A 111,856-nucleotide genomic window follows, 5' to 3' on the forward strand; every position below is an offset into this window, starting at 1 on the left:
GAGGGCGCGTTACCGCTCGACGGTCACGTCGGCGATCGATTCGAGGTACTTGAGGACGGCCGTCATGTCCTCGTTTCCGTGTCCCATCGCGCTGGCGGCGCTGAACGATTCGCGCGCCGCGGCGGTCTGTGGGAGCTGGACGCCGACGTCGTTTGCGACCTCGTTGGCGTACCGCAGGTCCTTGAACTGCAGGTCGACCGGGAACCGCGGCTGGAAGTCACGCTCGGCGATCAGATCGCCCTTGATACGGAACAGCGGCGAGTCGACCGCGCCGGCCTCGACGACCTGTTGCATGGCTTCGAGATCCAGCCCCTGTGCGGCGCCGAACGTCAGTGCCTCCGCGTAGGCACTCATCATATCCCCGAGCAGGAGATTGACGAACAGCTTCATCCTGGCGCCGTCACCCACGTCGCCACACCGGACGATCGGTTCGCCCATCGCGGCCAGAATCGCCTCGACGTCGTCGATAACGTCGTCGTCACCGCCGGCAAGCACCGTCAGTGTGCCCTCCTCGGCTGGACCGACCGTGCCCGAGACCGGCGCGTCGACGAACCGCGCGTTCTGTGCCTGGACAGTCTGGGCGGCCGCCTCGGTCGCTTCGGGCGTGACGGTGCTCATCTGGATGACGGTCGTCTCGGAGTCGAGGCCGATGAGCAGTCCATCCTCCCCGTCCAAGACGGCCGCCAGCGCCTCGTCGTCGGTGACCATTATCACGACGACGTCGGCTTGCTGGCCGACCGCCCGGGGCGAGTCCGCGACGTCGATCCCGGCGTCGGCGAACGGCTCTGTCGGCCCGTCGCTGCGGTTGTACACGAGCAAGTCGTGGCCGGCTTCTTCGAGGTTCCACGCCATCGGCGTCCCCATCGCGCCCAGTCCGATGAATCCGATCGTTTGCATATGCGCTCGTGTACTCGGCCGACACACTTGAGTGCGGTCGTTTGCTCGTGGCCCGACGCGGGAAACGTTCATCGGGGTCGGGGACGAACGGCGAGGTATGAGCGACAACAGCTGGCGGGACGCACTCGCCGCCGAGCGGATGCGAGTCGATCGGGAGTTCGAAGAGCAGGTGCAGTCGTCGTCGTTCACGCGCCAGCAGTGGGGGCTGGTGATGACGGCTGTCGAATTCGACATCGACGGGCCGAGCGAGCCTGAGACGGCCCAGTTGGTCGCCGATACGAGCAAGCTCCCGAGCGTCATGCCCCAGATCGAACAGATGGAACAGAGTGGGGGCGGTATGGGTGCACCCGCCGGTGGCGCGGGCGGTGGTGGCGGCAGCGGCGGTGGACTGCTGGGCAAGCTCGCGAGCATCCTGCCGGGCGGGGACAGTTCCGGCGGGGGGAAACGTCAGGACGAGGCGGCATCGCTCGCCCAAGAGTACGCCGAAGCGCTCCAGCAGCGTCTGGAAAAGCGCGATCGCTGGCAGGCGATCTGCGAGCAGGCTAGCGCGGAGTGAGCGGTCTCCGGCGAAGCGGTGTGCTTTTGCCCCGGCCGGGCGCTCACTCGGACATGAGCGACGACGACAGCGAGCAACTCACGTACGCGGCGGCCGGGGTGGACATCGACGCCAGCGAGGCCGCAACCAAGGCACTCATCGGTGCGGCCGGGGAGTTCGAGGGGGATTACGCCGGGCTGGTAGACATCGGCGAACAATACCTGGCGCTGGCGACCGACGGCGTCGGGACGAAGCTGCTGGTCGCGGAGGCCGTCGACGATTACTCGACGGTCAGCATCGATTGCATCGCGATGAACGCCAACGACCTGATCGCGACGGGGGTCGAGCCGGTCGCGTTCGTCGATTACCTGGCCGTCGAGACGCCCGACGAGGGGACAAGCGAGGAGATCGGTGCCGGGTTGCGTGAGGGGGCCGAACGTGCGGGGGTCGCGCTCGTCGGCGGCGAGACGGCCGTGATGCCGGACGTGATCAGGGGTCTGGACATCGCCGGGACCTGTGCCGGGCTCGCGCCGAAAGACGCCGTCTTCCCCGGCGAAGCCCAGCCGGGCGACGCGATCGTCGGGTGGCCGTCCTCGGGGATCCACTCCAACGGGCTGACGCTGGCCCGGGAGGCAGTCACGCGCGAGCACGAATACACGGATCCGTTCCCGCCGGCCCCCGAGCGGACAATCGCCGAGGAGCTGTTGACGCCGACGCGCATCTACAGCGACGTGCTCGCTCCCCTGCGCCAGCACGACGCCCACGCCGCGGCGCACGTGACCGGCGGCGGTTGGACAAACCTCACTCGAATGGGCCCCTTCCACTACGAGATCACGGATCCGTTCCAGCCCCAGCCGATCTTCGAGTTCGTCCAGCAGGAGGGCAACGTCGACAGCGAGGAGATGCACCGGACGTTCAATATGGGCACTGGATTTGTCGCTGCGCTGGCCGAAGCCGACGCCGAGACAGTCGTCGCCGACAGCGAGGACGCCCGGATCATCGGGCACGTCGAAGACGGTCCCGAGCGCGTTTCGATCCGGGGCCTGGATCTCGACTGATAGTGACCGTTGTACGTCTGTGCCGCATCGGCTGTACCGCGGCGGTCGGACCTTACAGCGATCCGTACGAAATCAACGGAGCGAAGATATAAACGACGCTAGAGGTTTATGCGGCTGGCTCCCGTAGTGATCGAATGGAGCCAACCGGCTCCGTAGTGTCACACGCGCGGGATCCCATCTCCCGCCGTTTTCCTTTGCCTGAAAATTATATAGCCGCGCCACCTACTTGGGGGCGAGTGACGGACAACACCCATCGAGAGTCAGCAGTCGTCGCCAAGCGAGTCGATTCCGGCAGTGCCGACACCGCCGAGATCACCGACCTCGCCCGTTCGGCAGGCTACGACGTCGCCGGCGAACTCACCCAGACCCGGACAGAGGACCCGGCGTTTCACATCGGGGAGGGGAAAGCCGAACAGCTGGCCGAAGTCGTCGCCCGGACGGACGCTTCCGTGGTCGTCTTCGACAACCAGCTTGGCCCGTATCAGACCTACAACCTCGGCAACAAGCTTCCCGAAGGCGTCCGGATCCTCGATCGGTTCCGGCTCATCCTGGAGATCTTCGGCCAGCGTGCCCAGACCCGCAAGGCCCAGCTGCAGGTCGAACTCGCCGAACTCCGGTACGAACTCCCGCGGGCGGAAGCCAAGGCCAGTCTCGCAAAGCGCGACGAGCGCCCCGGGTTCATGGGGCTTGGCGAATACGACGAGAGTCGCGAGCAGGACATCAAAAACCAGATCGCCAACATCCGTGAAGAGCTCCAGTCGATCGAAGAGACCGAACAACATCGCCGCGAGCAGCGCCGCGAATCCGGATTCGACCTGGTGGCGCTTGCGGGCTACACCAACGCCGGCAAGTCCACACTGCTGCGCCGACTGGCAGCGGACATGGCGGTCGACGACAACGAGGACCTCCACCCCGACCTGGACCCGACCGCCGAAAGCGAGGACCGGCTGTTCACCACGCTCGGGACGACGACCCGGCAGGCCGACCTGGATCGCCGTGACGTGCTGGTGACCGACACTGTCGGGTTCATCTCGGATCTCCCGCACTGGCTGGTCGAATCGTTCAAGTCGACGCTCGATTCGGTCTACCGCGCGGATCTCGTGCTGCTGGTCATCGATGTCAGCGAGCCCGTCGAGGAGATCCGCGAGAAACTCGTCACCAGCCACGACACGCTCTACGAGCGCAACGAAGCTCCCATTCTCACCGTTCTGAACAAGATCGACGCCGTCGAGGACGGCGAACTCCGCGAGAAGCGCGAGGCGCTGTCGGCGCTGGCTCCGAATCCGGTGGCCGTCAGCGCCAGGGAGGGACAGAACATCGACCGGCTCCGCGAGCGGATCGACGAGGCGCTGCCGGACCTCCAGCGCGAACGGCTCGTGCTCCCGATGACCGACGACGCGATGAGTCTGGTCTCCTGGATCCACGACCACGCGAACGTCGAGGACGTCGAGTACGGCGAGCGGATCGTCGTCGACTTCGAGGCGCGACTGTCGGTCGTCGAGCGAGCGCGTGCGAAGGCGAGCGACCTCGTCGAACCGTCGGCCGAACCGACGTGACGCTAGCCCAGGACGTACCGCAGCCACGGGTTGTTCTCGACGACGGCCGTCCGTTCGAGATACTCGTCGACGCCGAGGATCCGGCCGGCCCCGAAGGCCCCGATGCCGAACAGCAGCGCGATGTACACGACGTGGCTGTCGATGAGCAGGCTGTTCTCGAGAGGGTACCCGGAGAGATAATAGAACAGCATGATGACCGAACCCCAGAAGGCGCTCCAGCGGACCGCGGCCCCGACTATTAGCGCCAGGCCGACCAGCGTCAGCCCCCACATGTTCAGCGGATCGATGAGGCCGACGTAGTTCTGCGCCATCGTTTCCCACAGACCGGGGAAGAGACTCCCTTCTCGGCTGGCTGCGCCCATCAAATAACCCTGTGCGGACCAGTCGCCGGCCAGTAACTTGTCGATCCCGGCATAAAAGAAGACCCATCCCATCACCAGCCGCAGCGTCACTAGGGAGTAACCGACCCACCGCTCCGAGTACTCGAACGTCGTTTCGCGCCCGAAGATGTCCGTCTCAATCGTTCGCCTTGACATTGTGTGTCACTATCTATCTAGTCAGAGTCTATGCACTTAAACATACCCACATATAAGGGGTCTATAAATAGTCTACAAGATCTATCCGTAGTTCATTTCCGCAATCGTTACCGGGTCGATTTCTCCTTTTCGAGCACCCGCACGTCCGAGATCCTCGTCTCCGGGTACTGGCCGTCCGCGTCCTTTTCGGCGGCCTTGACCATGTCCCAGACGACGTTCAGTCCCGTCGTGACGCCCTCCAGGGCTTCCATTTCACAGCCCGTCTTGCCGGTGGTCTCGACGGCCACGGTCAGCGTCACCTCTGTATCGCCGACCTCGAAGTCGGTCTCGACGTTGGTGATCGGGATCTGATGGCACATCGGAATCGTCTCCCATGTGTGTTTGACCGCCTGGATCGCCCCGATCCGCGCCGTCGCGAGGACGTCCCCCTTCTCGAGTTCACTCGCACGGATCGCCTCGACCGTCGAAGCCTCCAGGTGGATCGTTCCGCGAGCGACCGCCCGACGCTGGCTATCGGGCTTGTCGCCGACGTCGACCATCTGCGCGTCGCCGGACGCGTCGGTGTGGGTCAGTTCGTCGCCGCCACGCCCGTCCGCGTCGTCACGCATCGTCGACCCCCCACATCACTGGCGGGATGGCGTCGAGCAGGTCCGTCGCCACGAGACCGTATCCCCGCCGGTCGACGATTCGATCGCCCGCCGCGCCGGTGACGTACGCGCCGATCGCCGCCGCAGCCATCGGGTCCCGAGTCGCTGCTAGCGCGCCGACTGTTCCCGCAAGCACGTCGCCAGTCCCCCCGACAGTCATCCCCGGGTTGCCGGTCCGGTTGACGCGCGTTCGCTCGCCGTCGGAAAGTACGTCGTACCGCCCCTTGACCAGCAGCGTGACGCCGAGGTCGGACGCGAACGATTCGACCAGATCGGCGCGCTCGCGCCAGCCATCAGCCGTCTCGCCGCCCATCGCCCGCAGTTCTCCCTGGTGGGGCGTCGCGATCAGCGACGCGTCGGTCTCGACGCCCGGGACCACTTCCAGCGCGTCGGCGTCGACCACTATGACGCCGTCGTAGCTACCGAGGAATTCCTGGACGGCCACGAGCGTGTTCTCCGCGGCTCCGAGACCGGGCCCCAGGACGACGCTGTCGTGATCGACTGCCAGTTCCCGCACCGTTGCGACCGAGTTCGGGGTGAACCGATCGCCGTCGAACGGCCTCACGATCAGGTTCTCGCTGTAGCCCTGGACCTCGCTGGCCACCGACTGTGGGCAGGCGACCCGGACGAGGTCGGCACCTGCTCGCAGTGCCGCCTGTGCCGCCAGCGCCGGCGCGCCGGTGTAGGGACCGCCGCCGATCACCAGCACCTCCCCGAACGCGCCCTTGTGGCTGTCGGCCGGCCGGGAGAGCCTGGATAGGTCGCCGCGCTCGACGAACCGCTCGGCGCCCTCGGGAATCCCGATGTCGGCCACCGTAACCGGCGCGGCAAGGGCGTCCAGTCCCGGTTTCGGCTTGTGGAAGGTGACGACGTGGTCGGCCTCGACGGCGTTGTCGGCCAGCGCGCCAGTCGTCCCGTCCATCCCCGAGGGGACGTCCACCGAGAGCACGGGCGTGTCGCTGTCGTTCAGCCGCGCGGCCGCCGTGGCCATCGGCTCCCGGAGCGCGCCGCTGACACCGGTTCCGAGCATCGCGTCGACGAACAGGTCGGGCTCCCCGAACTCGATCGCCGCCGAGTCCCGGACCTCGCGAGCGTCGAGTTCGCTCGCCTGCAGCGCTTCCCAGTTCTCGCGAGCGATCTCCGTCGTGATCGTCTCCGCGCGCCCGAGCAGTCGAACCCGGACGTCGTACTCTTCGAGGAACCGCGCCGCTGCGAAGGCGTCACCGCCGTTGTTCCCCCGTCCGGCGACGACGACTACTTCTCCCCCCGGGTCGACGGCCGACCGGACTGCGCGGGCGACGGCGTTGCCCGCCGATTCCATCAACTGCTTGGGTGGGACGCCGAGCGCGGCGCTGTTCCTGTCGATGACTGCCATCTGTTCGCTCGTGATGACGTCGCCGAGGCTCATACGATAGCCTTCGGCGGGACGGCGCAAAAACGGCGGGGGAAGACTGCCGGCTGTCAATACCGAATCTCGAAGCCGTCCAGCCCCGTCGGCTCCTCGTACTCGACGACGACGTCCTCGACCCGAGCCTGCGGACTCCCCTCGTGACAGAACTCGACCATCGCTTCGACAGTGTCTTTCGGCCCTTCGAAGACGGCCTCGACGCGGCCGTCGTCCAGATTCTTCACCCAGCCGTCGACGCCCTGCTCGCGGGCGGTGTCACGGGTCGTCGCCCGGAAGAACACGCCCTGGACGCGCCCGGAGATGAACACGTGTGCGCGAGTTCGCTCGCTCATATCTCAGGGTCGAACGGCCAGACACAAAACGTTCACCGAGCGAATCGCGCTCTACTGTCCGTCGGAGCCCGCCTCACAGCCCCATCGCTTCGATCTGTTCCTGATAGCGATTGCGGATCGTGACTTCGGTGACCTGTGCGACGTCGGCGACTTCCCGCTGGGTCTTCTTCTCGTTGCACAAAAGCGAGGCGGCGTAGATCGCTGCGGCGGCGTATCCTGTGGGGGATTTCCCCGAGAGCAGACCCTGCTCTGCGGTCACGTCGATGATTTCGTTGGCCTTGCTCTGGACTTCTTCGGTCAACTCCAGCGACGAGCAAAAGCGAGGGACGTATTTCTTGGGATCGACCGGTTCCATCTTCAGACCGAGTTCCTGGGAGATATACCGGTAGGTGCGGCCGATCTCTTTTTGCTCCACGCGGGACACGTCCGAGACTTCTTCCAGACTTCGCGGGATGTCCTCCTGTCGGCAGGCGGCGTACAGCGCTGAAGTGGCAACCCCTTCGATCGAGCGCCCGCGGATGAGGTCGTCGTCGAGTGCGCGCCGATAGATGACCGAGGCGACCTCCCGGACCGAGCGCGGGACGCCGAGCGCCGAGGCCATTCGATCGATCTCGCTCAGGGCGAACTGGAGGTTGCGCTCGCCGGCGTCTTTCGTCCGAATCCGCTCCTGCCAGCGGCGTAGCCGGTGCATCTGACTGCGCTTCTTCGAGGAGATAGAGCGACCGTAAGCGTCCTTGTCCTTCCAGTCGATGGTCGTCGTCAGGCCTTTGTCGTGCATCGTCTGGGTGGTCGGCGCGCCCACGCGGGATTTCTGCTGGCGCTCGCTGTGATCGAACGCCCGCCACTCGGGCCCCCGGTCGATCGTCCCCTCCTCGACGACGAGCCCGCAGTCGTCACATACCAGCTCACCCCCGTCCGCGCTCGCGACGAGCGACGTCGATCCACACTCCGGACATGTCTCACGCTCGTCTTCTTCCGCCTCCGTCGTGTCCTCGTCGGTGGCCACTCGCTCTCGCTGCCGACTGGAACGTTCCATGTCTTCCACTAGGGATGTACAGCAGTAATAAAGTTTGCCTCGCGCCGGTCGATGAAAATTCCCGATCGAGGGAACGCTTAACGGGTCTCGCGCCGTCGCCCTCGGCAATGAGCGCGACGCTGTACGCTTCGGGCCGACCGCCCACGACCGCACAGGCGGGTGTCGCCAATGCGTAGGGGCAGGGACGACCCGGATGTGGGAACGCGCGGCGACGGGGACGAACCGGACGTGAGCGACATCTTCGATAGACTCGAAGAACTGGCCGAGACGGTCGACTCGGCCGAAGAACGCCGGGAGGTCGAGGCGGTGATGGACCTCGCTTCGGAAGCGACACGTTCGGACGCCGCGTTCGGGCGCGTCATCTGGGGGTTCGATCGTGCGGACGCGTCGGAAGCGCTACTTGGGGCCCTGCTCTTCGGAATCCCGATGGCTGTGGAGGGTGGAACCCAGGAGATCGGCGCATTTCTGGCCGGTCATCCGCTGTTGCTCGCGGGGACGGGGCTGGCCGCCGTTTCGATCACCATCGGGGTGCTGTACGTCGCCGAGATCCAGGACGTCCGCGTCAAGAACCGCCTGTTCGGAATCGTTCCGTACCGACTCGTGGGTGTCCTCACCATTTCCTTCCTGCTGGCAGTCACTATGCTGACGGGATGGGGGCGGGTCGACTGGAACGAGCCGGTCGTCGCGCTCGCGAACGTCGTCGTCGCGTTTGTTCCGATGTCCCTCGGCGCGGCCCTCGGGGACATCCTCCCGGGGAGTTAATCACGACCCTTCGGATCGTTCGAAGGAGGTGGCCAGCAACGCTCGGAACGCGTCGAGTTCACGGTCTTCGAGGCGGCCGTTCGTCGCTTCGTCGAGACGCTGGCGGAGACAGATGTCGTAGTTCCCTCGTCCGACGTGCTCGATCAGTCCCGCGGTTCGAAGCGTTCGATTGTAGGCGTAGGCGTCGGTCCGATCGCCGGTGCCGCCGGCGACGAAGTGTGCGTCAAGCGGTGTCGCCGGCCCCTGGTCGTCGTAGTACGCGAGCATCCGGCGCGCCTTGGCGTCGAGGTTCCGGATCTCCGACCGGAGCGACGATACCGCCGGCGGGGTCGGGCTATCCACAGTCGGCGCTTCGGCCTCGTCGACGGCCCCGACCGCCTCGGCGATCGCATCGTCGTCGCTGCCCTGTGGCTGGTTTGCTCGGCCGTCCTCACTCCCGTCCGTGGCGGTCGCGACACCGTCGGCTGCCGTCCCGTCAGTCTCGGCCGCCGCTCCGTCTCCGTTTGTGTCCGCCAACTCCGGCGTCTCGAACCCGAACGCCGGCATATCAGCGTCTGAAAAGTCAAATGCCGATAGATCCCCGTCGCCGTTCGATCCCGGCTGTTCGACCCCGTCGGTGGCGTCTGTGTCGGCCGTCTCCGCGCCAGCAGTTTCCACGTCACCGGGGTCGGTGTCCGCAGCGTCTCCGTCTTCACCCATTACGGCCGCGAACGCCTCCGCGGCCTCTTCGGCCTCCGCCGACGAGGTCTCCTCCCCGACACCCGTCTCTGAGTCGTCGGTCGTCGGCTCGGCGTCTGCCGGGTCTGTCTCGTCGCCAGGATCTGACGCCACTCTCTCGCCGTCTTGCTCGGACGCCGGCGGAGCCTGCCCTTCGCGTCGTTGCCGTCGGGCGCGCATCCGTTCGGCCTCCGTTCGACCGGGGCTGGCACCCTCCACCTGGTCCAGCAGCGCGTCGACGAACTGGTCGGCCATCCGGCTCAGGTCGCGGGCGTCCTGCAGCTCCGTTTCGAGTTCGGCGATCCGGGAGTTCTTCTTCTCGATCTCCTCGCGCAGTTCGGCGATCGCGTTCTCGCGCTGTCGTTCCTGCTCGCTGATCGCCTGCAACTCGGAGACGAGGTCGTCGCTGACGGATTTCAGCTCCGGGCGCTCGAAGTCGTCCAGTCCGGGCGTCGCCCCGGCGTCGAAGGTCTGCTTGCGGTGGAACTGGACCCGCCGGATCGATTCCGACCAGTCGGTCATCAGGAAGGCCTCACCGTCGCCCAGGTCCTCGACGGCGTCGGCGTACTCGCCGTCCAGGACTCGCCGGACTACCTTCGTATCGTTGTTCCAGGTCAGGCGGTGCCAGACGAGCCAGTCACACTGGGTGATGTAGTCCTTCTTGACGTCGGCGGGCCGCTGGCTGATCCCGACCATCCCGAGGCCGTGCTTGCGGCCGCGCTTGCCGATCTTGATCAGCATCTTTCCCACTTCGCCGACGCTGCCGTTCTCGGGGATCCACTCGTGGACTTCCTCGACGAGCAGCAGGAAGGGCTGTTTGAGCTTCTTGGCCTTCGCGAAGAGATGCTTCGAAACCTCCGTCAGCAGCGCCTCGGCTTCCTCGTCGTCCAGAAATGAGGAGATATCGAGGATGATCGGGACGTTCTGCTCGAGAGCGAGGTTGGCGATCTTCTCGGCGTGCTCGGTGGTGACCTGGATGTCACACTCCTCGTCGGCGCCGACGTGGAGGATCTCGTATTCCTCCTTGAGGCCGTAATACTCCCCGTCGATATCGACGATGAGGAGCCCGAAACCCGCGTCTAATAGGTTCTCAGCGACGACAGAGGCGGTGTTACTCTTACCGCTACCGCTCTTCCCAGTGACGAATCCGCGACCAGTCAGCAGTTCCACAACGGGCAACGAAACGTCGGTTCCGGGGTCGCCGGTCCCGCCGGGGCCGTCGCTCACTTCCGCGACCGTGATCGTCCGCTCGTCACTCATAGTGGTCGTATGACGGTCCTCCCCGGTGATAACTCTCAGTCAGACACCTCTCGGACATTCGACAGCCGACTGTCGGTCTCAGGGGTCGACGCTGAACGGACTCTCCGTCGCTTGCCACTCCCAGCCGGGGAGACGAGTCTGGACCCCCGCGGCGAGCGCGGCGTCAAGGTCGTCGAGACCTGCAGGATCGTCAACGCTGCCGTGGGTGTGGACGTCCGCGTAGTGAAAGGTCGCTTCCGCGAGCAGGCGACGGGGCTGTTCCCCCGCGATGGCCGCCGCCAGCTCGCGCGCGAGCAGTTCATCGACAATGAAACCCGGATAATCGCCGGTCACGTCGAGATCGCGCAGCAGACCCACGAGCGCGGCGACGTTGACTGCCCGATCGCCGTCTGCGAAGACCGCATCGATGGCGTCGTGATACGCCTCGATAGTTATCGACTCGACCGTCGTGTCGAAGGCGTCACCGAGGTCGGCACGCACCGCATTGACGATCGGAACGATCTCGGACCCGCGATCACGGGTCCACTCGTATTCGATCCGGACTGTCTCGCTGGTTAGCTCCATCGATGGGGAGGTCTTTGCGAAGGCTTTTATAATCCGAGGGGAATACGAACAGGTATAGATCGGTTTTCCGAACACTCACAGTGAGTCGTTCGGAGTGGTACACCGACAGGCAGTCCAACCGTCAGATATGACAGTCTTATCCAGCAGTGGTCACGACACGAACACTGCGGCGACCAGCCGCGGCGTGTGCGTGATCGGCCGTCTCATTCAGCCATGAGCAGAGTAGATCAGAAACTCGAAGAGATAGAGGAAACGATTCACAACGAGGTTCCGGCCGGGATTTCGATTTCGGATGTCACATTCGAGGGTCCGGAACTGGTAATCTATACCCGTGATCCAAAGCAGTTCGCCCAGGATGGGGACCTGGTGCGGCGTCTCGCATCCAAGCTCCGCAAGCGGATCACGGTCCGCCCCGACCCGGACGTACTTACGCGGCCGGAGGACGCCCGCGACCGGATCCGATCGGTCATCCCCGACGAGGCAGGCGTCACCGACCTGGACTTTCACGCCGACACTGGCGAGGTCGTCATTGAGGCCGAGAAGCCCGGCCTCGTCATCGGTCGCCACGGCACGACGATGCGCGAGATTACCCAGGAGGTCGGCTGGACGCCCGAGGTCGTTCGGACGCCGCCAATCGAGTCCTCGACAGTCGAGAACGTGCGGAACTTCCTCAAACAGGAGCGCGACGAGCGCCGGGACATCCTCGAACGGATCGGCCGCCAGATCCACCGCGAGGAGATGTCCGACGACCAGTGGGTCCGGATCACGACGCTGGGTTGTTGCCGGGAAGTCGGTCGGGCCGCGTTCATCGTCTCGACGCCCGAGACGCGGGTGCTCGTCGACTGCGGCGACAAACCGGGGGCCGAGGGGGAAGTGCCGTACCTCCAGGTGCCGGAAGCGCTGGGTGCCGGCGCGAGTTCGCTGGACGCGGTCGTGTTGACTCACGCCCACCTGGACCACTCGGCACTCATTCCACTACTGTTCAAGTACGGCTACGACGGTCCGATCTACACGACCGAGCCGACCCGCGATCTGATGGGACTGCTCACGCTGGACTACCTCGACGTTGCGGCCAAGGAGGGCCGGACACCGCCGTATGACTCGGAGATGGTTCGGGAAGCGATCAAACACACCGTCCCGATCGAGTACGGCGACGTGACCGACATCTCCCCGGACATCAAGCTCACGCTCCACAACGCCGGACACATTCTCGGCTCCTCGATCGCACACTTCCACATCGGCGACGGGCTGTACAACATCGCTTTCTCGGGAGACATCCACTACGAGGACACGCGCCTGTTCAACGGCGCGGTCAACGAGTTCCCCCGCGTCGAGACGCTCGTGCTCGAATCGACCTACGGTGGTCGAAACGACTACCAGACCGACCAGGAGGACTCCGAAGAGAAGTTGAAAGAGGTCATCAACGACACCTACGAGAAGGGCGGCAAGGTCCTGATTCCCGCCTTCGCGGTCGGTCGCTCCCAGGAGTTGATGCTCGTGCTCGAGGAAGCGATGCGGAGCGGTGATATTCCGGAGATGCCGGTCCACCTCGACGGGATGATCTGGGAGGCGACGGCGATTCACACGACCTATCCCGAGTACCTGCGGGACGACCTTCGCGACCGCATCTTTCACGACGACGAGAACCCCTTCCTGGCCGAGCAGTTCAACCACATCGACGGCGGCGAGGAAGAGCGCCAGGAGGTCACAGACGACGATCCGTCGATCATCCTCTCGACGTCCGGGATGGTCACCGGCGGTCCGATCATGTCCTGGCTCGAACACCTCGGTAGCGATCCGGATTCGAAACTCGTGTTCGTCGGCTACCAGGCACAGGGGACGCTCGGCCGGCGGATCCAGAACGGCTGGGACGAGATCCCCGTCGGCAACGACGCAGGTCGGTCGGACACGATGAAGATGCGGATGGACGTCGAGACCGTCGACGGGTTCTCCGGCCACGCCGACCGCCAGGGCCTGGAGAATTTCGTGAAGACGATGAGTCCCCGACCCGAGAAGGTCCTCTGTGTTCACGGTGACGAATCGTCGGTACAGGACCTCTCCTCGGCGCTGTACCACGAGTACAACATGCGGACGTTCGCGCCGAAGAACCTCGAAACGTTCCGATTCTTGTAACTACGCCGGTTTCGTCACGCTTCGGAGTCCGCCATCCGTCACCAACAGTTAGCGGAACCGACTTTCTTCGATCTCCAGACGAAACGATATACACCGTCCGGATTCGTTTCAGACCGCTGTACAGCGACGAACACAATATTTAATCACGTGCGACGTCAAGCCCACAGTGAGCTATGCAGGATCGGCTCCGGACCGGGATCGATGTCCTCGACCGGAAGTTGGACGGTGGCATCCCGGCCGGAAGTATCGTCGTGTTGAATGCCAATCCGGCGAGTCAGGCGGAGCTGTTTCTCTACGAGTTGACCGCGACCCGCGGGACGCTGTATCTGTCGCTGGATCGCTCGAAGCAGGCGATCCGGGACAGCCTCGAACACTCGCCGACCAACACCGGTGAGCCAACTGTCCGGCACGTCTCCGGCGAAGCACCGCTCGACAACGCCAGCAAACTCGTCAGTGCGCTCCCGGAGACCTCGAACCTCATCATCGACCCGCTGGACGTTCTGGAGGAACAGGAGCCCCCCTCGCGGTTCCGGAGTTTCATGAACGACCTCCAGAATCACATCTTCAACACCGGCAGTCTCGCTGTGTTGCACTGTCTGGACGGGCGGTCGGTCCCGCCGCTTCGGGACACGACCGAGCACTTCGCGGACGTCATCTTCCAGATGGACACGACGATCGAGGGCGACGAGGTCGAAAACCAGCTGTCGATCCCCAAGTTCCGCGGCGGGCGCGCGCCGACGAACGTCATCAAACTCAACCTCGTCGAAGAGGTCAGCATCGACACCAGCCGGGACATCGCCTAGCCACTTTTTACTTCGTCGGGTCTCGCACTCGCGCCATTCGGCGCGAGGCGGACCACTCCTCGTAAAAACTTGGGGAAAAAGGCCGCTCGCGCTCGGTCGAGCGCTCGCGGTGAAACGCGCCGAAGACGCGTATGCTACTTCCCAACCGCCCCAACCGCACAGCAGTCCTGATCCATCTGAGTGAGTATCTCTCAGGGCTTTCGACCGCTGAGATGCGCGACGCCGCTGAGAAGTTGCGATTCGAACTGTAGCTGTCGACCGTAGCATACGCCGAACGAAATGAGGCGTTTCACCGGACGCGACCAACGGGAGCGTCCGGCCTTTTTGGATCGCTAAAGTTTTTGCACGAGCGGTTCGAGCGCGCCGGAGGCGCGACTCGAACCCGAGTGGAAAAAGTTTAGTCTTCGAGCTCGTCGACGATCTCGTCGGCGTCGACGTCGGCGTCTTCGAGATCCATGTCTTCGACGGCTTCTTCGAGGTCAACATCGACGTCACCGCCGGCGCCGCCCATCATGCCGCCCATGCCGCCCATCATGCCGCCACCGCCGATCTCCTCCTGGACGATGATCCGATCGACGCCGAGCTGCTGGGTGAGTTCCTGGGCGATCTGCTGTTTGCCCATCATCCACTGCTGGTTCATCGTCAGCTGGGGCGTCGCTTCGATGTACAGCGTCTCCTCCTCGACTTCGACGGTCTCGGTCTCGGGCTCGGCCTCTTCGTCCGCTTCCTCGTCGGGCTCGACGAGCTGCTCTTCCTCGACGGTCTCGGTCTCGAACCAGACCTCCAGTTCCATATCGAGGAACATCTGGATGAGACCCTGGGCCTTCTCCTCGCGGTCGTCGATCTCTCGGAGGACCTCGTAGTTGTACTCGATATCCTCACCCGCAAGGGGGTGGTTGAAATCGACGCGCGCGCGACCGCCGATGATCGTCTCGACGTGACCGTGCTCGCCGTCGATATCGATGTGTGCGCCGGGGTAGCGGTCGTCTTCGGGGATCTTGTTGGCGCTGACGGTTCGAACCTCGTCTTCGTCGTACTCGCCGAAGGCCTCGGACGCGGGGACTGTGACAGAGCCGCTATCGCCGACCTCCTTGCCGAGGATGTCGTCTTCGACAGTCTCGAAGATGTGGCCCTGGCCGAGGACGATCGTCCGCGGACCGAACTCCTGCTCTTCGCCGACGCCCTCTTCTTCGGCGACTTCCGGGTCGGTCGTGTCGACGAGCTGGTCGCCCTCGACCGTCCAGGCAGTGTAGTCCAGCTCGATGAAGTCGCCGTTCTGGAGTCCCTCAGTTTCTTCGTCGGCCGTCTCTTCTTCGGTGTCGGCCTCCTCGGCCTCGGAATCGTTACTCATAGTATCTCTGTCCGTCGTTGCACTCTTAAGGACAACGTTTCCGTTCGGAGCGGACGACTTTAGTCCGATGGCAGCGATTTCGCGGATATGTACGAGGTTGAGTTGAAGCTCCGCGCCGATCACGATCGGGTGCGCGAACGTCTCGAAGCGCTAGCTGCCGAGCGCGTCCAGAGTCTCACACAGGCGGATACCTACTACGACGCGCCGCATCGGGACTTCGCGGCGACCGACGAGGCCGTCCGGGTTCGCGAGGAGACCCGGGACGGCGACAGGGTGACCCGGATCACGTACAAAGGCCCCAAGATCGAGGCCGAGTCGAAGACCCGCGAGGAACTGGAGACGACGGTCGGCGACGGCGAGACGGTCAGGGAACTTTTCGAGTCACTCGGGTTCGAACCGGTCGCGACCGTCCGCAAGGACCGCGAGTACTTCACCGTCTCCGGGCTCACTGTCACGCTCGATACCGTCGAGGACGTCGGCGAGTTCGTCGAGGTCGAAACCGACGTCGAGACCGCGGACGGGGTCGAGCCCGCTCGCGAGGCGGCCGTCGAGCTGCTCGTCGATCTCGGGCTGGATCTCGACAACCAGCTGCGGACCTCGTATCTCGAACTCCTGCTCGCGGACGACACGCCGGAGGATACCCAGGAGTAATCACACTCTCTCGAAAAGTTTCCGTAAGTTATAGAGCCACGGGTGGCCAAACCCGGGTAATGAGTCAGCGGAACATCCGGGTCCAGCCGACCGAAGACAGAGCAGTCGAAGAGCAGGACGTAGAGATCGTCGAGCGAAAGGGGATCGGTCACCCCGACTCGATCTGTGACGGCGTCGCCGAGAGCGTCTCACGCGCGCTCGCCCAAGAGTATCTCGACCGCTACGGGACGGTGCTGCACTACAATACTGACGAGACGCAACTAGTCGCGGGGACGGCCGCGCCGGCTTTCGGCGGCGGCGAAGTGCTCGATCCCATCTATCTGCTCGTCGTCGGGCGCGCGACGAAGACCTACGACGGACAGCGCTTCCCCGCCGAGTCGATCGCGCTGGAAGCCGCTCGGGACTACCTCGATGAGACGTTCCCGGACCTGGACGTCGGAACGGACGTGATCGTCGACGTCAAACTCGGGGAAGGTAGCGGGGATCTCCAGGAAGTCTTCGGTGAGGACGGCACGGTTCCGATGGCCAACGACACCTCCTATGGCGTCGGTCACGCACCACTGACCGAGACCGAGCAAATCGTCCTGAATACTGAACGGCAGCTCAACGGCCCCTACAGCGACGACAACCCGGCGGTCGGACAGGATGTCAAGGTGATGGGCAAACGCGAGGGCGATCACATCGATGTCACTGTCGCTGTCGCGGTCATTGATGACTACGTCGAAAATATGAGCGAGTACCGCGAGACGATCGAGGGCGTTCGCGAGTACGTCTCCGATCTCGCGGGTGAGTACACTGACCGGTCGGTCGAGGTTCACGTCAACACCGCCGACAACTACGACGAGGGTGCGATCTACCTCACGACCACCGGGACGAGCGCCGAGCAGGGCGACGACGGGTCGGTCGGTCGTGGCAACCGTGCGAACGGCCTCATCACGCCGAACCGCCCGATGAGCATGGAGGCGACTTCCGGAAAGAACCCGGTCAACCACATCGGAAAGATCTACAACCTCCTCTCGACGAAGATTGCCCAGTCGGTCGCCGAACAGGTCGAAGGAATTCAAGAGGTCCAGATCCGCCTGCTCAGCCAGATCGGCCAGCCGATCGACAAACCCCACGTCGCCGACGCGCAACTGGTCACTGACGACGGCGTCTCCGTGGCTGACGTCGAGTCCGAGGTCCAGGCGACGATCGACGACGAACTCGCCAACATCACTGATGTCACCGAAGCCGTCATCGAGGGCGACATCTCGACGTTCTGATCGTCCGTATTCCTACCGCTCGACGTTCCGACGTCCGTACTCTTCCTAGTCGACGTTCTGACGTTCGCATCTGACCGTTCGTGTCGTCCCGAGGTCGAAGGCTGTTTATTCGCCAGTGGAGTACCCGCGGGTATGCACCCGCCGGCTGCCGGGACCGTCCTCGTCCGCCACGGCGAACTCGGCGTCAAGAGCGACCAGGTCCGCATCAAGATGGAGCGCCAGCTCCAGGGCCACATCGACGCCCTGCTTGCGGATCGCTCGATCTCCGGGACGGTCCGAACCGAGCGCAACCGGCTCTACGTCCGGACCGATCCCAAGCATATCGAGGACGCCACCGAGGCGGCGACCGATGCCTTCGGCGTCGTCTCGGCGAGCCCGGCGGTCCGCGTCGAACCTGAACTAGACGCGATCCTGGCGGCGATGAAACGGGCGACAGAACGGGAATACGACGGCGGCGCGTTCGCGGTTCGGGCTCGCCGAGCCGGTTCGTCGGACGCCCACCCCTTCTCCAGTACTGACCTCGAACAGGAGGGGGGTGCGGCCGTCGGCGAGACGATCGAGTCGCTGGGCGCGGAGCCGACCGTCGACCTCGACGATCCCGACTTCACTGTCTTCGTCGAGTGTCGCCCCGAGAAGGCGTTCGTCTTTCTGGAGAAGCGCGAGGGCCCGGGCGGGCTCCCGCTGGGAAGTCAGCGCCCGCTCGTCGCCCTGCTCAGTGGGGGTCACGATTCGCCTGTCGCGGCCTGGGAGGCGATGCGCCGCGGGAGTCCGATTGTCCCCCTGTACGTCGACCTCGGCGAGTTCGGCGGCACGGACCACCGGGCGCGTGCCGTCGCGACTGCCGATCGGCTCGCCGAGCTGGCTCCCCAGTACGACATGCGCCTTCGCGTGGCTCCCGCAGGCAATCTCGTCGCCGATCTGCTGGCGGCGGTCGATGCGACGCGGATGCTCTCGCTCCGCCGGGCGATGCTCGCGATGGCCGACGCAGTCGCCGACGACCACGACGCTGTCGGGGTCGTCACCGGCGAGTCGATCGGACAGAAATCCAGCCAGACGACTGCGAACCTCGCTGTCACTGACCGCGCGACGGACCTGCCGGTGCATCGACCGCTGGTGACGACCGACAAGACCGACATCTTGGAGCGGGCGCGAGACCTGGGCACCTACGAGGACACCTCGATCCCGGCCGGTTGCAACCGGGTCGCACCCGAGTACCCCGAGACGAACGCGACCCTCGAGGCTGTCGAGGCCGCCGAACCAGCGGATCTGTTCGAGCGGGTGAGGGCGATCGCCGACGATCGGACAATCGTGGAATGATCACAATCTGAAGTGACGCGTGCGGTTCGCGAGACGGCGAGCGAAATCGCTTTCCCGAAGGGCGGCCTGAATCGAGACGATGACGCGGGTCTGCCTGCTCGGCGAGGAGGACGTCAACCTCGAATACGAACTACTCAGCCGCGAGACCTCCCGCAACGCGCTGGCGACCTACGACCTCCGGGAACCGTACGACAACGCCGTCGCGGTCGAAACAGTGAGCCTCGGGGCGGCAGTCGCGCTGTTGAACGACCTCAACTGGTATCTCGTTCGGTTCGTCGAAGACGTACTCGTGCTGGAACCGAGCGTGTCCGAATCCGAGTGGCTCTCCCGCGAGGCGGCGACTGCCGTTCGCGACGACGAACTCGCACCCGGGGAGACCGATCGCTTCCTGAAGATCTACGGCGTCGTCGAACCCGGCAGCGGTCCGGCCGACGATCAGTCGGATCCGGCCGATATGGAGACCGAGCGGGATCGCCCGCCCCGGCTGGTCGAACCGATGTTCGTCACGCGAACCGGGCCCGATCTGCCCGAGTACGACCTGCGAGACGTCGAGGAGACGGTTGTCGTTCGCGTCACCGAGACCGAGTTCGGCGCGTGATCGCCGTCGAATCGAGCCCCCGGGTGCTTCGTTGCCGATCATCGGTGCCACTCGTCGATCCGTTCGACGCCTTCGATCGAGAGGATCAGCTCCGGTCCGAAGGCACTCGCCGGCGTCTGGTGTCCGGCCGGCGCGTCGCCCGCGAGCACGCGTTCGACTACCTCGAGGGCCGCGAGCTTCGTCGTCCGGTAGACGTTCGGCGTCCGCAACCGCGACACCCGCGTTGCGTCCCCATTGCTGACTTCCCCCCACAGCGTCGCCGTCGTCTCGGCCCGCGTCTCGGCGTCGGGTCCCTCGATCAGTCGATCGACAAGTTTCGCGAGCAACGTCTGCACCGGGCCGAGCGCGAGGATGGGATCGAGATAGCGCTGGTAGCGCAGCCAGCGCGTCGCGCCCGGCGGGACCGCGAGGTAGCACTCGATGTTCGGGACACCGGTCGTGTGATACGCTGTCGAGACGTCCCCGAGCGGGACCGTCATCGCCGGCACCGGCCCGTCGCCGAAGTCGATCTCGCGAGTCGTCTGGCCGACCGTGGCGGGTTCGAGGCCACCGTCCCGACGGACGAGGGCGTCCTCGCCGAGCCCCGCGATAGCGGTTTTCAGTGTTCCGGGCGAGAACCCACCCGCGGGCTGGTACCCGATCGCGAGCGATTCGGCCTCGGGTAGTCGTTCGACCAGGTGTGCAGCCAGACAGTCCGAGGGGACGACGTCGAACCCGACGCCGGGGAGCAGTGTCAGATCCGCCCGTCGGGCACGGTCGTCGTTTTCCCGGATCGACTCGAACACCTCGATCTCGCCGGTGACGTCGAGATAGTGGGTGTCGCTGTCGAGACAGGCCGCCACGAGTGGCTCGTGGGTGTCGACGAACGGCCCGGCGCAGTTGAGCACGAGATTGACATCGTCGAGGTGCCCCTCGAGTCCCGGATCAGCCAGCGAGAACACCCGCGACTCGCAATCGAGATCGGCGGCAAGCCTGTCGACCTTCTCCCGGTTCCGCCCGGCGAGGATCGGATCGAGGCCCCGGTCGACGGCTTCGCGAGCGATCAGTTCGCCGGTGTACCCGTACGCTCCATAGAGGAGCCAGCGATCGGATGTCACAGCTGTTTGCTGTCAGTGCTGGCAAATAAGTGTACGCACGGCAGACCGCCAGTATCGGTCACTCGATCGTGAACGCCGGTTCGCTGATCGACTCGCTCTTGCACTCGGGGCACCTGCTCGGCCGGTTGATCAGGTCGTCGAATTCCTCGAAGCCACAGTCCTGGCAGGTCGGTGGCGAAACCAGCAACTGCTCGTCGGCCGACTCCAGCGACTGGGCGACGTGATCGACGTGATCGAGCGCGACGCTCGTTCGAATATCGAACTCGTTTGCCAGCGCACCCGCCTCCATCGGCGTCTCGCGCAATCGATCGGCGATCCGCTCTCGTGTCGTCCGGCTCGCCTCGCGCATACCTTGTGTTCACAATGGACGAACATATGCGTTGTCCACCGGCCCTGCGAGACCAAAACGACTTACATCCGGCCGGAAGAGAGAACGGGTATGCACGCTGTCGTACTCGCTGGTGGCTATGCGACGCGACTGTGGCCGGTGACGAAGAACCGACCGAAAATGTTTCTCCCGGTCGGTGAGACGACGGTCATCGATCGCGTTCTCGCGGACCTCGAATCCGACGACCGGGTCGAGGACGTCTACGTCTCGACGAACGAACGGTTCGCCGACGATTTCGAGACACACTTGCGCGAGTCCGACTTCGAGAAGCCACAGCTCTCGGTCGAGGAGACGACCGCCGAAGACGAAAAGTTCGGCGTCGTCGGCGCGCTCGCGCAACTGGTCGAGCGGGAAGGTCTCGAAGACACGGACCTCCTGGTCGTCGCCGGAGACAACCTCATCAGCTTCGGGATCGACGAGTTCATCGACGCCTTCGAGGACCACGGCGCGACGACGATCGCCGCCTACGACGTCGGGAGCCTCGAAAAGGCAACTGAATACGGGGTCGTCGAACTCGACGACGACCGCGTCGTCGACTTCCAGGAGAAGCCCGACGACCCGACGAGTACGCTTGTTTCGATCGCCTGCTACGCGTTCCCCGCCGAAGACATCCGCTTCGAGGAGTACCTCGCAGCGGGTAACAACCCGGACGAACCCGGCTGGTTCGTCCAGTGGCTCGTCGACAACGACGAGGTCTGGGCCTATTCCTTCGAGGAGGCCTGGTTCGACATCGGGACGCCGGAGAGCTACCTCGAGGCCGTCGCCTGGGAACTCGACGGCGAGAGCCGGGTCGCCGACAGCGCGACGATCGAGAACGCCGAGATCGGCGCGAACGTCCACGTCGGCGAGGGTGCCCAGATCGCCGATTCGACGCTTGAGCGCTCGGTCGTGTTCCCCGAGACGACGATCCGAGACTGTGAACTCCGCGATTCGATCATCGATCGGGACACGCACCTCGAAAATCTCGACCTCAGCGGTGCGCTCATCGGTGCTCACACCACGATCGCCAACGGCGAGTGAACTCGGCTGTAGACCGCCGCCTGCCCGCACTTTCACTTTCACTCCGGGGATGGCTCGCTTTCAGTACCCCTCGGCACCTAGCTGTAGGTATGCTGAACGAACTCACCAGCACGTGCGAACACTGCGATCGGGTACTCGACGACGATCACTGTATGCTGGTCTTCGAGACCGACGAGGGTCAACGCCGGGCCTACGAGTGTGACTGTGGCGCGGTGACGATCACGGTCCACCGATAACGTCGGTGTCGATTGCGGTCTCGTCCTCTATTTTTGCGATTGCCCACGAGGAAACTGTCGCTCGACCGAGCAAGGTTTAGGCCGGGGACCACCTACACGGAGTATGTCCGACGGAGCGTGGGTGAGCCTCTTCTCGGGCGGCAAAGACTCCTCGTGGGCCCTCTACCGGGCCCTGGAAGCCGGCCATCCGATCGAGCGACTGGTGACGGTCCATCCGGACGGCGATTCGTACATGTATCACGTCCCGGCGACGGAACTGGCCGGACTGGCCGCCGAGAGCATCGGTGTCGAGTTGGTAACCATCGAACCGGCTGATTTCGAGACCGAGGACGTCGTCGACGCCGGCGACCAGGGCGACGCCGAACTCCGACCCCTGGAGGCGGAACTGAACGCACTGGACGAGCGCCTCGATGGTGGCATCACCGGCGTCACCGCAGGTGCCGTCCAGAGCGAGTATCAAACCAGCCGGATCCAGGCGATGTGCGACCGACTTGGGGCCGAACTGTTCGCCCCGCTCTGGCAGGAAGACCCGCAAGCGCTGGCCGAATCGATGCTGGATGCGGGGTTCGAGATCCGGATCATCAAGGTCGCCGCATACGGGCTGGACGAATCGTGGCTCGGCCGTCGGCTTGACAGCGACGCATTGGCCGACCTCCAGGCTCTCAACGAGGAGTACGGTGTACACATCCTCGGCGAAGGCGGGGAGTTCGAGACGATCGTGACCGACGGCCCGCACATGGATCGGCGGATCGAACTCGAATACGATACCGAGTGGGACGGGACGCGCGGGTCCGTCCGGATCACGGACGCCTGGCTGGAGTGACTCTGTCTCCGAAGACAGTGATGCGAGATGGCTATTGACAGCTAGGCAACTCGACCGAGCACCGCGAGGTCGAGGCTTTTTGGCCCAGCTTTTTCGAGGAGTGGTTCCCGGAGGGCCGCAGGCCCGAGGAAACCCGACGAGAAAAAGGTGGACGACGCCGAGTGGGACGGGACGCGCGGGACTGTCCGGATCACGGACGCCTGGCTGGAGTGATTCCGATCAACGGATTGATTCAAATAATAACTCTGAAGATAGGTCGCCAGTGGTCGTCGTCTTAGACTCCTTCAACGACGTTTAGAAACTTAATGGGTCGGGGCGGATTTGAACCGCCGACTTCCTCCGTGTGAAGGAGGTATCATAACCGAACTAGATCACCGACCCGCGCACTACGTGCTACCGGAGTGGCTGACTTAAGAATTGCTTTTCGTTATACGGCCGGATACCGAGCCCCACTTCCCCAGCTGATCCCGGTAGTAGCTGCCTGACGTCCGGAGGCTGCATCACAGTCCGAATTGGCTGCGACCATCTCAACAGGACCGGATCGATCAGTACGTGGGATGCTCCTCGCGGTTCCCCTCACGCTTGTTGATGACACGCGCGAGCGTAAACAGGAGGTCAGACAGCCGGTTGAGATAGACGACTGCGTCCTCGTTGACCTCGGACTGTGACCCAGCGAGGTCGACTGTCCGACGTTCCGCGCGTCGACAGACCGCTCGTGCGTGATGCAGCTTCGAACCGGGATCGGATCCGCTTGGCAGCACGAACTGCTCCAGTGGCTCCAGTTCCGCGTCGAACTCGTCGATCCACGCCTCGACCTGGTCGACGTGCGCCCCGGTGACGACGGGGTCGTCGTCGGACGGTTCCGGCGTCGCGAGGTCGGCCTGCAGCACGTGCAGCTGGTTCTGGATTTCGCGCAAACAGTTCTCGAGATCGTCGTAGTGGACCGGCCTGACCACACCGACCAGAGCATTCACCTCGTCGACAGTACCGTAGGCTTCGATCCGAGGGCTTGCCTTCGACACCTGGGACATGTCGCGCAGGTCCGTGAGTCCGTCGTCGCCGCGTCCGGTGTATATCTTCATGCACAGCCGTTCGAGCGGGACGGGTATAAAAGGCCAGCCTGTCGGCTGACGCTGGATGTCTCCGCCAGTTGCACTCCCGGGTTCGCTGTCGGTTGGCGCCAATCGGCAAGAACGCTCTTTTTCGCTGATCGAGCGAGCGTTTAAGCCGCTCAAGATAATATTTGGAAATGCATATATGGCACAGAACCGATCATGTCCGTCGTGTGGCGAAAACGAGTCGTTCACACAGGTCGCGACGACGACCCTCAACCTGGGCGAGAAGACGAAGTGGCGGTGTGACGCCTGTGGCTATCGGTCCATCCGGATCGGATCTGCCATCGACACGGCTGAGGCGTGACCGGCGATAGTCAAAGTACAAGTTCGTGACTCCCGTAGCTGTCAGTAATGGCCGGAACGATCACTGTCTTACTTGTCGACGAGGATTCGGATGTCCTCGAACTGACTAAGACCTTCCTTGAGCGCGAAGACGATGCGATCGAAGTTACGACTGAAACGAGCGCACCCGATGCACTCGATCGACTCGAATCCGATTCGTTCGACTGTGTCGTCAGCGACTACTCGATGCCATCGATGTCCGGCATCGAGTTTCTCCGAACGGTCCGTGAACGCGAGCCGGGGCTTCCCTTTTTCTTTTTCACTGGCAAGAACCGGGCGGAGATCCAAACCGAGGCCGGCGACGTCGAAGTCACTGGCTACGTCCAGAAGGGAACGGGGACGGATCGATACGCCGATCTCGCCGAAGGGATCCGCGTCGCAGTCGGGCCCGCATAGAACCGCTGTTGTTTCGACACACCCACTGGCGCGTCCAACAGAGACGACCGTGATGATTTCCAGGCCGTGATAATCGGGGCGAGTATAAAAGACCGGTCGGGACCTAGCTGCCTGTAGGGACTCTCACGATCCGCGATAGCGGGAGGACATCGCGATCGTGGGCCAGCCAACAGAGGCGATATCAATGTGTCTAGGTATACCGGGTCAGATCACGGAGATCGACGGCGCAGAAGCCACCGCGGAGTTCTGGGACGTCGAGAAGACAGTGCGGATAGACATCGTCGACGAGGACGTCGAGGTGGGGGATTACATCCTCAACCACGCGGGATTCGCGATCCGGAAGATCCCCGAAGACGAGGTGGAGGAGACCATGGAAATCTACGAGTCGTTCCTCGAGGGCGACGAGGACGAAGCGCTGGAGGAGATCGGCGGCGAGCCGGACGAGCAGTTGGGAATCGGTGGTGATTAGATGGCCGTCGATACGGGCGACCAGGACCTGCAGTTCCGGGATCCCGAGAAGGCCGAGCAGTTGACCGACAAACTGGAGTCGCTGATGGACGACATCGGCGAACCGGTGACGATCATGCACGTCTGCGGGAGCCACGAGCAGGCCATCGCCAAGTACGGCCTGCGAAGCCTCCTACCGGACGGGCTCACCATCCGGATGGGACCGGGCTGTCCGGTCTGCGTGACCGACATGCCCGAGGTCGACGAGGCCGTCACGCTCGCCGAGGACGGCAAGATCGTCGCGACCTACGGGGATATGCTCCGTGTGCCCGGCACCGAGCAGAGCCTCGACGACGCCAAGGCAGACGGGGCGGACGTTCGCGTCGTCTACTCGGCCAGCGAGGCCGCCGAGATCGCCGAAGAGGAGGACAGAGAGGTCGTCTTCTTCGCGACGGGCTTCGAGACGACCGCGGCCCCGACCGCGGCGGTACTGGTCGACGACCCGCCCGAGAACTTCTCGGTGCTGTCGGCCCACAAGTACGTCCCGCCGGCGATGGAGATCGTCGCGGAACTGCCGGACACGGACGTCGACGGGTTCCTGGCGGCGGGCCACGCCGCGACGATCACCGGCTACGGGCTGTTCGAGGAGTTCGTCGAGGAGTACGAGACGCCGGCCGTCGTCGGCGGGTTCGAGCCGATCGACATCCTGTTCGGGCTGGCGCGTCTGCTGGAGTTCATCCGCGACGACGAGCCGGGACTGGCGAACGCCTACCAGCGGTGTGTCACCGAGGAGGGCAACGTCCCGGCGAAGGAGTTGATGTGGGACGTCTTCGAGACGACCACCGGCGAGTGGCGCGGGATCGCCGAGGTCCCCGACGCGGATCTGATCCTCAGCGAGGAGTACAGCGAATACGACGCCCGCGAGCGCTTCGAGATCGAGCCGGACGTCGGTGGGGCGGATCCGCTGACCGAGGACTGCATCTGCGGGGACATCATGGCTGGCACAGCCGATCCCGACGAGTGTCCCCTGTTCGGCGAGGAGTGCACACCCCAGAACCCGGTCGGGGCGTGTATGGTCTCAAGCGAGGGGCCCTGCAAGATCTGGCTCGAATACGGCGGCCAACCGGACATCTAAATCATGAGCGACACAGACGAGGAAGTCATCACCGAAGCCCACGGCGCTGGTGGTGGGCAGATGCGCGAACTGATCGAGGAACTGGCTGTCTCACGGTTCGAGGACGGGGCCGCTGACGTCCCGCTGGCAGCGCTGGACGACGGGTCGGTCCAGCGGCTGGCGAACGGCGGCGGCTCGCTGGTCGTGACGACCGACAGCCACGTCGTCAAGCCGCAGTTCTTCCGCGGGGGCGACATCGGTCGGCTGGCCGTCTCCGGGACAGTCAACGATCTGGCGATGATGGGTGCGACGGAACCGATCGCGCTGACCTGCTCGCTGATCGTCGAGGCCGGGACGCCGGTCGAGACCGTCGAGCGAGTCATGGAGTCGATGGGCGAGACCAGCGAGGAGGCAGGCGCGCCGATCACGACTGGCGACACGAAGGTGATGGGCAGCGGCGACATCGACACGATCGCGATCAACACGACCGGCGTCGGAGTCGTCCCGCAGGGCAGTCACGTGCCGGACGCCGGCCTCTCGACGGGCGACAAACTGATCGTGACCGGCACGATCGGCGACCACGGCATCTCGCTGCTCTCCGAGCGCGAGGGCTTCGACTTCGAAGGCGATCTGGAGAGCGACGTCGCGCCCGTCAACGACCTCGTGGCGACCGCCATGGATGCAGGCGAGGTGACGGCGATGAAAGATCCCACGCGCGGAGGGCTGGCAACCTCGCTCAACGAGATGGCCAGCAAGGCCGAGGTCGGTATCGAGATCGACGAGACGGCGATCCCGATCTCGGGCGCGGTCGCCTCAGCGGGCGAGGTGCTGGGGATCGAGCCGCTGAACGTCGCCAACGAGGGGAAAGTCGTCATGGGTGTCGAGAGCGACGACGCCGACGCGGTGCTGGCGGCCATCCAGGCTCACCCGCAGGGCGAAGACGCCGCCATCGTCGGCGAAGTCGTCGCGGATCACGCCGGCCGAGTTATCCTCGACACCGGCTTCGGGAACCGGTATCTGAGCGAACCCGAGGGCGAACAACTCCCGCGGATCTGTTGACATGCACGAGTTCTCCATCGCCTCGCAAATACTCGATACCGCCCGCGAACACGCGGCGGAAAACGACGCCGTTCGCGTGACCCACCTCGAGATCGAAGTCGGGGAGGCCAGCCACGTCAATCCGGATCAACTGGAGACGTGTATGGACGCGGCCAAGACCGACACGATCGCTGCGGACGCGACGGTCGTTGTCGAGACGGCCACACCGCACGCCGAGTGTGCGTGCGGGTGGAGCGGCGAGCCCGACGTCGCGGAGAACGCGCTGGTGTACGCGCCGGATCTGACCTGTCCCGAGTGTGGCGAGCGGATCGAACTCGCCGGCGGCGACAGCTGCCGGCTGATGAGTCTGACCGTCTCCGACGAGGAACCGACTGCGGACAGTACACCCACTGAGACAGCATGACGTACTATATCCACGGCAATCCACTACAGGACGGAATCGAGCGTGTCGTCGACAGACTGGTCGGGTCCGGTCCGAGCGTGCCGATCGGGCCGCTGCGGGCCCATCGGTTCGGACACGACGACCACGACCACGACGGCGACGACGCCGAGGCGGACATCCTCGCACAGTTCGCCGAGCAGGCTGAGGACCTCCACGAGCGGGTCGTCCACGAGCACGGACTGTTCGTCGCGGAATTCCTCGGTGCGACTGGTGCGGGCAAGACTCGCCTGATCGAGCGTCTGATCGAACGGGCACCCGAAGACGAGACGATCGGCGTCATCGTCGGCGACGTGGCCGGCGAGGACGATGCGACTCGCTTCCGCGAGCGCGGGGCACAGGTCGCAAACGTCAACACTGGTAAGGAGTGCCATCTCGATCCGGAGTTCGTCGAACGCGGGCTCTCGGAACTGAACCTCGAGGCGCTCGATACGCTGTACATCGAGAACGTCGGCAATATGGTCTGTCCGGCGGACTTCCCGCTGGGCGCGCAGGCCCGCGTGCTGGTTGTCTCGACGACGGAAGGGGACGACGTCGTGCGCAAGCATCCACTGCTCTTCCAGGCCTGTGACGCGACAGTGATCAACAAGACCGACATCGCCGATGCGGTCGGCTCGGACCTGGATCTGATGGAATCGGATGTCGGCGATATCGCCCCCGAGATGCCGGTGTTCCGGACCGACGCCGAACACGGCGACGGCGTCAGTGACCTGCTCGCATTCCTAGACGAGCGTGGGCACGCACACGCTCACGATCACGACACCTACGTCTCGAAGACGGGCAGTCAGGAACACGCCAGTGACGGCGGTCACGCTCACGAGCACGGAGAGCACACCACTCACGATTGAAGGCCGTCATCTCCCGGGCTACGAGACTCAGCGCAGACGTACGATAACTCATATCATCGGCATATCGATGATTGCCTCGATTCGCGGAATATCCAGCCGGCTGCTCAATCCGCCAGTTGCTCGGTCCGGCGGGATCTGTCGACGTCAAGCGGGTTCGTCGTGGACGTTGCGGTAACGAGTCGCAGGAACTGTCCGGTGTTCGTGAGGATCTTGTTCTCCGCTTTCCGGAGGTGTTCCTCGTAAGTCGATCGGGCGACGGACGTCCGCTTGGCCAACTCGCGCAGGGACGTCTTCCGGGGTTGCTCGTAGTACCCGCTTTCCAGTGCGAGCCGAAGCGCTGCCATCTGTCGCTCGGTTACGTCCTCGAACAGCTGATCGACCGGGGCCAGCATACTGTGGGGGATCTGCTGTGTCGTCATCGCGGTCTTCGAGAGGACTTCGACGTCCCGATCGGCTTCCAGATCCTGCAGGAGCGCCTGGAGATCGCGCTCGTCGAACCCGATCGCCGTGTAGTGTTCCCAACCCTGGCGATGGACCGTCGGCGGCTGGTACAGACAGTTGTACTCCTCGAAGCGCTCGACGATGGAGTCTTCCAGCGAACAGAGACAGGCCTGGGTGACGACGTGCAGGCCGGACTCGTCGACCGATTCGTGGAGCACCGTCCCAAGGCTGTCGATCCGATCGAGCAACTCCTCGGCCGGCGCGTGCGGCGACGTGAGTTCGATCACCTGGCAGTCGTTCAGGTACCACTCACGGATCGTAAGGTCAGGGAATTCCTCCGAGAGTTCTCGATACGGACATTCGTGTCTGACCCGGAACGACGCCTCGTACAGGCTCATATAGCTATATTCGAGTGGGCAGAATTAATGGTGCCGGTCATAGCCGGCAGCATACATATCCATATTCTGCTCATACGGGTACACACCGATGTCGGAGATACGTCCCGAAGCACTCAGTGAACGCCTACAGACCGACGCGGACGACCTCCTCGTGGTCGATGTCCGCCACGAGGAAAACTACGACGACTGGCATATCCCCGGTAGCGTCAACGTGGACGTGTACGACGAACTGACCGAGGATCCCGACGGGGCCAGAGACGCGTTCGCCGACCTCCCCGACCACACAGAGATCGTAACAGTTTGCGCTGCGGGCGTCGTGGCAGAGACTGCGACCGATGTTTTCCTGGAGATGGGGCGCGACGCGAAGACGCTCGCGGACGGCATGAACGGCTGGAGCCGGGTTCACCGGCACGCCCCGGTTCCGGTCGACCTCGATGGCACGCTCGTGCAGGTGGCACGACCGGGGAAAGGATGCCTCTCGCACGTCCTCGTCTCGGACGGCGAAGCCGCCGTCTTCGATCCGTCGCACTATCTCGGAGAGTACGAGGCGATCCTCACCGACCACGACGCCGACCTCGTCGGCGTCTTCGACACGCACGCCCACGCCGATCACGTCTCGGGCGCCGCCGACCTCGCCGACCGTCACGGCGTCCCCTATTATCTCCACCCCGAGGACGCAATCGCGATCGACGCGACACCCATCCAAGACGAACAGACCGTGACGGTTGGGCAGGTGGGCGTCGAAGTCGTCCACACGCCGGGCCATAGCGAGGGCAGCGTCTCGTTCGATCTCGACGGGCAGGCGCTACTCACCGGTGACACGCTCTTCCACGACAGCGTCGGCCGCGTCGAACTGGGTGTCGAAGCCGGCATCGAGGAATCCGACGTCGAGGAAAACGCCGCGACGCTCTACGAGAGCCTCCGGCGGTTGCTGGATCGCTCGTCCGATGCGCTGGTGTTGCCGGCACACGATCCCGGATCGCCCGAGCCGCCGGTGACCGCGACCCTCACCGAGGTCAGAGAACGGAACGCGGATCTCGATCGCGACCGCGAAGCGTTCGTCCGCGATCTCGCTACGGACATTCCCGATCATCCCCCGAACTTCGAGCGCGTCAAACGGACGAACGTGGGCCGGGAGTCCGTGCCGGCCGAGGACCTGGCCGAACTGGAGCTGGGGCCGAACAACTGCGCAGCGGAGTGACCCTATGAGCATGACAACCGAACTCAAACAGGGAATCCGCGAGCACAAGGGGCAGTTTTCGCTGCACGTGCTGTTGGTGTTCGCCACCGGCCTGACTATCGGATCCGAGCGCGCCGTCGTACCGGTGCTGGGACGGGACGTTCTCGGCGTCGAGTCGCTGTTCGTCATCGGCTCGTTTGTCGTCTCGTTCGGCTTCGTGAAGGCGCTCCTGAACCTCTATGCCGGCAAGTGGGGCGGCGAGTACGGCCGGAAGCCGGTGCTCGTTCTCGGCTGGGCGACCGCGCTCCCGCTCCCGATCATCCTCATTTTCGCACCGAGTTGGGGATGGATCTCGATCGGAAACGTCCTGTTGGGCATCAACCAGGCGCTGACCTGGAGCATGGCGATCAACGCGAAGATCGACCTCGCGGGCCCCGACCAGCGCGGACTCGCAGTCGGCATCGACGAGGCCTTCGGATACGCCGGCGTCGCCGCCGGTGCCTGGATCACTGGTCTCATCGCCGGCCAGTTCAGCCTCCGGCCCGAACCCTTCTACTTCCTCGCCGTCGTGGTCCTGCTGGCGTTTCTCATCTCCATCTTCCTGATCGAGGAGACGGTCCAGTACGCGCGGGCGGAGATCGACGACGAGAGTCACCACGACGCGAACCTCCCGTTCGTCGAGGTGCTGCAGCGCGCGACGTACGGCGACCGGACGCTGTTCGCCGCGGCACAGGCAGGCCACATCGAGAAGTTCGTCGACACGCTGTTTTGGCTCGCCGTCCCGCTGTACCTCACGAGCGAAGGGGTCGCCATCGGGGCCGTCGGACTCGTCGTCGGTATCCACAGCGCGATGTATTTCCTCCAGATCGCGACCGGCGGGCTCGCCGATCGGATCGGGCGCCGACCGCCCGTCATCGCCGGGATGTTCCTCGCGGGCGGCGGCGTCCTCGGTATGGTGCTGGTTGAGGGCTACTTCATGTGGGCTATCCTCTCGGCGGCCTCGGGCCTCGGGATGGCGTTGCTCTACCCGAATCTGATGACGGTCCCGAGCGACGCTGCCCATCCGACGTGGCGTGCGACCGGGATGGGCGTCTACCGGATGTGGCGCGATTCGGGATACGGCGTCGGTGCGATCCTTATCGGTCTGTCGATGGAGTTCGTGACCGTCGAAGCAGCCTTCTACATGACTGCGATCCTGATGTTCCTCTCCGGGGCGGTCGTGTACGTCTGGATGGAGGAGACCCACCCGGACTTCGGGACGCACGAACCGCCGGCGCCCGCGACTGGCTCGGCGCCGGGCACTGCCTCTGGCGACTGATGGAGGCACTCTGTGTAGCGGATTTCGGGTCAGCAATTTCATAGGGCCAGCCCCCGGTAGTAGAAGTGATGCACGACGAGCAGGGCGCGGCAGTGACCGTCACCGGCGTCGTCCAGGGCGTCGGATTCCGGCCGTTCGTCTACCGGACGGCTGTCGACAACGACCTGGGCGGCTGGGTCAAAAACACCGGCGACGCCGGCGTCGAGATCCGCCTGGAAGGCCGGCGAGCAGCGATCGACTCGTTCCTGGAGACGCTTCGAACCGACCCGCCGCCGCTGTCCCGCGTCGAGAGCGTCGACGTGGCCTGGACCGACCCCGAAGGCGAGCAGTCCTTCGGGATCGTCCCTTCGAGCGATGCCGACGGCGGATCGGGGACGATCCCGCCGGACACCGCGATGTGTGACGCCTGCCTGGCGGATATGCGTGACCCCGACTCCCGATATCACGGCTACTGGGCGACCTCGTGTGTGGACTGCGGAGCTCGCTATACTGTCATTCGATCGCTCCCATACGACCGACCGACGACGTCGATGGACGAATTCCCCATGTGTGCGGACTGCCGGGCGGAATACGAGGATCCCGCCGACCGGCGCTATCACGCCCAGACGATCGCCTGCCCGGAGTGTGGCCCGTCGCTTCGACTCCTCGATAGCGAGGGGCAAACGCTGAGCGAGGGCGACGAGACGGCGATCGAGGCGGCCTGCGAGCGGATCGCCGACGGCGACCTCGTGGCGATCAAGGGGATCGGTGGCGCGCATTTGGCGTGTGACGCGACCGACCCGGAGGTCGTCGCGGACCTGCGCGAGCGCACCGGTCGGCCGGAGAAACCCTTCGCCGTCATGGCACCGGATGTCGAATCGGTCGAGTCGTTCGCCAGCGTTTCGACGACCGAACGCGAGACGCTCGAAGACACGCGTCGGCCGATCGCATTGCTTGAGGCGGACGGCGACCAGCCGTGGCTCGCGGTGGTCTCGCCCGGTCTGCACACTGTCGGCGTGATGTTACCGTACGCAGGACTTCATCACCTGTTGTTCGATCACCTGATGGGGCCGCTGGTGATGACCAGTGCGAACCTACCCGGCGTCCCGATGGCGACGACGACCGAGGACATCCTGTCCGATCTCGACGGCGTCGTCGACGCGGCGCTGGTCCACGATCGCGAGATCGTCCAGCGGTGCGACGACAGCGTCGTCCGGGTCGTCGACGGCCAGCGGCAGTTCATCAGGCGCTCTAGAGGGTGGGTGCCACAGTCGATCCCGCGGTGGCCCGCCCCCAGCGATACCGGCGGTGCAGACGCTCTACCGGACGTACTCGCGCTCGGAGCTGAGTTCGACGCAACGGTGGCGCTCACCCAGGGTGGGGATGTCTTTCCCTCGCAGTACATCGGGGACGTAGACAGTCCCGCGACCGTGGACTATCTCACTGACACGGTCGCTCACCTTCGGGATCTGCTGGGGATCGAACCGGGAGTCGTCGTCTGCGATCTCCATCCGAACTTCCTGACGACCGAGCAGGCCCACGAGTACGCGGACGGCGGGATGGACGGGCCGGTGGCGGTCCAGCACCACCACGCACACGCCGCCTCGCTGCTCGCCGAACACAGGCAGGAACGGGCGGTCGTGATCGCTGCTGATGGCACCGGCTACGGCCCCGACGGGACGATCTGGGGCGGGGAAGTGCTGGACGTGACGCCCGGCGACTACGAGCGCGTCGGCGGTCTGGCCCCGTTTCGATTGCCCGGTGGTGACGCGGCCATCGAGTCGCCGACCCGGATCCTGGCGAGCCTGCTCGCCGACGACGAGCGGATCGACGACCTCCTCCTCGATCGGGGCGTCGTCGAGCGACCCAGCGACGCCGTGACGATCCGCCAGCAAGCCGAGCGGGGCGTCAACAGTCCTGTCACGACCAGTACTGGGCGCGCACTCGACGCCGCGAGCGCTCTGCTGGGCGTCTGCTCGGAGCGCAACTACGAGGGTGAGCCGGCGATGAAGCTGGAAGCCGCGGCCGCCGACGGGGATCCGCTCGATATCGCAGTGCCGCGGACGACGACCGAGGGGCGTCCGACGGTCGACGTGGCAACGCTCGTTCGGCGTCTCGACGATCGCCAGTCAGACCACCCGACTGCGGACCTCGCAGCCACGGCACAGGACGGGCTGGCGCGTGGGCTGGCCGGGATCGCGGTCGAGACGGCAACCGACCGCGGTGTCGACGCGGTCGGATTCACTGGCGGCGTTGCGTACAACGATGCGATTACTCGGACGATACGCGAGCGAGTAACGGACGCGGGACTGGACCTTCTGCGCCACAATCGACTGCCGCCGGGCGACGGGGGGATTGCGGTCGGGCAGGTCAGCGTTGCGACGGCCCGCCGCCGGTAGTGTTTTCAGATTTGCTAATTGGATACCACCTTTTATATTCGGTGGTCGCTATAATCCGACAGAGCACGCGAAAGAAAGGCACGACGGCAACGGAATCGGCCCACCTGCTGGGTGTTCCGTGCCATCACGTCCCGCGTGAACTTGAAACCATGAAACTGAAACAACTCTTCACAGACGACGACGCAGTCAGTCCGGTCATCGGCGTGATCCTGATGGTCGCGATTACCGTGATCCTCGCGGCCGTCATCGCGACGTTCGTGCTCGGACTCGGTGAGTCGGTCAGTAGTACCGCCCCGCAGGCACAGTTCCAGGAGGATTACAGTCCGACGGACACAAACGAAACAGATGACTTCGGGGAAACCGCAACCAATGCTAGTGACACGGGCATCCTGACTGTCTCCCATTCCGGTGGGGATTCGATTTCGGCAAACAACCTCTATATGGTTGGTAGCAGTGAGGGCAACCACACAGACGAACGCAAAGCTTGGTCTGATGCTGGTGTCGGAGATAAAGTCAGCGCTGGCACGTCGATCGACTATGCCGTCAGTGACAGTGACACTGTCCGCGTCATCTGGAACAATGGCGAGGGCAACTCCGCCGAGCTGAGCAAGTGGCCCGGCGCAAATAACTAAACGACGCTTACCTTCTCGCTATTTTACATCCGAGTAAGTCGCTGGAACCAGTCCAGTCTTTTTGGAAATGACGGCCCCAGTCAGTCGTCCGCTGTGGACGACTCGATCACCGGTCGCTCGATGTCCCGGTCGGTTGCCTCGCCTTCGATGTCGTAGGGGTACTCGCCGGTGACACAGCCGAGACAGAGGTCGTCGCGCTGCTGTCCGAGCGTCTCAGCGACCGCATCGACCGAGAGATACGAGAGACTGTCCGCGGAGATCGTCTCGCGGATCTCCTCGATGGACATGTCCGAGGCGATGAGTTCCTCGCGCGTGGCCATGTCGATCCCCATGTAACACGGGGCGACGATCGGCGGCGCGCCGATCCGGACGTGCACTTCCTCGGCCCCGGCGTCGCGCATCAACTCGACCAACTGCGTGGAGGTCGTCCCGCGGACGATCGAATCGTCGATCAGCGTGACGCGCTTGCCCTCGACGGTGTTTTTGATCGGGTTGAGCTTCAGCCGGACGGCCCGCTCGCGCTCGTCCTGGGTCGGCATGATGAACGTCCGCCCGACGTAGCGGTTCTTCATCAGTCCCTCTGCGAAGTCGACGTCCCCGCCCGCGTCCTGTGCGGCCTCGGCATATCCCGAGGCGAACGCCCGACCGGAGTCGGGGACCGGCATGACGACGTCGGTTTCGATACCGCTCTCCTCGTAGAGTCTGCGTCCGAGTTCGCGCCGCGCGTCGTAGACGAGGGTGCCGTCGATGTTCGAGTCCGGGCGCGCGAAATACACGTGCTCGAAGAAACAGTGCGCCGTCGATTCGTTGTCGACTAGCTGGTAGGTGTCGTAGCCCGTCCCGTCGGGGTGGAGAACGACCAACTCGCCCGGCTCGACGTCGCGGATCAACTCGCCGTCGAGCGTGTCGATCGCGGCCGACTCCGAGGCCAGCACGTACCCGTCCTCGAGCTCGCCGATGACCAGCGGACGGTTGCCCTGGGGGTCCCGAACTCCCAACACGGTGTCGTCGTGCATGATCGTCAGCGAGTACGATCCGTGGATCCGGCCCATCGTCCGCTTGACCGCACGGACGAGGTCCTCCTCGAGGAGGTTGCGAGCCAGGTCGTGGGCGATGACTTCGGTGTCGCCCTGTGACGTGAACGCGTGTCCGAGCGAAGCCAACTCGTCACGTACCTCGTCGGCGTTGACGAGGTTGCCGTTGTGACTCAGGCCGAGCGAACCGGACTTGAACGAAACGGAGAACGGCTGGGCACAGCAGGCGCCGAGCCCGCCGGAGGTCGGATACCGGACGTGGCCGATCCCGTTCGCGCCGTTCAACTGATCGAGGTCCCCCTCGTCGAAGACGTCACCGACCAGCCCGGTCTCGACGTGGGAGTGTTGCTGGAAGCCGTCGTGGGTGACGATCCCGGCGGACTCCTGGCCGCGGTGCTGGAGCGCGTACAGCGAGTAATATAACGGACGGGCGGCGTCACGATCCTGCAAGGAGATGCCGACAACGCCGCACTTCTCGTGCATCGTCGATCCTATTCGCCGGTTTTACTCTGCCACTCGTAGCCCCGTCGCTTCGCCGACTTGCCGAAGCCACAGGACGCACAGACGCCTTTCTTGACGTGATAGGACTTGTTTCCACACCGTCGGCACTTGACGTGTGTGGTCTTGTTCTTTTTGCCCTGGCTTGGAGTTCCTTTGCCAGTCATGGACTAATTGTGACGACGTTGTCGCCGCGTATAATCGTTGTGTCTTCGCCCTCCTCGATGACGAGGTTCATGTGCTGGTCGTAGCCAGCTAGCTCGCCGGTGTACATCTCGCCGTCCTTCAACTGGACGGTAACTGTCTCTTCGAGCGCTGCTTCGAGTACGTCAAGCGGTCGTCCACTCATAGTCGTATGCCCAGACCTTGCAATCTTAAACGTGTCGGGTCGGAGCGACTCTCACGGGGCGAAACGCGCGATACGAGCGATTGCTGGGTAACGGTTTTATCGCTGGTCCGTGAAATGACTGGTATGGCCGAGTTTACGCTCCTCGAAATCCACCTCGACGACGCTTCGATCGACAGCTACGCGGACGGCGTCGCCGCGCTCCCGTTCAGTTCAATCTCGCTCGACGATGAGTACGACCGTGGCGACGACGAACTGGACGCGCTGGAGACCGACGGATCATCCGGATTTCCGTGGAAAGCGATCGCGCTGGTGGCTGTACTGACGCTCACGGCTGTGCTCGCGTACAAGCGTCTCGCTGGCGGGTAGTCCGACCCGGCTGGTACCCCCGCTCCGGTGGCCGAGCCGAAGTCCTTTACTCACCCATCACGTACGGCCTCCATGGGACTGTATCGCAGTGTTCGCGCCGTGTCCGAGGCGTCCGGCTCCGGTCCGATCGACTGGGAGGCCGTCGCCGAGGCCTCGAAGGCCGGGACCGACTCCGGTACCCTCGATATCTCGACTGCCGAACGCGAGGGGTACGCGACCGACGTTCGTGACGCACGTGACCGCGTTCGATCCGTCTCCGGTATCGATTTCGACCTGCCCGACCGGGTCCAGATCATCAACCGTCACCACTGGATCGACAACAACATCGAGACTTTTCGGCGCGTCATGACGCCGCTCGAAGATCAGGTCGGGATGTTCCCGTCGGCCGCACGCGTGATCAACAGCGGCTCGATGACGGTCGCGCTCTCGTTTCTCGCGCGCAACGTCCTCGGCCAGTATGACCCACTACTGCTCGCGGACGGCGACGGCGCGGACGACCACGCCCTGTACTTCGTCTACCCCAATATCGCGCACGTCGCCGATTCTCTCGCTGCCGACGACGACCGCTTCCGCCGCTGGATCGCGTTCCACGAGGTGACCCACGCCGCGGAGTTCGGAGCGGCACCGTGGCTGTCCGACCATCTCGAATCGCGGATGGAAGACGCCGTTGAGAAACTTGCAGCTGGCGATATCGACCGCGAGATGCTGGGCGAACTCGATACGACGATGACGGCCGTCGAGGGCTACGCCGAACTGTTGATGGATCGGGCCTTCGACGAGGAGTACCAGGACCTCCGCGAGGAGATCGAGCGCCGCCGCCAGGGCCGCGGCCCGGTGCAGACGCTGATCCGACGCGTCCTCGGACTGAACATGAAGCGGCGCCAGTACGAGCGCGGCAAGGACTTCTTCGACGCGGTCGCGGACGCTCGCGATATCGAATTCGCCGGCAAGGTGTGGGAGCGACCCGAGAATCTACCGACAGATGCGGAGATCGACGCGCCGGAGCAGTGGATCCGCCGGATGGCCGAGTGACTGTAGCTGCGGTCGAAATGTAGTAATCCGACTATTGTGTCCGGCAGAATGCAACTCTCTTCGAGAGAATTGGCTTTATCACCCCATATATTTTTGATTGGTATATAGGAATACCGCCACTCATGAACTATATAATATAGAAGAATTTAATACAAAAAAGAGCATCAAGCGAAACGGAGGGAGAAAAAATGGCAAAAATGAATCGAAGATCGATACTAAAAAGTATAGGTATATCAGCAACTAGCGTTCCAATAATATCGAGAGACGCAAATGCAAAGAGGAGAGGACCCCGACCAAAGATTCTAAAAGGCAATCCGTCGAATCCCGTTCGAAAAAATCAGGTATCGAGAGTTCGAGAAGCGGTGCTCGAAGAACTTGCCAAGAGCGAAGAGGCTCCTTCAGAGGTTGCAGTGACAGGCAATCCAGAACCAACAAACGGGCAACTCGTTGGATACGGAATCGCTATTCAAAATGGTGCACCGATCGAGAGAATAAAAACTATTGATCAGCCATCCGATGACGAAAATCCCCACGGGCAAGGAAATAGACGGTCTGCACGGAGGGCCAACTTGTCGAATCAGGCAGCAGCGACGAGTATTCAGGACCGAGTTGAAGCTGCTCACGGGGATCTCGATCGCTTCCGCCAGCGATTTAAGGGGGATGAGTGACAATGCCTGAACCGGAGTGGACCCGTATAGGAGCCACCAGTACTGACAAAGATGCATTCAGTACTGTCAACGGGCCAGATGGCACAACTACGCACTTGCTTGGGAAGACTGATCTATACGTAGAGGTATATAAAGTTACAAATGATAGTCTTGCTGCGCAAACGAACTACCTATGTGTCCCCCATGTGAAACAATGGCCTGGGCGTAAATTGGGTGGGGGAGCTCCCGCTTACAACGAATACACGATGCTCAAACAAGACTGGTCGAATAACACTTTTGAGGGTCTGGAGATTACGGATTGGGGGCCAACAAGACCCAAAACAGGAAGTATCGATTGGTCAGCTACCGTCTCGGCAGGCTCTGGTGCGGGCCTGAGTGTCTCCTATGATACTCCATATATATCGAGAAAAATAATCTCCAAGTATAATAAAACTGTTGGTCAAGAATATACATATCCGGGATCTTTACACAAGCCGTTTGATGTGGAAGCACGGAAGCAAATTGTAGACTTGAGGAATTTTGGAGAGGCCTTGGTCGGTGACCCTCAGTGCCCTGGCCGGTGGTATCATCCATGTCCCCAGGAGTTGCTTTCCGTCAATATATCGTCAAAATTCACAGCAAAAGTTGACAATCCATATTCTTCCCCATATAGACGCCCCTATCTAGAGATCACTAGTTCGATTGATATTGATAAATTTATAAGTCTCAGAACGATTGGATTCTGAGGTGTAATATATGTCCTGGACCCAACAATTCCACACGATCGCTATTGTCGTGAGTTTTTATCTCTTACATCTTTCAATAGCCACTATAACCTTTGGCTGGCCTGGTAATGTAGTCGCATTACTATTCTATCCTAGTATTCTTATTTTCATAATAGGTGTGGCGAGCTGGCTCAAGACGTGGCGCTCCGGCGAGTGATCTCGCCCGATTAGGAGTTAGTGAACTTCCTGGCTAGCGATCACTCGTAGATCAGGATCGTCGCCGTCTCGGATTCGATGACTTCGACTTCCTCGCCGGAGGCCGCGCGGTGTTCCTCGATGATTTCGACGGCGCTATCGGGGAGTGTCACGACGTCGCTGCCGATGTCGACCTCGACCTCGGCGTGGCGGTCGAGTTGGCTGGCGACCGTTTCGGGATCCATCGATTCGAGCGCGGAGACGACCTGCCCGGCCTCATCGCGGAACTCCGGGCCGATGACGGAGTGGTCGGGATCGACCTCGACGGGGACGAGCTCGACGTTGGGCACGCCCTCGCGCATCAACACGGGTCCGTTGACGGCTTCGCTGAGGTCGTAGGTGTCGATCGCTCGCTCCTCGGGCGCATCGTCGGGATAGACCTCGACTTTCTCCAGTTCGGTGTTCAGGGCCATTCCCTCGTCGGACTTCCAGCCGCGGATCGTCGAGGCCACGTCGACGATGATCTCGCCGGCCTGCTCGACGGCGGCCAGATTTTCGACTTCCTCGGGGTGGAGGTCGATATCGGGCCACTCGGTCGCGTGGACGCTGTCGTCGGTACTCGGAAGCGCATCGTAGGCTTCCTCGGCGATGAACGGGGCGAAAGGTGCGAGCATCTGCAGCGAGGCCGTCAGCGAGAGGAACAGTCCCTGACGGGCGGCGTCGCGCTCGCCGGGCCGGCCTTCGTACAGGCGGCCCTTGGTGAGTTCGAGGTAGTCGTCGGCCAGGTCGTGCCAGACGAACTCGCGGACCTCGCGCAGCGCCGCGTCGAAGCGGTACTCGTCCATGTACGCCGCGACGGTCTCGGCGGTCTCGGCGGCCCGCGAGAGGATCCACCGGTCGATGTCTCGATATGCGGGATTGGAGAGGGGCTCGCGGTCCTCTTCGAGGTGCTCGGCCGCGAACTTCGTGATGTTCCAGATCTTGGTGTTGAACCGCGAGGCTGAGGTGACTTCTTTCCACTGGAACTGCACGTCCTCGCCGCGCTTGCCCGCGAGCGCCATCGCCTGCCGGAAGGCGTCGGCGGAGTGTTCCTCGACGACCTCCTCGGGCTGGACGAAGTTGCCGCGGGACTTGGACATCTTGTTGCCGTCGTCGCCGAAGACCATCCCGTTGATGAGGATCTCCTCCCACGGGATCTCGTCTTCGAGCGCTCCCGTGCGCAGGAGCGTGTAGAACGCCCACGTCCGGATGATGTCGTGGCCCTGCGGCCGGAGCGTCGTCGGGTGGAACTGTTCGTCGGGCCAGCCACGGACGAAAAGCGGCGTTATCGAGGAATCCATCCAGGTGTCCATCACGTCGGTCTCACCCACCCATTCGGTACCGCCACATTCGGGACATTCATCGATTGTAGGGTCTTCCTCGGTGGGTTTGGCCGGGAGTTCCGCGGGGTCGGCGACGTGGATGTGATCACACTCGTCGTTGGCACAGAACCACGCCGGGATCGGCGTCGCGAACACGCGCTGGCGGGAGATGACCCAGTCCCACTCCATGCCTTCTGTCCACTCCTCCAGCCGATCGTACATGTGCTCGGGGATCCATTCGACCGCCTGGGCACGCTCGAGGATTTCGTCCTGATCGACCTCGACGAACCACTGCTCTTTGCTGAGAATTTCGATCGGCGTGTCACAGCGCCAGCACTGCCCGACGTTCTGGGTCGTCGGTTCGGTGTCGTTGAGATATCCATCTTCCGCAAGGTCCTCGGCGATGACGTCTTTGGCCTCGTCGATGGGTAGCCCTTCGTACTCGCCGGCCTTCTCGTTGAGGTGACCGTCCTCGGTAAAACTCATACGCAGGTCCAGATCGTGTTCGGCCCACCAGTCAACGTCCTGTTTGTCCCCGAACGTACAGATCATCACCGCGCCAGTCCCGAATTCGGGGTCGGCCTCTTCGTCGGCGATGATCTCGACTTCCTGGCCGAACAGCGGGACCTCGAAGGTGTCGCCGACGCGGTCTGCATAGCGGTCGTCGTCCGGATGGACCGCCATCGCGACACACGAGGACAGCAGTTCGGGGCGGGTCGTGGCGATCTCCACGTCCTCGCTCTCCTCGTCGGTGCTGGGGAAGGTAATGTAGTGCAGCGTCCCCTCGACGCCCTCTTCCGTCTCGACCTCGGCGTCGGCGATGGCGGTCTCACAGCGCGGACACCAGTTGACCGGGTGTTCGTCACGGTAGACGCGGTCGTCGTCGGACATCTCGACGAACGACTCCTGGGTCGTCCCCCAGTACTCGGGATCCATCGTCCGGAACTCCTGATCCCAGTCCTGGGAGAACCCCAGCATATCCATCGTCTCTTTCATCGCGTCGATCTGTTCGTTGGTGTGATCGATGCACATCTGGCGGAACTCCTCGCGCGGGACGTCGGTCCGGTGGATGTCGTTGTTCTCCTCGACTTTGACCTCGGTCGGGAGCCCGTGGCAGTCCCAGCCCTGCGGGAAGAGCACGTCCTCGCCCTGGAGTCGGTGATAGCGGGCGGCGAAGTCCATGTAACACCAGCCGAGGGCGTTGCCGATGTGGAGATTGCCGGTCGGGTACGGCGGCGGCGTGTCGATCACGTAGTCGGTGTCGGGGTCGGCCGCCTCGGCGTCGTAACTGTAGAGATCCATCTCCTGCCACTGCTGGCGCCAGTGCTGCTCGCGGTCGTCAGGGTCGTAGGTGTCTGGAAGGTCACTCATGGGTACGAGAGGTGTCGTGGCTGGTCGCCGGATCGGGGTGAAAACGTGCGTGCGTCGCTATCGTACTACCGACGACATCAGAGCCATGTGTGAACGATTACGATGTCGATTGTATAAACTTTCGCTTCCGGCCCGCGAGGAGCGTGTCGTTGTGTGGCCGTCGATGGTCGATGGCCGTCCCCGAGCGCGTTCGACGGCGCCGACGGTATTTTCTGCCGGCTCGACGGCTCGAACCGTCCGGCTTTTCACGTCGAACACGATAGTAGAGGTACATGGAGTGTCGGCAGTGTGCCTCGCCGCTCGAGCGTCCCGGCGATTACTGTCTGGTCTGTCGGACGCGTAATGCGGAGGCCGTGGTCCTCGATCTCGACCGGGAGCGAGCGCGGATCGTCTCGCTGTTCGATGGGTCGACCCTCGGCGAGCACACGATCACGACCACGCCCGAAGACGACGGAGACGCCCAAGTAGTCGAACTCCGGAACTTCGCCGGGCTCGTGGCCGACGAAGTCCGGCGCAAGCGCCCCGAAGAGGTCTACGTCACTGGCGATCGGGACGTGATCGAGCGCCTGCGCGGGCAGTTGCACTACCCGTTCTACCGGGTTCGAGCGGACGATCCTGTCGAGCACGTGCTCGAACGGCGCGGCGAGCCAGCACTGGAGGTCGTCGATGCCGCGCCCGCGGAGAAACTCGGCGGCAGCCACTCGACGCTGATCGGCGGTCGGGACGGCCAGCGGGCCATCCAGACGGTAGCGGGCCACCCCCACGTAAAGAAGGTCATTCCGGGCCCGATCGACGCCGGCGGCAGCGGCTCACGAACGGGGGTCCGCGCGAAGGCGACCCGCGCTAGCGAGGACGGAAACGTCCGGTTGCTCATCCGGGACGGCTCCAGCGTCCAGGAGAACCGCGTCGTGACGACTGCGGGCGATCGCCAGCTCGGCGAGCACGTCCGCGCCGACCTGAACGAAGCGCTCGCTGAGGCTGATTTGCAGGACTGAGGTTGTCTTCGGTCTCGAGCCACAGGGGCGTCGAAACGGGTCGTGTGCAGCGAGGTGGTATCGATCGACGGCCGCAGTCGTGATAAGATGTCTTATCCGAGCCTGTACGGCCCAAACGCACCAGGGATATCCAATCTCCGGAAGCGAAGACCGGCGACCTCGGAGTCGCGACTCGCAGGACTTAAGAATACGCTGGCGCGAGAGTACGGTACTATGGCCGAGAAACGTACCGGAAGCGCGGGTCGGTTTGGTGCCCGCTACGGGCGCGTCGCCCGGCGTCGCGTCGCGGAGATTGAGGCGGAAATGCACGACGACCACACCTGTCCCAGTTGCGGCGAGGACCGAGTTGACCGCCAGGGGACCGGCATCTGGGAGTGCCAGGCCTGCGGTCACACCTTCACCGGTGGGGCCTACCAGCCCGAGACACCTGCCGGCCAGACGGTCCAGCGCTCGATCCGCGCGGCACTGTCCGAGGACGAAAACTAACTGTCTCCAGCTATAGCATACAGATATGAGCTACAAGTGTTCTCGCTGCAAGCGCGACGTCGAACTGGATTCCTACGGCGGCGTCCGCTGTCCGTACTGCGGCCACCGCGTCCTGCTCAAGGAGCGCGCCCCGGACGTCAAGGAAGTCACCGTCGAGTAGATGGATCACGAGGCCGTTTTCACCGCCGTCTACGAATCTGCCCGGCACGCCCGCCGCGTCGGACGCAGCGTCGAACTGGAAGCCGGCGCCATCGAGGGCGATCGGACAGTCGCGACCGTCGATCGTGACAGCGACCGTCTGACTGTCGCGATCGAAGCGGCGGATCTGGTCGCGTTGCGCGCCGGGATCAACACCTGGCTGTCGCTGGTCGATGTCGCCGAGCGCTGCAGCGGCGTCGAAGCGGTCGCTGTCGAGTAGTCGCGCAGATCGACAGTCTCGCTTGCCGATCACTCCGGCACGTGGAACTCGATCGCGGCCCCTTGTCCAAAGCCGACACATTCAGTCGCCAGCCCCAGTTCCGCATCACGCCTGTGCATCTCGTGGATCAACGTGACGGGCAACCGAGCGCCTGACGCGCCGAGCGGATGGCCGATGGCGATCGCCCCACCGCTGACGTTGAATATCTCGTCGTCGAAACCCAGCTCCCGTTGGCAGTACAGCGTCTGAGCGGCGAACGCCTCGTTCAGCTCGACGAGATCGTAGTCGTCGGGATCGCGGCCGATTCGTTCGCCGAGCTGGCGGACTGCCGGCACGGGACCGATCCCCATCTCGGTCGGGTCGACGCCTGCGACCTCGTGAGCCCCCACCTCCGCCAGGACCGACAGATCGTGCTCGTCGGCGAACGACTTTGAGGTCAGTAGCACGCCGGCGGCACCGTCGCTGACCTGCGAGGCGTTGCCCGGCGTGACCGTCCCGTCGGATTTGAACACCGTCGGCAAGCCGGCGAGCGTCTCCAGGTCCGTGTCCCGCCGGATCCCCTCGTCCGCCTCGATGGTGCCGTCGTCGGTCTCGATCGGGACGATTTCCGCGTCGAAGCGGCCTGAGTCGGTCGCGTCGGCGGCGCGCTGGTGGCTCCGGAGGGCGTACTCGTCCTGGGCTTGCCTGCTCACGTCGTGCTTCTCGGCGACTTTCTCGGCTGTCATTCCCATCTGCAGCTCGCCGATGTTGTACAGTTGCGCGAGCCGCGGGTGGACGTTGTGCGTGTTCTCGCCCATCTTCACCCGGGACATCGACTCCATCCCGCCGGCGATCACACACTCACGCTGACCGGCAGCGATGGCGTCGGCCCCACGCATGACCGTTTCCGCCGAGGAGGCACACCACCGATTGATCGTCGTCGCCGGCACCGACTCGCCGAGCTCCGAGAGCAGGGCTATCACCCGCGCGACGTTGTTGCCCTGCTCGTCGCGCTGCTGAGCACAGCCCCACAGCAGGTCGTCCACGTCGTCTCCGTCAAGCCCCGTTGCCGCGAGCATCTCGTCGATCAACGGGACCGACAGGTCCTCGCTCCGCACGTCGGCGTAGACGCCGTCTTCTTTCCCCTGTGGGGTTCGCACTGCCTCCACGACCACTGGTGTACTATTTGCCATTATCTATTCGTCGGGTACGGTCTTGTTAACGATTGTCCAACCGGAAACGAATTGGTCGGCCTCGTAGACGTGACCCTCTTGACGGTACCGCCCTCACTGGTCGTATGGACGACCACCAGCGGGAATTCCTCGAATCGCTCCTCGAGACCGCGTCCCCGTCCGGCTTCGAGACGGCGGGCCAGCGCGTCTGGATCGACTACGTATCGGCGTTCGCAGACGACGTGCGCGTCGACGAGTACGGGAACGCTGTCGCCGTGCACGAGGGCGGTGACACAGAGATCGCCATCGCGGGCCACGGCGACGAGATCGGACTGATGGTCCGGGACATCACCGACGACGGCTATCTCGAACTGTCCCGTATCGGAGGTTCGGACCGAACAGTCACGCGCGGCCAGCACGTCACCGTTCACACCGACGACGGCCCCGTTCCCGGTGTGGTCGGCCAGACGGCGATCCACCTGCGCGACCGCAACGACGAAAGCCTCACCGACGTGGCCGAACAGCACGTCGATATCGGCGTCGCGGACGGCGACGCCGCCCGCGAGCGCGTCGAGATCGGCGACCCCATCACCGTCGCGTCTGGGCTCCAGTCGCTGGCGGGCACTCGCCTCGCCGCGCGAGGGATGGACAACCGCGTCGGGGTCTGGACGGCCGCGGAGACGCTCCGTCGAGCCAGCGAGCGCGACGCCGAGGCGACGGTGTACGCCGTCAGCACCGTTCAGGAAGAGGTCGGGCTCAAGGGCGCCCGGATGGTCGGATTCGACCTCGATCCCGATGCCGTCATCGCCGTCGACGTGACGCACGCGACCGACACACCGGGCGTGCCCGGCAAGCGATCGAACGGTATCGAGCTCGGTGACGGGCCGGTGGTCACTCGCGGGAGCGCGAGCCACCCGCGGCTCGTCGAGGCGCTTCGGGCGACGGCCGCAGACGATGACATCCCGCTGCAGCTTGAAGCGACGGGAATCCGAACGGGGACCGACGCCGACGCGTTCTACACTCAGCGCGGGGGCATCCCGTCGCTCAACCTGGGGCTGCCGAACCGATACATGCATACCCCTGTCGAAATCATCGACACGGACGACCTGGACGCGGCTGCCGATCTGCTCAGTTCGTTTGCCGTCTCCGCGAGCGGTCATGCGCCGTTCGCTGTCGATCTGCCGGGCCAGGACTGACGGACCGGTGTTCGGCCAGTTCCCGATGTTCCCGGCGATAATCCCTCTAGAACGTTTTGAAGCGGGCACGGTGGGATTTGAACCCACGGCCGTCGGATTAGAAGTCCGACGCTCTTTCCGGACTGAGCTACGTGCCCTCGCTCTTCGGTTACGGCCTGATTTTAAAAACAGTAGTGATTGCCGATTGGCCATGGTGGTGTGCCTATAACGTCCTCACGCAGGGTCGGTTCGCTCGCCGAACCGCGATTCAGCGACCGCGAACGCGAGCGTGCTCGTCAATCCGAGTAAGGTCCCGGCAGTGAGCATCAGCGCCAGATACGACAGATCGGCGTACTCGTACTCCAGGAAGTACACCGCGACGGCGTGCAGGATTACCGTGATGGAGACGATATAGAACGGCGCGTTGAGATGGCGCCACTCGAAGGTCCCGGAGAGGTACTCGTCGGTGACGCGGCCGAGACTGCTAGTGATGCCCGCCGCGGCGAACCACTGGATCGCACCTGCGATGACCGCGGCCATCACCTCGATGACGCCGAGCGGGTCGCCGTCGGCCTGGACAGTCTGAAGCGTCTGATACCCGCTGGCGCTACCGACTAACAGGAGCACACCCGCGACGAGATACGTCAACAGTGTCACACGGCCCGCGTACAGCCCAGAGAGAAATCGATCGACAGCATCATCGAGACGGTCGCCGAGTCCGAACCCGCGAGAGAGCAGATACAGGCCGAGCAAGCCGGAGACGAGTCCGAAGACGTCGCCCTGCATCCCGAGCAGATCAGCCACCACTGCGAGCGGATAGATCAACAGCACGATCCCCAGTGGTACCAGGATCGTCCCGCGAGTCTCGGGGTCGTCCAGCACCTGTTTTATAGTGTAGTACATCGACTCCAGATCCTGGGCCTGCCTGACGACGACCCGACGGACGCCGTCGATCTTGACCCGCGATCGGATCACCGGCACGACGCTTTCGTCCTGTGCGCCGTCGGTGACCAGCAGCGCGCGAACGTCCTCGCCCGGAGTAAGTCGCGCTAGCACTTCGTCGAGCTCCTCGCCGACCGCGCGGTTGGCCGCGACATCGCTGCCTTCGAGCCCGGTGACAGCCGCGATTTCGACGCTCTCCGCTTGTTCATCGACGAGATCATCGTAGATGTGCAACCCCTCGAAGAGGACGTTGAGATCGCTGTCTTCGGGATCGGCAGTGGCGAACTCGACGGCGGCGTCCTCGACGGCGTCGCGGCCGACGACCGGCGTCTCGATCCCGGTCTTGCGGCCCACGTCGTCGTCCAGGTCGATGCACAACACCAGCAGCATCACGCGTCTGTTGGCGAGCCCACCATATGGGTTTTCGGCATCGTTTCCTGGCCGCGCTGATCAGACAGGGTGCCGACCACAGAACCGATCGCACGATGCGAGATCGACAGGCGAGCGTCTTAGCCCTGGAACAGCCGATACGCACCCGTTCCGACCGCGACCGGTTCGACGGTGCCCGTCGGCGTCTCCGATTCGACGTAGATCTCGGAGACGCCGACGCTGTTGCCGGCGCGGACGACCTCGGCACGCGCGGTCAGGTCGCCCGAGGCCCGACGCAGGTAGTTGACGTTGAGGTTGATCGTCGCGACGCCGCCGCCCACCGGATCGGACAGCGACGGTCGCAGCGCGACGCCACCCGCCGTGTCCGACAGCGTCGCGGCGATCCCGCCGTGGATCGTCGGCGGGTCGGTCGTATTCGTGAGCTTCTCGTCGTAGGGGACCGTCATCGTGATCGTGTCGGCGGTGAATTCCTCGACCGAAACGTCCAGCCACGAGAGATATCCGTGCTCCTCTTCGATGTGATGGCAGATCAGTTCCTTCGTCTCCGTCGTGAAATCGCCCGTCATAGGTGCTGATGTGTTCCGGACGGATTTGTAGGCTCGGGTCTACGCCGGCTTCCGTCCGACCAGCAGTTGAAACCGGGTGTCGGGGACGTCACGGATCTCCGCGTCGGCGAACCCCGCCGATTCGAGTGCCGACAGATATTCCGATTCGGTGTAGGTGTTGCCGACCTCGGACATACTCAACATGTGCATACCGAACCGCTCGGCGACTTCGGCGCGACCCAGGACCCATTCGGCGGCGACGAACGTCCCTCCGGGTTCGAGCGCCTCGAAGACGTTGCCGAAGTACTCGTTGATCCCCGACAGCGACAGCGAGACCGTCATGCGGGCGCTGAAGACGAGATCAAATCCGTCGGGAAGCGACTCGCGGGCGTCGCCCTCGACGACATCGAGATCCAGTTCCTCGTGGTGGTCGGCCAGCAACTCCAGCACCGATCGCTGGTCGAGCAGCGTCACGTCCGCACCGCGGCGGGCGAACTCGGCACCGAACCGACCCGGACCGCCGCCCACGTCGAGCACCTGGCCGGGGCGCGGATGGACGTGCTCGGCCGCCGTGACGATGGCTCGGAGAGTGCCTTCCGGCACCGACGCCATCGCGCCCATGTAATTTTTAAACTCCTCTTCGCTCGGCTCCGGGGCCGAGCCGGTTCGCATCGTCTCCGGGAGGTGGATGTAGTTCTCCAGCGAATCGACCCGGTGTGGCAGGATGCCACGCGCTGTGGGCGGCGTCTCGGGATCGAACCCGCGCAGTTCCTCGGTCGGGATGTACCCCTCGTCGGATTCCTGGGTGTAGCCCGCATCGGCCAGCGCTTCGAGGACGATCTCGGCGGCCCGGTCGGTGATACCCGCGTGCTCGGCGACAGCGTCGGGTCGGCGCCGGCCCGCGAACAGTGCCTCGAACACGCCGGTCTCGCGGCAGGCCCACAGGAGAAACACCTCGTGGTGTCTGTCGTAGATCGCGTCTGAACCCATGGTGGGCGTTCAAACTGACTGTCAAAAAGTATTCGGGGGAATCCCACGTCGGCAGCGTATCGACGCCCGGTCACGGCGTTCGTTACGGCGGCTCACTCCTGGGTCACCTCGAAGGACATATGGCAGGCCGGGAGCCGACGCACGGGATGGTTGTCCAGGTACGACAGATGCGGTCGGATCTCGAACTCGGGTTCGTCGTCCTCCATCTCGAAGAGAGAGGGATACACGTCGATGAAGTGGTATCCTGGCTCGCCGGTGGCTTGTAGGACAGTTCGGACTGTCGGACTACGGAGGTCCTCGCTGGCGCCACAGGCGTACCCCAGCGGCGCGTTGTCGTAGACGAAAAACGGCGCGCTCTCGTAGGCGGTCCAGCCGATGCCCGAAAGCTCGATCTCGATCTCGGTTCCGACGGGGCCGCTCGTCGGCTCGAACGTCTCGATCGAGGGCTGCATCATGAACCCGGTCGCCGCGACTGACTGGCCGTCAACTTCTGCGAGGATTGGGCGCGTCGACCCCTCCGCGGGCGGGACCTCGAACTCGACCTGGAATCGGCCGTCGGCGTCTGTCGTCACCGCCGGCAGGATTCCGGGCCGGGCCGTCGGCGTCACTTCGAGCCCGCGGATACCCTCGCCGACGTGCTGGTACCACTTGAGATCGACCTCCGTCCGCGCCGGGAACTGCCGACCCGTGATGATCGCCTGCGTGCCGGCCTGGCCGTACTGCGGCGTCACGTCCAGTTCGGCGTCAGTGTCTGCGTCGAGTTCGGGGTAATGGGCCTCGATGGGACTCTCTTCGAAGAGCGTGTCGACCCACGCTGTCGGCGGCGTCTCGGCCGGCTCGGTCACTTCGACCGTCCAGGCGTTCGCGCGGTCGCCGCCGACCGATCCGAGCGGCGACTGGGTGTTGTTCGCGACGAACGGCACGCCGCGGTAGTTGCGCCAGACCTGAATGACGTGTTTGCCTGGTGGGCCGACCGCCCGAACCTGTGCGGTCGCCGTGCCCCGGTTGCGAACGCCCGTGACGAACCCGACGAACTGGTTGTCCCAGGCGATCTGGAAGTTGTTCGACTCGACGGACGGGCCGATCCCGTACCCTCGGACCACGAACGCATCGCCCATCGGCGCCTCCGTCCGATCGATCTCGAACCATGGCCGAACTTCGAACTCCGCCCGCGCGAGGACGCTATCGCCGTCCTGAAGCGTAATCTTGTGGGTGCCGCCGTAGTCTTCGGGGACCGTCCAGCTTGTTTCGAACGCGCCTCGTTCGTCGGTCCTGACGGTCGTGATCGTCTCAGTTCGGGGCTGGTACTGCGGCCCGACGACCCGATTGGCTCCGATGATGGCCCACTCCCCATCGCTCGTCTGCCAGACGAGGTCGTACGTTTCGTCCGTGGGGAACTCCCGCCCGCGGATCGTCAACTCGTCGCCGACGTATCCGTCCTCGTCACTCAGTTCGAGCGTCCCCCGCGCGTCACCCGTTCGCCGGTCCGCAAGCCGATCTTGCAGTTCCGAGGAGAGGTCGGAGTCGTCCATACTCGTCGTTCAGCACCTGGGAGGAAATAGCTTGGCTCGGCCGGGATCGACCCCGAACGGACAGTCACACGACTAGCAGAACGACGCCGCTCGCCACGACGATCCCGAGCACGATCGCGACGAGGTGGCCCAGTTTCCGCGTCCCAAGCGCCCATGCCAGCGCGGCCTTGACGAACGTGTTGGCGATTGCTGCGATGACGATCCCGGTGGTCGCGACCTCCGCGGAGACGGTCCCCTCAGCGGCGAGTCGGCTCAGCGTGAGCGTCATGGCGTCGACGTCCGCCAGCCCGGAAAAGAATGCCGTCGCGTAGATCCCCGACGCGCCGAGCCACTCGTTGGCGTACTCGGAGACGAGCAGGACAACAGCGAAGATCGCACCGAACAAAAGCGCCGGCCGGAGCCGGAACGGGTTCTCCAGTTCGTCCGGTTCGATAGATTCCTCGGCGGTCGTCCGCCAGTACAGCAGGACTGCGGCGACAGCGCCGACGAGCGTCATCGCACCCAGCGGCAGGGCGACGGAAGACAATAGCGCGGGATTGACGACAGCGACCTCGATGAGCGCCCGCGGAAACATGACGATCGAGGCAGTCACGACCGCGAAGGCACAGACGTGATACAGTGACCTGTTCTGGACGGTCTTTTCGGCCATCGAGACCGTCGTCGCCGTCGAGGAGACGAACCCGCCCACGACACCGGTTATCGCAATCCCACGTTCCGGCCCCAGGACGCGTCCGAGCACGTACGCGACGAACCCGAGCCCGGTGACGAACACGACCATCAGCCAGACGAAGCGCGGATTGAGGCCGTACAGCGCCTCGAGTTCGCGGTCGGGAAGCGCGGGCAGGACCACCAGTACCACGAGCACGAACTTCGCCGAGGCGAGCCGTTCGCTGCGCTCGATCCGGTCGGCGAACTCGTGGATCGGGTCCTTGACCGTGAGCAAGACGGTGACTGCGCCGCCGACGACGACCGCGAGCGTGGCCGCCTGCTGGGAGTGCATCGTCATCGCCCCGAGCAACACCGTCAGCAGCGCGGCCGCGACCGTCGTGAGGCCGATGTCCCGTTCGTAGACGACCCGGGCGACGTACGCAACCGTCAGCGGGATCGCGAACACGGCGAGCGCGGCCGGGAACGCATCGGGAAAAAAGCCCCAGACGAGCGCGCCGTACAGCGCGAACAGCGGGAAGGTCCGGCTGCCGGCGATCGCACCCGCGGACTCGCTTTGCTCGCGCTCGATCCCGATGAGCGCCCCAAGGCCGAACGCGACCAGCAGGTGGAGGACGACTTCCGCCAGCGGGTCCGCGACTGGATCGACCATTGTCTAGACGTTTCGGCCCGGGTATTGTCAAACGACCGGCCACCGGCGACGTCCGGCACGCGAGTGAAAAATCAGTCGCCGCGTACTTCCCCGGCGACGTCTTCGAGCAGTCGGTACTTCGCCGGCGAGTAGGCGATCACGCGCACGTCTTCCAGGGTGTCGGGCTCGTAGGCCGCGATCTCTTCGCACACCAGCCGCGCCCCGTCCTCGAACTCGAAGGCGGCTGCTCCCGTCCCGAGGATTGGCACGACCAGCGATTCACAGCCGAGTTCGTCGGCTGTCTCGAGGCTGTTTCGAGTCGCATCGCGGATGCTCTGGTCGGTCGCGCGGCCGTCGTCGTAGTGTGGCATCGCGGCCGCGTGGATGACGTACTCGGCGTCGAGTTCGTAGGCGTCGGTGACGGCCACCTCGCCGAGGTCGACCGGCCCCTTCGAGGTGGCTTCCTCGTTGATCGGGCCGTTCGCGCCGCGTCGAAGTGCCCCGGCGACGCCGCTGCCCATCTGCAGGCTCGTCCCGGCAGCGTTGACCAGTGCGTCGGCGCGCTGTTCGGCGATATCTCCCTGAACGACGCTGAGCTCCATGTCCGGTAGATACACGCCCCCGACAGTAAAATCTCACCTCGTTCCCGGAAGCCGCCTACTCGACGGCGTCAATCGCCGCTTCGAGCGTGAACGACCCCTCGTAGAGTGCACTCCCGACGACGACCGCGGCCGCACCGGCCTCTTGGAGTGCCTGTACGTCTTCGATCGTCGCGACGCCGCCGCTGGCGACCACCGGGATGTCGACGGCTTCGACGACCCGACGGACCGGCTCCGTCCGGACGCCGTCGAGTTGCCCTTCCACGTCGACGTCAGTGAAGAGGATCCCGCCGGCCCCCAGATCCGCGTATCGCTCGGCGGCTTCGGCCGGGTCGAGACCGGTGCCCTCCGTCCAGCCGGAGACGACGACCTCGCCGTCCTTGGCGTCGAGACTCACGAGCACGCTTTCGGGGTGTACGTCGCTGATCTCGGCGACGATCTCGGGGTTCTCGACGGCGGCCGTGCCGAGGATGACCCGGTTGACGCCCCCGTTGAGGAGTCCGACCGCGTCCTCGACGGTTCGGATCCCGCCGCCGAGCTGGACGTCCACGTCGACGGCCTCGCGGATCGCCTCGATCGCGGCGGCGTTCTCGCGCTCGCCCTCGAACGCGCCGTCGAGATCGACGAGGTGGAGCGTCCGTGCGCCCGCTTCGACCCACCGCTGGGCGGCCTCGACCGGATCGCCGTAGGTCTTCCCGGTCCCGCGCTCGCCGCCGACCAGCTGGACGACCTGGCCGCCCTGCATGTCCACGGCAGGGACGACCTCGAACTGTTCGAACATGCCTCTCTCTGGGAGCAGGCGGGGCAAAACGGGTTCGATTCCGTCTACGGTGTCGTCCGGACGTCCAGTTCGTCGTCACACCAGTTCCGTCGCTATCCAGAGTTCACCGCTGCTGTGTCAGGTTCGCCGCCGGAGGTATCGTGCGGCGACAAGCGGGGCGACGAGCAGTGTCACGGGCACGAGTATCCAGATCCGGCCGGCAAGCACGTCGTAGTCGGCCAGCAGGACGGCCCAGGATTTGCCCACGACGTAGTGGCCAAAGCCAAACTCGAACGCGAGCGTCAGGACCGTCCAGAGGCCGCCGACGGCCAGCAGCGTCCGCCGCTCGGCCTCCTGGGCGAACCGCTCGACGTACAGTACTGCGACGATTGCGACCGCAACGGTAAGCAGGAGCGTGCTGAGGACGTGTGCCCCCGCGTCACCGAGCGAGGGGGCTAGCACCGCCTCGCGGAAGATACCGTTGAGTACCGCCAGGACGGCCAGTCCGGCCCAGACGGCCAGCGCCGGCCCGAGCAGGCGACGCCACGAGGATCGGATCTGTGTGTTGACCTGTGATGTAGGCGCTTCCATGCGATGACAGACGCGTCCGGCCGATATGAAACCGTATTGACGCGTGTCAGCAGGTGCCTCTCGATGCCGAGACGCGACGTAGCGGCAGGGACCGAACGTGTCTTTTCGGTCCCCCGCGTACCCCCGACATGCGCGCGTTTCGGATCGCCTACGACGGCCGTCCGTTCCACGGGTTCCAGCGCCAGCCCGACGTGTCGACGGTGGCCGACACGCTGCTCTCGGCTCTCCGCGAACTGGACGTACCCTTCGATGGCGATACGCCGCCGGGGTACGCCGCGGCGGGCCGGACTGACGCCGGTGTCTCGGCGCTCGCCCAGACGGTCGCCTTCGAGGCCCCGGAGTGGCTCTCTCCGGCGGCGTTCAACAGCGCACTCCCTGCGGATGTCCGCGCGTGGGCACACGCCGACGCTCCGGACGGCTTTCACGCCACGCACGACGCGACAGAGCGGGGGTACACCTATCATCTCTATGCGCCCGGGGTCGATCGCTCGCGAGCGCGTGACGGAGCGCGACTGCTCGCCGGCGAACACGACTTTCACAACCTCACGCCGGACGAGACCGGAACCGTCCGGGAGCTCACAATCGAGGTCGAGCGCGACGGGCCGTTTCTCGTCTGTCGGTTCCGGGCTGGGGGGTTCGCACGGCAGCTCGTCCGGCGACTCGTGACGCTGCTGGCGTCGTTCGCCCGCGGCGAGGCCGACCGCGACCGGATCGAGCGCGTGCTCGGCCCCGAACCCCTCCCTGGACCCGACGGGGTCGGTCCCGCGCCGCCGGAGCCGCTGGTGTTGACCGACGTCGACTATCCCGAACTGAGCTTTCAGCCCGACGAGAACGGGACGGCGAGCGCTCGCGAGATCTTCGGACAGCGCCACCGGGAGCTGCGCTCGCGGGCCGAGGTCGCGAGGTCGATCCACCAACGACTCCCGACAGATCCCGACTGACCGACTACTGCAGCCGAGAGGTACAAACCGCTCCAGGCCCGAGAGAAAGCCGATGGATCGATCACAACTCGTGACGGGAGGCTTGCTCCTGGCCGCGGTCGTTCTCGTCCCCGGGATCTCCAACTACGCGCTGACCCAGCTCGGGTACGGGACGCTCGGCACGGCGATCTGGTACGGCGGGTACGGGATCGGCGTCGTCCTCGTCTGGGCGCTGTGGCTCCGCCCGCTGGACATCTCCGGCCCGAACGACCGCGACTATCCCGGGGAGTGATGGACGAGCGTGTCCTGTCTCCACTATGGGATCCGAGACAGTCCGCCTCTGGCTGGTCGAGCGTACCTATTCTGACGACGAGCAGAACCTGATCATCCTCGTCTACGCGACGACTGATGGCCGTCGGTACTTCCGCAAGGAGCGGGCACTGACCAGCTTCACCGGCGCCGAGCGCGAGACGACGGCAGCGATCGAGGAGCACCCGGACAGCCTCGGAACCGTCGAGCCGGGCGATCGGGAGCGCTACGCCGCCGAAGCCGGCCGGATGGCCTCGAAACACGACCCGGACGACAGCGTCTGACGCTCGGAGGACGGCCGCAGGGACAACCGCGCCTGGCGTACGCTCGCAGTTTGCAGGGACCGGAACGGACTTTTCTACGAAGGCCACAGTTCGAGTAATGGCAGAGCGCGGTATCTCGCGGCGTTCGTTCGCGAAGGCGGCTGTGGCGATCGGTGGTGCAAGCGCGCTGGCGGCGTGTCTGGATCGCGGTGACACCGAGCCGATCCCCTCGGGTCCGGACGACCTATCGACGCTCCCACGTCGCCAGCACGCCTGGAACGAGTCGCTACCGACCGACGAACACGGCAACGTCCGGACGCCCTATCACCACCTGCTGCTGTATTACGACTACGGCAGCGCTGAGACCGCTGCCGGCGGAGCGACGCCGACCGCCGACGAACGCGAAACCGTCGAGAATACCCTTCGGAGTCTGGAGCGAGCGTACGAGCACTCCAACGACGGGCTGTTGTTCACGGTCGGCTACTCCCGGCGGTACTTCGAGCGTTACGACGCGGCGCTGCCCGAGAGCGTCGATCTGCCGCGACCGGACGCGCTCGCGCCCTTCGAGGACCCCGAACGCGACGAGTTCGATGTCGTAGTCCACCTCGCGAGCGACCGTGCTGACGCCCTCCTGGAAGCCGAAGAGGCGCTTCGGGGCAACCGCGAGACGGCGAACGGCGAGGAGATGGCCGCCGCGCTTGAGGACGTGCTGCGGTTTCGCGAGCGCCGGACGGGCTTCATCGGCGAAGGAATGCCGGCCGAACGTGACGACGTCGACGGCGTGCCGGACGGGGCAGTGCCCGAGGACGCACCGATGTATATGGGCTTCAAGTCCGGGTTCCGTGCCAACCAGGCCACCGAAGAGCGGGTGACGATCGGGTCGGGTCCCTTCGAGGGCGGGACCACCCAGCACGTCTCGAAGATCCGGCTCCACCTCGAGCAGTGGTACGAGCAGGACAGCCGCTCTCAGCGCGTGAGCAAGATGTTCTGTCCGGCCCACGCCCAGGAAGACCGGGTCGAGGGCGCGGGACAGAACCTCGGCGACGCCAGCGGCGCCAGCGCCTGTCCGGCCCACACGACAGACGCCCGCGAGAACGGCGTCGTCGGACATGCCCAGAAGAACACCGCTGCCCGCGAGGACGGGGCCCCGATTATGTTACGCCGGGACTTCGATTCGACAGATGACGAGGCAGCCGGATTGCACTTTCTGGCACTACAGCGCGAGATCGGGGACTTCGTCGAGACCCGCGAGGCGATGAACGGCACCGACGCCAACGAGGCCAGCGGCGCGGTCGGAGTGCGCCATAACAACGGGATCCTCCAGTATATGACCGTCCTGCGTCGGGGAAACTACCTGTTGCCGCCCAGAGACAAGCGCGCGCTACCCCGGCCGAGTTGATCCGTTGCTCTCGTGGTCCGTGGCCGGGCTGTGTCCCACAGAGATGGCCGCGACCGTGTCGCTATTGTGCGTCCGGCCCGGATTTTGGGTGATGAATCGACGGACTTTCCTGCGGGTGAGCGCTGTCGGTGCCGCCGGCGGGCTGGCCGGCTGTGGCGAGTTGTTCGCCCGGCAGTCGACCGCTCGAATCCCACCGGTGCTCGATGATCGGCCTGACGGCGTCTATCGGCCGACACACATCGAGGGAATGAAAATGATCGGGACGCAGACGGTCGGTGACCGCACCGTCGGGCTGTTCTACTCGTTTCCCCATCGGTTCTGGACCGTCAGCGGGGAGACCAACTTGGCCGAAATACAGGACGCCCAGACCGTCCACCTGATGGCCTCGATATGGGACCGAGAGACGGAGACGGTCGTCCCCGTGTTGCGCCAGCCCCGGTTTGCAGTGTCCCAAGACGGCGATTCGATCGACGAGAAGCGCGCCTGGCCGATGCTCAGCCAGAATATGGGCTTTCACTTCGGCGAGAACATCGACCTCGACGGTGACGGCACCTACACCGTCGAGGTCGAGGTCCCGCCGATCGACATCGAGACGGTCGGCGCATTCGACGGACGCTTCGAGTCTGCACACACGGCGGAATTCACCTTCGAGTACGCCGAGAGCGAGCGTGAGGATATCCCATTCGAGGAGTTCCCCGACACGGCCGGCGAGCGCGCGGCCGTCGACCCAATGGAGACGGCTATGCCGCTCTCGTATGCACCTGCCATCGAGGAACTGCCCGGCTCGCCCGTGACGGTCGGTCGTGTCGGCGACGCCGAGTTCGTCGCGACCGTCGCGGACGGAGCACTGATCGTCTCACCGCGGACGCCGTACAACCGTTTCGCTATCCCCGGGTTCCCGCTGTCGGCGACCGTCGAGAGTGCCGGATTCGACGACGTCCTCGCGGGCGCGATCGGCCCGTCGCTCGGCGCTCACTACCGCGCTGGGCTCGACAACACGCCCGAAAGCGGCGACACCGTGACGGTCACCGTCGACGGCCCGAACTCGCTGTCCCGCCACGAGGGCTACGAAACGGCGTTTCTCGAAGGCGGGTCGATTTCGACGACGCTGTAACGTCGATTGAGACGGTCGGTTGTACCGATTTCCTGGCGGCCGTATGACCTGTGCAATCGAGTCATACTGGTGGCTAGACCATTTCGAACTGATCCGGTACGCCGTCGTGCCGGATCCCTTTACGAACGTATAGCCACCAGTGTCAGAATGAAAACTATTTTGTATCTGGGGGGTGATACCAAACACCACGAGCCGCTGCTCGCGCGTCGGGGTGGCGCGCAGTTGTGGCTGTGGGGGCCGCCTATGGCAACGCAAGAGTCGACAGCAACTAGCTGGGTGGATAGACAGGCAACCACTGGTGAGCACAGTCAAATTGTCCGCATGCTCGCGGATATCGAAAGCTACCTCTGGGGAGTCCTTGTCGTTGCTCTCCTGTCCGATGTCGTCCTTACAGGGTACGGGCTACAGCATGGATTGAGCGAGGGAAATCCAGCAATGCGTCTCGCGGTCGACGCGGCCGGTATCGTCGCGCTGCTTGGCGCGAAGCTCGCCGCCCTCGGATTCGGTGTTGCGGTCCGACGGGATCTTGACGATCGGGGCGCCGTTGTCCCGCTTGGACTAGCGATACCGTGGGTCGGTGCTGCTACGGTCAACGCTGTGTTGATACTCTGATATCGAAACACTCAGTTCGCGCCGATTTGCCGGACGGACTGTCGTACCGATTTGTCGCGCTAGTTGCAGTCGGCCAGTTAATTCCGAGCAGACTTACACGGCTGTATGACGTGCCACGATCAAGTCGAGAACCTGAAAAAGCGCGGCCCCGTGTCCCGACGTATGGAAGCGACCAAGCGCGGTGACGTCGCGATCGGGTACGATCGCGTCGGTCCCGAGGACGCCGAGACGATCGTGTTTCTGGAGCGGCTGGGGTACAGCCGCTGGATGTACAACTGGCAGCGACGGGACTTCGAGGAGCGGTACGAACTGCTCGTGCCCGACAACCGCGGCACCGGCGCGTCGAGCGAACCGGAGGGGCCGTACACGATCGCTGAGATGGCTGCCGACCTCGAGGCCGTGCTGGCCGATGCCGGAGCCGATACGGCCCACCTCGTCGGCGCGGAGATGGGTGGAATGATCGCCCTGCAGTACGCCCTGGAGTACGACCGGGCGGTCTCGCTGACGCTGATGGCGACCCATCCCGGCGGCCCGGACGCGAAGTCGACGCCCGAGTCCGTCCGCGAGCGGCTGTTCGATCCCCGTCCAGATATCGATGAGGAAGCCCGGATCCGAAAGCGACTTGAGCCGATGCTCAGCGACTCCTATCGCGACCGGTATGCCGAGATCGTCGATCAGATCGTCGAGTGGCGGGTGCAGAGTGACGCCTCCGAACGCGCTCGCGACTGGCAGGCCGCGGCCATCGAGGACTTCGACGTGAGCGACCGACTCGAAGATATCGCGCTCCCGACGCTCGTGATGTCCCCGACGGGCGACGAGGTCGTGCCACCCGAGAACGGCGAACTGCTGGCCGAGCGGCTCCCGAACGCGGAACTGCTGACCTTCCGGAACGCCCCGCATCTCTTTTTCATCGAGGAGGCGATCCAGGTGAACGAACACCTCGCGATGTTCCTTGCGGACGTCGAAACGTGAGTGCAGGAGGGGAACACCCGTCCCGCCGGACCCGGAACGCGTTGACGAGACACGAAGCTAAAAAGCGCTGGCGACCGGACCGTCACCAATGGCTGTCCAGGGAGCACTCCGCGAGTGGGTCCGCTCACACACGCTCGGCGTCGCGGTCGCGATCACGGCGATCGGCTACGCGCTCGTGTTGAACGCCTTCGAGGGGATCGTCCCGCTGTTCCCGTCAATCGGTGAATCGACTGTCCGACTGCTCAGCAGTGTCATCGTCGTGATCAACGCCGCGACGCTGACCGCGCTGCTTTCGGGCGTCTACTACATTCGGCAGCGAGGGATCGACCGCCACCGGGTCGCGATGGTGACGGCCGTCGCGCTGGAGCTGGGGTTTCTGGTGTTGTACCTCTGGAAAGTCGGCGGGGGCGGTGAACTGTACATCCAGGCGAGCGGACTGTTCCGGCTGGCATACCTCCTGGTCCTCGCGATCCATCTGGTCTGCTCGGCGCTGTCAGTCCCGCTGGTCATCTACGCTGTCCTGCTGGGGTTGACGCGTTCGCCGGCAGAACTGGAGCAGACGGCACACGCACGCGTCGGCCGGATCGCGGTCGCCGTCTGGTCGGTTAGCCTCGCGCTCGGGATCGTCACCAGCGCCATGCTCCGAATCGCCGGCTCGGAACTGGAGACCGTCGGCGCGATTGTGCTGGTGTGACCGGATCTATTCGAGATCGAGACTCAGGTGTTTGACCGGCGGGCCGTCGGCTTCTAGATCGTATCGCGGGGCCGCGAGTGCAACGAGCAGGTCCGTCAGGAACGACTCCTCGTCGAGGACGGCCGTCACGTCCGAGCGACCGGGAAGTTCCGTCGACTGGAACAGCTCCCGAATCTCCGGGATCGAGGCGACACCTTTCTCGTCGAGTTCGGCGACCGTGTCCTGGACCGCGAGCCAGGTTTGAATCGTCGTGACGAGGTACTCCCGGGCGCGCCCCTCCGGGTTCGGCACGTCTACGATCGTCGAGAGGTACTTCGTCGCGCTACTCTCGGCAATATCGACCTCGCCGTCGAGCCAGTCGAGCACCTCGTCGCGAGTCACGTCGGTGTCCAACTCCTCGACCGCGCGTTCGCAGATGTCGGCCTCCTCGGCGGCGACCTCGTGGAAGACGTTCCCGACGACGACGGCGTCCGCCCCGGCGTCGAGGACGGCATGCGCGTTCTCGCGGTTGTCCAGTCCGCCGCCGTACCACAGTCGCGACCAGCGCCGCCCCTCGTCGACGGCTTCCAGAATCGACTCGGCTTCCTCGCCGCCGAACGTTCCGGAGTATTCGAGATAGATGAGTTCACTACCGAGGTGGCGCTCGGCCGCCATCGCGCGCTGTTTGGCCGTCCCCGGATCGAGCAGATCATTTTCGGTGACGTTGCTCTCGCGGGCGGCCGCACTGTCGGGGTTCATGATGATGTACGCCTCGAAGACCGTCTCCTGCAAGAGCCACGACGTCGCAAACGCCGCGAGCCGATCCTCGATGGCCGCCCCCGGCGATATCGGGAGCTTCTTGGCAATCATCTCCGGGGCGAGTTCCGACTCGATGTATTCGACACCCGACCCGAGTGTACCGATCAACGCTTCGACGTCGCCGTTGAGGACCTCCGGGATGGCCAGAAACTCCGCCCGAGAGTGCGTGTCGGTCGTCACCTGCTTTGGGCCGCTTGGCTCCTGGAACGCCGGGACCGGCCGGTCGGCGACGAGTTCGAGCGTCTCCTCGGTGTTCTGATCGGTCACGTCTCGGGAGCCGCCGACCTCCAGGGCGCTCGTGTGCTGGAGATACAGTGGGTACAGCAGCGGCAGTTCCTTTTCGTCCTCGGGATCGATCTTGGTGATATGTGTCCAGTCGGCCGGGACCGGATTCGTGTCCAGATCCAGCAGCGATCGACCGGCGATGCCTCCGATCGTCGAGTACCGCTCGACCGTGCGTGCGATGTCTTCGATCCGTACCATTACCCGTTCCGTGGGCGCGTCAGTATAAAAGCCTGGCAGAAATCGTTCGAAACCGATCGGGCTGTCACAGCTGCCCAGTACCAGGCAGCACGTGTGGATTCCCGGAGTGGTAGATGTACTCCGTGGCGATACCCGTCAGCGGTGACTCGGTTTCGGCCGCGTGGGATCGGGCAATATCGAGATATCGCTCGGTGATCTCCTGAACGCGTCGGGCGGCCTCGCGGTCGCTGTCGGCCAGCAGGTATTCGGCCGTAACCGGTGTTAGCTGCCCGTCTTCCACGTCCGCGCCGTAGTCGTCGACGTCGTCGAGCCAGATCTGTGCGGCGATGATCGCCAGCACGATCGAGCGTTTGAACGCCGTCTCGACCGGCAGGCCCGCCGCGCGGTACATCTCGATCATCGCGTCGTAGATCACGCCGACCCTGGCGTACTGCGTCCAGAGATACGGCAAATCGTGCTGTTCGTCGCCGAACACGTCCGTCTCGGCGTCGAACGGCGCGTCCCGATACTCGGACTCGATCTCCGTGACGGCGCCAGCCGCACCGTCGCGGGCGCGTTCGTACAGGTCCCGGAAGTGCGGATCCCGATCCTGATGGGCTTCCGAGAGGTCGACGGCCCACTCGTAGACGTCCGTCAGTTCGTCCGGCAACTCTTCGAGGTGGTCTTCGAGGTCGGCCTGGAGCGTCTCCTGGGCGATCCGTGCGACGCGAGCGCGCTCGTCCTCGTCGACGCTGATCGACACCTCGAAATCCTCGTATTCGCCGTCGTTGACGGCGTCGCGCATGTCGCCGTCGAGCAGTGCCTCGATGACGATCCGCGTCAGGTACTCCGCCCGGTCGACCATCGCCTCTGGGCTGGCGGGAGCCTCGCCCACGTCGGATGGATCAGCGGGTGTGCGATAGCTGTCGTCGCCGACGGCGTTTGCGACCCGGCTGGCCCAGGTGCTCCCAGCGACCGGATCGGTCCCGTCGGCGCGACGCTGAGCACGCCGGTAGAGGTACCCGAGCGTCAACTCGGCTGGCAACAGTAATTTGGTGTCGTATTCGAACGTGACGGACTCGACGTCGAACTCCCTGGCGAGTTCGGACTCGACGAGCGTGAACACGTCCTCGACCATCGCCTCGGTCCGGTCGTCGACCGTCGATTTCAGCCGTAGACTGCCCAGATCGAACGCGCCGGTGTGCCCGTAGTAGCCGAAGACGGCCCGCACGGCCGTCGGCAGCGCCGATCGACCGGCGAGCCAGCCGGCGGTGGCACGGAGTGGTCCTGTCATAGATGGCCCTCAGCGAGCGTATGTGTTCCCGACACTCCTCCCGGACGGATAAAGACGCTTGTCCTTTCGTCCGGTATATTCTGTTATGGACCAGTTGAGCGCGCTGCTCGCAAGCAGGAAGCGCGACGTACTCACCGGCTGGACCGCCGTCGCTGTGCTCGCTCTGACGACTGTCGAGACTGTTCTTGACGGGGCGTTCGACTGGGCGTTCGTCGCGCTTGTCGTTGCGGTGGTGATTTTGACACCTGCCGTCGTTTTCCGCGATCGACGGGCGATGCCGCCCTGGGAGCTTGTCGTACTCGCGCTCGCGCCGCTTCTCTGGCAAGCGGTGCTTGGCCAGACGTTCCGGACGGAGATCCCGACGTACCTGGCTGTGGCTGCGCTCGCGCTGCTTGCCAGTACCGAATTGCATCAGTTTACGTCGGTCCGGATGAACCGGCCGTTCGCGATTGTGCTGGTCGTATTGATAACGCTCGCAGTCGCCGGCGTCTGGAACGTCCTCCAGTGGACTGCGGACGTGTTCTTCGGGACGACGTTCGTGCTCGACGGGCGTAGCCAGGACGCGATCAACGCCGATGTACTGGTGGAGTTCGTCTCGGCTAGCTGTGCCGGGATCGGCGCAGGCGTGCTCTTTGACCGGTTCGTTCGATCGCGAGACGCCGAGTCGAACAATCGGAGCTACGTGCCACCGGAACCGAACAGTGATCGGACGGATGGAGACGATCTCGAGTCCGGCACAGACGACGCCTCCGACGCGCGGCGGTTGCGCGATCGGCTGTCGATCAGCCCCCGCCGACAGCACCAGGCCAGCCGCGGTATGCAACTGGTACTCGCAGGGATCCTGCTGTGGGGTTTGTACGCACGAGATCTGGAGGTAGTCGCCAACGCAGCAGTGATGCTCGCGATCACGTCTGTCCCGGCGATCCTGCGACGCGAATACGGCCTCTCGATGGACGCCGGGCTGGTCCTCTGGCTCACCGCTGCAGTGTTTCTACACGCGCTGGGTTCGGCCGGACTCTACTCTCAGATTCCGCTGTTCGATCGGGTCACACACGCGCTTTCGGCGACAGTCGTCGCCGCAGGCGGCTACGCCGTCTTCCGGGCGGTCCACGTTCACGTCGAACGGATCTATATCCCGCCCAAACTGATGAGTGCGTTCATCCTCCTGTTCGTGTTCGCTGCCGGCGTCGCCTGGGAGATTCTCGAGTTCGCACTCGATCAAAGTGCCGCTGCACTGGGAATACAGGCCGTGCTCATCCAGTACGGCATCGACGACACGATCGGGGACCTTATTTTCAACGCGCTCGGTGCACTCGTCGTCACAATCTGGGGGGCGGTGTATCTGACCGACCTTTCGGAGTCGATCGCAGACCTGGTCGTGGCGCAGTTCGTAGAGAACGACCACTCGTGATGATGCGTTTCTTGACATAACTGGTATGGCTCCTCGGCACACGCCAGAAAGCATGAAGCGATGGCAGCGCCGGGCGGTACAGACGATCGGTGCCGTCGCCGTGCTGGCCGTGCTTTCCTCGATCGTGTATCATTACACGCTGGTCGTCATCGAGGGACGGTCGCCGTCGTACTTTCAGTCGACGCAGGTCGTCGTCGAGATATTCACCGGGACTGGCTTTGGCGCGCACTCGCCGTGGAACACTCCGTTCGCGAACGTGCTCGTCATCGCGCTGGACCTTTCGACGTTCCTGCTCCTGTTCATCGTCCTCCCGTACGTCTTCCAGCCGATCCTCGAAGATCGGCTGACGCCGACCCCGCCCGAGCGGACGAACCTCGTCGAACACGTCGCCATCGCGGGCGATCGGACCGGCCAGACCGACCGATTGCTCGAGGAGTTCGACGCCCGCGGCGTCCCGAACGTCCTCGTCACTGCGGATCCCGAGACGGCGCTCGGACGCTCTGATGACGGGACTGACGTCGTCTATGGTGATCCGACCGAATCGAGCGCGCTCGAGCGAGCGAACGTCGGCCGAGCCCGCACAGTAGTCGTCAATACGGACAGCGAGGACGTGGCTAACTGTGTCCTCGCTGTCCGGGAACTGACGGCCGACGCCCAGGTCGTCGCGCAGGTCCGGGACCCGTCGCTGCAAAATCCACTCGAGTACGCCGGTGCCGATACGGTCCTCATGCCGCGTCGGCTGCTCGCGAACCGGCTGGCCGGCCGGGTCCGGTCGCTGTTCGACCCGCGGATCAGCGACGTGCTGTCGATCTCCTCCGAGTTCGCTCTCGTCGAGACGACCGTCACGGAGGATAGCCCGTTGTGCGGCGAGACGCTCGAAACCGCTGGCTTCGACAACGGCTCCGACGTGACCGCTCTCGGACTGTGGGACGACGGCGATTTCGTCCCCTCGCCGCCGCCGGAGACGGCCCTCGAAGCGAACACCTCCGTGCTCGTCGCGGGTCCGGAAGAGCGGTTGCAAGAGCTTGAAACCCGTCTCCCGGACGCACCGTCGACCGACGGGCGGGTCGTCATCGCCGGGGCCGGCGAGGTCGGCTCGACCGTCCAGCGGCGACTGGAACGCGCCGGGATCGACTGTACGCTCGTCGACCGCGTCGATCGCGAGGGTGTGGATCTCCAGGGCGACGTGACCGACGAGGCGGTACTCCGGGACGCGAATCTCGGTGACGCCGCCGTCTACGTGGTCGCGATCGGGAACAACGCCGAGGCGATCCTGTCGATCCTCCTCGCGCGGAACCTCACGTCCGACACAGAGATCGTCGCACGCGTCAACGACTCGGACATCCAGTCGAAGGCTCGCCGTGCCGGAGCGAACTACGTGCTCAGTCTGCCGGACATCAGCGCCCGTCTGATCGCGATGAACGTTCTCAAGGAAGATCTCCTCTCGTACGACAGACAGGTGCAGATCCTCCGAATCGAGGGCGAACGGCTGGCGGGACAGACACTGGACGAGACGCCGATCGGGCCGACCGACGCGGTGCTGGTCGCCGTCGAACGCGACGGCGAACTCCTCACGGATCCCGACGCCGACTTCGAGATCGACGACGACGACCGGCTGCTGATCGCCGGGAGCGACGATTCGCTCGACGCCTTCGAGACCGCGATGCACCGCTAGACGTCGGGAAAAACTCCCAGCACCTGACCGTTCGTTCACGACAGCCTTTTGGCACGTCACGGAAAACGAGTCAGCGATGCGTACCGAACAGTTCGACGTGATCGTCGTCGGGGGTGGGACCGGCGGAACGTTCGCCGCCACGACCGCCGCTCGTGAGGGGCTTGACGTCGTGCTTCTCGAACGGAAATCCGAGTCCGAGGCCGGACACATCGCCTGTGGCGACGCGATCAAGGGTGCGAACACGTTCCCCGACGTGATCGACCGCGAACATCTCCGCGCGGAGTCGTTCACCAACGACGGCATCGAGCGTGCACTGTTCGAACTCCCCGACGGAGAACGGATCGAGTATTCCTTTGGCGGTCAGTCCGGCGCGATCGTCGACCGCAAGCGCTACGGCGAGGTCCTGCTCGAAGAGACCGACCGCGCCGGCGTAACGATCCAGTATGACACCGTCGTCCAGGACGTGATCCAGTCCGACGGCGTGGTCGAGGGCGTCGTCGCGACGCGAAACGGGATACAAACGCGGTACGAGGCTCCGGTGACCATCGACGCGGCCGGTGCGCTGTCGATCCTGCAGGACAGGGCCGACTTCGGGGCGGCAACCTTCGATACGAACGTCGATTACACGCATTTCTGTTCGGCCTACCGTGAGGTCCTTTCGGTGGACGAGCCGGTCGACTACGACGACGCGCTGGTGTTCAAGCCGACCGAGGAACTGGGCTATCTGTGGTATTTCCCCCGGACGGAGAGGGAGATCAACGTCGGTCTCGGCTTTCAGATGACCGAGGAGCCGATGCAGTTGGTCGAGACGCTCAGAGGGGATCTCGGTGCGAAACCCGAGTTCGCGAATGCGACCGTCGAGGACAAACTCGGGGCGGCACTTCCGACCCGGCGACCTTACGATTCGGCTGTCGCGCCGGGGTATCTGGCCGTCGGTGACGCTGCTGCGCACGTCAACCCGACGACGGGCGGTGGCATCCCGGGCGCGGCGAAGGCCGGCCACTGGGCCGGGGAGGTCGCCGCCGACGCCGTCGTCGAGGAGTCGGTCGACGAAGCGACCCTCTGGAGGTACAACCACCGGGTGCAGACGGATTTCGGCAAGCGCTTCGCCGCGATGGACCTGTACAACATCTTCGGGACGGCCCACTCGATCGACGAACTGACTGATGTCATCGCGTCGCTGCCGGCCCAGCAACTCATCGACGTACTCGGGAAAGAGGGGACGGCTTCGATGGGCCTGCTCGGAAAGGCCAGGCTGGCGCTCTCGACGCTCGGTCACTGGCGGACGCTGTACGACGCCTATCGGGTCAACGCGATGGCCGACGAACTCAAGTCCATCTACGAGCGGTATCCCGAGACGCCGGCGAACTTCCCGGACTGGCGTCGCGATCGCGACGCGTTCATGGATCGGTTCTACGAGCACGTCGGGGCCGAGCCGAAATACTAGCGGGCCGTCGCTCCCGGCTGTCGATCATCTGATGGATCCACGCGCCCTGTGGTATCGAAACCCACGCTTCAGAACCCCTTAAATGATAGAGCCCGTAGTGCAACTGATGTCATCAAGCGAACTCACACCGGAGAGCGTGCCGTCCACCAAGGGTATGCCGATGCTCGGACTCGGCACCTGGGAGAACGAGGACCCCGATCAGTGTGCCGAAAGCGTCCGCACTGCCCTGGAGATGGGGTATCGACATATCGACACGGCACAGGCATACGGTAACGAGGACGCCGTCGGCGAGGGGATCGCCGCTGCCGACGTCGATCGAGCGGATATCTTCCTCGCGACGAAAGTCTGGATCTCGAACCTCGACTACGAGGACGTCCTCGAAACCACACAGGAGAGCCTCGATAGACTCGGGACGGACTACCTCGACCTGCTGTACGTCCACTGGCCGTCACGGACCTACGAGCCCGAGGCGACGCTGGAGGCGTTCGACGAACTGTACGACGAGGGGACGATCCGAAACATCGGCGTCAGCAATTTCGAGCCGCGCCACATCGACGCGGCTCGCGAGCAGCTGGACGCGCCGATTTTCGCCAACCAGGTCGAGACTCATCCGATGCTCCAGCAGACTGAACTGCGGGACTACGCCGACGAACACGACATCGAGATCGTGGCGTACTCGCCGCTGGCTCGCGGTGATGTCTTCGAGATGGACGTCCTGAGTGAGATCGCGGAGAAACACGGCGTCAGCGAGGCCCAGGTGAGCCTGGCGTGGCTGCGTGCAAACGACGTGACTGCGATCCCGAAAGCGACCAGCGAAGCCCACATCAGGGACAACTGGGAGAGCCTGTCGCTGGAACTGGACGAGGCGGATCTCGAACGGATCTCGAACGTCGATCGGACGCGTCGGAAGGTCGATCCCGGATTCGCCCCCTGGTGAGGCCACGATCGCCCGTGCGTCCGTAACCTACAACTATTAACCAGCGGGCAACAGAACCAGTGAGTATGTCGGCCCCAAATCAGACGGGGATCGCGGGGGCGATCCGGATCGATCTCAAGCGCCTCCACGAGACCTGGATGGAACTGGTCTATCCGCGCCAGCTAGACGCGGAGCAGACGGTACTGGGCAAGTGGCGACCCCAGACGACAGGCAGCCGCATCGCGTATCGACTATGGGGGGCTATTGGGACACCGATTGTCGGCCTGCTGTATCCGCTGGTGCTTTTCGGCTACGTACTTCGCTATCAGGCAGGCAAGCTCGACTCGGCAGTCACGCGGATCGGAATTGCTGGCGTCGTCGTGCTTTCGGTGGTCGTCTGGGGCGCGCTCTCGGTGCTCGCACGGTATCAACTCGAGATGAGCCCAACCGGCGTCATCGCAGTCGTCGCGGCGGGCCTGGTCGCGACCGTCTCCGCCGCCCTCGCGGTCGTCACCAGCCGGATCGGCGGTCGCGCGTCGACGGTCCTGCTCTCCTATCCGCTGGCGATCACGGCCATCTTTCTGCCGCCGGTCGTCGCTGGCCTGTACTCCGAAGCCGTCGCGAGCTACATCTTCCCCCAGAGCGAGTCGCTCGCGGAGTGGCTGCTCGAGAACGTCCTGACGATCGGCGGTCTCAACGACTACCTCTGGAACAACTACGAACTGGAGGGAGTCGCCTACGTCGGCATGTGGTTCGGCATCGCCGTGCCGGTCGGCTGGCTCCTGGGAACGCTGGTCACGCTCGCGAATTACGTCCGCCCGCGGAACTAGATTTCCGAGGTTTGAACGTCTGACGGACGGATCGCGCCGTCCCGTTCGGCGACTGTCACTGTCGATTCGCCGTCGAGCGTTATCGTCGCACCTGCCAGCAGCGGGGTGAGTATTCCCGCGATGATCGCTCCGGAGTCGGACAGCGACGCCGACAGCGCTATTCGATCGTCAGACTCGATGCCGTACGCCTCGCGAACGCGCCGTCCTGCCGCCAGCAGTTCGGCGTGTGTCCGCTCGCTGTCCCCCGCTCGCAGCGCTGGATCTGTCGGTTCCACGTCGGCAGGGAACTGGACTGGGTTCTCGCTCCAGCGTTCGCCCTCGAAGTGTGCGACCGTCGGATCCTCGGGCCGGCTACCGTACCCGATCGCCTTGCAACCGGGCGGCAACTCGCGGCCTTCGAGCCGATTGGCTGGACCGACGAGCACGTCCAGCCCGTCCAGCGACGCGGGGTCGACCGCGACGGTCGCGCCGACCGTCCACGCGCCGAACAGCGCGATGATCGCCTGCGCGTTCGGGGCCTCGTCGGAGCTTTCGGGATCGGAACCGTCGAAGAGCCCGACAGTTGTCCCCTCTCTGATGCCGTAGTGGCGCAACAGGTTGCCCGCCTTCCAGGCCTCCACACAGAACTGCTCGCCGCTCCAGGAGCGACTCCGCGGTCCCGACCGGTGGATCCACAACTCGTCGGTGCCGCGTTCTGGGTGTACGAGATCGCCGAGTACGTCCATACGGCCTGCTCGGGCCGGGTCGGACAAAAGCACCCGTGTCACGTGGCTCGCCCGCGCCACTGGGGCGGTCAGTGGGTCGACCTACCGGCCGAATCGCCGCTGTCTGGTTTGATAGTCCCGCAGCGCCCGGAGATAGTCGCGCTTGCGGAAGTCACGCCAGTTGACGTCCGTGAAGTACAGTTCGGAATAGACGGACTGCCAGATCATAAAATCAGAGAGCCGCTCGGCACCGGTCTTGACCACCAGATCCGGGGCCGTCGGGAAGACCAGTCGCTTCTCGATCTCGGATTCGTCGACGTCGTCGGGGTCGAGCCGCCCGTCGGCGACCTCTTCGGCCAGTCCGCGAACCGCGGTCGCGAACTCGTGTTTACCGCCGAGGCCGATGCTCACCTGGATCGGCGCGTCGGCCTGGTCGTCGTCGTCGGGACCGCGGACGGCGATCGGCCGGGGCGTATCCACGTCGCCGATCTGTGTCCGGAGCGTCGGCACTGCCTCCGCGTCGAGCACGCTGACGTACACGAGCATGTGGTCGGCACCGTACTCGAACACCCAGTCGAAACTCCGTTCGAGCGTCTCGTAGGCGCCCTTTTCGAGGAGATCCCGCTCGGTGAGGACGACGGCGACCGATTCGGGGAGCGAGGCATCGCTCCAGCGGATTCGCGCGGCGAGGTACCGATCGTACAGGCCCACACGGATGGATCGTCGGCCGGTGAAATAAAGCCCTCCGGATCGTCGACCGGTTCGGAAAGGGTAAGTATCTCTCGGGGAAACGCACGGTAGCGTGACATCGACAGTCCGGCGCGCCGGCGCGTTCGCCCTCGTCGGAGCCCTGTCGCTTGCGGTCCCACTGATGGACCGCCTGTTTTCCCGGCCAGTGGCAACTGTCGCCGCTGGCGCGCCGTTTCTGGCGATCGCCGCCGTCGCACTTGCGCTCTCCGATGACAGCGCGATTTTCGAGCTGTTCGCCCGGCCCGGCGACCGACGGGACGGCCGTCTCTACGGACTGGCCGGATTCGCACTCGCGATCGCGGTGCTCTCGGCGTTCGGAACGTATGCCGGGCTCTCGATCCCGGCGTTCGTGGCGAGCGTCATTGTCCTCTCGGGTGGGAACCTCGCCGCCCACGCGGCTCGCGACCGAGGGGTCGAGCCGTTCGGCGCAATGACGGCGTTCGTCGCGGGGAGCCTGCTGGCCGGGACTGGCGGGTATCTCGCCGCGGCTGCGATTCTCAATCACCCGACTGCTCTCCCGCGGGTCGTGTTCCTGGCCGCGACCGGCGCGTTGATCGGTGCGCTCGTCCGCTCGATGCTGTTCGAGCGCGACGACCCGGTCGTGTTGCTCGCGATCAGTCTGCTGCTGTGGCTGTTCGCCGACCTGTCGATCGCCGTCTCCGCGACCGGGATCACCGCCGCGCTTGCTGTGACTATCGCGCTCGGATACGTCTCCTACGCGCTGGAGACGGCTTCGATTCCGGGGATGCTCACCGGCGTCCTGCTGAGCCTGTTGACGCTGGTCGTCGGCGACGTCGGCTGGTTCGCGATGTTGATCACCTTCTTCGGTCTTGGCGGGCTGTCCGCGAAACTCCGGTACGACCGGAAGGTCAAACGGGGCATCGCCGAACCGAACGAGGGTGCCCGGGGAAGCGGGAACGTCCTCGCGAACTCGGTCGTCGCACTGTTCGCGGTCATCGCACACGCTGCGTCCCCGCGGATGGGGGCCGTTCCCGAGGGCCTGTTCCTGTTCGTCTTCTCCGGGGCGGTCGCCGCCGCGATGAGCGATACCCTATCCAGCGAGATTGGCGGACTGTACGACGATCCCCGGCTCATCACGACGTTCGAGGTGGTCGAACCGGGCACCGACGGCGGCGTGACCTGGCAGGGCGAACTGGCCGGCCTGTCGGGTGCCGCGCTGATCGCTGGAATCGGGGCGGTGGCGTTCGATCTCGGGGCAGTCGGTATCGGCGTCGTCGTCGCCGCCGGCCTCGTCGGGATGACCGTCGATAGCGTCCTGGGTGCGACTGTGGAGGGTGGGTTCGTGGGTAATCAGGGCGTCAACTTCCTGGCGACGCTCGTGGCAGGTCTGGCTGCCGGGGTGCTGGCAATCACGACAGGCACTATCGCGGTGTAACCGATGACGACGATCCGCGAAATCCGATCTGACGACCAGAGTCGATTGAGGCGGATACAGGAGTCTGTTCTGTCCGATCCCAGTCCGGACGTGCTGACGGCCGCCCTCGATGGGCCGCTGTTCGGACTGGTGGCCGTCGAGTCGGGCACTGTCGTCGGCTACCTGCTGGCTATCGTCGGCGACCGTCGCGTCTACGTGCCGGAACTCGCGGTCGCGGAGTCGGCTCAGCGCGAGGGGTACGGCTCGACGCTCGTGCGCGCCGCAGCCGATCGGTTCCGCGAACGGGGCTTCGAAGCCGTGCGACTCACGGCGCGTGCCGACGACACGGCTGCACGGCAATTCTACGAGCGTCTGGGGTTCGAGGCGGTCGAGCGAGCGCCGGACAACTACGACGACGCGGACGGAATCGTCTACGAAAAACGACTGTGACGGACGGTGACTCCGGGGCCGACCGAGGTAGCCGCGGGATCGGTGGCCGGCGACTACGAGACGACGCGAAGGCGGACGGACGTCGGCTTTTTGACGAACTCCCCTTCCGCGGTTGCGACGATCTGACTGACGCCGCGCTGGGCGGCCACGTCGAGCACGCGCTGATCGACTGCCCCGTCGACCAGCACCGTCACGGGCGCCGTCTCGGCGTCGGCGATGGCGTCGAATGCCTGGCCGGCGTCGCGCTCGTCGATCGGGTTCAGGCCGTCGTCGAGCAGTCGCGTCCGGCCGGTGCCGTCTTCGATGACGTGCGCGATGTGATCCCCGAGCGTCCGCTCGCGCTCGTCGTCGGTCGGGCTGTCGTCGGCTTCGGTCTCTGCGTTGTCAGCTTCGGCCTCGGTGTTGTCGGCTTCGTCCTCGGTGTCGTCGCTCTCCGTGCCGTCAGGCCGGTCGTGAGCCGACTCGGCATCCGGTGCTACGTCGCGGGCGTCTTCGGACTCGTCGTTCGTCGCCGACTGGGTCGCCGCTGTGTCGCGTTGTGGACCGTCCGCGACCGCCGGTCGCTCGCCGTCGATTGTGATATCGTCGAGTTCGTCGTAAGCGACCTTTTCCCGGAGTGCCGTCATGACTTCCTCGCGGGAAAGGTCCTCGACCGATTTACCGCCGGGGGCGAACGCGACGTAATCGACATCCCCGACCTGCGCCAGTTCGCGCAGGATGAGCTCGCCGCCGCGATCGTCGTCGAGAAACGCCGTCACCGTTCGCTCGTCGGTGAGACGGGCCACCGCGTCTGGGACGTTCGTCCCCTCGACGGCGACGGCGTTCTTGATCCCGAACTGCAACAGTTGCATCACGTCCGCACGCCCCTCGACGACGATGATGGCGTCGCTGTCGGCGACGCGCGGTCCGGCGGGATAGCCCTCGAAGTCGGTGATTCGCTCGGCACGGGCCTGCCGGCGAACCTTTTCGACGAGTTCCTGACTCGAGAGCACCGACTCGTCGAACCGCTCTAGCAGCTCGGTGGCCCGCTCGACGATCTCGCGGCGCTTGGCCTGTCGGACGTCTTCGAGGCTGGTCACCTCGAAGGTCGCTCGACACGGCCCGACGCGGTCGATGGTCTCCAGGCTCGCCGCTAGGATCGAGGTCTCGACGCGGTCCAGGCCGCTTGCGATCGTCACCTCGCCGACCGACTGCCCCTTCTCCGAGTCGATCTCGACGTCGATCCGACCGAGTTTGGCTGACTCCTGAAGGTTGCGAATCTCGAGTTCGTCGCCGAGCAGCCCTTCTGTCTGTCCGAAGATCGCACCGACGACGTCACTCCGTTCTACCACCCCGTCGGCGGTGATCTGTGCATGTATGAGGTATTTGGATGAATCCTGCATTGATGATCTGGGTCCTCGGACCCGGTGATGATGCCATGACTGAGCGCATGGACGGTCTATCTGTACGAGATCCATTCGCAAATGCCTGTCGAGAGTCGAATACACGCGGCCGTGATGATTGATCAAAATAACTCTTCAAAATCGAAGACTGATGGCCAGTAGTAACGGTTAAGGGGATATAGTAGTAAATGCAGCCAATCGTGACCGAACGAGTACGGATCGCACTGTGGGGCACGGTGGCGTTCGTGTTGATCGCGCTGGCTGTGCCGTGGTTCATGTGGCGCTCTGACGCGGTCATCGCCGGGTTACCGGTCTGGATCTGGTGGCACGTCGGCTGGCTCGGTCTGGCAAGCGTCGTCTTTTACGTCTTCACGCAGCGAGCGTGGGGCCTCGGCGTCGAGCGAGGTGAGAACCGTGGCTAACGTACCGCTCCAGCTCGGGATCATCACCGCGTATCTCCTGATTGCGCTTGTAGTCGGACTGTTGGCGTATCGGGTAACCGACCGCACCGCCGAGGACTACTACCTGGCGAGTCGAACGTTCGGAACGGTCGTGTTGCTGTTCACGACCTTTGCGACCCTGTTGTCGGCGTTCACCTTCTTCGGGGGGCCGAACATATCGGCCGGGTCAGGGCCCGAGTGGATCCTCGTAATGGGTTTGATGGACGGCGTGCTCTTCGCCGTCCTCTGGTACGTGATCGGCTACAAACAGTGGTTGCTCGGCCAGCGGGAGGGGTATCTCACGCTCGGGCAGATGCTCGGCGATCGGTTCGGATCGACCGCACTTCGGGTGCTGGTTGCGGCCGTCAGCATCTTCTGGCTGTTTCCCTACGTCATGCTCCAGCAACAGGGGGCCGGTACGGCGCTGGTTGCCCTGACCGAGGGTGCAGTCCCCTACTGGGTCGGGGCCGGCGGGATCACTCTGTTTATGATCGTCTACGTGACCCTTGCAGGGATGCGTGGGGTTGCCTGGACGGACACCCTGCAGGGACTCTTTATGCTCGTGATGGTCTGGGGGGCGTTCGTCTGGGTTCTCGCAGCGGTCGGTGGACCGACCGCGGCGACCAGCAAACTCGCGAGCACCGATCCGGAGTTCCTCGCGCTCGGGGGCGGACTGTACTCGCCACAGTACGTCATCTCGACGGCCGTCTCGATCGCGTTCGGCGTGTCGATGTTCCCGCAGGTCAACCAGCGGTTTTTCGTCGCCGAGTCCAAGATGGTGCTCAAGCGGACCTTCGCGCTGTGGCCGGTGCTCGTCATCCTGCTGTTCGTCCCCGCGTTTATGCTCGGCGCCTGGGCCGCCGGCTATGGGATCTCGCCCGCGGACGGCAACGTCCTCCCGCTGTTGCTCAACGAGTTCACGCCCGGCTGGTTCGCAGCACTGGTCGTCGCCGGCGCGATGGCCGCGATGATGTCCTCCAGCGACTCGATGCTCCTGTCGGGATCGTCCTATCTCACGCGGGACATCTACCGGCAGGTCGTCTCGACAGCCACCCAGCGTCGGGAGGATCTGCTGGCCCGGGTCGGTGTCGCACTCTTTGCCGCTCTCACCTTCGTCGCGAGCCTGTTCCAGCCCGGGACGCTCGTGGAGATCGGTGACACCGCTTTCGGCGGGTTCGCACAGCTCGCGCTGCCAGTGATCGTGGCGCTGTACTGGACCGGAACGACCCGCAAGGGTATGCTTTCGGGCGTGCTCGGCAGTCAGACGTTTTACCTCGCCAGCGTCTTCGTGCCCGTCGTCCCGTCGTCGTATCTCGGCGGGTGGTCGGCCTCGATCGTCGGAATGGTCCTGGGCCTGATACTTACCGTGAGCGTCTCCCTGGCTACCGTCGCCGCACCCGAAGAAAACGCCAGCCGGTTCAGCAATCTACAGGCAGAGTAGGGCGAGTGCCTCGGGGTCATCCGGAAATCAAAGATTTCCGTGATCACGAGAATCGAAGATTCTCGGACGACTTGACCCCGAGGGTGAAGCCCGTCACCCGTGCAGTAATTCAAACAATTAATACAACAGAGATACTACGTGGTTGTAACGGTCAGAGAACACCCTCTAAAGGCGGAGTTGCAGACCTCAATTCCGCGCTGGCCGTGTCGCAGATTTGGAAACGTGGCCCCTCTCAACACGGTCCATTGGGCGTGAGACGGGGGTTTCAACGGGTCGAGTGGAGCGACCGACCTCCACGGACACACGCGGTGTGTTCGGGTGTGAATTCCAGCCGACCCCTTCACTGGGGAAGGTCGGAGGGAATTAAATTCCCTTGCCGGGCGCGGTGCCGACCCTAAACAGGGAAGCCTCGGGGCTTGTCCCCGAGGTACTTCACGGGCGACCGACGCGGAGTAATATACTTTTTACGACCGGCCACGCTACTCACTCGACATGCACACCCACATCGTCCCGGTCGGATTCGACTACGACCGGTTGATCGCGCCACTGGTGCGCGAGCAGCTCGACGTCGATCGGGCGATTCTGCTGGAGGGCGCGGTCGGCAGCGAGGCCAATGTCGAATACTCACAGCAGCTGGCTGCCCAACTGGAGACCGACTTCCAGAGCCTCCTGGGGGCGGAAACCGAACGCATCTCACTCGCAGACGTCTACGACTACGACGCGGCCTTCGAGGAGGCCTACGCCCTGATCAACGCCGAACTCGATCACAGTCCTGAGACGGAAGTGTGGGTCAACATCTCCGCGATGCCCCGGCCGGTCTCCTTTGCGTTCGCGACGGCCGCCAACTCCATTATGGTCGAACGCGAGGGCGACCGCGACCGGATCCACACTTACTACACGGCTCCCGAGAAGTACCTCGAAACTGAGCTGGCCGAGGAGTTGCGCGAGGGGATCGACCTGGTGACCGATCTCAGTCGGGAGCTTGACGACGACCGGGTGGAGGAGTGGCTCACGAGCGCCCGGGACCTGCTCGCGGAGTTCGACGAGCGCGGGACGACCATCGGTGCCAAGGAGATTGACGGCAGCTACGTCGTCGAACTTCCGGTGGCGTCGTTCTCGAACGTCAAACCCTTTGAGGAAGTCATCCTCTTCACCCTCGGCGAACACGACGAGTTCGAATCGGTCTCCGAACTGGCCCAGCAACTGGCGACGGAACTCGGTGAGGAGTACACCGACAGCTTCCGCTCGAAAGTGCTGTACAACGTCGATCGGCTCGGCCCCGGCGGCAAGGGCTACATCGAACAGGAGTCACACGGCAAGTCCTACCGGACTCGACTCTCCCGAATCGGACAGCTGTGGGTTCGAGCCCATTCCGACGACGAGCGCGAACGATTCAGCGAGTGGGGCCGAAGCTAGAATTTCAATCGGGAACAATACTAGCGCCGAAATCCATCCGATAACTGCAGTATGTTATCGATAAACATGACCAATACCGGCCGATATACCGGCCACGGGCGGGCCACACTCACATGGACCGAGTGATTTAACTTTGAATAGAATTGTGTTATACATACAATGATCGACGTAGCTATTATCGGCGGTGGGCCCGCGGGATCGAGTGCTGCAGTGTACACGGCGCGGGCGGATCAGGAGACGCTGATCTTCGACAAGGGAGACGGCACGACGGAGAATGTTGACTTCATGGAGAACGTCTACGGGTTCCCGGAGGGTGCGACCGGCCCGGAACTCGTCGACGTCGGACAGGAGCAGGCCACGAAATTCGGCGCGGAGATCGTCGAGGAGGAGGTCGTCCGAGTCGCCGAAGCGGACGACGGGTACCTCGTCGAGACTGAAGCAGACGAGTACACAGCCCGTGGGATCATCCTCGCGACGGGCGCGTCCTACGAGTCGCCGGCGATCCCCCACGTCGACGACTACGAGGGCAAGGGTGTCTCCTACTGTGTCGAGTGTGACGCCTTTTTCTATCAGGACTCGCCGGTCGGCATCGTCGGTGCGGGCAACTACGCCGCCAAGGAAGCGATGATGATGCTGGACTACACCGACGACGTCCGCGTGCTGACCAACGGCACCGACCTGGAGATGGACGACGTGCTGCAGGAACAGCTACAGGACGAACAGATCGAGATCATCACCGAACCCGTCGACCACATCGTCGGCGACGAGATGGTCGAAGGCGTCGAACTCGATGACGGTGACGTCATCGAACTCGAAGGGCTGTTCGTCGCGCTCGGCGCGGCCGGTGGCGCGGACATCGCCGACATGCTCGGCATCCCGCGGGACGGGTCGTACCTCGACGTCGACGAGGACCAGTTTACGGGCGTCGACCGGGTCTACGCTGCCGGTGACCTCACCGGTGGCCAGCGCCAGGTCAACGTCTCCGTCGGCGAGGGCACGACGGCTGCGATCAACCTGCTCGAGGACTTCCGCGGCGGCGAGTACATCGACTACAAGAAAATCGAAGCGTAGGGCGTTCTATCGCGTAAACGTCCCTGCGATCGCCTCGCGATACCGAGCCGCCAGTTCCGTAATGACGAGTCGATCTCGCGGGTCGACGCCGAGCACGACCAGTCCGAACATATAACTCGCGAGTCCGACGAGTGTGCCGGCTGCGATGGCAGTGAGGCCGGACAGCGACACTCGCACGGCGAGCATCGCCGCGATCATACCGCTGCCGGCGACCAGCGGCTTCAGGAAGGTCCGATCGAACGGGAACAGCCCCTCGAAGTGCCGGAGCAACAGCACCTGCAGCCCGTTCTGCGTGGCGATCGCCAGCGAGGTGCCCAGCGCCGCACCGACCAGTCCGAACCTGACGGTGAACGCGTACGTCAGGGCCACGTTCAGGACGGCGAGTATCCAGTCCAAGAGCATGCGGGCGTACTGGTGGTCGGTCATCATCAGCAACCACCCGGTTGCGCCGACGGCGCTGCCGACGAACACGCCGCCGAGATATACGACCAGCGGGACGTACCCGCGTGCGTACGTCGGCCCGAAGACCGCGAGCAACTGCTCTCCGTAGACGCCGAGCACGGCGAGGAAGGGGAGGACGGTCGTCACGATGAGCCGCGTCGCCGAGGAGTAGACGGCGTTGAGTGTCTCCATCTGATCGTCAGCATAGAGATCAGACGCGACCGGCGGCAACAACTGGTTGAACGACAACAGCGGGATCCAGGTGATCGAGATCAACACGAGCACGACGTTGTAGGTCCCGGCGTCGACAGCCGTCAATAGCGCACCGACCAGCAGGATGTCGACCCGGTTCTGGAACACCTTTCCGAGGCTGCTCATCGCGACCGGGCCAGCGTGGTTGTAGAACCGTCGTGCCTCGCTACGGATCCCGTGCACTCGTGGCACGATTCCGGTCGACCGGGTCGACGCGGGGACCCCGATGACGACTAACGCGAGCATACAGACGACCATCGCACCCGCGACGCCGACGACCGAATACCCCAGCGCCAGTGCGAGTGTCGCGCCGACGAGACGGGCTGACGGTCGCAAGAGCTTGTTGAACAGCACCTCTCCGCGCGCGGAGCCGATCGCCCGGAAGATCGCCGCGACGATCATCACGAGCCCGAGCAGTCCGACGAGCAGCCCGAACAGCCGCATCGCCGGCGTGAACGCCGGTTCGGTGACGGTGCGCTCGTTGATCAGCGGTGCGAGTAGCCAGACGCTGACCGCGATGACGCTCCCGAAGCCGATCGTCGTCACGTAGGCCAATCCGGTCACGCGAGAGCGCTGTGCGGCGTCATCGGCCGCGGGGAGAAACCGCTGGAGTGCGGGGACGCTTCCGAACGTGACCAGGCGCGACAGGACCTGGGCGATCCGCCAGGCCAGCGCGTACACCCCGTAGGTGACCGGGCCGAGCCCGCGCGTGAGGACGAACTCGGTTGCCGTCGACAGGGCTCGCTGTGCCGAAACGGCTCCCGAGGTGACGACGGCACCGTGGGCAATCGTCACGAGCGCGTCGCGTTCGTCCGGGTCGATATCGCGCGACACCGATTAGAGCAGTGCACCCGCAGCGGCGATCGCTTCCTCCGCGACGACGCCGAACCCGGGCAACAGCAGCACTGTCACGACGGCCGCGCCGACGACCGCAGCGTAGAGGCCGGCCGGGTAGGAGTCGATCTCGCGGGGCGTCTCGGGCGTCTCGATCCACAGCGCCTTGACGAGCCGCGAGTAGTAGTACAGGCTCAAGGCGCTGTTGATCAGCGCGATGACGACCAGCCACCACAGGCCGGCCCCGATCACGCCCATGAAGAGGACGTACTTCGAGAGGAAGCCCGCGCCGACGGGCAACCCGGCCAGGCTGAACAGGAAGACCGTCATCGCGACGGAGGCGATCGGCGCGTCCCGCCAGAGCCCGTTGTAGTCCTCGAACCGGCGGCCGACGCCCCAGTACTCGGCCAGCGCGACGAACAGGAACGCACCCGTGTTCATGAAGCCGTAGACCAGCAGGTGCATCATCCCGGCACCGAGCAGCAGGCTGTCGTTGCTCACGTCCGCGAGCAGACTCTCCGTGCCCGTCCCGGAGAACGCGGCAAGTGCCATCAGGACGTAGCCGGCGTGACCGATCGAGGAGTACGCCAGCATACGCTTGACCTTCTCCTGTGTCGCGGCCGCGAAGTTCCCGAGCGTCATCGTGACGACCGACAGGATCAGGAACGCCAGCGTCCAGTCGAAGGTCCCCGAGACCGCCTCGATCGGGAACGCGACGGTGAACACGCGGAACGCGAGCACGAATCCGGCGGCCTTCGAGGCCGAGGAGAGGAAGCCGGAGATCGGCGCGGGCGCACCCTCGTAGGCCTCCGGCGCCCAGAAGTGGAACGGCACGGCGGCGGTCTTGAACGCGACTCCGCCGATGACCATCAGGATGCCGAGCCCGAGGATACCCGGCCCACCGGCGAGTGAGTCTGTGGCGATCGCGTCAGCGACCATATCGAACTGCATCGCGCCGGTCGCGCCATAGACGAGGCTGATCCCGTAGACGAAGATCGCCGACGACAGCGCGCCGACGAGGAAGTACTTCAGGCCGGCCTCGACGGACCCGCGGTTGTGCTTGAGGTAGGCCACGAGTGCGTAGGACGGCAACGAGACGAGTTCGACGGCGACGAACGCCGACGCCAGGCTGTTCGCGGAGGCGACCATCGCCATCCCGGTCGCCGCCAGGAACACGAGCGAGTAGTACTCGGCCTGGTGGTCTTCCTCGGCGATGTAGTCGTGGCTACCGAGCACGACGAGGGCGGTGACGCTGCCGATCAGCGCCGTGAAGAACAGACTCATCTCGTCGACGATGTACGCGCCGTCGAACAACTCGACCGTCCCCGCTTCGAGGAGGAACCAGCCCGAGAGCACGACAGCGGCCAGCGAGCCGACCAGCCCGACGCCCGTCAGGACCGTCAGGCTCAGCGAGCCCGATTCCGGCTCGATGCTGTCTAACAGGAACAACACCAGCGCCGTCACGGCGAAAGCGAGCATCGGCGCCATCCCGGCCCAGTCAGGCAGGTTGACGAGCGGATCCATCAGGCACCACCTCCGAGACTATCGACGATGGGATTGATCGCGTCCTGGATCATCCCCATGAAGAGGTCGGGGTTGACCCCCAGGACGATCACGCAGGCCAAAAGCACCGCGAGCGGCGCGACGTCGTGCAGCGGCGCACGGCCGACCTCGTAGTCGGTACCGAGGTCGAACTCGCCGAACAGCGTCCGCTGCATGGCCCACAGCAGGTAGCCGGCGACGATGACGATGCCGAACATCGCTGCGGCCGTGAACAGCGGCGAAAGCGACAGGTGCGGCGTGCCGAACGATCCGAGGAAGACGAACACCTCGGCGGCGAAGCCGCTCATCAGCGGCAGCCCCATGTAGCCGAACGCAGCCGCGACGAAGATCCCGACTGTCCAGGGCATCCGGTCGGCCATCCCGGACATGTCTCCGACCAGCCGGGTGTGGGTCTCGTTGTAGATGACGCCGACGACCATGAACATCAACCCGGAGATGAACCCGTGCGAGATCATCTGGAAGGTCGCGCCGCCGATCCCGTAGGTCGTGTACGCGACTAGCCCGAGGATGACATAGCCCATCGAGGAGATCGAGGAGTAGGCCACGATTCGTTTGAGGTCCTGCTGGGCCAGCGCGAGCATCGCGCCGTAGATCACGCTGAGCACCGCAATCGCGGCGATGAGCTCGGCGTAGTCGGTGGCGACCTCGGGCAGCATCGTGAAGTTGAACCGCAGCAGGGCGTAGGTCCCCATCTTCAGCAAGACGCCGGCCAAGAGCACCGACACCGGCGTCGGGGCCTCGACGTGGGCGTCCGGTAGCCACGTGTGGACCGGCACGATCGGCACCTTCACTGCGAATCCGAAGAACATCAGCGCGAATGCGAACAGTTTGACCGTCTCCGGGGCAAAGCCGGCGATCGATCCGACGGCGCCACCGGCGTGCAACGCCTTGGCGATCTCCGGCAGGCTGAGGGCCGTCACGCTGTCACCCATCGCGAAGACGAGCGTCAGGAACCCGACGAACATGATCAGGCTCGCGACGTTCGTGTAGACGAAGAACTTGATCGCCGCGTACTTCCGTCGCGGGCCGCCCCAGATGGCGATCAGGAAGTACATTGGGACGAGGACGACCTCCCAGAAGATGAACCACAGGAAGAAGTCCAGCGCCGCGAACACGCCGAGTAGCCCGAACTCCAGCAGGAGCACGAGCCCGTAGAACTGCGACTGGCGCTCGTCGATCGGCGTCCAGGCGCTGACAATCGCTGCAGTCGTCAGGATCGTCGTCAACACGATCAGCGGCAGGCTCACGCCGTCGAGCCCGACGTACCACTGCAGCGTGTATCCGATGTCCATCCACTCGACCGTCGTCTCGTAGGCGATTTCGCTACCCTCAAGCAGGGCGTTCCCGCTACCCTCGAAGTCAAGCCACAGCCAGAGGCTGCCGGCGAGCGGCAGGAGGCTAAGCGCGGCAGCGAGTTTGCCCGCGTACCGATCGGGGGCGAAAAACACAACGCCGGCGGCAAGCAGCGTCGCGACCAGCAGTGCTTCGATCAACATCAGAACCACCCTCCTGTGACGCCGAAGAAGGCAACGAGCAAGACCAGCCCCAGCGTCAGCAGGGCGGCGTAGTTACGCACGACGCCGGTCTGGATCCGCCGCACGCCGCGTCCGGCGAAGCGGCTCACGGTGCTGATCCCGTCGACGACGCCGTCGATGATGCTTTGATCGAACGTGTCGGCGGCTTTCGCGACCGGGACCGTCAGTCCCGTCGCGAGCCACACCTGGAACTCGTCCTGGTAGTAGTTGTGCATGAGAAGCGTCTTGAGACGTCCGAGTCTGTCAGTGTGCTCGACCGGTTCGGGCACGTTGTACAGCCGGTAAGCGAGTCCGGCACCCGCAAGCGCCAGTCCCAGTGAGAGTGCCGCCGAGACCAGCAGGCCGGTCGTGCCAATGTCGGCCGCCCCGTAGCCCGCGAACTCGGGGTTCTCAAGCAGTTCTCCGTAGTGGTGGACGTTCGTGAGAAACGCCTCCGGGCCGTAATCGAGGAACTGATGGAGATAATCGATGTCCGCGCCGGTCAACTTCTTGATCGGGACCATGTTGATCGCGCCCAGCGTCGTCGCGAGCACGCCCAGCACGACCAGCGGACCCTTCACGTTCCAGCGGACCGGCTCGGGATCTTCGGCCACCTCCGTCCGGGGCTTTCCGTGGAAGGTGAGGAACACCATCCGGAAGGTGTAGAAGCCGGTGAACGCGACCGCGAGCAGCCCCATCGTGTACCCGCCCAGAAGTAGCGGGCTCTCACCCAGTCCGTGGATCAGCGTCTCGTAGAGCACCTCGTCTTTCGACCAGAAGCCCGCGAACGGGAAGATGCCCGCGAGCGCGAGCGAACCGGCGAGGAACGTCCAGTAGGTGACTGGCATCCGGTCTTTCAGCCCGCCCATGTCCCACATATTCTCGTTGTGGTGCATGGCGATGATGACCGACCCGGCACCGAGGAACAGAAGCGCCTTGAACACGGCGTGGGTCGTCAGGTGGAACACGGCGGCGACGTAGCCGCCACCGCCCAGCGCGAGCATCATGTACCCGTACTGGGAGATCGTCGAGTAAGCGAGCACCTGCTTAAGTTCCTGCTTGACGACGCCCATCGTCGCCGCGAACAGGGCGGTGAATCCGCCGACGAAGGCAATCACGCCCAGTGCGGTCGGTGAGAGCGCGTAGAAGCCGTACATCCGGGCGACGAGGAAGACGCCGGCCGCGACCATCGTCGCCGCGTGGATCAGCGCCGAGACGGGCGTCGGACCTTCCATCGCGTCCGGCAGCCACGTGTGCAGCGGGAACTGTGCGGACTTGCCCATCACGCCGCCGAGCACGAGCAGGCCGATGACGGTGAACCACGCCTGCTCGCCGAGACCGAGGAACGTGTTGACAGCATGTTCACCGTGCAGCGCCTGTTCGGCGAGATGCGGAAAACTCTCGCTGCCGGCGAACGCGCCGGTCCCGAACGTCGCGAAGATCGCGACGACGCCGACGAGGAAGAAGTAGTCCCCGAACCGGGTCACGAGGAACGCCTTCTTCGCGGCGCTGGGCGGGCCGGCCTCGCGGAACCAGAACCCGATCAGCAAGTACGAACAGAGCCCGACCAGTTCGAAGAACATGAACGCCATCAGGATGTTGCTGGCGAACACGAAGGCGAGCATCGAGAAACTAAACAGGCCGAGACCGGCGTAATACCGCGGCAGACCGGTCTCGCCCTCGTCGTTCATGTAGCCCAGCGAGAAGACGTGCACGAGGAACGAAATGAGCGAGACGATGACCAGCATGAGCGCCGAGAGCGGGTCGACCAGCACGCCGAGTTCCAGTGAGAACGGGGCCGAACTGCTCCCCTCGAGGAACGTGTACAGCGTCTCGTTGTAGCCCGCGTCGGCACCGTCGCTGGTCGCGACCGTCAGCGCCACGAGCAGCGACAGTACCAGCGAGCCGCCGGTCGCGGCGATGCCAGCCAGCGCGCCCTTCTTGGGCAGGTATTTGCCCGCGAACAGCGCGACGACGAACGATACCAGGGGCAGGAGCGCGATCGCCGGAACGAGGTCGTATATCCCTGTCATATTACCACCGCATCGTTGTCGGAACGGTCACGTCGATCGTCTCGAAGTTGCGATACAGTACGAGGATGATACCGAGGCCGATAGCGACCTCGGCCGCAGCTAGCGCCATTCCGAACAGCGCGAACACCTGCCCGGTGAGATTGCCGTGCTGGAGCGAGAACGCGACGAAGTTGATGTTCGCTGCGTTGAGCATCAACTCGACGGACATCAGATAGATCAGTGCGCTCTCCCGGACGAGAATTCCGAACAGACCGATCGAGAAGACCGCGGCCGACAGCAGCAGATACCACTGTGTTTCGATCACGACTCGTCACCTCCTTCGCGCCGGGCCAACAGCAGGGCACCGTCGAGGGCCGCGTCGAGCACGACTGCGATCGCGAGGAACGCGAACAGGAAGCCTTCGGTCACGAGCGGTGACTGATCGGCCAGATCGAACAGTGCGTAGCCGATCCCTTCCATGACGCTGGCACCGGCCTCGAACCCGGCTGGAGCGTCGAACCCGGCGGTCAGGATGACGGCCGCGAGCACGCCGAACAGCGCCAGCGCGGCGACGCCAGGTACCGGGTCGAGGTCGCTGGCGAGTCTCGGGCGCCTCATGAGGCCACCTCACTGTCCGAGGGGTCCGATCGGTTGCGTGTGAGCATCACGGCGAACGTGATCAGAATCAGGACCCCGCCGACGTACACGAGGACCTGCATCACTGCCAGGAACGGCGCCTGTGCGAGGACGAAGTGGACAGCGACGCTCAGAAGCGCCACACCCAGCAGCAGCGCCGAATGCCACACGTCACGCATCAGCACGACGCCCAGACTCGATCCGAGCGTGACGAGGGCAAACAGCGCAAAAGCGAGTGTCTCATACACCATACTATCGGTCACTCCGAACGGACGCCCTTTGAAGATTACTGTCTCAACGCGGTCGAGACAACGTTCCGGCAACAAATTCCAGTTTCTCGCCGGAACGATTCGCCACCCACCGACTACCTTTTTATGCGTCGGGTTTTCCTCGGGCCGACGGCCCTGCGGGCACCGCGTTGCGGCTTCGCCGCAACGGCATTCGGTCGCGAGCGTCGCCCGCGACCTGCTCGCGCACGAAGCTGGACCAAAAATCCCGACCTCACTTCGTTCGGTCGAGGTCAAACAACTGGCTTCCGCCGCTATTGATAGTCGACTTCGCCCTCGCCTTCACCGATCCAGGCACCCCGGTCCGGTTCGCGTGCCTCGAGCGGGTCAACATCAACCACCTTTTTCCGCATCGGGTTTTCTCGGGCCGAGGGCCCTGCGGGAACCACTCGCGCAAAAAGCTGGACCAAAAACCTCGACCTCACTTCGTTCGGCCGAGCCCAAACCAGCTACTGATAGTCGACTTCGCCCTCGCCTTCACCGATCCAGGCACCCCGGTCCGGTTCGCGTGCCTCGAGCGGGTCAATGTCCTTGTACCACGGGACGTTCTTGAGTTGCTCTTTGTTGTAGGCCAGTTCGTCTTTCGTGTCGGCGGTGAACTCGAAGTTCTGGGTCAGCAAGATCGCGTCGACGGGACAGACCTCCTCACAGAGCCGGCAGTAGATACACTGCCCGATGTGGAGGTTGTACTGCTCGCCGTTGCGCTGGTCGTCTTGGACGATCTGGATCGTGTCGTTCGGACAGACGCTCTCACACTGGCGACACCAGATACACCGCTCCTGACTGAACTTGTGGACCCCGCGGAACCGGGGGCTCACTTCGGGCGTGTCTTCGGGATACTCGACGGTAAAGGTCTGGCCGTCGAGCGCGTGTTTCATCGTCGTTGCCATCGATTTGAGCAGTCCGATCATTGGGAATCACCGTCAGTTAGTCGGGCCGTCATACGCCGACCACCCCGACGATGACGGCGGTCAGGATCAGGTTGGCGAAGCTCAACACGAGCAGTCCCTTCCAGCCGATCTCGATGAGCTGGTCGATGCGCACCCGCGGGAGCGCCGAACGCGCCCACTGGGTGAACAGGAAGACGGCCCAGATCTTGGCCGTGAACCAGACGATCCCGGGCAGCACCGGGCCGGCCGGGCCGCCGAGGAACAGCGTGGCGACGAGCGCGCCACCGAGGAAGATGTGGATGAACTCACCCAGGTAAAAGAGGACGAAGTAGACACTCGAATACTCGGTCTGGTAGCCAGCGACGATCTCCGTGGGCGCTTCCGGGATGTCGAAGGGGTTGCGTCCGACTTCCGCCAGGTTCGCGATCATGAACAGCGCGAACGCGAACGGGTTGAGGATGCCGAACCACGCGGGGATCGCGACCGGACCGAGTTCGATCAACGTCTGCTGCTGGACGGCGACGATCTCGCTCATCTGGAGCGTCCCGGCGAAGATGACGACCGACGCGCCGGTCAACACCAGCGGGATCTCGTAGGCGAGATTTTGCGCGACGGCTCGCAGTCCGCCCAAAAACGAGTACTTGTTGCTCGAGGAATACCCGGCCATCACCAGCCCGAGCGAGGCGATCGAAGCGACGGCGAAGACGTAGGCCAACCCGACCTCGGGGTCGGCGACCTGGATGCCGTTACCCATCGGGATGACCGCAAAGCCGAGCAGCGCCGAGCCGGCGAGCACCAGCGGCGCCAGATCGTAGGCCGGCCGGTCGGCGTCCTCGGGGATGATCAACTCCTTGCTGAGCAGACGGACCGAGTCGACGATGATCGTTCCCAGGCCCCACGGGCCGACCCGATTGACCGAGATCCGGTCGGTGAACGACGCCGTGATCTTCCGTTTGGCCCACGGGCCGGCGACGGCCGTGTTCAACAACACGAACGTCCCGACCAGCGCCGCGGCGAGCAGACTGGCGAGAAACTCACCGGCGATGCCGAACTGCTCTAGTCCAAGCAGATCGGAGAACGTCTCGGGCAGGGGTGCCGACCCAGCCATCAGCGATCGACCTCCCCGAGCACGATGTCGAGGCTCCCCAGCGATGCGACCATGTCCGGAATATATTCGCCCTCACTCATCTCCGGCAGCGTCTGGAGGTTCGAGAAGCACGGCGACCGGATCTTGAACCGCGCCGGCTTGTCCGTGCCGTCGCTGCGCATGTAGATCCCGAGCTCGCCTTTCGCACCTTCGACAGCCTCGTAGACCTCTTTGCCGGCGTCCGGCTGGAGCGTCCGCGGGACGTTGGACTGAATCTCGCGGTCGTCCTCCGGCCAGTCTTCCAGCAGGTCGGCACACTGGCGGATGATCTTCGCCGACTCCTCGACCTCTCGCATCCGGACGAGTACACGCGAGTAGTTGTCGCAGCCGTCCTCGGTGACGACGTCCCAGTCGAGTTCGTCGTAATATCCGTAGGGGTCGTCCCGGCGCAGGTCGTAATCGACGCCCGATCCGCGGAGGACGGGACCGGTCGCGCCGTAGTTCTTCGCGACCTCCGGCGGGAGGACGCCGGTGTCGATACACCGCAACTGGAAGATCTCGTTTTCCGTGATGAGGTTGTGATACTCCTCGATGTACTCCGGGAGACCGTCGAGGAACTCCCGCACGTCATCGAGGAACTCCTCGCGGGGTTCAGGCAGGTCCCAGGCGACCCCGCCAAGCCGGAGGTAGTTGAACATCAACCGCTGGCCAGTCAGGTCCTCAAGCAGATTCTGGACGGCCTCGCGGTCCCGAACTGCGTACATAAAGATCGCGTTGAAGTCACCGTAGACGTCCAGCCCAAAGGTCCCGAGTGCGAGCATGTGCGCGGCGATGCGGGTCAGCTCCGCACTCATCGTCCGCAGAACCTGCGCGTACTCGGGCACCTCGATGTCGGCCATCGACTCGGCCGCACGGGCGTAGGCCCACTCGTTGAGGATCCCGCCCGGCGTGTAGTCCCACCGGTCGGGGTAGGGCATGATCTGGTGGCGGTAGGTCGACTGCTCGCACATCTGCTCCTCGTTTCGGTGGAGGTAGCCGATGTCCGGATCGATGTCGGCGATCTGCTCGCCGTCGAGCACCGTCTTCACGTGGAGGACGCCGTGCGTCGCGGGGTGGTGGGGGCCGATGTTGACGAACATCGTGTCCGAGTCCTCGCCCGCGCTGTGGTCCTCCGCGAGGGGGTTGACGTGCTCGCGCAGCGGCACGACCTGTGGCTGGTTCTGGTTGTAGTCTTTCCCCATCGGATGGCCCTGCCAGGTCTCCGGCAGCAGGATCCGGCGCAGGTCCGGATGGTCGTTGTAGTCGATGCCCACGAGGTCGTAGGCCTCCCGTTCGTGCCAGTCGGCTGTCCGGAAGACCGGTTCGGCGCTCTCGCTGACCGGTTGGTCCTTGTTCGTCGGGACGACCACACTCAACTGCTGGGTCGGGTCGTCGAACTTCTTGAGATGGTAGATCGACTCGTAACGGTCCTCGTACTCCTGGGCCGTGACCGCCGAACAGTGATCGAATCCGGCCTCCGTTTTCAGTGCCGAGAGGGTGTCCTGAACCGCGTCGGGCCGGATCACCAGCGCCTCTGCGTTGACGTGGCTCTCCCGATCGATGACGTGCTCGGAGACGAGTTCTTCCAGCGCGTCGTAGTCGAGGCCGTCTTCGGTGGCGCCGACCTCACTCGTCGTCGGTGGTTCTGGCTCTTCTAGACTCATGGTTGCTCAGTCCAGTCGTATCGCATTACGAGGTCGTCCTCGTCGATCTCATCGGCCAACTGCTGTACGAGTTCGTCCCGGTCGAGGTCGCCGAACTCCTCGAGTTCGTACGGCTTGACCGTCACCGGCGCGGTCTCGCCGTGTGCGATCCGCTCCTGGAGCTTGGCGACGCCGTAGATCAGTGCCTCGGGACGGGGCGGGCACCCGGGGACGTGGATGTCGACCGGAATGACTTCCTCGGCCCCTTTGATGACGTTGTATCCCTCCTGGAAGGGGCCGCCCGAAATCGTACACGAGCCCATGCCGATGACGAACTTCGGCTCGGGCATCTGGTCGTAGATGCGCTTCATCCGCGGGGCGAACTTCGAGACGATCGTCCCGGGGATGATGATCACGTCGGCCTGTCGCGGCGACGCTCGGGGGACGCCCGCGTGGAACCGGTCGAGGTCGTGTTTGACCGAGTAGGTGTGCATCATCTCGATGCTGCAGCAGGCGATCCCGAACTGCAGCATGAACATCGACGACCCGCGAACCCAGTTCATGAACTTGTCGAACTTCGTGAGGATGAACGGCGACGTGCCGAAAGCGTCGCGTAGCTTCGAGTTGAACCGATCGTCGACGCCCTCTCCCATCCGCGCTTCCTGGGTTGATTTCCCGCCTGTACCGTCTCCCTGTGGTGTCTGTTCACTACTCATGGTTACCGTTCGACCTTCTGACGCTGTGCCCGCGGGCTCCGTACCCACCGGACTGCGCCGTTGCGCCACGCCCAGCCGAGGCCCACGACGAGGGTCCCGACGAACACGAGCATCGGGACGAGCGCTCGTGTCATCCCAACAGCCTCGACGGCGTCGGTGTAGATGACCGTCCAGGGGAATATCAGGACCGTCTCGATATCGAAGACGAGGAACAGCAGCGCAACCATGTAATACTGGATGTTGAACCGGATGCGCGTGCCCCCTGTCGGGATCTCCCCGCTCTCGTACGTGGCGCGTTTGCTCAGTTCTGGGACGCGCGGGCGAAGTAGTGCCGACACGATTATCATCGCCACCGGGATGAGAATCGCCACAATCGCCAGCGCGCCGATCGCGATCCACGGATTACTCATAAGACTCCTGAGCGTCGCTTGGGAGCGGTCGCATATAAGGATTCAGTGTTGCCGTTTTCGGCAACGCTAGCCGTTTTTGCCTCGCGAATCGGTTCGATCCCGCTCGTAGGTCGCTTCGCTCGCGGTCACTCCTCCCAGTGCTCGGCTTTGAACCCCGGCGTCCCCAGTTCGTGAAGGTCTCGGGAGACCTCGCCGACCCCCTGCTGGAGATCTCGATGATAGTCGACGAGTCGCTCGCGGAGTTCGGGGTACTGGCGAGAGAGGATCTGGACAGCACTCAGCGCGGCGTTGAACGACTTGCCCGCGTCGACAGCGGTGATCGGCGCGCCCTGTGGCATCCCGATGACGCTGTCGACGGACTTCTCCTGGACCGGCACGCCGATCACGGGCAACGGATAGGCGATCGATGCGGTCATGTTCGGCAGGTCGGCCGACTTGCCGCCCGCGCCCGCGATGATCACGTCCAGTCCGCGGTCCTCGGCGGTCTCGGCGTAGGCGTACATCAGTTCGGGGGTGCGATGGGCCGAGACAACGAACGTCTCGAAGGTAAAGCGCGCCTCAGGGGCGTCCGTGTAGTCGGTTTGCTCCGCGAAGCCGAGTTCCTCAGCGAGGGCGGCGTACGCACCGGGTCGCTTGCCCTTGCCGCCGGCCATCGTCGACAGGTCCGAATCGCTGCCCATCACGATGCCCACGTCGGGGGTCTCCTCGTTCGGCCGGTCCGTCTCGGCTTGCTCGCGTAGCTGGTCGATCAGCGACTGGACGCTCTCGGGAGTCGTCATGTGCGTGGCTGTGCGCGGCCGCTCCCTAATACTGACGGGATCCGATGTCGAGACGGACCGGGCACGCGGCGAGTCCGAAATCCCCTCCCCATCAAACCTCGGTGAAACGCCCGTTGAGCAGCCGCTCGCGCACGACCAGCAAGCCCGGCAACATCGTGACGACAGCGACGAACGCGAAGACGATCGCCAGTCCCGTCACGATCCCGAACCGCTGTAGCGGCGGCGAGAGGGCAAAGGCGAGCACGCCGAAGGCCGCCGCAGTCGTCGCGGCACTCGCCAGGAGTGCTCCACCGGTACCGGTGATCGTCCGGTTCAGTGCGGACGCGAGGCTTTCGGCGCGTTCGCGTTCGTCCATGAATCGCTCGCTCGCGTGGATGCTGTAGTCGACGCCGAGCCCGATCGCGAGACTCGTGATCACTGCCGTCTCGCTGTTGAACGACACGCCGAGTACCGACATCGCTCCCAGGAGCCACGCCAGTGCCACCACGACCGGCACGAGCGCCACGGGCCCCAGCGACCACGAGCCATACCGGACGCGGAACAGCGCCGTCAGGAACCCCAGGATGACCACGAGCGTCACCGCGAAGGCCTCGATCAGCGTCTCCAGCAGCGCGTCCTGGATGACAGCAGTCGTGACGGTTCCGCCGGTCGCGACCGCCGTGATTTCGGTCGTACCGTCGCCGTTGTCGGCTGCGTCCCGCTCAACTTGTGTCGCGAACGCGCGCGTGTCCCCGGCGATCGTCTGAGCGGACTCACTGGAGCGAACCGAGAGCAGCAGACGCGCGGAGGTGATCGTCCCGTCTTCATTGCGGCTCAGGACGTTGCTCGCGGCCTCGCTGTCGATCTCGAACAACTCCGCGTAGATCGCCGTGACGTTCTCCTCGGGTAGCCCGTCGCCGTCGGTGTCGTTCGCGGCGACGCGTGCGGCGAATCCGGGATTGTCCCCGGAATCGACCGCGTCACGCAACACGGTGTGTGGCCCGTCGATGGCCGCCTGCCCGCCCGGCGCGAGCTGGATCGAGCTGTCGGACTCCACAGCGTGGCTGGCGTTGTCGATCGCCGAGAGGACCGAACCGTCGGTCACGTCTCCGCGTATCAGCACCTGTGACTGACCGTCGTCCCCACGGAGCTGGAAGTTATCGCTCAGGTATTCGAAGTCATCGGCGATCGTGTAGGTCCCCGGCTCCAGCGGTCCCGGGAGATACTCGGCCCAGTCGGGCGCGTCCTGCGGGAGGAAATCGGCCTCGTTGAACTCCGTGTCGATCGTCGTCGCACTGTAGCCGCCGGCGACCGCGAGCACGAGCGCGACGGCCACAATGGCAACCGGCGCGCGCGTCGCCAGGCTCGCGAGCCGTTCGAGCACGGCGTTCGCGAGACCGCTCTCGACGCCGAACGCCGGCTTGGCCCGCGAGCGACCGAGGCGGTTCTCGACGACCGAGTCGACTTCGATCTTCAGTGCCGGCAGGAACACGCCAAAGGCGACGAACGTGGCGAAGATGCCGCCGGCGCTGAGGACCGCGAAGTCCTGGATGGCCGGGAGCGGACTGACGACGTTCGACAGAAATCCCACGCCGGTCGAGACAGTCGCCGCCGCCAGTGCGAGGACGACACCTCCGAATCCGAGCGCCATCGCGGCCCGAATTGACAGGTGCTCGCCGCCGTCGCCCCGTTCGAGCGTACCCTGGCGCGCCTCCCGATAGCGCATAACGACGTGCAGGGCGTAGTCGATGCTCAACCCGATCAACAGGAAGGGCACGGCGATGAGGATGACGTTCATCGGGATCGCGAGCCACCCCATAATCCCCGCGAGCCAGGCCATCACGATGCCAATCCCGACGAACGCCAGCAGGATGTCCAGCACGTCACGGTAGGTGATCCCGAGGACGAAGACGATCAGCGCGAGCGCGAACGGCGTGATGATCGCGAAGCTGTCACCGGTCGCCCGCGAGGAGGCATCGTCCTGGATCCCCTGTCCGAACACGAACGCGTCGTCGAAGCGCTGTTCGACCAGCTTGTCGATCTCGACCTGGGCATCGTAGGCCGGAGGATCCGCGTTCGAACCGCTGTCGTCGGCCTGAAAGAGCAGCGTCAGCCGCGCCTCGGCGCTCGTCTCTCCGGGGTCGTAGCTCCGCGGGAGGAACGCGTACGGGTCCTGTTCGCCCGGGAGCTCGGCGTCCGGATCGAGCACTCGTTCGAGCAGTTGTTCGAACCCCCTCCGATCGAGGTTCTCGAGCGCCTCGATCTGTCGATCCAGCGATGGCACGCCGTCCGGCTGCCGGGTCTCGCCGGAGCTGGCATGTACTGCGGCCGTCGCGACGACGTTCTCGATGCCGACCGTCCCCGGCTCGGCGAGCGTCGCGTTCAGCGTCTCGTCGTCTCTGACCGACCGCTGGAGGTACAGCCCTTCGAGCAGCGACTCCTGGGTCAGTACGTCACCGCTCTCGTTTCGGACGACAATCTGTGCGACGATCCCGTCGTCGCCGCCGTAGTTGTCTCGGACAAACTCACCGGCTCGTGTCTCCTCGGAATCGATCTCGAACTGGCCCACGTCGGAGCTACCGGCGTCTCCGAGTGTAGCACCAGCCGCGACAACGGACGTGACGAGGAGGACAGCAAGGACGACGAGTTTGCTGTGCGTCGCGATCCAGTCCGCGTACCGCTGTGCGACGGGGCCGCCCATCTCAGGCCCACGCCCCTGGCTCCGCGTTCCCGTGCATACCTAGCCAGTAGCCACGATCAAGTTAAGTGTTTGTAGATTCCTACTATATTTGCAGCCATTGGCGCCACGCAGTCACAGCGGCCCGAACGGACGCGACACGGGAAGCACGGTGAGGCGACTGGACACAACGGAGGGAAACAGACATGAGCGGACAATCCGAAGCGGAGTCGATGAGCGAACGGGAGGCCATCGAGGCGCTGGAGACGCTGGGACTGTCGAACTACGAGGCGCAGGTGTTCGTCGCGCTCCAGCGCCTCGGGAGCGCGAGCGCGCAGGCGGTGAGCCGCCGCTCCGAGGTGCCGCGGTCGCAGGTGTACGGCGCTGCCGACGACCTCGCCGAGCGCGGGCTACTGGAGGTCGTCGAGTCCTCGCCGAAAACCTACCGGCCGGTCGGCCTCTCGACGGCACGACAGCTGCTCACCGAACGGCTCGAACGCGAGACGGATCGGGCGTTCGAGACGCTGGAAAACCTGCGTGCCAGCGATCCGTCACCGACCGGCGGCGACGTCTCGACGTTGCGGGGCCGACAGCCGATCGACGACCGAATCGCGTCGCTCGTCGGCGATGCCGAATCGACCGTCGTGTTCGTCTCGCCGACTGCCGGATCGCTGACCGACGACATCACGGCTGCGCTCCGGGACGCCGCCAGTGGTGGTGTTGCAGCGACGCTTGTCACGGCCGAGCCGTCGCTTCGCGACCAGTTTCGCGGGACGCCGATCGAGGTGTTCGTGATGTCGGAGGACAACCCGGCGGATTTCGCCGGCCGTGCGCTCATGGTCGACGACCGGACCGTGTTGCTGGCCGCCGAAACGGACGCCGAACCGGTCGAAGAAGAGGCGCTGTGGACCGGCGATTCCAGCATCGGGCGCATCCTCGCGGCGTTCATGCGATCGGGGATGGAATCCGGGCGCGATCGCCACCGGGACACGTCCTAACGAGCGGGACGAATCCGTCCCACTCGCTCGTCGTCGGTTACTCCTCGCTGGCTTCGTCCGCTGGATCGTCGTCGCTGTCGCTCGCGTCCTCGACGGAGATCGTCACGGGTTCGTCGGCTTCGCTCTCGTCGGCGTCGAGATACGAATCGAGGTTGAAGACGGTGTTGAGCTGGTCCTGGACCTCGTCGACGACGTCCGAGACGAGGTCGCTCGGAGCCATCGCGCTGTACTCGTAGGGGTTGTTCCCCGCGCCGTCGCTCTCGCGTTTTTGGCGGGTCACCTTCTCCTCGTCGTGGAGTTCCGCCAGCGCTTCCCGGACCGTACTCGGGTACAGACCGGTCGCCTCGGCGATTTCCTCGCTCGTGCTGTGTGGCTGCTGGCGGAGCGAGACGTAGATCCGCGCCCGTGTCTCCGTCTCGAGCACCCACGCGAGCAGGTCCACGAACCGATCGTCGAACCCCTCGACAGCGCGGTCGGCCTCCTCTTCGAGTCGCTCGCGGACGCTTTCGTCGTCTTCGACTGTCACCTCGACCGCATCGTCGGATTCGTTCTCGACGTCGATTTCTTCGGGGCTGTCCTCGCTCGCGTCGTCTGTGGTATCGTCTGCAGACATGCGTCGTTTCTACGAGGACAAAAGTGATTCCCGAATAAAAACCTTGGCTCGCCGAGTCGGCGGCCCACTGCCACAGCAAGCGGATGCTTCTCAGGGCTGGCGGTCCCGTGCCCACTGGTTGCGCTTCCGTCCCGCGTATCGATAGAGGAATACCCCGAGCACGAGCACGACGCTCCCGACGGCGAGAAACGCCGTCTGGGCCGCCCAGGCGTCCGATCCGAAGGCGCCGATCGACTGGGCGTCCACTCCCAGGATCGCTCGCCCGGCGACGATCAACACTGGTGTCGACGCGAGTGTCGCGCCGAGGACGACCAGTCCAGCGGCCACGATCGAGCTCGGAACCGCGAGCCGCGCGAGCGCCATCGCCGGCAGAAACCAGCCGGAAAGAAAGACGAGACCGGACAGCCACAGGGGAAGCGAGACGACCGACCCGACGACGAACAGCACGACCGGCGCCATCGGGGCAGTGATCGCCAGCGCGACCAGCAACCGAACCCACTGGGGAACGTACGTCCCCTCGGCGATGTCGAGATCCCTGTCTTCGAACAGCGCGTCGGCGGCTTCCTCGGTCAGGCCGCCGTCCTCGTCGAGAAAGACGAGCCCGCAATCGGGGCATGTCCCGCCGTGTTCCGTGATCGACGACCCACACCGCGGGCACGTCGCTTCGGGACTGGCGTCCCCGTGCTCGTTGCTATCTCCCCCGCGCTGGTCGGTCATCGACGACACTTCGGCGCGGGCGTATTTTAGGGTGGGGATCGCCGCCCTACTGGCTCGTCAGGCCGCCGTCGGCTACGAGCGCCTCGCCGGTGACGAACGACGCGTCGTCCGAGCAGAGCCAGACGGCGGCGTCGCCGATCTCCTCGGGCTCGCCAAGCCGTCCGATCGGCGTCGCAGCTATCGCGCCGTCGACGGCCTCGTTGTCGCCGGACGAGCGGTCGACCATCGGCGTGTCGATGACACCCGGACAGATGGCGTTTACCCGGACACCCGCTTCGCTGTATTCCAGCGCCGCGGTTTTGGTCAGCCCGATAACGCCGTGTTTGCTGGCGACGTAGGGGCTGATCTCGGGGAAGCCGACCTTCCCGGCGATCGAGGACGTGTTGACGATCGAGCCGCCGCCGTCCTCGAGCATGACCGGGATCTCGGCTTTCATCGCCTGGAAGACGCCCTTCAGGTTGACGTCGATTACCTGCTCCCAGTTGTCCATCGGCTGGTCGGTCGTCGGTTCGTTCGCCCCTTCGATGCCGGCGTTGTTGAACGCGAAGTCCAGCCCGCCGTACGTGTCGACCGCGGCGTCGACCATCGCCTGGACGTCCTCGAAGTCGCTGACGTCCGTCTCGACGAAGATCGCCTCGCCGCCCATCTCTTCGATCTCTTCGACGGTCCCGTTGCCGTCCGCGACGTTCACGTCGGCGGCGACGACGCTGGCCCCCTCCTCGGCGAACCGCAGTGCTGCTGCACGACCGATACCCGTACTCGCTCCCGTGACTATCGCGACGCTGTCGCTGATGCCATCCATAGTTATCACGTCCGGCGTCCGGACGAGTGGAACTACAGCGGGCCCGCACATATACGTGTGGGATAGATATCATGTAGGTAAAATTCGGGTGGAAAGCTATACCCGGGCCGGGGACGACGCTCCGATATGCGACTGGAGGACTACTGGGGCGTCGGGCCGAAGACGAGCGAGTTGCTCGCGTCCGAGCTCGGCGTCGAAGCCGCCGTCGAGGCGATTGAGAGCGGCGACGTCCGGACGTTGACCGATGCCGGGCTCAGCCGGGGTCGCGCGACGCGGATCCTCCGCCGTGTCGAGGGCGGCCCCGCGATGGACGTTCTCGCCACGCGGGACACCCGAGAGGTCTACAAGGACTTGCTGGCAGTGATCGGCCGCTACGCCGTCACGGATCACGCCGCCGACCGGATCCGCCTGCTGACCCCGCTCGCCGAGCGAGCCGACATCGAAGACCGACTGACGGACGTGATCGAAGCCAGGGACACCTGGGCGCGGTTGGACGATTCCGACCGCGAGACCGTCATGGACGCCTTCGAGGCCTACGAACGACTAGACGGCGAGCAGTCCGCCGTCCGGGCCGCGCTCGCACTGCTGGATGCGGGCCTCGATTCGGGTGTGTTCGCGCCGCTGGGTGACCTCGAGACTGACGCGCTCGCGGACGGCGCCGACGCGTTAGCTGCCCTGGACGGGGACGGGACCGTCGCTGACGGCGCCGACGAGCGACTGGACCGACTCGAATCACGGCTCGGGACGGTCGACGACATGGCAGCGGACAGCGACGCGGTCGTCGAGGCCGTCCGGGGCGAGATCCAGACGCCCGAGGAGTTCGAGGAGGGCGTCCTCGATCACGTCGTCCGGGAGACTGACGTCGACATCGAGCGCGTCCGTGCCGCGATGCCGTCCGACGCGGCCGACGCGCGGGACTTCGTCGCGGAGACGCTCCGATCGCTCGCCGACGATCTCCGTTCGGCCGTCGACGAGCGCGCCGAAACTGTCGCCGAAACCGCTCGCGAGACGATCGCGGACACGCGGCCGGAGATCGACGCCGCCGTCGCGGCAGTCGACGACATCGCGCTGTCGCTGTCGCTGGCTCGCTTCGCGATCGACTTCGATCTGACCGAGCCTGCGTTCGTCGAGGACAGCGACGTGCTGGCGGTCGAGGGCGCCCGAAACCTCTTCCTCGAAGCCGCCGACGAGTCCGTTCAGCCGGTCGACTACGCCGTCGGCGAGCACCAGCTGCAGTATCCGACGGCGAACGCCCCGCCGAGCGGCGACCGCGTCACCGTTTTGACGGGCGCCAACAGCGGCGGGAAGACCACGCTACTGGAGACGCTCGCGCAGGTGCAGTTGCTCGCGCAGATGGGACTGCCTGTACCGGCAGAGACGGCGGCAGTCGGGCTCGTGGACGCGATTGTCTTTCATCGACGCCACGCTAGCTTCAACGCCGGCGTGCTCGAATCGACGCTGAAGAACGTCGTCCCGCCGCTTTCGGCCGAGGGACACACGCTGATGCTCGTCGACGAGTTCGAGGCGATCACCGAGCCGGGCAGCGCCGCCGACCTGCTACACGGGCTGGTGACGTTGACAGTCGAACGCGAGGCGCTCGGCGTGTTCGTCACGCACCTCGCGGACGACCTCGAACCGCTGCCGGAGTCGGCGCGTGTCGATGGCATCTTCGCCGAAGGGTTGACCCCTGAACTGGAACTGGAAGTCGACTATCAGCCCCGTTTCGAGACTGTCGGCCGTTCGACACCGGAATTCATCGTCTCGCGGCTCGTGGCCGACGCCGACGATCGCGAGGAGCGAGCCGGGTTCGACACCCTCGCCCGGGCGATCGGCCAGGAGGCCGTCCAGCGGACGCTTTCGGACGCCCGATGGTCGCGATAAAGCGTGCATTGACAGTGTTGGAGTCCCTATCGATGGTGATGCTCAACAAATGTCCCTCGATGGGTGGGAAGTGCCGCTCGGCCGGCTACGCGTGGCTGGCGCTCAATGGTGTCCTGTACGCGCTCGCGCCGCGACTGGCGCTCAAGATGTCCTCGAAGATGCTGACGATGGGGTTCGAAAACGCCGACGAACTCGAACCCCGCGAGTGGTATCAGGACGCCACGCGCGCGACCGGCGTCGGGATGATCGCGACCGGTCTCGCAGGGCTCGCGTTCGAACGCGGCGGCGAGGATAGCCAGGGCGATGCAGAAGCGGACGAAGCCGAAACTGCGGCGTAGCAGTCCAATGGCATCGGATTGAACCGCCGGCGTCAGCGACGGCGCCGACGGCAGTTGCGATCGATACGACGACGGTGGTATCGCTGTTCGATGAGCGCGGCTCGGAGGGCCAGTGCCTGGTACATGCTATCAACGGGGGTGTACCCCCAGACCCCGAGCGGGAGTCGAACCCGCGTGCCGGGTCGCCGGCACGTCCATCCGGGGCAGTCGACGGTCCGATCACGCCGCCGTCTCGACGCGGTCGACGCCCATGACGCCGAAGCCGTCGGCGAGCGTCTTTCGAACGACCTGCTCGTCGTCAGCGGGAGCGGCGACCGCAACGTCGACGACGGCCGTGACCTGGATGTCAGTCGCACGCGGCTGCACGTCAGTTACGTCCCGGATCGTCACCGCGTCGACGCCCGCAACGTCGCGGAGGACCGTCTCGACGCTCTGCTGGAGATCACCGCCCGCTTCGCGGGTGACCCAGAGCGTGACTGTCGCCGTCACGTCGGTGTGTCTGGCTTGCACTGCCATAGGCCGGCGGCCGGGATCGAACCGACGAATCGCGCCTTCGCGCGCCGGGTGCTGCGGCTGGTCGACAGTGATACCTCTCGTACCGCGTCAGTGAGGCCGACTCCCGACCGGATACGGCTGTGGTCAGGGCCAGATACGCCGATCGCGAGTCGACCGACTCCGAGGCGATATCGACGGCGGAAAACGGGACGTGTCCACGCCGGTCGTGGCCAGTCGCCCGCCGTCGGGCACCCGACGGGTGCCGATCCCCTCGAAGTGGGTTACGCGGCGAGGCTGGCTGCGAACCGGGTGGACCAGCGATCCAGAACCGGACCGACATCCCCCTCGCCGCGGATCGACGGGGCCGGAATCAACCCCTCGATCGCGGCCGTGCCGTCGCTACACACAACGGCCGGCGACGGAGAGCGGATGTCGGTCATCTGGATCACCTGATCGCTGTACTCCATCCTGTGACGGGAAATATATTAGTTCTTTTGCACTATTGAAAACCACTCACATGGGGGTTCATACCACGGGGCAGTCGACTCACGGGATCGTCAGGACGAGTCGGGATCGTCTGATTCCGGAGCGTCGGACTCGACGGCCTGTGCTGACTGCTCGGTTACTGTGACACCCTTCTCGGCGAGATGGCGGATCCGCTGGCGGGCGAAATCCTCCTCGCGCGAGCCTCGCGTCGCGAGGACGTACATCCTGGCCCGCCCGTCCGGGCGCATCGTCCGGCCGGCGCGCTGGGAACTCTGTCGGCGCGACCCGCCGAGTCCCGAGGCGACGATCGCGATTTCGGCGTTCGGTAGGTCAATCCCCTCGTCGCCGACCCTGGAGACGATCAGCGTATCCCGCTGTCCGGACCGGAACGCCTCGAACAGTTCCGATCGGCGTGCGTGGCGGGTCTCGCCGCTGACGAACGGGGCCTCAAGCGCCGCCGAAAGCGCCCGGCCCTGATCGAGGTAGTCGACGAAGACCAGCGCCTGCTGGCCCTCGTGCTGGCGGAGCAGCTGACGCGCCTCCTCGATTTTGGCCGGGTTCGTCGCGGCCAGCTGGCGGCGTTCGTGGCCCTGCGCGCTGACGTACTCGTTGCGCGCGGTCTCGTCGGCCCAGGGGAGATACCGGATCTCGACGGTCGGCTCGGCGACGAACCCGGCATCGAACAGCGCGTCCCAGTCGGTACCGATCGGGGGGCCGATCAGCGTGAATATCTCCTCCTCGCGGTCGTCCTCCCGGACGGGCGAGGCTGATAGTCCCAGCCGGTGGCGGCTCTGGAGATCGGTGCTGCGGCGGAACACGTCGCTGGGTACGTGATGGACCTCGTCGTAGACGATCAGTCCCCATTCGCGATCATCGAAAATGTGGCGGTGGCGGTCCATCCCGGCGGTCTGGTAGGTCGCGATCGTCACCGGTCGGACCTGCTTCTGTCCGCCGTGATATTCGCCGATCTGGTCGTCGGTGAGCGTCGTCTGACTCAACAGTTCCTCGCGCCACTGGGTCGCCAGTTCCCGGCCGGGCACGAGGATCAGCGTCTCGCCTTCGATGCGCGAGAGGATGCCCATCGCAGCGACGGTCTTGCCGCTGCCCGGCGGCCCGACGAGCACGCCGGATCGGCGTTCGAGGAACGACTCGACCCACTCGTGTTGGTACGGTCGCAACTCGGGGTGGAGATCGACCGGCAGCGGCTCACCGGTATCGAGGTCGCGTCGATCGACGACGGGATAACCGGCCTCGTAGAGCGTCCGCTTGACCGTCGCGACCGACTCCTCGGCGACCCAGCTCTCGGTGTCGGAGAGCTCGGCCCGGAGCTGGCCCGCTTCGAGCTTCTGTCTGGCGACGTTACCCATCAGGTCCGCACTGGCGGCTTCCAGGACGACGTAGCCGTCCTCGTGGGTCCGGAGCGTGAACTGGTGGGCCCGCTCCCACTGATCTTCGATCCACGCTTCGAGGTCGGGTTCGCGGTCGGGCAGCACGTCCCGCACCGTCCCGAGCAGGGCATCGACGTCGTCGTAGGGGGCCTGCCAGATGTCGGCCGGCTGGATCTCGTAGAGGTATCCCTCCGATCCGGTCGTGTCGATCAGGCGGGCGAACTGCGAGAGTTGGGCGCGCGTGAACTGCCGGGGCTGGTCGACGACCAGCTGGCGACGATCGGGGAAGACGACGATCCGCTCGCGGTCGGTCATCCGTGACCACTCCTCGGGATAATACACGATCGGGTCCGAGGAGACGTCCTGTCGCAGCAGGGGGCCGTCCTCGACCAGCGCATCGAGGGCATCAGTTGCCTCGTCGTGGTCGAGGTCACGCTGTTGAGCGTAGCGGGTCGCCGTCACGACCGGCTGGCCGATCGCTTCGAGCGCGTCGTAGAACGTTTCCGCAGTCGGCTCGGGAGTCACTGCCCCTCCTAGTCGAGTCGGCTACAAACGGTTTGCGGGACGTACCGAACCGTCGTTGCGGCCGTAGCGAGCCGAACCGTCACGCTCAGGCACGCGGAGGCCGACGTATTCGCTATGGCGGACATCGTCGAGAAGACTGATCGCTACGAGGGATTGCTCAGCGAGGCGCTCGCCGAAGCGACGGTTGCACCGCCCGAAGACACACCTCTCGAAACGGCGGCAGCCGAGTATCTGGAGATGGCCCGCTCGTATCTCGAAGACGGGCGTCATTTCCGACAGCAGGACGACCTCGTCAACGCGCTGGCGGCCTTCTCCTACGGACACGCCTGGCTCGATGCCGGTGCCCGGATGGGCCTGTTCGAGGTCCCGACGGAGGGTCACCTTTTTACGGTTTGAATCTCTGTGGGTCTCCCTCTCATGGATGGTAACCGTAGGTAATAAATACTAAAGATGGTGGGTATATAAAGACAGACAAAAGATTTATATACTTTTCTCACTAACTATGGGTCAAGAGGGCGACGGTCCCCGAACCACGCAGTTTCGCCCTTTCGATCATCATGAGTGAGACAACAACACGAGCAACAACTGGCGAACACGAGCGAACGGCCGAACGAGCGGAGGCACCGGCAGCCGAACAGGAGGTCTGTCCGGAGTGTGGCGGCCCGCTCGTAACCGACGAGGAGCGCGGCGAGACGGTCTGTGACGACTGCGGACTCGTCGTCGAGGAAGACGAGATCGACCACGGACCGGAGTGGCGCGCGTTCGATGCCGGCGAGAAGGATCAGAAGTCCCGTGTCGGAGCGCCGACGACGACAATGATGCACGACAGAGGACTGTCGACCAACATCGGCTGGCAGAACAAGGACGCCTACGGCAACTCCCTGTCGTCGAGCCAGCGCGAGAAGATGCAGCGACTCCGCACCTGGAACGAGCGGTTCCGCACGCGCGACAGCAAAGAGCGCAACCTCAAACAGGCGCTGGGCGAGATCGATCGGATGGCCTCCGCGCTTGGCCTGCCCGAGAACGTCCGCGAGACTGCAAGCGTCATCTACCGGCGCGCGCTACAGGAGGACCTGTTGCCCGGCCGGTCGATCGAGGGCGTCGCGACGGCCGCGCTGTACGCCGCCGCCCGGCAGGCGAGCGTCCCCCGTAGCCTCGACGAGATGACGACCGTCTCCCGCGTGGACAAGATGGAATTGACTCGGACGTACCGATACATCGTTCGGGAACTGGACCTGGAGATCAAGCCGGCCGAGCCCGAGAGTTACGTCCCCCGATTCGTCTCGGATCTCGATCTCTCCGACGAGGTCGAACGGACCGCCCGGCGGCTGCTCGAGGCGGCTCGCGAAGCGGGACAGCTCAGCGGCAAGAGTCCCGTCGGGCTCGCCGCCGCTGCGATCTACGCCGCGGCCCTGCTGAGCAACGAGCGCGTCACGCAAAGCGAGGTCAGCGAGGTCGCGGACATCTCCGAGGTCACGATCCGCAACCGCTACAAGGAACTGCTGGAGTCCGATGGCGTGCGGGGCCTTTCCGCCTGATCGGACACGCGCTGTTGTTGTCAATCTTCCCGGGCGAGCGCGACTCTGTCGCTGTACTGCCGGCTGTGATATTTTAAAAATCCGATATATGCACTCGTCGAACAGCGTTGCCACCGGACGGCAGCCGATCACCGGCTCCCGTCCATCGAGAGCGACTCGTCGGCCGACCCTGGCGAGGGTTGGCGACGGACGTTGCCCCCTTCTTTGATGATATTCAGTGCCGTCAGCAGGTCTGACCGGGTGAGCAGGCCGACGAACTCCCCCTCGTCGTAGACCAGCAGTCGCCCGATGCTGTTGCGCTGGAGGCGTTCCATCGCATCCATCGCGCTCGCGGTCGGCTCGACCGTCTCCAGGTCGGTCGTCATCACCTCCCCAACTCGGTAGGCATCACGTTCGACCTCGCGGACCGCACGCGCGTCTTCGAGCGTGACTAGCCCGACGATCTCACCGTTACGCACGACGGGAAAGCCCGTGTGGCGTTCCCGGAACATCTGCTCGATCAACTCGGCGACGCTGGCGTCGGCAGCGACGGTCTGCACGCGATCGGCCGGGGTCATAATGTCTCGGACCTCAAAGCCTTCAAACGCGGCTTTCATCATCGTCTGCTGGGCCTCACCTGAGGCGCCGATGTAGATGAAGAAGGCGATTGCGACCAAAAAGAGGCTGCCGGGACCGAACAGACCGAACAGCCCCAACAGGAGCGCAAACGCCTTACCGACCTCCGCGGCAATCTTGGTGGCCCGGGCGTAGCCGCGATTGCGGGCCAGCAGCGCTCGCAGGACGCGGCCACCGTCCATCGGAAAGCCCGGCAACATATTGAACACGGCCAGCGCGACGTTCAACAGTGCCAAATACCCCAGCAGGAACTTCCCGGACGCGAACACGACACCACTGCCACTGGGAGTCAGGAGAAACCCGACGTACGAGAGGACGCCGAGGGCGACGCTCACGACAGGGCCAGCCAGCGCGATCACCAGTTCGTGTCGCCAGTCTTCGGGCATCTCGTCGAGCTGGGCGATCCCCCCGAACAGCCACAGCGTGATCGACGAGATCGGATAGCCATACCGGATCGCGACCAGCGAGTGGCCCAGTTCGTGTAACACGACACCGACGAACAGCCCCGTCGCGGCCGCTAACCCGAGCACCCACCTGATTGCGCCGGCTTCGAGCGGGCCGACCGGCAACCCGGCTCCCCACACGTCGTTCAGCACGGTGACCGTCTGACCGATTTGCACGCCGATGATCCAGGCGAAAAGCGGCAGCACGATCAAGAAAGTGAGATCCAGCTGAATCGGGATCCCGAACGCGCTGCCGATCCGAAAGCGTGGCATACCTGCCTGTAGTCGGGGAGTCACCTTAAGCCCCACCGACGGCGGTCAGCGATCACTCGTCGCTGACGGCGACCTGAGCGGTGCGGATGACCTTGTCGGCCATCTCGTAGCCCGGCCGATGGACCTCAGCGATCGTCCCCTCGGGTTGGTCGCTGTCCATCCGGACTAACACTTCGTGGCGCTCGGGATCGACCTCGTCGCCGGGATCGGGTTCGATCGGTTCGACGTTCTCGTCCTCGAGGACGCGGTCGAACTGGCCGAGCGTCGTCTCGATCCCGTCCCGGATGTCGGTGTCCTCGTCCTGTTCGAGTGCGCGCTGCAGGTTGTCCCGGACGTCGAGCAAACGCGTGACCAGATCCTCTGTCGCGCGCGCTTTCTCCTGCTCCCGACGCTTTTGCATCCGCTTTTTGTAGTTCTCGAAGTCCGCCTGCTTGCGTTTGAGGCGCGATTGCAGTGACTCGACCTCCTCCTCGTAGTCGTCGAGTTCCGCCTCGAGCGCCTCGACCTCGAACCGCAGCGTCGCGATCTCGTCGGCGATCTCGGCGGAGTCGCTCGATTCGACGTGATCGAGCAATTCCTCGGCGACGTCGAGCTCACCGTCGTCAGGCTGTGCGGACTCGTCCGCGGCCGTCTCCTCGTCGGGGGCATCCTCGGCTGGTTCTCCGGTGTCAGTCGCCGACTGTGTCACGTCGCTCTCCTCGGCCGTCTCCTCCTCGGACATGCCCTCCTGGTCGGTCATGTGCGGACAAAGCCGATACGGCGATAAAAGAGTTGATACTGCTTGTGCCGGTCGCCCCGTGTGATACGGATTATCGTAACGACTCACCACCCCGACCGCCCCATATCGGGCGGTCGATACGGAAGGGGCGTACACCAGTCCGTATGCCAGACGAACGTGTCGGGCGGCAGTCGGAAGACTCAATTGGCTCACTGAGAGGGGTGGAAATATAGGTGAACTCGAACTGGGGACGCGGTCGATTCGGGCTGGCATCGGGGAGTCGCGGCATGCTCCTGGTGAGCGTCGCAGTCGGCTGGTTTTTCGCACTCGGATTGCGCTTCGTCTTGCAGGGCATCCTGCCGACAATCGCGGCGTCGTTCCCCGCTGCGACGGAGACCCAGGCCGGGCTCGCAGTCACGGCCCTGTGGGCGACCTACGGAATCGTCCAGTTTCCGGCCGGGATTACCGCCGATCGGATCGGCGAGGGGCGCGTGCTCGTCGCGAGCCTGCTCGCGAGCGCCGTCAGCGTGCTCGCGTTCTCGCTCACGCCGACGTTCACGCTGTTCGTGATCGCGATGGGGGTGTTCGGGGCTGCGACCGGTTTTTACAGTCCGCCTCGAGGGACCCTACTGACGCGAGTGTTCTCCGGACGGGCCGATCAGGCGCTCGGACGGACGCTGGCCGCCGGCAGTCTTGGCGCCGCTGTCCTCCCGGCGCTCGCCGCCGTACTCGTCGACGGGCTGGGATGGCGTGGGACGCTCGGTCTGGCGGCCCCCGGATTCCTGCTCGCCGCGCTGTTCGTCTACCGGAGCACCCGCGGGCTCGACGAGCGAGACGACGGAGCCAGTCACGCGGAGGCGGGATCCGAAACTGAAGCCCAACAGCCATCGGTCCCGACCGCCATCAGAGCCGCTGCTCGGGCGGTCTGCTGTCGTCGGACGGGGCTCGCAGTCCTCGCAGCGATCGTCATGTACTTCGGCTACCAGGGGTTCACCGCGCTGGCGACCACCTACCTCGTGACCGAGAAAGGGTTTACTCAGTCCAGCGCGGGTGTGCTTTTCGGTGGTCTGTTCGTCGTCGGCGCGTTCTCACAGTGGTTGTCCGGGGTTCTCGCCCAGCGAGCGCGTCCGGTTCGTGTCCTCGCCGTGGTTGCCGGTATGAGCGTCCTGCCGCTGGTCGGTCTGGTCGTCTTCGAGAACCGACTGTTCGTCGCGGCGAGTATGCTGTTAAACGGCGTCCGGATGGGGTTCGCGCCGGTCTCGAACGCGTTCATTATCGACCTGCTCCCGGCGGATGTCGAGGGGACGACCTGGGGCGCGATCCGGACGAGTCTGTTCGTTGTGAGCTCGCTCGCATCCACGATGGTCGGGGTGCTTGCGGACGCGGGTCAGTTCGACGGCGCGCTGCTCCTGCTCGCCGGCCTCACCGGTGCAGCAGCAGCACTGTATGTAGCGCTGCTGTCCACCCGATTCTCTCAATCGCCCTCCCCGTGAGAAACGGGTCGTGACAGCTACTCTGAGTCTCCCTCGCTGACTCCGATAACTCGGAGCAGCGCAAGCGGAAGTGTGACGAGGTCTAACGCGAGGGTCGACACTAAGACGACGACTTCCGTGTCTGCGTCGAAGTCGAGCACACCCTCCTCTTTCGTGAACCCGAACGGCTCCGTCCACGTCGACATATCCCGTAGTGACGTCCTTGTTTGTCATAAATATTCGATTCCGGTCAGCCAAAGCGTCTTCTCGGACGAACTCAACGGATCAGATATGGCCTCACGCGTCATCGTCGAACGGGACGTGCTGTTTCGCGAATTCGAAGACAGGACGCTCCGGCTGGACACCTATCGACCGGCCGAGACCGACTCGAACCCAGCCATCGTCTACGTTCACGGCGGTGCCTGGCGGGCCGGCAGCAAGGGGCAGTTCAGTCGCTATGCAGTCGAGTTCGCCGACCGCGGCTACGTCGGGATCAATCCGAACTACCGGCTCGCGCCGGACGCGACGATGGCGGAGATGGTCGCCGACGTGCGGGCGGGGATCGACTGGTGTCACGAACACGCCGAGTCACTGGGCGTCGATCCCGACAGAATCGCTGTCGCTGGCCACTCCGCCGGTGCACACCTAGCCGCGCTGGCCGCGCTCGCTGCCCCCGAGTTTACCGGCGACGACAGTGCCCCGCCGATCGCAGCGCTGATCGCGTTCAGCGGCGTCTACGACGTTCGTGCGGAGAAGTACGCGCCGCTGGTCGGCGACCGGCCGGACGCCGCGGCGCGGTCGTCCCCGATCACGTGGGTCGACGGTGGCGCGCCACCGACGTTTCTGGGCCACGCCGTCGACGACGAGACCGTACCGATCGACGAGACTGACGCCTTCTACGAGGAACTGCTCTCTGCCGGCATCCCGGCCGATCGATTCCGGGCCGATGGTGGCGGACACACGTTCCTGTACGACGATATGGGCTGGTACGAAGAGACGACCGAACGGCTCGCGGACTTTCTCGATCGGCACCTCTAGCGGAGGGGCAGCGACAGATCACCGACGCGTGACTCGCTCGGTCTCGAGGACGTTCGTCCGCTCGTCGACGGTCACCCGTAGCGTCTCTTCGTCGAGCGTGATCGGAACGGTCACGCGCAGTGGCTCCTCGCTTTGCAGGACGGCGTCGCTGTCGTCGATACAGCAGTTGAACTCCCAGAATGGGCGGTCGTCGGCGTGCTCGCCGTGATCGTGCAGGAACGCGACGACCGCCGGATCCGCGAGCAGCCGGACGCCGATCGTCGTGCCGATGGTCACCTGACAGCTCTGACAGACGCTCACGGCCGGATACCGAAGGTGCCAGTCCGGGTCGACCTCGACGGTCGTTTCGGTGCGTCCGCCGCAGTGCGGGCAGATTCCCTCGCGGGCGAGCGTGAAATCGCGCCAGGTCTGCTTGCTGTAGGCGGCGAAGAACTCGGCCGGATCCCGTTCGAGGCGACCCCGTGGCGGGAAGTAGCCGATGTTCACCAGCACCGGGCAGTCCGGGCACCCGATGACGACCCGTCCGTCCGAATACGAGGCGTGCAGTTGCGTATCACAGGACGGACAGTCCGCCTCGACGTCGATGTCGACGTCCGGCGGGGACTCACCGAACCGCTCGTCGAAGACGACGTCGAGCGCTGACGTGCCGGGCGTGCGCAGGCGATACTGGCCGTCAGTCTTCTCGACGAACCGATCGAGGAGTTCGTCGAGGTGGTAGTTGAAGTGGCCGCTGTCGGAGAATCCGGCGGCCGACTGGAGTTCGGCGAACGACAGCGGCCCGGACTGCCACAGCGCCAGCAGGATCCCGATTCGGTTCTCGTCGGCGAGCGACCCGAACGCGGACGCGGCCTGCGCGACGTTGACGTCAGTGTCCCGATCGACAGCCCTGTCGGTCATCGATAGGCCAGTTTCGCCGTCCGGATAGTTAGTTCCACGGATATTCGGTGTACGACTATTCACCGACCGCGACGAGCGGGCAGTCGACCCGCGATGACAGACGGCATTGAGGGCCTTGTACCGCTCGCTCGTCGCCGCGGCTACCGTCAGGTAACCGAGCACGCGGGGACAGCGGTACACGACGGTAACCGAACAGAAATAGCCTTCAGGAGAGGTTTTTGCCCATCCAGCATAGACGCTGGGGTAGCAATGCACCATCCAGGGCCACCGCGGTTCACGACGGTCGGAACAGCCGTCGAACTCGCCCCGCGAAACCCGGCAGCGGAGATCGAACCCGCGATCGAGTGGTCGATCGTCGACGCACCGGACGACAGCGACGCGTCGCTCGGCTCGGACGCGGTCGAACACATCACGCCCGACGCGCCGGGTCAGTACCGACTCCGGATGACGGCCCCGGACGGGCCACACGAGTTGACCGTTCGAGCCTATCCGGACGTCAGTCGGCCGGTCCGCTTCGCTGTCGAGGCTGGGGAACTCCCCGAGGCCGAAGACGTCTGGATTTCGGCTCCGTTCAACGAGCACATCCTCGGTCGCGACCGCGCTCGATACGAAGACGGCCAGTACGTCTTCGAGACGGAACTGCCGCCGGGGCGACGCTCGGCAGCGTTCGTCCCCGATGAGGACTACCACTCGGCTGCCAGGGACACCGTCGACATCGAGGGACCGGAACGCCCGCGGATCGAACTCGACGCGACTGTCGAAAGCGGGACGGTCGTCTTCGAAGCCGTGCCACGCGCTGGCCCGACGACCGACGAGCGATCCGGGGACCTCGACGTGGAGTTCTTCCTCGACGACCGGGACACCCTGGAGGGATCGCTGGCGATCGACGGGACGACCGCACGCTGTGAGCTGGCGGCCATCGAGGACTCGATCCGCGTTCACGCTGTCGCGGTCGGAGCGCGCCACTCGATCGCCGACACGGTAACGGTCTCGACGGACGGGGACGTCTCCTATCCGAACGAACCGCCCGCCTGGACGGACGACGCGACGATGTACGAGATCTTCACGCGATCGTTCACGGGCCAGGCCGACGCCAGTTTTCAGGCGCTCGAACGGCGCGTGCCCTACCTCGAGTGGCTCGGGATCGACACGCTGTGGCTGACGCCGATTCTCGAGTCCTACGCGCCACAACGGGACGACGACGGCTACGAGCGCGGCGGTCCCCACGGCTATCACACGCTCGATTACTTCCGGACGGCGCCCGATCTCGGCACGCGCGAGGAGTTCGAATCGTTCGTCGAGACCTGCCACGACCACGGGGTCCGGGTCGTCTTCGATCTCGTCGTCAACCACACGTCGAAACACCACCGGAACTTCCAGCTGGCCTCGGCGGGCGTCGAGGACTACGAGCAGTGGTATCGCTTCGACGACGACGGTAACGCCGAAAACTACTTCGCCTGGAATTCGATTCCGAACCTGAACTACGACTCGCTGGCCGTCCGCGAGCATATCCTGTCGGTCGTCGATGAGTGGGCGCCGGTCGTCGACGGGTTCCGGTGTGACGTCGCCTGGGGCGTCCCCCACGGCTTCTGGCAGGAAGTGCGGGACCGCGTGACGGCCGAAGACAGCGAGTTCCTGTTGCTCGACGAGACCATCCCCCGTGATCCGCTGGCCCACGAGAACGCCTTCGACCTGCACTACGACACGACCCTGTACGGTCGCCTGCTGGAGATCGGTCGGGGCGACCGGCCGGCCGAGTCGCTGCTTGAGGCGGTTCGGGCCGAGCAGCGCGAGGGGTTCCCGCCGCGGTCGATGCAGCTCCGATACATCGAGAACCACGACGAGGACCGCTACCTGGCCGAACACGGTCGTGACGCCCAGCGTGCCGCCGCGGCGGCTACGCTCACGCTACCAGGGATGCCGATGGTCTACTACGGCCAGGAGACGGGGATGACCCACTTCCGAAAGCCCATGGAGTGGGACGGCGACGACGAACTGACCCGGTTCCACCGCCGTCTGATACAGACACGAAACGAACACGGGGTCTTGCGCCGCGGCGACCTCGAAGACGTGGCCTTCGAGAGCGAGACGGACCGCGCCGTCGCGTTCGCTCGCGAGTATCAGGGACGACGCGTGGTCGTCCTGTTGCACTTCGGGAACGGAGCCGCCTCG

The 111,856-nt window shown here is 64.6% G+C and carries 116 protein-coding genes and 2 tRNA genes (2 of these 118 running past the window's edge); 61 read left to right on the forward strand and 57 right to left on the reverse strand.

Going from position 1 to position 111,856, the window contains the following annotated elements; translation table 11 throughout:
• On the forward strand, nt 1–2 hold a 2-nt sliver of the coding sequence (locus HSEST_RS05170) for a hypothetical protein (RefSeq protein WP_229122623.1). It extends 1,060 nt beyond the left edge of the window; a 2-nt sliver of its 1,062-nt coding sequence is all that appears in the window; its start codon lies off the left edge, out of view; the stop codon is cut by the window's left edge — 2 of its three bases fall inside, at nt 1–2.
• A gap of 7 nt (nt 3–9) precedes the next feature.
• Here HSEST_RS05170 and HSEST_RS05175 read toward each other — a convergent pair whose 3' ends face one another.
• Nucleotides 10–969, reverse strand: a complete 960-nt coding sequence (locus HSEST_RS05175; RefSeq protein ID WP_267491919.1) for an NAD(P)-dependent oxidoreductase — start codon at nt 967–969, stop codon at nt 10–12.
• 25 nt (nt 970–994) lie between these two features.
• Between HSEST_RS05175 and HSEST_RS05180 the strand changes: the two genes are divergently transcribed.
• From HSEST_RS05180 to hflX, 3 genes are all read left to right on the forward strand, one after another.
• Nucleotides 995–1,453, forward strand: coding sequence for a DUF5799 family protein (locus HSEST_RS05180; protein ID WP_229122625.1), 459 nt, complete (start codon nt 995–997; stop codon nt 1,451–1,453).
• 53 nt (nt 1,454–1,506) lie between these two features.
• Nucleotides 1,507–2,490 carry a phosphoribosylformylglycinamidine cyclo-ligase gene (gene purM, locus HSEST_RS05185; protein WP_229122626.1) on the forward strand — a complete coding sequence of 328 codons (984 nt, stop codon included), beginning with the start codon at nt 1,507–1,509 and terminating at the stop codon, nt 2,488–2,490.
• Nucleotides 2,491–2,726: 236 nt separating this feature from the next.
• A complete protein-coding gene (hflX, locus tag HSEST_RS05190; RefSeq protein ID WP_229122627.1) occupies nt 2,727–4,046 on the forward strand; it encodes a GTPase HflX in 1,320 nt (439 codons plus the stop codon).
• Nucleotides 4,047–4,048: 2 nt separating this feature from the next.
• Here the strand turns inward: hflX and HSEST_RS05195 are convergent, their stop codons facing one another.
• The 5 genes from HSEST_RS05195 to HSEST_RS05215 all read right to left on the reverse strand — a co-directional run bounded on the left by HSEST_RS05195 (nt 4,049) and on the right by HSEST_RS05215 (nt 8,005).
• Entirely contained in the window at nt 4,049–4,582 is a 534-nt protein-coding gene (locus tag HSEST_RS05195; protein ID WP_229122628.1) for a DoxX family protein, read from the reverse strand.
• Nucleotides 4,583–4,689: 107 nt separating this feature from the next.
• On the reverse strand, nt 4,690–5,190 hold the full coding sequence (moaC, locus tag HSEST_RS05200) for a cyclic pyranopterin monophosphate synthase MoaC (RefSeq protein ID WP_229122629.1): 501 nt from the start codon (nt 5,188–5,190) through the stop codon (nt 4,690–4,692).
• Entirely contained in the window at nt 5,183–6,637 is a 1,455-nt protein-coding gene (locus HSEST_RS05205) for an NAD(P)H-hydrate dehydratase (protein WP_229122630.1), read from the reverse strand. The genes moaC and HSEST_RS05205 overlap by 8 nt, the downstream gene beginning before the upstream one ends.
• Before the next feature lie 53 nt (nt 6,638–6,690).
• Nucleotides 6,691–6,969, reverse strand: coding sequence for an acylphosphatase (locus HSEST_RS05210; RefSeq protein ID WP_229122631.1), 279 nt, complete (start codon nt 6,967–6,969; stop codon nt 6,691–6,693).
• Nucleotides 6,970–7,042: 73 nt separating this feature from the next.
• The gene (locus HSEST_RS05215; protein WP_229122632.1) at nt 7,043–8,005 is read right to left on the reverse strand and encodes a transcription initiation factor IIB; all 963 of its coding nucleotides are present in this window, start codon (nt 8,003–8,005) and stop codon (nt 7,043–7,045) included.
• A gap of 195 nt (nt 8,006–8,200) precedes the next feature.
• Between HSEST_RS05215 and HSEST_RS05220 the strand changes: the two genes are divergently transcribed.
• A complete protein-coding gene (locus tag HSEST_RS05220; RefSeq protein ID WP_324254842.1) occupies nt 8,201–8,767 on the forward strand; it encodes a DUF2391 family protein in 567 nt (188 codons plus the stop codon).
• Here the strand turns inward: HSEST_RS05220 and HSEST_RS05225 are convergent, their stop codons facing one another.
• Together HSEST_RS05225 and HSEST_RS05230 are read right to left on the reverse strand one after the other, a co-directional pair.
• Entirely contained in the window at nt 8,768–10,744 is a 1,977-nt protein-coding gene (locus HSEST_RS05225) for a helicase HerA domain-containing protein (protein ID WP_229122634.1), read from the reverse strand.
• A gap of 78 nt (nt 10,745–10,822) precedes the next feature.
• Complete coding sequence (locus HSEST_RS05230) at nt 10,823–11,308, reverse strand: hypothetical protein (protein ID WP_229122635.1); 486 nt, start codon at nt 11,306–11,308, stop codon at nt 10,823–10,825.
• 213 nt (nt 11,309–11,521) lie between these two features.
• Here HSEST_RS05230 and HSEST_RS05235 point away from each other — a divergent pair, with 213 nt between their 5' ends.
• On the forward strand, nt 11,522–13,441 hold the full coding sequence (locus tag HSEST_RS05235) for a beta-CASP ribonuclease aCPSF1 (RefSeq protein WP_229122636.1): 1,920 nt from the start codon (nt 11,522–11,524) through the stop codon (nt 13,439–13,441).
• 173 nt (nt 13,442–13,614) lie between these two features.
• Nucleotides 13,615–14,244, forward strand: coding sequence for an RAD55 family ATPase (locus HSEST_RS05240; protein WP_229122637.1), 630 nt, complete (start codon nt 13,615–13,617; stop codon nt 14,242–14,244).
• Between the two features lie 397 nt (nt 14,245–14,641).
• On the opposite strand, the gene HSEST_RS05245 is transcribed toward HSEST_RS05240, so the two are convergent.
• Nucleotides 14,642–15,595: an FKBP-type peptidyl-prolyl cis-trans isomerase gene (locus HSEST_RS05245; RefSeq protein WP_229122638.1), complete on the reverse strand. Its 954-nt coding sequence runs from the start codon at nt 15,593–15,595 to the stop codon at nt 14,642–14,644.
• Between the two features lie 87 nt (nt 15,596–15,682).
• Between HSEST_RS05245 and cyaB the strand changes: the two genes are divergently transcribed.
• The 4 genes from cyaB (at nt 15,683) to HSEST_RS05265 (ending at nt 19,423) form a co-directional block, all read left to right on the forward strand.
• The gene (gene cyaB / locus HSEST_RS05250) at nt 15,683–16,246 is read left to right on the forward strand and encodes a class IV adenylate cyclase (protein ID WP_229122639.1); all 564 of its coding nucleotides are present in this window, start codon (nt 15,683–15,685) and stop codon (nt 16,244–16,246) included.
• A 59-nt stretch (nt 16,247–16,305) separates the two neighbouring features.
• Complete coding sequence (locus tag HSEST_RS05255; RefSeq protein WP_229122640.1) at nt 16,306–17,508, forward strand: methionine adenosyltransferase; 1,203 nt, start codon at nt 16,306–16,308, stop codon at nt 17,506–17,508.
• A gap of 132 nt (nt 17,509–17,640) precedes the next feature.
• Nucleotides 17,641–18,825, forward strand: coding sequence for a tRNA sulfurtransferase (locus HSEST_RS05260; protein ID WP_229122641.1), 1,185 nt, complete (start codon nt 17,641–17,643; stop codon nt 18,823–18,825).
• Between the two features lie 79 nt (nt 18,826–18,904).
• Nucleotides 18,905–19,423 (forward strand): DUF5804 family protein, encoded by a 519-nt coding sequence (locus HSEST_RS05265; protein ID WP_229122642.1) that lies wholly within the window; start codon nt 18,905–18,907, stop codon nt 19,421–19,423.
• A gap of 38 nt (nt 19,424–19,461) precedes the next feature.
• Here the strand turns inward: HSEST_RS05265 and HSEST_RS05270 are convergent, their stop codons facing one another.
• Entirely contained in the window at nt 19,462–20,520 is a 1,059-nt protein-coding gene (locus tag HSEST_RS05270) for a saccharopine dehydrogenase family protein (protein ID WP_229122643.1), read from the reverse strand.
• Nucleotides 20,521–20,578: 58 nt separating this feature from the next.
• Nucleotides 20,579–20,869: a transcriptional regulator gene (locus HSEST_RS05275; RefSeq protein ID WP_229122644.1), complete on the reverse strand. Its 291-nt coding sequence runs from the start codon at nt 20,867–20,869 to the stop codon at nt 20,579–20,581.
• 90 nt (nt 20,870–20,959) lie between these two features.
• On the opposite strand from HSEST_RS05275, the gene HSEST_RS05280 reads away from it, so the two are divergent.
• The 3 genes from HSEST_RS05280 to HSEST_RS05290 all read left to right on the forward strand — a co-directional run bounded on the left by HSEST_RS05280 (nt 20,960) and on the right by HSEST_RS05290 (nt 22,987).
• Nucleotides 20,960–21,928: a sugar phosphate nucleotidyltransferase gene (locus tag HSEST_RS05280; RefSeq protein WP_229122645.1), complete on the forward strand. Its 969-nt coding sequence runs from the start codon at nt 20,960–20,962 to the stop codon at nt 21,926–21,928.
• An 89-nt stretch (nt 21,929–22,017) separates the two neighbouring features.
• Nucleotides 22,018–22,164, forward strand: a complete 147-nt coding sequence (locus HSEST_RS05285) for a hypothetical protein (RefSeq protein WP_229122646.1) — start codon at nt 22,018–22,020, stop codon at nt 22,162–22,164.
• Nucleotides 22,165–22,267: 103 nt separating this feature from the next.
• Complete coding sequence (locus HSEST_RS05290) at nt 22,268–22,987, forward strand: diphthine--ammonia ligase (protein WP_229122647.1); 720 nt, start codon at nt 22,268–22,270, stop codon at nt 22,985–22,987.
• A 306-nt stretch (nt 22,988–23,293) separates the two neighbouring features.
• Here the strand turns inward: HSEST_RS05290 and HSEST_RS05295 are convergent.
• Together HSEST_RS05295 and HSEST_RS05300 are read right to left on the reverse strand one after the other, a co-directional pair.
• Nucleotides 23,294–23,368: transfer RNA gene (locus HSEST_RS05295), tRNA-Val, on the reverse strand.
• Between the two features lie 164 nt (nt 23,369–23,532).
• A complete protein-coding gene (locus tag HSEST_RS05300; RefSeq protein WP_229122648.1) occupies nt 23,533–24,069 on the reverse strand; it encodes a cob(I)yrinic acid a,c-diamide adenosyltransferase in 537 nt (178 codons plus the stop codon).
• 175 nt (nt 24,070–24,244) lie between these two features.
• On the opposite strand from HSEST_RS05300, the gene HSEST_RS05305 reads away from it, so the two are divergent.
• From HSEST_RS05305 to hypB, 7 genes are all read left to right on the forward strand, one after another.
• Nucleotides 24,245–24,406 (forward strand): hypothetical protein, encoded by a 162-nt coding sequence (locus HSEST_RS05305; protein ID WP_229122649.1) that lies wholly within the window; start codon nt 24,245–24,247, stop codon nt 24,404–24,406.
• A 47-nt stretch (nt 24,407–24,453) separates the two neighbouring features.
• Nucleotides 24,454–24,840 carry a response regulator gene (locus tag HSEST_RS05310; protein WP_229122650.1) on the forward strand — a complete coding sequence of 129 codons (387 nt, stop codon included), beginning with the start codon at nt 24,454–24,456 and terminating at the stop codon, nt 24,838–24,840.
• A 184-nt stretch (nt 24,841–25,024) separates the two neighbouring features.
• Nucleotides 25,025–25,309 (forward strand): HypC/HybG/HupF family hydrogenase formation chaperone, encoded by a 285-nt coding sequence (locus HSEST_RS05315; RefSeq protein ID WP_229122651.1) that lies wholly within the window; start codon nt 25,025–25,027, stop codon nt 25,307–25,309.
• Nucleotides 25,310–26,422, forward strand: a complete 1,113-nt coding sequence (hypD, locus tag HSEST_RS05320; protein WP_229122652.1) for a hydrogenase formation protein HypD — start codon at nt 25,310–25,312, stop codon at nt 26,420–26,422.
• Nucleotides 26,423–26,425: 3 nt separating this feature from the next.
• Entirely contained in the window at nt 26,426–27,460 is a 1,035-nt protein-coding gene (gene hypE, locus HSEST_RS05325; protein WP_229122653.1) for a hydrogenase expression/formation protein HypE, read from the forward strand.
• A 1-nt stretch (nt 27,461) separates the two neighbouring features.
• Entirely contained in the window at nt 27,462–27,863 is a 402-nt protein-coding gene (locus tag HSEST_RS05330; RefSeq protein WP_229122654.1) for a hydrogenase maturation nickel metallochaperone HypA, read from the forward strand.
• The gene (hypB, locus tag HSEST_RS05335) at nt 27,860–28,747 is read left to right on the forward strand and encodes a hydrogenase nickel incorporation protein HypB (protein ID WP_229122655.1); all 888 of its coding nucleotides are present in this window, start codon (nt 27,860–27,862) and stop codon (nt 28,745–28,747) included. The genes HSEST_RS05330 and hypB overlap by 4 nt, the downstream gene beginning before the upstream one ends.
• A 104-nt stretch (nt 28,748–28,851) precedes the next feature.
• Here the strand turns inward: hypB and HSEST_RS05340 are convergent, their stop codons facing one another.
• The gene (locus HSEST_RS05340; RefSeq protein WP_229122656.1) at nt 28,852–29,586 is read right to left on the reverse strand and encodes a helix-turn-helix domain-containing protein; all 735 of its coding nucleotides are present in this window, start codon (nt 29,584–29,586) and stop codon (nt 28,852–28,854) included.
• A gap of 88 nt (nt 29,587–29,674) precedes the next feature.
• Here HSEST_RS05340 and HSEST_RS05345 point away from each other — a divergent pair, with 88 nt between their 5' ends.
• The 4 genes from HSEST_RS05345 to HSEST_RS05360 all read left to right on the forward strand — a co-directional run bounded on the left by HSEST_RS05345 (nt 29,675) and on the right by HSEST_RS05360 (nt 35,094).
• On the forward strand, nt 29,675–30,787 hold the full coding sequence (locus tag HSEST_RS05345; RefSeq protein ID WP_229122657.1) for an MBL fold metallo-hydrolase: 1,113 nt from the start codon (nt 29,675–29,677) through the stop codon (nt 30,785–30,787).
• Nucleotides 30,788–30,791: 4 nt separating this feature from the next.
• Entirely contained in the window at nt 30,792–32,084 is a 1,293-nt protein-coding gene (locus HSEST_RS05350) for an MFS transporter (protein WP_229122658.1), read from the forward strand.
• A gap of 68 nt (nt 32,085–32,152) precedes the next feature.
• A complete protein-coding gene (hypF, locus tag HSEST_RS05355) occupies nt 32,153–34,462 on the forward strand; it encodes a carbamoyltransferase HypF (RefSeq protein WP_229122659.1) in 2,310 nt (769 codons plus the stop codon).
• A 149-nt stretch (nt 34,463–34,611) separates the two neighbouring features.
• Nucleotides 34,612–35,094, forward strand: a complete 483-nt coding sequence (locus HSEST_RS05360) for a type IV pilin (RefSeq protein ID WP_229122660.1) — start codon at nt 34,612–34,614, stop codon at nt 35,092–35,094.
• An 80-nt stretch (nt 35,095–35,174) separates the two neighbouring features.
• Here HSEST_RS05360 and purF read toward each other — a convergent pair whose 3' ends face one another.
• The 3 genes from purF to HSEST_RS05375 are packed head-to-tail and all read right to left on the reverse strand — an operon-like array spanning nt 35,175 to nt 36,975.
• Nucleotides 35,175–36,611: an amidophosphoribosyltransferase gene (purF, locus tag HSEST_RS05365; protein ID WP_229122661.1), complete on the reverse strand. Its 1,437-nt coding sequence runs from the start codon at nt 36,609–36,611 to the stop codon at nt 35,175–35,177.
• An 8-nt stretch (nt 36,612–36,619) separates the two neighbouring features.
• Nucleotides 36,620–36,793 carry a 50S ribosomal protein L37e gene (locus HSEST_RS05370; RefSeq protein ID WP_229122662.1) on the reverse strand — a complete coding sequence of 58 codons (174 nt, stop codon included), beginning with the start codon at nt 36,791–36,793 and terminating at the stop codon, nt 36,620–36,622.
• Complete coding sequence (locus tag HSEST_RS05375; RefSeq protein ID WP_229122663.1) at nt 36,790–36,975, reverse strand: LSM domain-containing protein; 186 nt, start codon at nt 36,973–36,975, stop codon at nt 36,790–36,792. The genes HSEST_RS05370 and HSEST_RS05375 overlap by 4 nt, the downstream gene beginning before the upstream one ends.
• A gap of 123 nt (nt 36,976–37,098) precedes the next feature.
• Here HSEST_RS05375 and HSEST_RS05380 point away from each other — a divergent pair, with 123 nt between their 5' ends.
• The 4 genes from HSEST_RS05380 (at nt 37,099) to HSEST_RS05395 (ending at nt 39,766) form a co-directional block, all read left to right on the forward strand.
• Nucleotides 37,099–37,341, forward strand: a complete 243-nt coding sequence (locus HSEST_RS05380; RefSeq protein WP_229122664.1) for a hypothetical protein — start codon at nt 37,099–37,101, stop codon at nt 37,339–37,341.
• A 72-nt stretch (nt 37,342–37,413) separates the two neighbouring features.
• On the forward strand, nt 37,414–38,373 hold the full coding sequence (locus HSEST_RS05385; RefSeq protein WP_229122665.1) for a zinc-dependent metalloprotease: 960 nt from the start codon (nt 37,414–37,416) through the stop codon (nt 38,371–38,373).
• Nucleotides 38,374–38,561: 188 nt separating this feature from the next.
• Complete coding sequence (locus tag HSEST_RS05390) at nt 38,562–39,041, forward strand: hypothetical protein (RefSeq protein ID WP_229122666.1); 480 nt, start codon at nt 38,562–38,564, stop codon at nt 39,039–39,041.
• A gap of 2 nt (nt 39,042–39,043) precedes the next feature.
• Nucleotides 39,044–39,766 (forward strand): hypothetical protein, encoded by a 723-nt coding sequence (locus tag HSEST_RS05395; RefSeq protein WP_229122667.1) that lies wholly within the window; start codon nt 39,044–39,046, stop codon nt 39,764–39,766.
• Between the two features lie 236 nt (nt 39,767–40,002).
• Here the strand turns inward: HSEST_RS05395 and HSEST_RS05400 are convergent, their stop codons facing one another.
• Nucleotides 40,003–42,672, reverse strand: a complete 2,670-nt coding sequence (locus HSEST_RS05400) for a valine--tRNA ligase (protein ID WP_229122668.1) — start codon at nt 42,670–42,672, stop codon at nt 40,003–40,005.
• Nucleotides 42,673–42,944: 272 nt separating this feature from the next.
• Between HSEST_RS05400 and HSEST_RS05405 the strand changes: the two genes are divergently transcribed.
• The 4 genes from HSEST_RS05405 to HSEST_RS05420 all read left to right on the forward strand — a co-directional run bounded on the left by HSEST_RS05405 (nt 42,945) and on the right by HSEST_RS05420 (nt 44,571).
• Nucleotides 42,945–43,667 carry a DUF2103 domain-containing protein gene (locus HSEST_RS05405; RefSeq protein WP_229122669.1) on the forward strand — a complete coding sequence of 241 codons (723 nt, stop codon included), beginning with the start codon at nt 42,945–42,947 and terminating at the stop codon, nt 43,665–43,667.
• Nucleotides 43,668–43,880: 213 nt separating this feature from the next.
• Nucleotides 43,881–44,153, forward strand: coding sequence for a 50S ribosomal protein L37ae (locus HSEST_RS05410; protein WP_229122670.1), 273 nt, complete (start codon nt 43,881–43,883; stop codon nt 44,151–44,153).
• A gap of 25 nt (nt 44,154–44,178) precedes the next feature.
• Complete coding sequence (locus HSEST_RS05415; RefSeq protein ID WP_229122671.1) at nt 44,179–44,313, forward strand: DNA-directed RNA polymerase subunit P; 135 nt, start codon at nt 44,179–44,181, stop codon at nt 44,311–44,313.
• Nucleotides 44,314–44,571: a KEOPS complex subunit Pcc1 gene (locus tag HSEST_RS05420; protein ID WP_229122672.1), complete on the forward strand. Its 258-nt coding sequence runs from the start codon at nt 44,314–44,316 to the stop codon at nt 44,569–44,571.
• A gap of 29 nt (nt 44,572–44,600) precedes the next feature.
• On the opposite strand, the gene HSEST_RS05425 is transcribed toward HSEST_RS05420, so the two are convergent.
• Nucleotides 44,601–45,743, reverse strand: a complete 1,143-nt coding sequence (locus tag HSEST_RS05425) for a thiolase family protein (RefSeq protein WP_229122673.1) — start codon at nt 45,741–45,743, stop codon at nt 44,601–44,603.
• Nucleotides 45,744–45,847: 104 nt separating this feature from the next.
• Here HSEST_RS05425 and HSEST_RS05430 point away from each other — a divergent pair, with 104 nt between their 5' ends.
• On the forward strand, nt 45,848–46,918 hold the full coding sequence (locus HSEST_RS05430) for a M20/M25/M40 family metallo-hydrolase (RefSeq protein ID WP_229122674.1): 1,071 nt from the start codon (nt 45,848–45,850) through the stop codon (nt 46,916–46,918).
• Between the two features lie 62 nt (nt 46,919–46,980).
• On the opposite strand, the gene HSEST_RS05435 is transcribed toward HSEST_RS05430, so the two are convergent.
• The 9 genes from HSEST_RS05435 to HSEST_RS05475 all read right to left on the reverse strand — a co-directional run bounded on the left by HSEST_RS05435 (nt 46,981) and on the right by HSEST_RS05475 (nt 54,543).
• Nucleotides 46,981–47,055 (reverse strand) — tRNA-Arg (locus HSEST_RS05435).
• 76 nt (nt 47,056–47,131) lie between these two features.
• Nucleotides 47,132–48,229 (reverse strand): DUF373 family protein, encoded by a 1,098-nt coding sequence (locus HSEST_RS05440; RefSeq protein WP_229122675.1) that lies wholly within the window; start codon nt 48,227–48,229, stop codon nt 47,132–47,134.
• A 119-nt stretch (nt 48,230–48,348) separates the two neighbouring features.
• Complete coding sequence (locus tag HSEST_RS05445; protein WP_229122676.1) at nt 48,349–48,795, reverse strand: PaaI family thioesterase; 447 nt, start codon at nt 48,793–48,795, stop codon at nt 48,349–48,351.
• Between the two features lie 39 nt (nt 48,796–48,834).
• Complete coding sequence (locus HSEST_RS05450) at nt 48,835–49,764, reverse strand: class I SAM-dependent methyltransferase (protein ID WP_229122677.1); 930 nt, start codon at nt 49,762–49,764, stop codon at nt 48,835–48,837.
• Between the two features lie 92 nt (nt 49,765–49,856).
• The gene (locus HSEST_RS05455) at nt 49,857–51,296 is read right to left on the reverse strand and encodes a hypothetical protein (protein WP_229122678.1); all 1,440 of its coding nucleotides are present in this window, start codon (nt 51,294–51,296) and stop codon (nt 49,857–49,859) included.
• 64 nt (nt 51,297–51,360) lie between these two features.
• Entirely contained in the window at nt 51,361–52,614 is a 1,254-nt protein-coding gene (locus tag HSEST_RS05460) for an MgtC/SapB family protein (protein ID WP_229122679.1), read from the reverse strand.
• A 71-nt stretch (nt 52,615–52,685) separates the two neighbouring features.
• Nucleotides 52,686–53,195 carry a macro domain-containing protein gene (locus tag HSEST_RS05465; protein WP_229122680.1) on the reverse strand — a complete coding sequence of 170 codons (510 nt, stop codon included), beginning with the start codon at nt 53,193–53,195 and terminating at the stop codon, nt 52,686–52,688.
• A 55-nt stretch (nt 53,196–53,250) separates the two neighbouring features.
• Nucleotides 53,251–53,973, reverse strand: a complete 723-nt coding sequence (gene hisA, locus HSEST_RS05470) for a 1-(5-phosphoribosyl)-5-[(5-phosphoribosylamino)methylideneamino]imidazole-4-carboxamide isomerase (protein WP_229122681.1) — start codon at nt 53,971–53,973, stop codon at nt 53,251–53,253.
• A gap of 117 nt (nt 53,974–54,090) precedes the next feature.
• Complete coding sequence (locus HSEST_RS05475; RefSeq protein ID WP_229122682.1) at nt 54,091–54,543, reverse strand: hypothetical protein; 453 nt, start codon at nt 54,541–54,543, stop codon at nt 54,091–54,093.
• Nucleotides 54,544–54,671: 128 nt separating this feature from the next.
• On the opposite strand from HSEST_RS05475, the gene truA reads away from it, so the two are divergent.
• The 8 genes from truA (at nt 54,672) to HSEST_RS05515 (ending at nt 60,826) form a co-directional block, all read left to right on the forward strand.
• A complete protein-coding gene (gene truA / locus HSEST_RS05480; protein WP_229122683.1) occupies nt 54,672–55,484 on the forward strand; it encodes a tRNA pseudouridine(38-40) synthase TruA in 813 nt (270 codons plus the stop codon).
• Between the two features lie 52 nt (nt 55,485–55,536).
• The gene (locus tag HSEST_RS05485; RefSeq protein ID WP_229122684.1) at nt 55,537–55,755 is read left to right on the forward strand and encodes a hypothetical protein; all 219 of its coding nucleotides are present in this window, start codon (nt 55,537–55,539) and stop codon (nt 55,753–55,755) included.
• Nucleotides 55,756–55,780: 25 nt separating this feature from the next.
• The gene (locus tag HSEST_RS05490; protein WP_229122685.1) at nt 55,781–56,056 is read left to right on the forward strand and encodes a hypothetical protein; all 276 of its coding nucleotides are present in this window, start codon (nt 55,781–55,783) and stop codon (nt 56,054–56,056) included.
• A gap of 97 nt (nt 56,057–56,153) precedes the next feature.
• Nucleotides 56,154–57,434 (forward strand): DUF7405 family protein, encoded by a 1,281-nt coding sequence (locus HSEST_RS05495; RefSeq protein WP_229122686.1) that lies wholly within the window; start codon nt 56,154–56,156, stop codon nt 57,432–57,434.
• A gap of 91 nt (nt 57,435–57,525) precedes the next feature.
• Nucleotides 57,526–58,548, forward strand: coding sequence for an iron transporter (locus HSEST_RS05500; RefSeq protein WP_229122687.1), 1,023 nt, complete (start codon nt 57,526–57,528; stop codon nt 58,546–58,548).
• A 243-nt stretch (nt 58,549–58,791) separates the two neighbouring features.
• A complete protein-coding gene (locus tag HSEST_RS05505; protein WP_229122688.1) occupies nt 58,792–59,160 on the forward strand; it encodes a DUF5658 family protein in 369 nt (122 codons plus the stop codon).
• A gap of 105 nt (nt 59,161–59,265) precedes the next feature.
• Nucleotides 59,266–60,132, forward strand: coding sequence for an alpha/beta fold hydrolase (locus tag HSEST_RS05510; RefSeq protein WP_229122689.1), 867 nt, complete (start codon nt 59,266–59,268; stop codon nt 60,130–60,132).
• 88 nt (nt 60,133–60,220) lie between these two features.
• Entirely contained in the window at nt 60,221–60,826 is a 606-nt protein-coding gene (locus HSEST_RS05515; protein ID WP_229122690.1) for a DUF420 domain-containing protein, read from the forward strand.
• Between the two features lie 6 nt (nt 60,827–60,832).
• Here HSEST_RS05515 and HSEST_RS05520 read toward each other — a convergent pair whose 3' ends face one another.
• Together HSEST_RS05520 and HSEST_RS05525 are read right to left on the reverse strand one after the other, a co-directional pair.
• The gene (locus HSEST_RS05520; RefSeq protein ID WP_229122691.1) at nt 60,833–62,107 is read right to left on the reverse strand and encodes a heptaprenylglyceryl phosphate synthase; all 1,275 of its coding nucleotides are present in this window, start codon (nt 62,105–62,107) and stop codon (nt 60,833–60,835) included.
• Between the two features lie 64 nt (nt 62,108–62,171).
• Nucleotides 62,172–63,380, reverse strand: a complete 1,209-nt coding sequence (locus tag HSEST_RS05525) for a hypothetical protein (RefSeq protein WP_229122692.1) — start codon at nt 63,378–63,380, stop codon at nt 62,172–62,174.
• Between the two features lie 85 nt (nt 63,381–63,465).
• On the opposite strand from HSEST_RS05525, the gene HSEST_RS05530 reads away from it, so the two are divergent.
• The 5 genes from HSEST_RS05530 to HSEST_RS05550 all read left to right on the forward strand — a co-directional run bounded on the left by HSEST_RS05530 (nt 63,466) and on the right by HSEST_RS05550 (nt 69,659).
• Nucleotides 63,466–64,791 carry a hypothetical protein gene (locus HSEST_RS05530; RefSeq protein WP_229122693.1) on the forward strand — a complete coding sequence of 442 codons (1,326 nt, stop codon included), beginning with the start codon at nt 63,466–63,468 and terminating at the stop codon, nt 64,789–64,791.
• Nucleotides 64,792–64,843: 52 nt separating this feature from the next.
• On the forward strand, nt 64,844–66,466 hold the full coding sequence (locus HSEST_RS05535) for a potassium channel family protein (RefSeq protein WP_229122694.1): 1,623 nt from the start codon (nt 64,844–64,846) through the stop codon (nt 66,464–66,466).
• A gap of 76 nt (nt 66,467–66,542) precedes the next feature.
• On the forward strand, nt 66,543–67,913 hold the full coding sequence (locus tag HSEST_RS05540; protein WP_229122695.1) for a geranylgeranyl reductase family protein: 1,371 nt from the start codon (nt 66,543–66,545) through the stop codon (nt 67,911–67,913).
• Nucleotides 67,914–68,019: 106 nt separating this feature from the next.
• Complete coding sequence (locus HSEST_RS05545; protein ID WP_418886534.1) at nt 68,020–68,850, forward strand: aldo/keto reductase; 831 nt, start codon at nt 68,020–68,022, stop codon at nt 68,848–68,850.
• 65 nt (nt 68,851–68,915) lie between these two features.
• On the forward strand, nt 68,916–69,659 hold the full coding sequence (locus HSEST_RS05550) for a hypothetical protein (RefSeq protein WP_229122696.1): 744 nt from the start codon (nt 68,916–68,918) through the stop codon (nt 69,657–69,659).
• Here HSEST_RS05550 and HSEST_RS05555 read toward each other — a convergent pair.
• Together HSEST_RS05555 and HSEST_RS05560 are read right to left on the reverse strand one after the other, a co-directional pair.
• Complete coding sequence (locus tag HSEST_RS05555; protein ID WP_229122697.1) at nt 69,656–70,384, reverse strand: hypothetical protein; 729 nt, start codon at nt 70,382–70,384, stop codon at nt 69,656–69,658. The two genes, HSEST_RS05550 and HSEST_RS05555, sit on opposite strands and share 4 nt — an antisense overlap.
• A gap of 81 nt (nt 70,385–70,465) precedes the next feature.
• On the reverse strand, nt 70,466–71,074 hold the full coding sequence (locus HSEST_RS05560; RefSeq protein ID WP_229122698.1) for an undecaprenyl diphosphate synthase family protein: 609 nt from the start codon (nt 71,072–71,074) through the stop codon (nt 70,466–70,468).
• 91 nt (nt 71,075–71,165) lie between these two features.
• Here HSEST_RS05560 and HSEST_RS05565 point away from each other — a divergent pair, with 91 nt between their 5' ends.
• Nucleotides 71,166–72,509 carry a DUF92 domain-containing protein gene (locus tag HSEST_RS05565; protein WP_229122699.1) on the forward strand — a complete coding sequence of 448 codons (1,344 nt, stop codon included), beginning with the start codon at nt 71,166–71,168 and terminating at the stop codon, nt 72,507–72,509.
• A 3-nt stretch (nt 72,510–72,512) separates the two neighbouring features.
• Nucleotides 72,513–72,938, forward strand: a complete 426-nt coding sequence (locus HSEST_RS05570; RefSeq protein WP_229122700.1) for a GNAT family N-acetyltransferase — start codon at nt 72,513–72,515, stop codon at nt 72,936–72,938.
• A gap of 53 nt (nt 72,939–72,991) precedes the next feature.
• On the opposite strand, the gene dnaG is transcribed toward HSEST_RS05570, so the two are convergent.
• Nucleotides 72,992–74,320 carry a DNA primase DnaG gene (gene dnaG, locus HSEST_RS05575; RefSeq protein WP_229122701.1) on the reverse strand — a complete coding sequence of 443 codons (1,329 nt, stop codon included), beginning with the start codon at nt 74,318–74,320 and terminating at the stop codon, nt 72,992–72,994.
• Between the two features lie 200 nt (nt 74,321–74,520).
• On the opposite strand from dnaG, the gene HSEST_RS05580 reads away from it, so the two are divergent.
• The 4 genes from HSEST_RS05580 to HSEST_RS05595 all read left to right on the forward strand — a co-directional run bounded on the left by HSEST_RS05580 (nt 74,521) and on the right by HSEST_RS05595 (nt 78,688).
• Entirely contained in the window at nt 74,521–74,742 is a 222-nt protein-coding gene (locus tag HSEST_RS05580; protein ID WP_229122702.1) for a DUF3311 domain-containing protein, read from the forward strand.
• Complete coding sequence (locus HSEST_RS05585; RefSeq protein ID WP_229122703.1) at nt 74,735–76,201, forward strand: sodium:solute symporter family protein; 1,467 nt, start codon at nt 74,735–74,737, stop codon at nt 76,199–76,201. Before HSEST_RS05580 ends, HSEST_RS05585 begins: the two co-directional genes overlap by 8 nt.
• 492 nt (nt 76,202–76,693) lie before the next feature.
• Nucleotides 76,694–77,617, forward strand: a complete 924-nt coding sequence (locus HSEST_RS05590; protein WP_229122704.1) for a DUF6293 family protein — start codon at nt 76,694–76,696, stop codon at nt 77,615–77,617.
• Nucleotides 77,618–77,776: 159 nt separating this feature from the next.
• Nucleotides 77,777–78,688, forward strand: a complete 912-nt coding sequence (locus tag HSEST_RS05595) for an NAD(P)/FAD-dependent oxidoreductase (protein WP_229122705.1) — start codon at nt 77,777–77,779, stop codon at nt 78,686–78,688.
• 6 nt (nt 78,689–78,694) lie between these two features.
• Here HSEST_RS05595 and HSEST_RS05600 read toward each other — a convergent pair whose 3' ends face one another.
• The 14 genes from HSEST_RS05600 to HSEST_RS05670 form a co-directional block, all read right to left on the reverse strand.
• Complete coding sequence (locus HSEST_RS05600) at nt 78,695–80,215, reverse strand: lipopolysaccharide biosynthesis protein (RefSeq protein WP_229122706.1); 1,521 nt, start codon at nt 80,213–80,215, stop codon at nt 78,695–78,697.
• Nucleotides 80,216–80,218: 3 nt separating this feature from the next.
• On the reverse strand, nt 80,219–81,739 hold the full coding sequence (locus HSEST_RS05605) for an NADH-quinone oxidoreductase subunit N (protein WP_229122707.1): 1,521 nt from the start codon (nt 81,737–81,739) through the stop codon (nt 80,219–80,221).
• Entirely contained in the window at nt 81,739–83,274 is a 1,536-nt protein-coding gene (locus HSEST_RS05610; RefSeq protein ID WP_229122708.1) for a complex I subunit 4 family protein, read from the reverse strand. Before HSEST_RS05610 ends, HSEST_RS05605 begins: the two co-directional genes overlap by 1 nt.
• Nucleotides 83,274–85,325 carry an NADH-quinone oxidoreductase subunit L gene (gene nuoL, locus HSEST_RS05615; RefSeq protein WP_229122709.1) on the reverse strand — a complete coding sequence of 684 codons (2,052 nt, stop codon included), beginning with the start codon at nt 85,323–85,325 and terminating at the stop codon, nt 83,274–83,276. Before nuoL ends, HSEST_RS05610 begins: the two co-directional genes overlap by 1 nt.
• Nucleotide 85,326: 1 nt before the next feature.
• Complete coding sequence (gene nuoK / locus HSEST_RS05620) at nt 85,327–85,629, reverse strand: NADH-quinone oxidoreductase subunit NuoK (protein WP_229122710.1); 303 nt, start codon at nt 85,627–85,629, stop codon at nt 85,327–85,329.
• Nucleotides 85,626–85,922 (reverse strand): hypothetical protein, encoded by a 297-nt coding sequence (locus HSEST_RS05625; protein WP_229122711.1) that lies wholly within the window; start codon nt 85,920–85,922, stop codon nt 85,626–85,628. The genes nuoK and HSEST_RS05625 overlap by 4 nt, the downstream gene beginning before the upstream one ends.
• The gene (locus tag HSEST_RS05630) at nt 85,919–86,191 is read right to left on the reverse strand and encodes an NADH-quinone oxidoreductase subunit J (protein ID WP_229122712.1); all 273 of its coding nucleotides are present in this window, start codon (nt 86,189–86,191) and stop codon (nt 85,919–85,921) included. Before HSEST_RS05630 ends, HSEST_RS05625 begins: the two co-directional genes overlap by 4 nt.
• Before the next feature lie 485 nt (nt 86,192–86,676).
• Nucleotides 86,677–87,138, reverse strand: coding sequence for a NuoI/complex I 23 kDa subunit family protein (locus HSEST_RS05640; protein ID WP_229122713.1), 462 nt, complete (start codon nt 87,136–87,138; stop codon nt 86,677–86,679).
• 28 nt (nt 87,139–87,166) lie between these two features.
• Nucleotides 87,167–88,225: a complex I subunit 1/NuoH family protein gene (locus tag HSEST_RS05645; RefSeq protein ID WP_229122714.1), complete on the reverse strand. Its 1,059-nt coding sequence runs from the start codon at nt 88,223–88,225 to the stop codon at nt 87,167–87,169.
• Nucleotides 88,225–89,907 (reverse strand): NADH-quinone oxidoreductase subunit D, encoded by a 1,683-nt coding sequence (locus HSEST_RS05650; protein WP_229122715.1) that lies wholly within the window; start codon nt 89,905–89,907, stop codon nt 88,225–88,227. Before HSEST_RS05650 ends, HSEST_RS05645 begins: the two co-directional genes overlap by 1 nt.
• Nucleotides 89,904–90,602 carry an NADH-quinone oxidoreductase subunit B gene (locus HSEST_RS05655; protein ID WP_229122716.1) on the reverse strand — a complete coding sequence of 233 codons (699 nt, stop codon included), beginning with the start codon at nt 90,600–90,602 and terminating at the stop codon, nt 89,904–89,906. Before HSEST_RS05655 ends, HSEST_RS05650 begins: the two co-directional genes overlap by 4 nt.
• A gap of 2 nt (nt 90,603–90,604) precedes the next feature.
• A complete protein-coding gene (locus HSEST_RS05660; protein ID WP_229122717.1) occupies nt 90,605–91,012 on the reverse strand; it encodes an NADH-quinone oxidoreductase subunit A in 408 nt (135 codons plus the stop codon).
• A 125-nt stretch (nt 91,013–91,137) separates the two neighbouring features.
• Nucleotides 91,138–91,791, reverse strand: coding sequence for a 5-(carboxyamino)imidazole ribonucleotide mutase (gene purE / locus HSEST_RS05665; protein ID WP_229122718.1), 654 nt, complete (start codon nt 91,789–91,791; stop codon nt 91,138–91,140).
• 91 nt (nt 91,792–91,882) lie between these two features.
• Nucleotides 91,883–94,471 carry an efflux RND transporter permease subunit gene (locus HSEST_RS05670; protein ID WP_229122719.1) on the reverse strand — a complete coding sequence of 863 codons (2,589 nt, stop codon included), beginning with the start codon at nt 94,469–94,471 and terminating at the stop codon, nt 91,883–91,885.
• Nucleotides 94,472–94,653: 182 nt separating this feature from the next.
• Here HSEST_RS05670 and HSEST_RS05675 point away from each other — a divergent pair, with 182 nt between their 5' ends.
• Entirely contained in the window at nt 94,654–95,445 is a 792-nt protein-coding gene (locus HSEST_RS05675) for a TrmB family transcriptional regulator (protein ID WP_229122720.1), read from the forward strand.
• 37 nt (nt 95,446–95,482) lie between these two features.
• On the opposite strand, the gene HSEST_RS05680 is transcribed toward HSEST_RS05675, so the two are convergent.
• From HSEST_RS05680 to HSEST_RS05690, 3 genes are all read right to left on the reverse strand, one after another.
• Entirely contained in the window at nt 95,483–96,058 is a 576-nt protein-coding gene (locus HSEST_RS05680; RefSeq protein WP_229122721.1) for a winged helix-turn-helix domain-containing protein, read from the reverse strand.
• A 90-nt stretch (nt 96,059–96,148) separates the two neighbouring features.
• Nucleotides 96,149–96,775 carry a hypothetical protein gene (locus HSEST_RS05685; RefSeq protein ID WP_229122722.1) on the reverse strand — a complete coding sequence of 209 codons (627 nt, stop codon included), beginning with the start codon at nt 96,773–96,775 and terminating at the stop codon, nt 96,149–96,151.
• Nucleotides 96,776–96,821: 46 nt separating this feature from the next.
• Nucleotides 96,822–97,577, reverse strand: a complete 756-nt coding sequence (locus tag HSEST_RS05690; protein ID WP_229122723.1) for a glucose 1-dehydrogenase — start codon at nt 97,575–97,577, stop codon at nt 96,822–96,824.
• Between the two features lie 126 nt (nt 97,578–97,703).
• On the opposite strand from HSEST_RS05690, the gene HSEST_RS05695 reads away from it, so the two are divergent.
• Both HSEST_RS05695 and HSEST_RS05700 read left to right on the forward strand, forming a co-directional pair.
• A complete protein-coding gene (locus tag HSEST_RS05695) occupies nt 97,704–99,458 on the forward strand; it encodes a MutS-related protein (RefSeq protein ID WP_229122724.1) in 1,755 nt (584 codons plus the stop codon).
• Between the two features lie 32 nt (nt 99,459–99,490).
• Nucleotides 99,491–99,796: a hypothetical protein gene (locus HSEST_RS05700; RefSeq protein WP_229122725.1), complete on the forward strand. Its 306-nt coding sequence runs from the start codon at nt 99,491–99,493 to the stop codon at nt 99,794–99,796.
• 219 nt (nt 99,797–100,015) lie between these two features.
• Here the strand turns inward: HSEST_RS05700 and HSEST_RS05705 are convergent, their stop codons facing one another.
• From HSEST_RS05705 to HSEST_RS05715, 3 genes are all read right to left on the reverse strand, one after another.
• Entirely contained in the window at nt 100,016–100,312 is a 297-nt protein-coding gene (locus HSEST_RS05705; protein WP_229122726.1) for a hypothetical protein, read from the reverse strand.
• A gap of 260 nt (nt 100,313–100,572) precedes the next feature.
• The gene (locus HSEST_RS05710; RefSeq protein WP_229122727.1) at nt 100,573–100,758 is read right to left on the reverse strand and encodes a hypothetical protein; all 186 of its coding nucleotides are present in this window, start codon (nt 100,756–100,758) and stop codon (nt 100,573–100,575) included.
• A 90-nt stretch (nt 100,759–100,848) separates the two neighbouring features.
• A complete protein-coding gene (locus HSEST_RS05715; RefSeq protein ID WP_229122728.1) occupies nt 100,849–102,690 on the reverse strand; it encodes a DEAD/DEAH box helicase in 1,842 nt (613 codons plus the stop codon).
• Nucleotides 102,691–102,804: 114 nt separating this feature from the next.
• Between HSEST_RS05715 and HSEST_RS05720 the strand changes: the two genes are divergently transcribed.
• On the forward strand, nt 102,805–103,086 hold the full coding sequence (locus tag HSEST_RS05720; protein WP_229122729.1) for a DUF357 domain-containing protein: 282 nt from the start codon (nt 102,805–102,807) through the stop codon (nt 103,084–103,086).
• 161 nt (nt 103,087–103,247) lie between these two features.
• Nucleotides 103,248–104,228: a transcription initiation factor IIB gene (locus HSEST_RS05725; RefSeq protein WP_229122730.1), complete on the forward strand. Its 981-nt coding sequence runs from the start codon at nt 103,248–103,250 to the stop codon at nt 104,226–104,228.
• A 128-nt stretch (nt 104,229–104,356) separates the two neighbouring features.
• On the opposite strand, the gene HSEST_RS05730 is transcribed toward HSEST_RS05725, so the two are convergent.
• Nucleotides 104,357–105,559, reverse strand: a complete 1,203-nt coding sequence (locus HSEST_RS05730) for a CBS domain-containing protein (protein ID WP_229122731.1) — start codon at nt 105,557–105,559, stop codon at nt 104,357–104,359.
• 52 nt (nt 105,560–105,611) lie between these two features.
• On the reverse strand, nt 105,612–106,298 hold the full coding sequence (gene grpE, locus HSEST_RS05735) for a nucleotide exchange factor GrpE (RefSeq protein WP_229122732.1): 687 nt from the start codon (nt 106,296–106,298) through the stop codon (nt 105,612–105,614).
• A gap of 212 nt (nt 106,299–106,510) precedes the next feature.
• On the opposite strand from grpE, the gene HSEST_RS05740 reads away from it, so the two are divergent.
• Entirely contained in the window at nt 106,511–107,770 is a 1,260-nt protein-coding gene (locus HSEST_RS05740; protein ID WP_229122733.1) for an MFS transporter, read from the forward strand.
• A gap of 17 nt (nt 107,771–107,787) precedes the next feature.
• On the opposite strand, the gene HSEST_RS05745 is transcribed toward HSEST_RS05740, so the two are convergent.
• Nucleotides 107,788–107,955 (reverse strand): hypothetical protein, encoded by a 168-nt coding sequence (locus HSEST_RS05745; protein ID WP_229122734.1) that lies wholly within the window; start codon nt 107,953–107,955, stop codon nt 107,788–107,790.
• Between HSEST_RS05745 and HSEST_RS05750 the strand changes: the two genes are divergently transcribed.
• Nucleotides 107,924–108,787: an alpha/beta hydrolase gene (locus HSEST_RS05750; protein ID WP_324254843.1), complete on the forward strand. Its 864-nt coding sequence runs from the start codon at nt 107,924–107,926 to the stop codon at nt 108,785–108,787. The two genes, HSEST_RS05745 and HSEST_RS05750, sit on opposite strands and share 32 nt — an antisense overlap.
• Nucleotides 108,788–108,805: 18 nt before the next feature.
• Here the strand turns inward: HSEST_RS05750 and HSEST_RS05755 are convergent, their stop codons facing one another.
• Complete coding sequence (locus HSEST_RS05755) at nt 108,806–109,684, reverse strand: ArsR/SmtB family transcription factor (RefSeq protein WP_229122736.1); 879 nt, start codon at nt 109,682–109,684, stop codon at nt 108,806–108,808.
• Nucleotides 109,685–109,933: 249 nt separating this feature from the next.
• Between HSEST_RS05755 and HSEST_RS05760 the strand changes: the two genes are divergently transcribed.
• Nucleotides 109,934–111,856: the 5' portion of an alpha-amylase family glycosyl hydrolase gene (locus tag HSEST_RS05760; protein WP_229122737.1), read on the forward strand. It continues 129 nt past the right edge of the window; only the first 1,923 of its 2,052 coding nucleotides appear in the window; it begins with the start codon at nt 109,934–109,936; the stop codon falls past the right edge of the window.

Origin of the sequence: Halapricum desulfuricans, from assembly GCF_017094465.1 — an archaeon.
Lineage (GTDB): Archaea > Halobacteriota > Halobacteria > Halobacteriales > Haloarculaceae > Halapricum.

Bases quoted from the DNA above. Each gene is read 5' to 3' on its own strand.
- HSEST_RS05175 (WP_267491919.1), bottom strand. From the start codon at position 969: ATGAACGTTTCCCGCGTCGGGCCACGAGCAAACGACCGCACTCAAGTG.
- HSEST_RS05180 (WP_229122625.1), top strand. From the start codon at position 995: ATGAGCGACAACAGCTGGCGGGACGCACTCGCCGCCGAGCGGATGCGA.
- purM (WP_229122626.1), top strand. From the start codon at position 1,507: ATGAGCGACGACGACAGCGAGCAACTCACGTACGCGGCGGCCGGGGTG.
- HSEST_RS05195 (WP_229122628.1), bottom strand. From the start codon at position 4,582: ATGTCAAGGCGAACGATTGAGACGGACATCTTCGGGCGCGAAACGACG.
- moaC (WP_229122629.1), bottom strand. From the start codon at position 5,190: ATGCGTGACGACGCGGACGGGCGTGGCGGCGACGAACTGACCCACACC.
- HSEST_RS05205 (WP_229122630.1), bottom strand. From the start codon at position 6,637: ATGAGCCTCGGCGACGTCATCACGAGCGAACAGATGGCAGTCATCGAC.
- HSEST_RS05210 (WP_229122631.1), bottom strand. From the start codon at position 6,969: ATGAGCGAGCGAACTCGCGCACACGTGTTCATCTCCGGGCGCGTCCAG.
- HSEST_RS05215 (WP_229122632.1), bottom strand. From the start codon at position 8,005: ATGGAACGTTCCAGTCGGCAGCGAGAGCGAGTGGCCACCGACGAGGAC.
- HSEST_RS05225 (WP_229122634.1), bottom strand. From the start codon at position 10,744: ATGAGTGACGAGCGGACGATCACGGTCGCGGAAGTGAGCGACGGCCCC.
- HSEST_RS05230 (WP_229122635.1), bottom strand. From the start codon at position 11,308: ATGGAGCTAACCAGCGAGACAGTCCGGATCGAATACGAGTGGACCCGT.
- HSEST_RS05235 (WP_229122636.1), top strand. From the start codon at position 11,522: ATGAGCAGAGTAGATCAGAAACTCGAAGAGATAGAGGAAACGATTCAC.
- HSEST_RS05240 (WP_229122637.1), top strand. From the start codon at position 13,615: ATGCAGGATCGGCTCCGGACCGGGATCGATGTCCTCGACCGGAAGTTG.
- HSEST_RS05245 (WP_229122638.1), bottom strand. From the start codon at position 15,595: ATGAGTAACGATTCCGAGGCCGAGGAGGCCGACACCGAAGAAGAGACG.
- cyaB (WP_229122639.1), top strand. From the start codon at position 15,683: ATGTACGAGGTTGAGTTGAAGCTCCGCGCCGATCACGATCGGGTGCGC.
- HSEST_RS05255 (WP_229122640.1), top strand. From the start codon at position 16,306: ATGAGTCAGCGGAACATCCGGGTCCAGCCGACCGAAGACAGAGCAGTC.
- HSEST_RS05260 (WP_229122641.1), top strand. From the start codon at position 17,641: ATGCACCCGCCGGCTGCCGGGACCGTCCTCGTCCGCCACGGCGAACTC.
- HSEST_RS05265 (WP_229122642.1), top strand. From the start codon at position 18,905: ATGACGCGGGTCTGCCTGCTCGGCGAGGAGGACGTCAACCTCGAATAC.
- HSEST_RS05275 (WP_229122644.1), bottom strand. From the start codon at position 20,869: ATGCGCGAGGCGAGCCGGACGACACGAGAGCGGATCGCCGATCGATTG.
- HSEST_RS05280 (WP_229122645.1), top strand. From the start codon at position 20,960: ATGCACGCTGTCGTACTCGCTGGTGGCTATGCGACGCGACTGTGGCCG.
- HSEST_RS05285 (WP_229122646.1), top strand. From the start codon at position 22,018: ATGCTGAACGAACTCACCAGCACGTGCGAACACTGCGATCGGGTACTC.
- HSEST_RS05290 (WP_229122647.1), top strand. From the start codon at position 22,268: ATGTCCGACGGAGCGTGGGTGAGCCTCTTCTCGGGCGGCAAAGACTCC.
- HSEST_RS05300 (WP_229122648.1), bottom strand. From the start codon at position 24,069: ATGAAGATATACACCGGACGCGGCGACGACGGACTCACGGACCTGCGC.
- HSEST_RS05305 (WP_229122649.1), top strand. From the start codon at position 24,245: ATGGCACAGAACCGATCATGTCCGTCGTGTGGCGAAAACGAGTCGTTC.
- HSEST_RS05310 (WP_229122650.1), top strand. From the start codon at position 24,454: ATGGCCGGAACGATCACTGTCTTACTTGTCGACGAGGATTCGGATGTC.
- HSEST_RS05315 (WP_229122651.1), top strand. From the start codon at position 25,025: ATGTGTCTAGGTATACCGGGTCAGATCACGGAGATCGACGGCGCAGAA.
- hypD (WP_229122652.1), top strand. From the start codon at position 25,310: ATGGCCGTCGATACGGGCGACCAGGACCTGCAGTTCCGGGATCCCGAG.
- hypE (WP_229122653.1), top strand. From the start codon at position 26,426: ATGAGCGACACAGACGAGGAAGTCATCACCGAAGCCCACGGCGCTGGT.
- HSEST_RS05330 (WP_229122654.1), top strand. From the start codon at position 27,462: ATGCACGAGTTCTCCATCGCCTCGCAAATACTCGATACCGCCCGCGAA.
- hypB (WP_229122655.1), top strand. From the start codon at position 27,860: ATGACGTACTATATCCACGGCAATCCACTACAGGACGGAATCGAGCGT.
- HSEST_RS05340 (WP_229122656.1), bottom strand. From the start codon at position 29,586: ATGAGCCTGTACGAGGCGTCGTTCCGGGTCAGACACGAATGTCCGTAT.
- HSEST_RS05345 (WP_229122657.1), top strand. From the start codon at position 29,675: ATGTCGGAGATACGTCCCGAAGCACTCAGTGAACGCCTACAGACCGAC.
- HSEST_RS05350 (WP_229122658.1), top strand. From the start codon at position 30,792: ATGAGCATGACAACCGAACTCAAACAGGGAATCCGCGAGCACAAGGGG.
- hypF (WP_229122659.1), top strand. From the start codon at position 32,153: ATGCACGACGAGCAGGGCGCGGCAGTGACCGTCACCGGCGTCGTCCAG.
- HSEST_RS05360 (WP_229122660.1), top strand. From the start codon at position 34,612: ATGAAACTGAAACAACTCTTCACAGACGACGACGCAGTCAGTCCGGTC.
- purF (WP_229122661.1), bottom strand. From the start codon at position 36,611: ATGCACGAGAAGTGCGGCGTTGTCGGCATCTCCTTGCAGGATCGTGAC.
- HSEST_RS05370 (WP_229122662.1), bottom strand. From the start codon at position 36,793: ATGACTGGCAAAGGAACTCCAAGCCAGGGCAAAAAGAACAAGACCACA.
- HSEST_RS05375 (WP_229122663.1), bottom strand. From the start codon at position 36,975: ATGAGTGGACGACCGCTTGACGTACTCGAAGCAGCGCTCGAAGAGACA.
- HSEST_RS05380 (WP_229122664.1), top strand. From the start codon at position 37,099: ATGGCCGAGTTTACGCTCCTCGAAATCCACCTCGACGACGCTTCGATC.
- HSEST_RS05385 (WP_229122665.1), top strand. From the start codon at position 37,414: ATGGGACTGTATCGCAGTGTTCGCGCCGTGTCCGAGGCGTCCGGCTCC.
- HSEST_RS05390 (WP_229122666.1), top strand. From the start codon at position 38,562: ATGGCAAAAATGAATCGAAGATCGATACTAAAAAGTATAGGTATATCA.
- HSEST_RS05395 (WP_229122667.1), top strand. From the start codon at position 39,044: ATGCCTGAACCGGAGTGGACCCGTATAGGAGCCACCAGTACTGACAAA.
- HSEST_RS05400 (WP_229122668.1), bottom strand. From the start codon at position 42,672: ATGAGTGACCTTCCAGACACCTACGACCCTGACGACCGCGAGCAGCAC.
- HSEST_RS05405 (WP_229122669.1), top strand. From the start codon at position 42,945: ATGGAGTGTCGGCAGTGTGCCTCGCCGCTCGAGCGTCCCGGCGATTAC.
- HSEST_RS05410 (WP_229122670.1), top strand. From the start codon at position 43,881: ATGGCCGAGAAACGTACCGGAAGCGCGGGTCGGTTTGGTGCCCGCTAC.
- HSEST_RS05415 (WP_229122671.1), top strand. From the start codon at position 44,179: ATGAGCTACAAGTGTTCTCGCTGCAAGCGCGACGTCGAACTGGATTCC.
- HSEST_RS05420 (WP_229122672.1), top strand. From the start codon at position 44,314: ATGGATCACGAGGCCGTTTTCACCGCCGTCTACGAATCTGCCCGGCAC.
- HSEST_RS05425 (WP_229122673.1), bottom strand. From the start codon at position 45,743: ATGGCAAATAGTACACCAGTGGTCGTGGAGGCAGTGCGAACCCCACAG.
- HSEST_RS05430 (WP_229122674.1), top strand. From the start codon at position 45,848: ATGGACGACCACCAGCGGGAATTCCTCGAATCGCTCCTCGAGACCGCG.
- HSEST_RS05440 (WP_229122675.1), bottom strand. From the start codon at position 48,229: ATGCTGCTGGTGTTGTGCATCGACCTGGACGACGACGTGGGCCGCAAG.
- HSEST_RS05445 (WP_229122676.1), bottom strand. From the start codon at position 48,795: ATGACGGGCGATTTCACGACGGAGACGAAGGAACTGATCTGCCATCAC.
- HSEST_RS05450 (WP_229122677.1), bottom strand. From the start codon at position 49,764: ATGGGTTCAGACGCGATCTACGACAGACACCACGAGGTGTTTCTCCTG.
- HSEST_RS05455 (WP_229122678.1), bottom strand. From the start codon at position 51,296: ATGGACGACTCCGACCTCTCCTCGGAACTGCAAGATCGGCTTGCGGAC.
- HSEST_RS05460 (WP_229122679.1), bottom strand. From the start codon at position 52,614: ATGGTCGATCCAGTCGCGGACCCGCTGGCGGAAGTCGTCCTCCACCTG.
- HSEST_RS05465 (WP_229122680.1), bottom strand. From the start codon at position 53,195: ATGGAGCTCAGCGTCGTTCAGGGAGATATCGCCGAACAGCGCGCCGAC.
- hisA (WP_229122681.1), bottom strand. From the start codon at position 53,973: ATGTTCGAACAGTTCGAGGTCGTCCCTGCCGTGGACATGCAGGGCGGC.
- HSEST_RS05475 (WP_229122682.1), bottom strand. From the start codon at position 54,543: ATGGAAGCGCCTACATCACAGGTCAACACACAGATCCGATCCTCGTGG.
- truA (WP_229122683.1), top strand. From the start codon at position 54,672: ATGCGCGCGTTTCGGATCGCCTACGACGGCCGTCCGTTCCACGGGTTC.
- HSEST_RS05485 (WP_229122684.1), top strand. From the start codon at position 55,537: ATGGATCGATCACAACTCGTGACGGGAGGCTTGCTCCTGGCCGCGGTC.
- HSEST_RS05490 (WP_229122685.1), top strand. From the start codon at position 55,781: ATGGGATCCGAGACAGTCCGCCTCTGGCTGGTCGAGCGTACCTATTCT.
- HSEST_RS05495 (WP_229122686.1), top strand. From the start codon at position 56,154: ATGGCAGAGCGCGGTATCTCGCGGCGTTCGTTCGCGAAGGCGGCTGTG.
- HSEST_RS05500 (WP_229122687.1), top strand. From the start codon at position 57,526: ATGAATCGACGGACTTTCCTGCGGGTGAGCGCTGTCGGTGCCGCCGGC.
- HSEST_RS05505 (WP_229122688.1), top strand. From the start codon at position 58,792: ATGGCAACGCAAGAGTCGACAGCAACTAGCTGGGTGGATAGACAGGCA.
- HSEST_RS05510 (WP_229122689.1), top strand. From the start codon at position 59,266: ATGACGTGCCACGATCAAGTCGAGAACCTGAAAAAGCGCGGCCCCGTG.
- HSEST_RS05515 (WP_229122690.1), top strand. From the start codon at position 60,221: ATGGCTGTCCAGGGAGCACTCCGCGAGTGGGTCCGCTCACACACGCTC.
- HSEST_RS05520 (WP_229122691.1), bottom strand. From the start codon at position 62,107: ATGGTACGGATCGAAGACATCGCACGCACGGTCGAGCGGTACTCGACG.
- HSEST_RS05525 (WP_229122692.1), bottom strand. From the start codon at position 63,380: ATGACAGGACCACTCCGTGCCACCGCCGGCTGGCTCGCCGGTCGATCG.
- HSEST_RS05530 (WP_229122693.1), top strand. From the start codon at position 63,466: ATGGACCAGTTGAGCGCGCTGCTCGCAAGCAGGAAGCGCGACGTACTC.
- HSEST_RS05535 (WP_229122694.1), top strand. From the start codon at position 64,844: ATGAAGCGATGGCAGCGCCGGGCGGTACAGACGATCGGTGCCGTCGCC.
- HSEST_RS05540 (WP_229122695.1), top strand. From the start codon at position 66,543: ATGCGTACCGAACAGTTCGACGTGATCGTCGTCGGGGGTGGGACCGGC.
- HSEST_RS05545 (WP_418886534.1), top strand. From the start codon at position 68,020: ATGTCATCAAGCGAACTCACACCGGAGAGCGTGCCGTCCACCAAGGGT.
- HSEST_RS05550 (WP_229122696.1), top strand. From the start codon at position 68,916: ATGTCGGCCCCAAATCAGACGGGGATCGCGGGGGCGATCCGGATCGAT.
- HSEST_RS05555 (WP_229122697.1), bottom strand. From the start codon at position 70,384: ATGGACGTACTCGGCGATCTCGTACACCCAGAACGCGGCACCGACGAG.
- HSEST_RS05570 (WP_229122700.1), top strand. From the start codon at position 72,513: ATGACGACGATCCGCGAAATCCGATCTGACGACCAGAGTCGATTGAGG.
- dnaG (WP_229122701.1), bottom strand. From the start codon at position 74,320: ATGCAGGATTCATCCAAATACCTCATACATGCACAGATCACCGCCGAC.
- HSEST_RS05590 (WP_229122704.1), top strand. From the start codon at position 76,694: ATGCACACCCACATCGTCCCGGTCGGATTCGACTACGACCGGTTGATC.
- HSEST_RS05595 (WP_229122705.1), top strand. From the start codon at position 77,777: ATGATCGACGTAGCTATTATCGGCGGTGGGCCCGCGGGATCGAGTGCT.
- HSEST_RS05605 (WP_229122707.1), bottom strand. From the start codon at position 81,739: ATGGATCCGCTCGTCAACCTGCCTGACTGGGCCGGGATGGCGCCGATG.
- HSEST_RS05610 (WP_229122708.1), bottom strand. From the start codon at position 83,274: ATGTTGATCGAAGCACTGCTGGTCGCGACGCTGCTTGCCGCCGGCGTT.
- nuoL (WP_229122709.1), bottom strand. From the start codon at position 85,325: ATGACAGGGATATACGACCTCGTTCCGGCGATCGCGCTCCTGCCCCTG.
- HSEST_RS05625 (WP_229122711.1), bottom strand. From the start codon at position 85,922: ATGAGGCGCCCGAGACTCGCCAGCGACCTCGACCCGGTACCTGGCGTC.
- HSEST_RS05630 (WP_229122712.1), bottom strand. From the start codon at position 86,191: ATGGTGTATGAGACACTCGCTTTTGCGCTGTTTGCCCTCGTCACGCTC.
- HSEST_RS05640 (WP_229122713.1), bottom strand. From the start codon at position 87,138: ATGATCGGACTGCTCAAATCGATGGCAACGACGATGAAACACGCGCTC.
- HSEST_RS05645 (WP_229122714.1), bottom strand. From the start codon at position 88,225: ATGGCTGGGTCGGCACCCCTGCCCGAGACGTTCTCCGATCTGCTTGGA.
- HSEST_RS05650 (WP_229122715.1), bottom strand. From the start codon at position 89,907: ATGAGTCTAGAAGAGCCAGAACCACCGACGACGAGTGAGGTCGGCGCC.
- HSEST_RS05655 (WP_229122716.1), bottom strand. From the start codon at position 90,602: ATGAGTAGTGAACAGACACCACAGGGAGACGGTACAGGCGGGAAATCA.
- HSEST_RS05660 (WP_229122717.1), bottom strand. From the start codon at position 91,012: ATGAGTAATCCGTGGATCGCGATCGGCGCGCTGGCGATTGTGGCGATT.
- purE (WP_229122718.1), bottom strand. From the start codon at position 91,791: ATGACGACTCCCGAGAGCGTCCAGTCGCTGATCGACCAGCTACGCGAG.
- HSEST_RS05670 (WP_229122719.1), bottom strand. From the start codon at position 94,471: ATGGGCGGCCCCGTCGCACAGCGGTACGCGGACTGGATCGCGACGCAC.
- HSEST_RS05675 (WP_229122720.1), top strand. From the start codon at position 94,654: ATGAGCGGACAATCCGAAGCGGAGTCGATGAGCGAACGGGAGGCCATC.
- HSEST_RS05680 (WP_229122721.1), bottom strand. From the start codon at position 96,058: ATGTCTGCAGACGATACCACAGACGACGCGAGCGAGGACAGCCCCGAA.
- HSEST_RS05685 (WP_229122722.1), bottom strand. From the start codon at position 96,775: ATGACCGACCAGCGCGGGGGAGATAGCAACGAGCACGGGGACGCCAGT.
- HSEST_RS05690 (WP_229122723.1), bottom strand. From the start codon at position 97,577: ATGGATGGCATCAGCGACAGCGTCGCGATAGTCACGGGAGCGAGTACG.
- HSEST_RS05695 (WP_229122724.1), top strand. From the start codon at position 97,704: ATGCGACTGGAGGACTACTGGGGCGTCGGGCCGAAGACGAGCGAGTTG.
- HSEST_RS05700 (WP_229122725.1), top strand. From the start codon at position 99,491: ATGGTGATGCTCAACAAATGTCCCTCGATGGGTGGGAAGTGCCGCTCG.
- HSEST_RS05705 (WP_229122726.1), bottom strand. From the start codon at position 100,312: ATGGCAGTGCAAGCCAGACACACCGACGTGACGGCGACAGTCACGCTC.
- HSEST_RS05710 (WP_229122727.1), bottom strand. From the start codon at position 100,758: ATGGAGTACAGCGATCAGGTGATCCAGATGACCGACATCCGCTCTCCG.
- HSEST_RS05720 (WP_229122729.1), top strand. From the start codon at position 102,805: ATGGCGGACATCGTCGAGAAGACTGATCGCTACGAGGGATTGCTCAGC.
- HSEST_RS05725 (WP_229122730.1), top strand. From the start codon at position 103,248: ATGAGTGAGACAACAACACGAGCAACAACTGGCGAACACGAGCGAACG.
- HSEST_RS05730 (WP_229122731.1), bottom strand. From the start codon at position 105,559: ATGCCACGCTTTCGGATCGGCAGCGCGTTCGGGATCCCGATTCAGCTG.
- grpE (WP_229122732.1), bottom strand. From the start codon at position 106,298: ATGACCGACCAGGAGGGCATGTCCGAGGAGGAGACGGCCGAGGAGAGC.
- HSEST_RS05745 (WP_229122734.1), bottom strand. From the start codon at position 107,955: ATGTCGACGTGGACGGAGCCGTTCGGGTTCACGAAAGAGGAGGGTGTG.
- HSEST_RS05755 (WP_229122736.1), bottom strand. From the start codon at position 109,684: ATGACCGACAGGGCTGTCGATCGGGACACTGACGTCAACGTCGCGCAG.